Source organism: Brevundimonas sp. 1080 (assembly GCF_040545985.1).
Taxonomy (GTDB): domain Bacteria; phylum Pseudomonadota; class Alphaproteobacteria; order Caulobacterales; family Caulobacteraceae; genus Brevundimonas.
Map to the genome: position 1 here is coordinate 384714 of NZ_JBEPMW010000003.1, position 113917 is coordinate 498630.

General features: G+C 65.3%; 105 protein-coding genes and 4 tRNA genes (2 of these 109 only partly in view). 36 read left to right on the top strand and 73 right to left on the bottom strand.

The annotated features are described in order from the left end of the window. The 5 genes from ABIC32_RS12520 to ABIC32_RS12540 all read left to right on the top strand — a co-directional run. On the top strand, positions 1-2032 hold the 3' portion of the coding sequence (locus ABIC32_RS12520; RefSeq protein ID WP_354074393.1) for a DNA topoisomerase IV subunit B. Its footprint begins 56 nt before the window's first position; 2032 of the gene's 2088 nt are visible here — the last part of the coding sequence; its start codon lies off the left edge, out of view; it ends in the stop codon at positions 2030-2032. Positions 2033-2080: 48 nt separating this feature from the next. Continuing rightward, a complete protein-coding gene (locus ABIC32_RS12525) occupies positions 2081-3493 on the top strand; it encodes an FAD-binding oxidoreductase (RefSeq protein WP_199060311.1) in 1413 nt (470 codons plus the stop codon). Between the two features lie 84 nt (positions 3494-3577). Continuing rightward, positions 3578-4348 (top strand): peroxide stress protein YaaA, encoded by a 771-nt coding sequence (gene yaaA, locus ABIC32_RS12530; RefSeq protein WP_354074394.1) that lies wholly within the window; start codon positions 3578-3580, stop codon positions 4346-4348. 53 nt (positions 4349-4401) lie between these two features. Further along, positions 4402-5244: a 3-hydroxybutyrate dehydrogenase gene (locus ABIC32_RS12535; protein WP_354074395.1), complete on the top strand. Its 843-nt coding sequence runs from the start codon at positions 4402-4404 to the stop codon at positions 5242-5244. An 18-nt stretch (positions 5245-5262) separates the two neighbouring features. Continuing rightward, the gene (locus ABIC32_RS12540; RefSeq protein WP_354074396.1) at positions 5263-6330 is read left to right on the top strand and encodes a patatin-like phospholipase family protein; all 1068 of its coding nucleotides are present in this window, start codon (positions 5263-5265) and stop codon (positions 6328-6330) included. On the opposite strand, the gene ABIC32_RS12545 is transcribed toward ABIC32_RS12540, so the two are convergent. Together ABIC32_RS12545 and ABIC32_RS12550 are read right to left on the bottom strand one after the other, a co-directional pair. Next, complete coding sequence (locus ABIC32_RS12545) at positions 6327-7244, bottom strand: L-threonylcarbamoyladenylate synthase (RefSeq protein ID WP_354074397.1); 918 nt, start codon at positions 7242-7244, stop codon at positions 6327-6329. The two genes, ABIC32_RS12540 and ABIC32_RS12545, sit on opposite strands and share 4 nt — an antisense overlap. Beyond that, complete coding sequence (locus ABIC32_RS12550) at positions 7241-7792, bottom strand: cytochrome b (protein WP_137721589.1); 552 nt, start codon at positions 7790-7792, stop codon at positions 7241-7243. Before ABIC32_RS12550 ends, ABIC32_RS12545 begins: the two co-directional genes overlap by 4 nt. A gap of 134 nt (positions 7793-7926) precedes the next feature. Here ABIC32_RS12550 and ABIC32_RS12555 point away from each other — a divergent pair, with 134 nt between their 5' ends. The 5 genes from ABIC32_RS12555 to ABIC32_RS12575 all read left to right on the top strand — a co-directional run bounded on the left by ABIC32_RS12555 (position 7927) and on the right by ABIC32_RS12575 (position 14361). Further along, a complete protein-coding gene (locus ABIC32_RS12555; protein ID WP_354074398.1) occupies positions 7927-9711 on the top strand; it encodes an acyl-CoA dehydrogenase in 1785 nt (594 codons plus the stop codon). 79 nt (positions 9712-9790) lie between these two features. Further along, entirely contained in the window at positions 9791-12010 is a 2220-nt protein-coding gene (locus ABIC32_RS12560; protein WP_354074399.1) for a S9 family peptidase, read from the top strand. Next, positions 12007-12573, top strand: coding sequence for a GNAT family N-acetyltransferase (locus ABIC32_RS12565; RefSeq protein WP_354074400.1), 567 nt, complete (start codon positions 12007-12009; stop codon positions 12571-12573). The genes ABIC32_RS12560 and ABIC32_RS12565 overlap by 4 nt, the downstream gene beginning before the upstream one ends. 39 nt (positions 12574-12612) lie before the next feature. Next, the gene (locus ABIC32_RS12570; protein WP_199060305.1) at positions 12613-12951 is read left to right on the top strand and encodes a hypothetical protein; all 339 of its coding nucleotides are present in this window, start codon (positions 12613-12615) and stop codon (positions 12949-12951) included. 57 nt (positions 12952-13008) lie between these two features. Continuing rightward, positions 13009-14361, top strand: coding sequence for a hypothetical protein (locus ABIC32_RS12575; RefSeq protein WP_354074401.1), 1353 nt, complete (start codon positions 13009-13011; stop codon positions 14359-14361). Position 14362: 1 nt separating this feature from the next. Here ABIC32_RS12575 and ABIC32_RS12580 read toward each other — a convergent pair whose 3' ends face one another. The 4 genes from ABIC32_RS12580 to tpiA form a co-directional block, all read right to left on the bottom strand. After that, on the bottom strand, positions 14363-14527 hold the full coding sequence (locus tag ABIC32_RS12580; protein WP_199060303.1) for a hypothetical protein: 165 nt from the start codon (positions 14525-14527) through the stop codon (positions 14363-14365). Between the two features lie 98 nt (positions 14528-14625). Then, entirely contained in the window at positions 14626-16278 is a 1653-nt protein-coding gene (gene pyrG / locus ABIC32_RS12585; protein ID WP_066551592.1) for a CTP synthase, read from the bottom strand. Between the two features lie 122 nt (positions 16279-16400). Further along, complete coding sequence (gene secG / locus ABIC32_RS12590) at positions 16401-16832, bottom strand: preprotein translocase subunit SecG (protein WP_017503940.1); 432 nt, start codon at positions 16830-16832, stop codon at positions 16401-16403. 64 nt (positions 16833-16896) lie between these two features. Beyond that, the gene (tpiA, locus tag ABIC32_RS12595) at positions 16897-17649 is read right to left on the bottom strand and encodes a triose-phosphate isomerase (RefSeq protein ID WP_295191470.1); all 753 of its coding nucleotides are present in this window, start codon (positions 17647-17649) and stop codon (positions 16897-16899) included. Between the two features lie 140 nt (positions 17650-17789). Here tpiA and ABIC32_RS12600 point away from each other — a divergent pair, with 140 nt between their 5' ends. Both ABIC32_RS12600 and trpE read left to right on the top strand, forming a co-directional pair. Further along, the gene (locus ABIC32_RS12600) at positions 17790-19697 is read left to right on the top strand and encodes a peptidylprolyl isomerase (protein WP_354074403.1); all 1908 of its coding nucleotides are present in this window, start codon (positions 17790-17792) and stop codon (positions 19695-19697) included. Beyond that, positions 19694-21211: an anthranilate synthase component I gene (gene trpE / locus ABIC32_RS12605; protein ID WP_354074404.1), complete on the top strand. Its 1518-nt coding sequence runs from the start codon at positions 19694-19696 to the stop codon at positions 21209-21211. The genes ABIC32_RS12600 and trpE overlap by 4 nt, the downstream gene beginning before the upstream one ends. Here the strand turns inward: trpE and ABIC32_RS12610 are convergent. Beyond that, the gene (locus tag ABIC32_RS12610) at positions 21208-21411 is read right to left on the bottom strand and encodes a peptidoglycan-binding protein (RefSeq protein WP_354074405.1); all 204 of its coding nucleotides are present in this window, start codon (positions 21409-21411) and stop codon (positions 21208-21210) included. The two genes, trpE and ABIC32_RS12610, sit on opposite strands and share 4 nt — an antisense overlap. Positions 21412-21499: 88 nt before the next feature. On the opposite strand from ABIC32_RS12610, the gene ABIC32_RS12615 reads away from it, so the two are divergent. From ABIC32_RS12615 to lexA, 4 genes are all read left to right on the top strand, one after another. Further along, complete coding sequence (locus ABIC32_RS12615) at positions 21500-22090, top strand: anthranilate synthase component II (RefSeq protein ID WP_354074406.1); 591 nt, start codon at positions 21500-21502, stop codon at positions 22088-22090. Positions 22091-22092: 2 nt separating this feature from the next. Continuing rightward, positions 22093-23130 carry an anthranilate phosphoribosyltransferase gene (gene trpD, locus ABIC32_RS12620; protein WP_354074407.1) on the top strand — a complete coding sequence of 346 codons (1038 nt, stop codon included), beginning with the start codon at positions 22093-22095 and terminating at the stop codon, positions 23128-23130. Continuing rightward, positions 23127-23921, top strand: a complete 795-nt coding sequence (gene trpC, locus ABIC32_RS12625) for an indole-3-glycerol phosphate synthase TrpC (protein WP_354074408.1) — start codon at positions 23127-23129, stop codon at positions 23919-23921. The genes trpD and trpC overlap by 4 nt, the downstream gene beginning before the upstream one ends. A gap of 117 nt (positions 23922-24038) precedes the next feature. Then, complete coding sequence (lexA, locus tag ABIC32_RS12630) at positions 24039-24737, top strand: transcriptional repressor LexA (RefSeq protein ID WP_039247444.1); 699 nt, start codon at positions 24039-24041, stop codon at positions 24735-24737. On the opposite strand, the gene ABIC32_RS12635 is transcribed toward lexA, so the two are convergent. Beyond that, positions 24718-26901: a ComEC/Rec2 family competence protein gene (locus tag ABIC32_RS12635; protein ID WP_354074409.1), complete on the bottom strand. Its 2184-nt coding sequence runs from the start codon at positions 26899-26901 to the stop codon at positions 24718-24720. The genes lexA and ABIC32_RS12635 overlap by 20 nt on opposite strands. Between ABIC32_RS12635 and gltX the strand changes: the two genes are divergently transcribed. Together gltX and gltA are read left to right on the top strand one after the other, a co-directional pair. Beyond that, positions 26900-28315 (top strand): glutamate--tRNA ligase, encoded by a 1416-nt coding sequence (gene gltX / locus ABIC32_RS12640; protein WP_354074410.1) that lies wholly within the window; start codon positions 26900-26902, stop codon positions 28313-28315. The two genes, ABIC32_RS12635 and gltX, sit on opposite strands and share 2 nt — an antisense overlap. A 66-nt stretch (positions 28316-28381) precedes the next feature. After that, a complete protein-coding gene (gene gltA, locus ABIC32_RS12645) occupies positions 28382-29683 on the top strand; it encodes a citrate synthase (RefSeq protein WP_045811199.1) in 1302 nt (433 codons plus the stop codon). Positions 29684-29739: 56 nt separating this feature from the next. On the opposite strand, the gene ABIC32_RS12650 is transcribed toward gltA, so the two are convergent. The 18 genes from ABIC32_RS12650 to dnaE all read right to left on the bottom strand — a co-directional run bounded on the left by ABIC32_RS12650 (position 29740) and on the right by dnaE (position 49978). Further along, entirely contained in the window at positions 29740-30732 is a 993-nt protein-coding gene (locus ABIC32_RS12650) for an FUSC family protein (RefSeq protein WP_354074411.1), read from the bottom strand. 2 nt (positions 30733-30734) lie between these two features. Continuing rightward, complete coding sequence (gene lpxB, locus ABIC32_RS12655) at positions 30735-31904, bottom strand: lipid-A-disaccharide synthase (RefSeq protein WP_354074412.1); 1170 nt, start codon at positions 31902-31904, stop codon at positions 30735-30737. After that, positions 31901-32740, bottom strand: a complete 840-nt coding sequence (gene lpxI, locus ABIC32_RS12660) for a UDP-2,3-diacylglucosamine diphosphatase (protein WP_354074413.1) — start codon at positions 32738-32740, stop codon at positions 31901-31903. The genes lpxB and lpxI overlap by 4 nt, the downstream gene beginning before the upstream one ends. Next, positions 32737-33525 (bottom strand): acyl-ACP--UDP-N-acetylglucosamine O-acyltransferase, encoded by a 789-nt coding sequence (gene lpxA, locus ABIC32_RS12665; protein WP_354074414.1) that lies wholly within the window; start codon positions 33523-33525, stop codon positions 32737-32739. Before lpxA ends, lpxI begins: the two co-directional genes overlap by 4 nt. Next, the gene (fabZ, locus tag ABIC32_RS12670; RefSeq protein WP_045811203.1) at positions 33525-34019 is read right to left on the bottom strand and encodes a 3-hydroxyacyl-ACP dehydratase FabZ; all 495 of its coding nucleotides are present in this window, start codon (positions 34017-34019) and stop codon (positions 33525-33527) included. The genes lpxA and fabZ overlap by 1 nt, the downstream gene beginning before the upstream one ends. Beyond that, entirely contained in the window at positions 34016-35029 is a 1014-nt protein-coding gene (lpxD, locus tag ABIC32_RS12675) for a UDP-3-O-(3-hydroxymyristoyl)glucosamine N-acyltransferase (protein ID WP_354074415.1), read from the bottom strand. Before lpxD ends, fabZ begins: the two co-directional genes overlap by 4 nt. Before the next feature lie 7 nt (positions 35030-35036). Further along, a complete protein-coding gene (locus ABIC32_RS12680) occupies positions 35037-35642 on the bottom strand; it encodes an OmpH/Skp family outer membrane protein (protein ID WP_354074416.1) in 606 nt (201 codons plus the stop codon). Between the two features lie 32 nt (positions 35643-35674). Further along, the gene (bamA, locus tag ABIC32_RS12685) at positions 35675-38131 is read right to left on the bottom strand and encodes an outer membrane protein assembly factor BamA (RefSeq protein ID WP_354074417.1); all 2457 of its coding nucleotides are present in this window, start codon (positions 38129-38131) and stop codon (positions 35675-35677) included. 29 nt (positions 38132-38160) lie between these two features. Beyond that, entirely contained in the window at positions 38161-39378 is a 1218-nt protein-coding gene (locus ABIC32_RS12690) for a M50 family metallopeptidase (RefSeq protein WP_354074418.1), read from the bottom strand. A 27-nt stretch (positions 39379-39405) separates the two neighbouring features. After that, positions 39406-40602: a 1-deoxy-D-xylulose-5-phosphate reductoisomerase gene (gene dxr / locus ABIC32_RS12695; RefSeq protein ID WP_354074419.1), complete on the bottom strand. Its 1197-nt coding sequence runs from the start codon at positions 40600-40602 to the stop codon at positions 39406-39408. Further along, positions 40599-41417 (bottom strand): phosphatidate cytidylyltransferase, encoded by an 819-nt coding sequence (locus ABIC32_RS12700; protein WP_205680905.1) that lies wholly within the window; start codon positions 41415-41417, stop codon positions 40599-40601. Before ABIC32_RS12700 ends, dxr begins: the two co-directional genes overlap by 4 nt. Further along, on the bottom strand, positions 41417-42190 hold the full coding sequence (uppS, locus tag ABIC32_RS12705; RefSeq protein WP_354074420.1) for a polyprenyl diphosphate synthase: 774 nt from the start codon (positions 42188-42190) through the stop codon (positions 41417-41419). The genes ABIC32_RS12700 and uppS overlap by 1 nt, the downstream gene beginning before the upstream one ends. A 37-nt stretch (positions 42191-42227) precedes the next feature. Continuing rightward, the gene (frr, locus tag ABIC32_RS12710; RefSeq protein ID WP_017503964.1) at positions 42228-42785 is read right to left on the bottom strand and encodes a ribosome recycling factor; all 558 of its coding nucleotides are present in this window, start codon (positions 42783-42785) and stop codon (positions 42228-42230) included. Between the two features lie 39 nt (positions 42786-42824). Beyond that, on the bottom strand, positions 42825-43559 hold the full coding sequence (pyrH, locus tag ABIC32_RS12715; RefSeq protein ID WP_045811327.1) for a UMP kinase: 735 nt from the start codon (positions 43557-43559) through the stop codon (positions 42825-42827). A gap of 127 nt (positions 43560-43686) precedes the next feature. Continuing rightward, positions 43687-44628, bottom strand: coding sequence for a translation elongation factor Ts (tsf, locus tag ABIC32_RS12720; RefSeq protein WP_039247421.1), 942 nt, complete (start codon positions 44626-44628; stop codon positions 43687-43689). A gap of 111 nt (positions 44629-44739) precedes the next feature. Next, positions 44740-45603 carry a 30S ribosomal protein S2 gene (gene rpsB / locus ABIC32_RS12725; protein WP_017503967.1) on the bottom strand — a complete coding sequence of 288 codons (864 nt, stop codon included), beginning with the start codon at positions 45601-45603 and terminating at the stop codon, positions 44740-44742. Positions 45604-45829: 226 nt separating this feature from the next. Beyond that, positions 45830-46426, bottom strand: a complete 597-nt coding sequence (locus ABIC32_RS12730) for a DUF4142 domain-containing protein (RefSeq protein WP_295240839.1) — start codon at positions 46424-46426, stop codon at positions 45830-45832. An 87-nt stretch (positions 46427-46513) separates the two neighbouring features. Next, complete coding sequence (gene dnaE / locus ABIC32_RS12735; RefSeq protein ID WP_354074421.1) at positions 46514-49978, bottom strand: DNA polymerase III subunit alpha; 3465 nt, start codon at positions 49976-49978, stop codon at positions 46514-46516. Positions 49979-50364: 386 nt separating this feature from the next. Between dnaE and msrA the strand changes: the two genes are divergently transcribed. Continuing rightward, positions 50365-50988, top strand: coding sequence for a peptide-methionine (S)-S-oxide reductase MsrA (gene msrA / locus ABIC32_RS12740; RefSeq protein ID WP_354074422.1), 624 nt, complete (start codon positions 50365-50367; stop codon positions 50986-50988). 15 nt (positions 50989-51003) lie between these two features. Here the strand turns inward: msrA and ABIC32_RS12745 are convergent, their stop codons facing one another. The 26 genes from ABIC32_RS12745 to ABIC32_RS12870 form a co-directional block, all read right to left on the bottom strand. Further along, on the bottom strand, positions 51004-51708 hold the full coding sequence (locus tag ABIC32_RS12745; RefSeq protein WP_354074423.1) for an ABC transporter ATP-binding protein: 705 nt from the start codon (positions 51706-51708) through the stop codon (positions 51004-51006). Beyond that, positions 51701-52987: a lipoprotein-releasing ABC transporter permease subunit gene (locus ABIC32_RS12750; RefSeq protein ID WP_354074424.1), complete on the bottom strand. Its 1287-nt coding sequence runs from the start codon at positions 52985-52987 to the stop codon at positions 51701-51703. Before ABIC32_RS12750 ends, ABIC32_RS12745 begins: the two co-directional genes overlap by 8 nt. After that, positions 52984-54300 (bottom strand): proline--tRNA ligase, encoded by a 1317-nt coding sequence (gene proS, locus ABIC32_RS12755; protein ID WP_354074425.1) that lies wholly within the window; start codon positions 54298-54300, stop codon positions 52984-52986. The genes ABIC32_RS12750 and proS overlap by 4 nt, the downstream gene beginning before the upstream one ends. A gap of 77 nt (positions 54301-54377) precedes the next feature. Then, positions 54378-54644 (bottom strand): DUF1467 family protein, encoded by a 267-nt coding sequence (locus ABIC32_RS12760; protein ID WP_199060495.1) that lies wholly within the window; start codon positions 54642-54644, stop codon positions 54378-54380. Between the two features lie 9 nt (positions 54645-54653). Further along, a complete protein-coding gene (locus ABIC32_RS12765) occupies positions 54654-54992 on the bottom strand; it encodes a DUF3088 family protein (RefSeq protein ID WP_269219170.1) in 339 nt (112 codons plus the stop codon). 40 nt (positions 54993-55032) lie between these two features. Further along, positions 55033-55941, bottom strand: coding sequence for a hypothetical protein (locus ABIC32_RS12770; protein ID WP_354074426.1), 909 nt, complete (start codon positions 55939-55941; stop codon positions 55033-55035). A 56-nt stretch (positions 55942-55997) separates the two neighbouring features. Further along, positions 55998-57671: a ribonuclease J gene (locus tag ABIC32_RS12775; protein ID WP_354074427.1), complete on the bottom strand. Its 1674-nt coding sequence runs from the start codon at positions 57669-57671 to the stop codon at positions 55998-56000. Continuing rightward, positions 57672-58451, bottom strand: a complete 780-nt coding sequence (locus tag ABIC32_RS12780; protein WP_354074586.1) for a type III pantothenate kinase — start codon at positions 58449-58451, stop codon at positions 57672-57674. Then, on the bottom strand, positions 58448-59197 hold the full coding sequence (locus ABIC32_RS12785; RefSeq protein ID WP_354074428.1) for a biotin--[acetyl-CoA-carboxylase] ligase: 750 nt from the start codon (positions 59195-59197) through the stop codon (positions 58448-58450). The genes ABIC32_RS12780 and ABIC32_RS12785 overlap by 4 nt, the downstream gene beginning before the upstream one ends. 4 nt (positions 59198-59201) lie before the next feature. Further along, on the bottom strand, positions 59202-60644 hold the full coding sequence (gene nuoN / locus ABIC32_RS12790) for an NADH-quinone oxidoreductase subunit NuoN (RefSeq protein ID WP_354074429.1): 1443 nt from the start codon (positions 60642-60644) through the stop codon (positions 59202-59204). 9 nt (positions 60645-60653) lie between these two features. Then, the gene (locus ABIC32_RS12795) at positions 60654-62138 is read right to left on the bottom strand and encodes an NADH-quinone oxidoreductase subunit M (protein WP_265148009.1); all 1485 of its coding nucleotides are present in this window, start codon (positions 62136-62138) and stop codon (positions 60654-60656) included. Between the two features lie 4 nt (positions 62139-62142). Beyond that, positions 62143-64230 (bottom strand): NADH-quinone oxidoreductase subunit L, encoded by a 2088-nt coding sequence (gene nuoL, locus ABIC32_RS12800; RefSeq protein ID WP_354074430.1) that lies wholly within the window; start codon positions 64228-64230, stop codon positions 62143-62145. A 2-nt stretch (positions 64231-64232) separates the two neighbouring features. Further along, positions 64233-64538, bottom strand: coding sequence for an NADH-quinone oxidoreductase subunit NuoK (nuoK, locus tag ABIC32_RS12805; protein WP_039247409.1), 306 nt, complete (start codon positions 64536-64538; stop codon positions 64233-64235). Beyond that, positions 64538-65164, bottom strand: coding sequence for an NADH-quinone oxidoreductase subunit J (locus ABIC32_RS12810; protein WP_354074431.1), 627 nt, complete (start codon positions 65162-65164; stop codon positions 64538-64540). Before ABIC32_RS12810 ends, nuoK begins: the two co-directional genes overlap by 1 nt. 74 nt (positions 65165-65238) lie before the next feature. Then, positions 65239-65730 carry an NADH-quinone oxidoreductase subunit NuoI gene (gene nuoI / locus ABIC32_RS12815; RefSeq protein ID WP_017503987.1) on the bottom strand — a complete coding sequence of 164 codons (492 nt, stop codon included), beginning with the start codon at positions 65728-65730 and terminating at the stop codon, positions 65239-65241. After that, positions 65730-65909, bottom strand: coding sequence for a hypothetical protein (locus tag ABIC32_RS12820; RefSeq protein ID WP_242076437.1), 180 nt, complete (start codon positions 65907-65909; stop codon positions 65730-65732). Before ABIC32_RS12820 ends, nuoI begins: the two co-directional genes overlap by 1 nt. Further along, positions 65909-66982, bottom strand: coding sequence for an NADH-quinone oxidoreductase subunit NuoH (gene nuoH, locus ABIC32_RS12825; RefSeq protein WP_039247406.1), 1074 nt, complete (start codon positions 66980-66982; stop codon positions 65909-65911). Before nuoH ends, ABIC32_RS12820 begins: the two co-directional genes overlap by 1 nt. A gap of 3 nt (positions 66983-66985) precedes the next feature. After that, a complete protein-coding gene (nuoG, locus tag ABIC32_RS12830; protein ID WP_354074432.1) occupies positions 66986-69031 on the bottom strand; it encodes an NADH-quinone oxidoreductase subunit NuoG in 2046 nt (681 codons plus the stop codon). Further along, positions 69031-69420: a hypothetical protein gene (locus tag ABIC32_RS12835; RefSeq protein ID WP_354074433.1), complete on the bottom strand. Its 390-nt coding sequence runs from the start codon at positions 69418-69420 to the stop codon at positions 69031-69033. Before ABIC32_RS12835 ends, nuoG begins: the two co-directional genes overlap by 1 nt. A gap of 2 nt (positions 69421-69422) precedes the next feature. Next, positions 69423-70736, bottom strand: a complete 1314-nt coding sequence (nuoF, locus tag ABIC32_RS12840) for an NADH-quinone oxidoreductase subunit NuoF (protein WP_039247403.1) — start codon at positions 70734-70736, stop codon at positions 69423-69425. 5 nt (positions 70737-70741) lie between these two features. Further along, positions 70742-71005, bottom strand: coding sequence for a hypothetical protein (locus tag ABIC32_RS12845; RefSeq protein WP_017503994.1), 264 nt, complete (start codon positions 71003-71005; stop codon positions 70742-70744). Continuing rightward, on the bottom strand, positions 71005-71682 hold the full coding sequence (gene nuoE, locus ABIC32_RS12850) for an NADH-quinone oxidoreductase subunit NuoE (protein ID WP_354074434.1): 678 nt from the start codon (positions 71680-71682) through the stop codon (positions 71005-71007). The genes ABIC32_RS12845 and nuoE overlap by 1 nt, the downstream gene beginning before the upstream one ends. Continuing rightward, positions 71679-72857: an NADH-quinone oxidoreductase subunit D gene (locus ABIC32_RS12855; protein ID WP_088582886.1), complete on the bottom strand. Its 1179-nt coding sequence runs from the start codon at positions 72855-72857 to the stop codon at positions 71679-71681. Before ABIC32_RS12855 ends, nuoE begins: the two co-directional genes overlap by 4 nt. An 86-nt stretch (positions 72858-72943) precedes the next feature. Then, positions 72944-73573, bottom strand: a complete 630-nt coding sequence (locus ABIC32_RS12860) for an NADH-quinone oxidoreductase subunit C (RefSeq protein ID WP_354074435.1) — start codon at positions 73571-73573, stop codon at positions 72944-72946. Then, positions 73570-74199 carry a NuoB/complex I 20 kDa subunit family protein gene (locus tag ABIC32_RS12865; protein ID WP_087119131.1) on the bottom strand — a complete coding sequence of 210 codons (630 nt, stop codon included), beginning with the start codon at positions 74197-74199 and terminating at the stop codon, positions 73570-73572. The genes ABIC32_RS12860 and ABIC32_RS12865 overlap by 4 nt, the downstream gene beginning before the upstream one ends. Beyond that, entirely contained in the window at positions 74169-74546 is a 378-nt protein-coding gene (locus ABIC32_RS12870) for an NADH-quinone oxidoreductase subunit A (RefSeq protein ID WP_017503999.1), read from the bottom strand. Before ABIC32_RS12870 ends, ABIC32_RS12865 begins: the two co-directional genes overlap by 31 nt. Before the next feature lie 205 nt (positions 74547-74751). Here ABIC32_RS12870 and ABIC32_RS12875 point away from each other — a divergent pair, with 205 nt between their 5' ends. The 3 genes from ABIC32_RS12875 (at position 74752) to ABIC32_RS12885 (ending at position 76713) form a co-directional block, all read left to right on the top strand. Next, the gene (locus ABIC32_RS12875; RefSeq protein WP_354074436.1) at positions 74752-76383 is read left to right on the top strand and encodes an AbgT family transporter; all 1632 of its coding nucleotides are present in this window, start codon (positions 74752-74754) and stop codon (positions 76381-76383) included. A gap of 96 nt (positions 76384-76479) precedes the next feature. Then, positions 76480-76556, top strand: a tRNA-Asp gene (locus ABIC32_RS12880). An 80-nt stretch (positions 76557-76636) separates the two neighbouring features. After that, a tRNA-Asp gene (locus tag ABIC32_RS12885) sits at positions 76637-76713 on the top strand. An 82-nt stretch (positions 76714-76795) separates the two neighbouring features. Here ABIC32_RS12885 and ABIC32_RS12890 read toward each other — a convergent pair. Further along, positions 76796-78046 (bottom strand): glycosyltransferase, encoded by a 1251-nt coding sequence (locus ABIC32_RS12890; RefSeq protein WP_354074437.1) that lies wholly within the window; start codon positions 78044-78046, stop codon positions 76796-76798. 311 nt (positions 78047-78357) lie between these two features. Between ABIC32_RS12890 and ABIC32_RS12895 the strand changes: the two genes are divergently transcribed. Continuing rightward, positions 78358-81651 (top strand): autotransporter outer membrane beta-barrel domain-containing protein, encoded by a 3294-nt coding sequence (locus ABIC32_RS12895; protein WP_354074438.1) that lies wholly within the window; start codon positions 78358-78360, stop codon positions 81649-81651. Between the two features lie 58 nt (positions 81652-81709). Here the strand turns inward: ABIC32_RS12895 and ABIC32_RS12900 are convergent. The 3 genes from ABIC32_RS12900 to lon all read right to left on the bottom strand — a co-directional run bounded on the left by ABIC32_RS12900 (position 81710) and on the right by lon (position 84597). Continuing rightward, positions 81710-81786, bottom strand: a tRNA-Val gene (locus tag ABIC32_RS12900). A gap of 33 nt (positions 81787-81819) precedes the next feature. Next, positions 81820-82095, bottom strand: a complete 276-nt coding sequence (locus ABIC32_RS12905; RefSeq protein WP_354074439.1) for an HU family DNA-binding protein — start codon at positions 82093-82095, stop codon at positions 81820-81822. Positions 82096-82200: 105 nt separating this feature from the next. Continuing rightward, positions 82201-84597, bottom strand: a complete 2397-nt coding sequence (gene lon / locus ABIC32_RS12910; protein WP_354074440.1) for an endopeptidase La — start codon at positions 84595-84597, stop codon at positions 82201-82203. 280 nt (positions 84598-84877) lie between these two features. Between lon and ABIC32_RS12915 the strand changes: the two genes are divergently transcribed. The 3 genes from ABIC32_RS12915 to ABIC32_RS12925 are packed head-to-tail and all read left to right on the top strand — an operon-like array spanning position 84878 to position 85403. Further along, on the top strand, positions 84878-85006 hold the full coding sequence (locus tag ABIC32_RS12915) for a hypothetical protein (protein WP_354074441.1): 129 nt from the start codon (positions 84878-84880) through the stop codon (positions 85004-85006). Between the two features lie 59 nt (positions 85007-85065). Further along, entirely contained in the window at positions 85066-85212 is a 147-nt protein-coding gene (locus ABIC32_RS12920) for a hypothetical protein (RefSeq protein WP_354074442.1), read from the top strand. Next, a complete protein-coding gene (locus ABIC32_RS12925) occupies positions 85209-85403 on the top strand; it encodes a hypothetical protein (protein ID WP_354074443.1) in 195 nt (64 codons plus the stop codon). The genes ABIC32_RS12920 and ABIC32_RS12925 overlap by 4 nt, the downstream gene beginning before the upstream one ends. A 71-nt stretch (positions 85404-85474) precedes the next feature. Here ABIC32_RS12925 and clpX read toward each other — a convergent pair whose 3' ends face one another. After that, positions 85475-86743, bottom strand: a complete 1269-nt coding sequence (gene clpX / locus ABIC32_RS12930) for an ATP-dependent Clp protease ATP-binding subunit ClpX (protein WP_039243616.1) — start codon at positions 86741-86743, stop codon at positions 85475-85477. A gap of 194 nt (positions 86744-86937) precedes the next feature. Between clpX and ABIC32_RS12935 the strand changes: the two genes are divergently transcribed. Further along, on the top strand, positions 86938-87585 hold the full coding sequence (locus ABIC32_RS12935; RefSeq protein ID WP_354074444.1) for an HAD-IB family hydrolase: 648 nt from the start codon (positions 86938-86940) through the stop codon (positions 87583-87585). 3 nt (positions 87586-87588) lie between these two features. Here ABIC32_RS12935 and ABIC32_RS12940 read toward each other — a convergent pair whose 3' ends face one another. The 4 genes from ABIC32_RS12940 to tig form a co-directional block, all read right to left on the bottom strand. Then, positions 87589-87909 carry a hypothetical protein gene (locus ABIC32_RS12940; protein WP_265147972.1) on the bottom strand — a complete coding sequence of 107 codons (321 nt, stop codon included), beginning with the start codon at positions 87907-87909 and terminating at the stop codon, positions 87589-87591. A 73-nt stretch (positions 87910-87982) separates the two neighbouring features. Beyond that, positions 87983-88630, bottom strand: a complete 648-nt coding sequence (locus ABIC32_RS12945; RefSeq protein WP_066551635.1) for an ATP-dependent Clp protease proteolytic subunit — start codon at positions 88628-88630, stop codon at positions 87983-87985. A gap of 96 nt (positions 88631-88726) precedes the next feature. Next, positions 88727-89647, bottom strand: a complete 921-nt coding sequence (locus ABIC32_RS12950) for a hypothetical protein (protein WP_354074445.1) — start codon at positions 89645-89647, stop codon at positions 88727-88729. A gap of 108 nt (positions 89648-89755) precedes the next feature. After that, positions 89756-91102, bottom strand: a complete 1347-nt coding sequence (tig, locus tag ABIC32_RS12955; protein ID WP_354074446.1) for a trigger factor — start codon at positions 91100-91102, stop codon at positions 89756-89758. Positions 91103-91293: 191 nt separating this feature from the next. Here tig and ABIC32_RS12960 point away from each other — a divergent pair, with 191 nt between their 5' ends. Further along, positions 91294-91995, top strand: a complete 702-nt coding sequence (locus tag ABIC32_RS12960; protein ID WP_354074447.1) for an MBL fold metallo-hydrolase — start codon at positions 91294-91296, stop codon at positions 91993-91995. Positions 91996-92013: 18 nt separating this feature from the next. Here ABIC32_RS12960 and ABIC32_RS12965 read toward each other — a convergent pair whose 3' ends face one another. Beyond that, the gene (locus tag ABIC32_RS12965; RefSeq protein ID WP_052689558.1) at positions 92014-92307 is read right to left on the bottom strand and encodes a hypothetical protein; all 294 of its coding nucleotides are present in this window, start codon (positions 92305-92307) and stop codon (positions 92014-92016) included. 103 nt (positions 92308-92410) lie between these two features. Between ABIC32_RS12965 and ABIC32_RS12970 the strand changes: the two genes are divergently transcribed. Together ABIC32_RS12970 and ABIC32_RS12975 are read left to right on the top strand one after the other, a co-directional pair. Next, positions 92411-92572 (top strand): hypothetical protein, encoded by a 162-nt coding sequence (locus ABIC32_RS12970; RefSeq protein ID WP_197458470.1) that lies wholly within the window; start codon positions 92411-92413, stop codon positions 92570-92572. A 116-nt stretch (positions 92573-92688) separates the two neighbouring features. Continuing rightward, positions 92689-92910 carry a con-10 family general stress protein gene (locus ABIC32_RS12975; RefSeq protein ID WP_039243609.1) on the top strand — a complete coding sequence of 74 codons (222 nt, stop codon included), beginning with the start codon at positions 92689-92691 and terminating at the stop codon, positions 92908-92910. Positions 92911-92994: 84 nt separating this feature from the next. On the opposite strand, the gene egtB is transcribed toward ABIC32_RS12975, so the two are convergent. The 6 genes from egtB to ABIC32_RS13005 form a co-directional block, all read right to left on the bottom strand. Continuing rightward, a complete protein-coding gene (gene egtB, locus ABIC32_RS12980; RefSeq protein ID WP_354074587.1) occupies positions 92995-95154 on the bottom strand; it encodes an ergothioneine biosynthesis protein EgtB in 2160 nt (719 codons plus the stop codon). Positions 95155-95256: 102 nt separating this feature from the next. Next, on the bottom strand, positions 95257-96468 hold the full coding sequence (locus ABIC32_RS12985; RefSeq protein WP_295184701.1) for an acyl-CoA dehydrogenase family protein: 1212 nt from the start codon (positions 96466-96468) through the stop codon (positions 95257-95259). Between the two features lie 105 nt (positions 96469-96573). Continuing rightward, on the bottom strand, positions 96574-96879 hold the full coding sequence (locus ABIC32_RS12990; protein WP_039243606.1) for an SCP2 sterol-binding domain-containing protein: 306 nt from the start codon (positions 96877-96879) through the stop codon (positions 96574-96576). Between the two features lie 86 nt (positions 96880-96965). After that, on the bottom strand, positions 96966-97244 hold the full coding sequence (locus ABIC32_RS12995) for a SemiSWEET family sugar transporter (protein ID WP_039243605.1): 279 nt from the start codon (positions 97242-97244) through the stop codon (positions 96966-96968). A gap of 72 nt (positions 97245-97316) precedes the next feature. Beyond that, positions 97317-98810: an amidase gene (locus tag ABIC32_RS13000; RefSeq protein ID WP_354074448.1), complete on the bottom strand. Its 1494-nt coding sequence runs from the start codon at positions 98808-98810 to the stop codon at positions 97317-97319. Further along, positions 98744-100993 carry a S9 family peptidase gene (locus ABIC32_RS13005; RefSeq protein WP_354074449.1) on the bottom strand — a complete coding sequence of 750 codons (2250 nt, stop codon included), beginning with the start codon at positions 100991-100993 and terminating at the stop codon, positions 98744-98746. The genes ABIC32_RS13000 and ABIC32_RS13005 overlap by 67 nt, the downstream gene beginning before the upstream one ends. A 109-nt stretch (positions 100994-101102) precedes the next feature. On the opposite strand from ABIC32_RS13005, the gene ABIC32_RS13010 reads away from it, so the two are divergent. Continuing rightward, positions 101103-101918, top strand: coding sequence for a ferredoxin--NADP reductase (locus ABIC32_RS13010; protein ID WP_354074450.1), 816 nt, complete (start codon positions 101103-101105; stop codon positions 101916-101918). 41 nt (positions 101919-101959) lie between these two features. Beyond that, entirely contained in the window at positions 101960-102292 is a 333-nt protein-coding gene (locus ABIC32_RS13015; RefSeq protein WP_091747140.1) for a chorismate mutase, read from the top strand. Positions 102293-102507: 215 nt separating this feature from the next. Here ABIC32_RS13015 and ABIC32_RS13020 read toward each other — a convergent pair whose 3' ends face one another. Together ABIC32_RS13020 and ABIC32_RS13025 are read right to left on the bottom strand one after the other, a co-directional pair. Next, positions 102508-102861 carry an Hpt domain-containing protein gene (locus tag ABIC32_RS13020; RefSeq protein WP_045811245.1) on the bottom strand — a complete coding sequence of 118 codons (354 nt, stop codon included), beginning with the start codon at positions 102859-102861 and terminating at the stop codon, positions 102508-102510. Further along, entirely contained in the window at positions 102861-104273 is a 1413-nt protein-coding gene (locus ABIC32_RS13025) for an amino acid permease (RefSeq protein WP_271041297.1), read from the bottom strand. Before ABIC32_RS13025 ends, ABIC32_RS13020 begins: the two co-directional genes overlap by 1 nt. Positions 104274-104427: 154 nt before the next feature. Here ABIC32_RS13025 and ABIC32_RS13030 point away from each other — a divergent pair. Together ABIC32_RS13030 and gor are read left to right on the top strand one after the other, a co-directional pair. Beyond that, positions 104428-104503: transfer RNA gene (locus ABIC32_RS13030), tRNA-Lys, on the top strand. Between the two features lie 88 nt (positions 104504-104591). Further along, complete coding sequence (gene gor, locus ABIC32_RS13035) at positions 104592-105974, top strand: glutathione-disulfide reductase (RefSeq protein WP_354074451.1); 1383 nt, start codon at positions 104592-104594, stop codon at positions 105972-105974. 9 nt (positions 105975-105983) lie between these two features. On the opposite strand, the gene ABIC32_RS13040 is transcribed toward gor, so the two are convergent. Next, positions 105984-107504, bottom strand: a complete 1521-nt coding sequence (locus ABIC32_RS13040; RefSeq protein ID WP_354074452.1) for a carboxylesterase/lipase family protein — start codon at positions 107502-107504, stop codon at positions 105984-105986. 131 nt (positions 107505-107635) lie between these two features. Here ABIC32_RS13040 and ABIC32_RS13045 point away from each other — a divergent pair, with 131 nt between their 5' ends. Both ABIC32_RS13045 and ABIC32_RS13050 read left to right on the top strand, forming a co-directional pair. After that, complete coding sequence (locus ABIC32_RS13045; RefSeq protein ID WP_354074453.1) at positions 107636-109132, top strand: sensor histidine kinase; 1497 nt, start codon at positions 107636-107638, stop codon at positions 109130-109132. Next, entirely contained in the window at positions 109129-109506 is a 378-nt protein-coding gene (locus ABIC32_RS13050) for a response regulator (RefSeq protein WP_354074454.1), read from the top strand. Before ABIC32_RS13045 ends, ABIC32_RS13050 begins: the two co-directional genes overlap by 4 nt. Positions 109507-109508: 2 nt before the next feature. Here the strand turns inward: ABIC32_RS13050 and ABIC32_RS13055 are convergent, their stop codons facing one another. Both ABIC32_RS13055 and hutI read right to left on the bottom strand, forming a co-directional pair. Further along, positions 109509-112913 (bottom strand): DNA methyltransferase, encoded by a 3405-nt coding sequence (locus ABIC32_RS13055; RefSeq protein ID WP_354074455.1) that lies wholly within the window; start codon positions 112911-112913, stop codon positions 109509-109511. A gap of 62 nt (positions 112914-112975) precedes the next feature. Further along, positions 112976-113917: the 3' portion of an imidazolonepropionase gene (gene hutI, locus ABIC32_RS13060; protein ID WP_354074456.1), read on the bottom strand. The gene runs 252 nt beyond the window's last position; only the last 942 of its 1194 coding nucleotides appear in the window; its start codon lies beyond the right edge, outside the window; the stop codon is at positions 112976-112978.

Genomic DNA, 113917 nt, shown 5'->3' on the forward strand with positions numbered 1-113917 from the left:
GCCCAAGCCTGTTGCGGTGACCCCGCCTGCGGCTGCGCCCATTATCGCCCCAACCCCCGCGCCGCCACCTGTTCAGGCCACAGCGACGACGACGGCGGCCGCCACCGGCTATTCCGCCTCATCCATTGAGGTGCTGGAAGGGCTTGAACCCGTTCGCAAACGCCCCGGCATGTATATTGGCGGCACCGACGAGCGCGCTCTGCACCACCTGTTCGCCGAAGTCTTGGACAACGCCATGGACGAGGCGGTGGCGAAGCACGCCAAGCTGATCACCGTCGATCTGGACGCCGACGGCTATCTGTCGGTGCGCGATGACGGTCGCGGCATCCCGGTCGATCCTCACCCCAAACATCCCGGCAAGTCTGCGCTGGAAGTCGTCATGACCGTCCTCCACTCCGGCGGCAAGTTTTCCGGCAAAGCCTATGAAACCTCTGGCGGTTTGCACGGCGTCGGCGTCTCGGTCGTCAACGCCCTGAGCGAAAGCGTCGAGGTCACGGTCTGGCGCGACGGTTTCGAATGGAAACAGGCCTTCAGCCGCGGCCACGTCCTGGCCCCGATCCAGCAGATCGGCCCATCCAAGAAGCGTGGCACCCTGATCCGCTTCAAGCCCGACGACGAAATCTTCGGCATGGGCGCGGCCTTCAAGCCCGCTCGTCTATTCCGCATGGCGCGGTCAAAGGCCTATCTGTTCCGCGGCGTTGAGATTCGCTGGACTTGCGCGCCAGAGCGGATCACCGACGCCACACCGGCGCAGGCCAGTCTGCACTTCCCCGGCGGCCTCGCCGACGCCCTGATCGACCGTATCGGTCAGTTGGAAACCGTCACCCCGACCTTCGCCGGCCGCGCCGAGCGCCAAGGCGAAGCGGGCGCCTTCGAATGGGCCGTCACCTGGTCGCCGATCGGCTTTGGTGAATCGGACGGCTTCATCCAGTCCTACTGCAACACCGTGTCCACGCCCGATGGCGGCACGCACGAGGCCGGCTTCCGGGCCGCCCTGGTCAAGGGGCTGAAATCCTACGGTGAACTGACCAACGAGAAGCGCGCCGCGATCATCACGGCCGAGGACGTCATCGCCAACGCCGGCGCCCTGATCAGCGTCTTCATCCGCAATCCCGAATTCCAGGGCCAGACCAAGGACCGTCTGTCCTCGCCCGAGGGTGCGCGCATCGTGGAGCAGCTGCTGCGCGACCCGCTGGACCACTGGCTGACCGAGAGCCCCAAACAGGCCAACGCCCTACTCGGCTTCGTTGTCGATCGCGCCGAGGATCGGCTACGTCGCCGTAAAGACAAGGAGGTTCAGCGCGCCGCCGCCACCCGCAAGCTGCGCCTGCCCGGCAAGCTGTCGGACTGCAGCCGCCAGTCGGCCCAGGGCACCGAACTCTTCATCGTCGAAGGCGATTCGGCCGGCGGCTCGGCCAAACAGGCGCGAGACCGCACGACCCAGGCCATCCTGCCCCTGCGCGGCAAGATCCTGAACGTCGCGTCCGCCACGGCCGACAAGCTGCGCGCCAATGTCGAACTGTCCGACCTAGCCCTGGCCTTGGGCGTCCAGCCCGGCAACCGGTTCAATATCGACGACCTGCGCTACGAGCGGATCGTCATCATGACCGACGCCGACGTAGACGGTGCCCACATCGCGGCCCTGCTGATCACCTTCTTCTACCGCGTCATGCCCGAGACGATCCGTCAGGGCCGGGTGTTCATGGCTCTTCCGCCGCTCTACCGCATCAGCGCCGGCCCTTTGAGCGAATACGCCCGCGACGACGCCCACCGGGACGAACTGCTGGCCACAGTCTTCAAGGGCAAGAAGACCGAGATCGGCCGGTTCAAGGGTCTCGGCGAAATGATGGCCTCCCAGCTCAAGGAGACCACCATGGATCCGAAGAAGCGCACCCTGGCCCGCATTACGGTGCCCGACGCCGAGGCCAGCATCGAAGACCTAGTCGAACGCCTGATGGGCAAGCGCGCCGACGCGCGCTTCCAGTTCATTCAGGAAAACGCTCAGTTCGTGAAAGAAGAACTCGACGTCTAGGGGCCTCGCCGCCCTTCCAACGCAAGGCGACCCCTGACAAAAGGGGGCATGCAGACGCCCGCCCCCTCCGCCACCGTGCTTGACGAACTGAAGGCCGCGCTCGGTCCGGGCGGCTGGACCCAGGATCCTGATGTCATCGCGCCGCATCTGACCGAATGGCGCAATCGCTGGACGGGCAATACGGCGATCCTGTTGACCCCGCGTTCGACGGAAGAGGTTGCGCGCGCTGTGACGATCTGCGCTCGAGAGGGCGTCGCCATCACGCCCCAAGGCGGCGGCACCGGCTTGGTCGGCGGCCAGATCCCCTTCGGCGAGGTCCTGCTGTCGACCCGCAAGATGCGCGCCGTCCGCGATGTGACTCCGCTTGACGACGCCATGACGGTCGAAGCCGGCCTGACCCTGCTGGAGGCGCAGCAGGCGGCGACGGCAGCCGGCCGCTATTTTCCGCTCAGTCTGGCGGCCGAAGGCTCTGCCACCATCGGCGGCGTCATCTCCACCAACGCCGGGGGCACCCAGGTGCTGCGTTACGGCATGATGCGCGACCTGGTGCTGGGCCTCGAAGCGGTCATGCCGAACGGCGAAATCTTCCGGGGCCTGAAGCGGCTGCGTAAGGACAACACCGGATACGATCTGAAACAGCTGCTGATCGGCGCCGAGGGCACGCTGGGCGTTGTCACCGCCGCCACCCTGAAACTCTTCCCCATCATGCGCTCGCGCGCCGTCGCGGTGGTCGGGCTGGAAACAGCCGCCGCCTCGGTCGAACTGCTCGCCCGCGCTAAGGCCGAGACGGGCGGCGGGGTGGAGGCCTTCGAACTGATGAAGCGCCTCGGCATGGAACTGGTGCTGAAGAACATTCCCGACACACGCGAGCCGCTGGATTCGACGCCCGACTGGTATGTCCTGATCGAGATCGCCTCGGGCACCCCGGGTGGAGCCGAGGCCCAGATGGAGGCCCTGCTGGAGGTCGCTTTCGAGGAAGGCCTGATCACTGACGCCGCCATCGCCCAGAACGACGCCCAGCGCACCGCTTTTTGGCGTCTGCGCGAAGAACATTCGGCGGCGCTCAAGCCCGAGGGCGGCGGCTGGAAACACGACGTCTCCGTGCCCATCAGCCGCATCGCCGAATTCATCGACGAAGCGTCGGCCGCCGTGGAACGCTTCCACCCCGGCGCCCGTATCTCGGTCTTCGGCCATGTCGGCGACGGCAATCTGCACTACGACATCCTGCCGGGCGTCGGTCAGGACATCCCCGCCTTCATCGCCCGCTGGAAGGAAGGCTCGCAAGTGGTTCACGACGTTGTCGGAACCTACGACGGCTCCATCTCCGCCGAACACGGGTTGGGTCGGCTGAAGACCGAAGAGGTCAAGCGCTACAAGTCCCCGCTCGAGATCGAAACCATGGCCGCCATCCGCCGCGCCATCGACCCCAAGCGGATCATGAACCCAGCCGTTTTGTTCTAGCGACCCTCGACGCCGCAGCGTCGCAGCCGGTTCAAATCGTCATCGAAGCACCCTATGTGGGCGGCGACATTACGGAGCCGCGTCTTGCTGATTGTTCTTTCCCCGGCCAAGCGCCTCGATTTCACCGAAGCCGATGCGGCCATTCCGGCGACGGACCGGCGGTTCCTCGAAGATACAGCCAGCCTGTCCAAGACCGCCAAGCGCCAAACCAAGGCGGACCTGCGCCGGCTGATGGGGATTTCCGACGATCTGGCGGCCCTGAACGCCGCGCGCTTCAAGGCTTTCGATCCTGAATCGACCGAGGGTGTTCAGGCGGCCTTCGCCTTTGCCGGCGATGTGTATGAGGGCTTGCGAGCGCGCGAACTGGACGCCGAGGCCCTGGCGTTCGCCCAGGATCATTTGCGCATTCTGTCCGGCTTTTATGGCCTGCTGCGTCCATTGGACCGGATCCAGCCCTATCGCCTGGAGATGGGCACGCGGCTGAAGACGCGTCGCGGGGCCAGCCTGTACGACTTCTGGGGCGACCGGATTTCCAAACAATTGAACGAAGACGCCGAGGGCCAGTCGGATCCGACGCTGGTGAATCTGGCCAGCCAGGAATATTTCGGGGCCGTCGATGCAAAGGCTCTGAAACTGCCTGTCGTCACGCCCCAGTTCCGGGAAGAGAAGAACGGCGAGAGCCGCATCATCTCTTTCTTCGCCAAGAAGGCGCGCGGGGCCATGGCGCGGTTCGCGATCGACGAGCGCGTGGAACGGGTCGCGGATCTGAAGGCTTTTGACCGGGACGGTTATGCGTTCGACAAGGCCGCCTCGACCGACGCCGAGTGGATATTCATCAGATCGGGAAATTCTTGATCCCGACATCGACCTCCCGCTAATCTCGCCAAAACAAACGAAGGGGCGGATTCATGTCGCAAGAGCCTAAGGACTCCACGGGCGCCGACAGTCGGGCGGCACGCGGTATCGGCGATCTGAAAGGGCAGGTCGCGGTCATCACGGGCTCGACCTCTGGCATCGGGCTGGCTCTCGCGCGCGCCGTGGCGGCAGGCGGCGGTGAAGTCGTTCTGAACGGCTTGGGCGACCCCGCGGATATCGAGCGCACCCGCGCCGATCTGGAGGCCTCATCCGGCTGTCGCATCCTCTATCATCCGGCGGACATGACGCGCAGCGAGGAGATCGCCGACATGATCGCCTTCGCTCAACGCGAACTGGGACGCCTGGACATTCTGGTCAACAACGCCGGCATCCAGCACGTCGAATCCGTCGAGAACTTCCCCACCGATCAGTGGGAGAAGATCATCGCCATCAACCTGTCGTCGACCTTTTACACCACGCGCGCGGCGATCCCGATCATGAAGGCGCAGGGGCGCGGCCGGATCATCAACATGGCCTCAGCGCACGGTCTGGTGGCCAGTCCGTTCAAGTCCGCCTATGTCGCGGCAAAGCACGGCGTCATCGGCTTCACCAAGACCGCAGCGCTGGAACTGGCGCGCGACAACATCACCTGCAACGCCATCTGCCCCGGCTTTGTCGAGACGCCGATCGTGACCAAACAGATCGCGGATCAGGCGCGCACGCGAAACATGACCGAGGAGCAGGTGCTGACGGACGTGATCCTGGCGGCCCAGCCCACAAAGCGGTTCGTCACAACGGAGGAACTCACCGGCATCTTCCTCTACCTGGTCAGCGACCTCGGCGCCTCGGCCAACGGGGCCAGCTTCTCCATCGACGGCGGCTGGACCGCGCAATAGCAAAGGAAGGCGGCGGTCATGGCGATTTTTAAGCGCAAGACCGCCGAGGCGGCGGGCTCCGTTCCCGCCTCTCCCGCCCGACGTCCCATCTGCCTTGCACTTCAGGGCGGCGGCGCACACGGCGCGTTTCAATGGGGCGTGCTGGATCGTCTGTTGGAAGACGATCGTCTGGATATTCGCGCGGTGTCCGGCGTCTCAGCGGGAGCGATGAACGGCACGGCCTTGGTGTCGGGCCTAGCGTCAGGGGATGGCCACGCCGCGTTGGACAAGCTCTGGCGAGAGGTGAACCAGTCCGGCGGTCGCAACGTCTTTGGAGACAGTGCGCTCTGGAATACGGCGCGGACGCCGGACTGGATCAAGGATAGCCCATTGTGGCGCGCGGGCGAGACGCTGGCAATGTCGATGAGCCCGTATGAATTCAATCCGCTGAACCACAATCCTCTCAAACGAGTTTTGCAGGCCTCGGTCGATTTCGGCGCCGTTCAGGCCTCGGACATCCGGCTTTTCGTCGCCGCCACCGCTGTGCGCCAGGCGAAACCGCGCATCTTCCAGACGAATGAGATCAACGCCGATGTCCTGATGGCGTCGGCCTGCCTGCCTCATCTGTTTCAAGCCGTAGAGATCGACGGGGAGCCCTATTGGGACGGCGGCTATCTGACCAATCCGCCGCTGTGGCCGTTGACCGGAGATGACACGCCGGACGACGTGCTGTTGATCACACTCAATCCGATGGTGCGCGACGAGACGCCTAAAAGCGCAGGCGACATCGTCGATCGGCTGAACGAGATCGTCTTCAACGCGCCGCTGGTCGCCGCACTGCGCGCCATCGCCCTGGCGGGTGAACTGATCGAACATGGGCAGTTGAAAGGCGGCGGCGCCGGGCCTTATCGGCACGTCCGACTGCACGCCATTGAGGCGGACGGCTGGCTCTCGGACCTGTCGCTGCGATCCAAGTTCAACACCGAATGGGGTTTCCTCAACGACCTGAAGGCGCGGGGACGTGCGGCCGCCGACGATTGGTTGAACGCGTGCCTGGGCAGCGTCGGACGCCAGTCCAGCGTCGATCTTCAAGCCCGCTTCGGCTAGCCGACGAAGCCTGCGGCGCGGCGCAGACGGTCGTTGATGGCTTCACCCAGTCCCATCGTCGGAATCGGCGACACGGCGATACCCGTCGGCCGTGTGCGGTCGGCCTCGCGCAGCAGTCGGAACAGATTGGCGGCGGCTTCGCGCAGGTCGCCCGACGGGCTCAGACTCCAGCGCAGCTCACCGGCGTCAGGGCCAAAGCCGAGCAGGATCTCGCCGTCACGCGCAGCGCCGGCCTCGATGCGAACCGGAGCATCCGGTGCATAGTGCAGGGTCAGTCGCCCGGGCGAACGATGCCCCTCTACTCCTTCTTCAATGGGACCAACGACCGCCTCGATCTCGGATCGGGTGATGGCGCCGGGACGCAGCAGGGCGACCCGTCCCCCCAGCACCGACACGACCGTGCTTTCCAGACCGACCTGGCAAGGCCCGCCATCGACAGCCGCTGAGACCGCAAAGCCCGTCTCCTCGACAGCATCCGTGAAGGTCGTCGGGCTCGGTCGGCCGGAACGATTGGCCGAGGGGGCTACGACAGGGCCGCCGAACGCCGCCAACACTTCCCTCGCCACCGGATGCGCCGGAACGCGGATCGCGACGCTGTCCAATCCGGCGCGCGACAAGTCGCAGACCCTGCGCGTGTCCAGGATTGGCGTGATCAGGGTGAGGGGTCCGGGCCAGAAGGCATCCGCCAGGGCAAGTCCGAGCGGACCAAGCTCGCCAATCTTGGCCGCCGCATCGACATCCACGACATGGGAAATTAGCGGATTGAACTTCGGCCGTCCTTTTGCGGCGAAGATGGCGGCGACCGCCTCGGCATTGCTGGCGTCGGCGCCCAGTCCGTAAACGGTCTCGGTCGGCAGCAGGATCAGATCGCCGTTCGCCAGCGCCCGAGCGGCTTGCAGCGGCGTTTGGCTCACGGTCGGCGCGGGATGATCGGGATCATCCGGTGCAGCACATTGTCCCGATCAATGAACTGATGCTTGAGCGCCGCGATCACATGCAGGGCGATCAAGACATAGAGACCCTTCACCGCCAGTTCGTGCAGCCCCATCAGGCTGCGCGCCGTTTCGCGCCCGCCGCCGACGGGCAAGAGGGGCCAGGAGAAGAGGCCGAACCACTCGATCGCCCGCCCGCCGGCCGATGATGCGAGCCAACCGGTCATCGGAATGACGATCAGGGCCAGATAGAACAGGACGTGCGTCGCGCGCGCCGCCACCTTCTGCCAGCGCGGCAAGGCCGACGGCAAAGGAATCGCCGGATGCGCCAGGCGCCATCCGATCCGCGCAAGGGTCAGCACCAGGATCGTCAGACCCAGCGACTTGTGCAGCATGACGAACTGGCCCGAAATCGGCCCTTCCGTATTCTCATGCGCGGTGATCAGCAGCACCTGCGCCAGAACGGCGGCGGCGATGCCCCAATGCATCAGCAGGGAAACGACCGAATATCGATTGCGGGGCTCGCCCATGTCTTCCCTTCCGCGACGGCACGGCGTCACCATGCATTCAGCCACTTTGCACTGAGACGGGGCGCGTCGCCAAGACGCTTGCAGCGACAGGCCCCGACGCGGCACTTAGGCCGCAAAGACGATTGAGGAAACCCATGACCTATCGCGCGCCCGTTCGAGACCTGGCCTTCACCCTGGAATCCGTCGCCGGCATGGCCGACGTGGCCGCAACCGGCGCCTTTCCCGACTATGACGCCGACGTCGCCGGCGCCGTTCTGGAGGCGGCGGGACAATTCTCCGAAGAGGTGCTGGCGCCGCTGAACAGGATTGGGGATCAGAAGGGCTCGACCTACGCCAACGGCGCCGTCACCGCCGCGCCAGGATTCGCCGACGCCTATCGCCAGTTCGCGGCCGGCGGCTGGACCGGGCTGTCGGCTTCGACCGAAGCGGGCGGACAGGCCCTGCCCAAGGCGCTGGAACTGGCGGCCTATGAGACCGTCCATGCCGCCAACATGGCGTTCGGCCTGTGCCCCATGCTGTCGCTGGCCTCGATCGAGGCGCTGGAGCAAGTGGGAACGGAAGAGCAGAAGGCCAAATATCTGACCAAACTGGTCAGCGGCGAATGGACCGGCGCCATGGTGCTGACCGAGCCGGGCGCCGGATCGGACCTGGGTTCGCTGATCACCACGGCGACGCCGAACGGCGACGGGACCTATGCGCTGAACGGGCAGAAGATCTACATCACCTGGGGCGACCACGACGCGACCGACAACATCGTCCATCTGGTGCTGGCCCGCCTGCCGGACGCGCCCAAGGGCCCCAAGGGCATCAGCCTGTTTCTGGCGTCGAAGTTTGCGGTGAAGGAAGACGGCACGCTGGGCGACCGTAACGCCTTCCGCCCGGTCGGCGTCGAGCACAAGCTGGGCATCCACGCCTCGCCGACCTGCGTCATGAGCTATGAGGGGGCGACCGCCGAACTGGTCGGTCAGCCGAACCAGGGCCTTGCCCATATGTTCGTGATGATGAACGCGGCGCGCCTGGCGGTCGGCGTCGAGGGCGTCGGCATCGCCGAACGCGCCTATCAGCACGCTCTCGCCTATGCCTTGGACCGTCGCCAGGGTCGTTCGGTCTGGACCGGCGAGACCAACGCCCCGATCTTTGACCATCCCGACGTGCGCCGCATGCTCAGCGTCATGAAGGCCAAGATCTCGGCGGCGCGCGCCGTGTGCCTGTCGACCGGCGTCGCCGCCGATCTGGCCCGGCACGCCGGGACCGACGAGGAACGTCGCCATTGGAAGGGACGCGAGGACCTGTTCACGCCGATCGCCAAGGCCTGGTCCACCGATATCGGCTGCGAGGTCGCCTCGATGGGCGTCCAGATCCACGGCGGCATGGGCTTCATCGAGGAGACCGGCGCGGCGCAATACTATCGCGACGCCCGCATCGCCCCGATCTACGAAGGCACCAACGGCATTCAGGCCATGGATCTGGTCGGTCGCAAACTGTCGATGGACGGCGGCGATGCAGCCAAGGCGCTGATCGCGGACATGAAGGCGACGCTGGTCGATCTCGGAAAGCTCTACAGCGGCAAGCCGGTCGAACGGTTCGCCACCGCCATCGAGGCGGTCGAGGACGCGACCCTGTGGCTGCTGGATCAGAAGGCCGATCCGAACGCGGCGGCCGATGTGCTGGCGGCGGCCGACGCCTATCTGAAACTGCTGGGTGACGTGGCCGGCGGCTGGATGCTGGCGAAGGGCGCGCTGGCGGCCAAGGCGAAGCTGGACGCCAACGATGGTGATCCGGTTTGGCTGCAGGGCAAGCTGGACCTCTACGAAGTCTATGCCGCCAATGTGCTGGGCCACGTCTCCAGCCGTCTGGCGGCCGTGGGTCAGGGCGGCGACCTGCTGCGGCGCATGACGGTAGACGCGCTGGCCGGATGATCGGCTTGGCGTTTCTTCGTTTGACGTAGATGGGGCCGGACCTTCAAGGTCCGCCCCTCAAACAAGCAGGGAGCGTCCGATGAATCGTCGGCAACTGATCATGTCCACGGCGGCGACCGCCCTCGCCGTCTCGGCCTCCCCTGCGCTCGCCCGTCAGTCCACCGGATTCCCCATGCCTCAGCCGCCCGTCGCCAAGAAAATCCCTGTCGTCATCGAACAGCTGGGCCGCACCCGGACCGACGACTATCAGTGGATGAAGGACGACAATTGGCAGGCGGTCCTGCGCGATCCGACCCTGATCAAGGCCGAGGTCAAGGAGCACCTGACCGCCGAGAACGCCTACCGCGAGGCCATGATGGCTTCCACCCTACCCTTGCAGGAGACGATGTTCAGCGAGATGCGCGGTCGCATCAAGGAAGACGACAGCTCGGTTCCCGCGCCGGATGGCGGCTGGAACTACTATGTCGAATACCAGACCGGCGATCAGCACCCTCGCTACATGCGCGTCGAGCGTCAGGGCACCTGGATGGTGGATGGTCAGCCGGTGACCAAAAACTTCGTCATGGCGCCCACGCCTCAACTGCTGCTGGACGCCAACGAACTGGCCAAGGGTAAGGCCTATTCGGAAGTGTCCGCCGCGAGCCACAGCCCGGATCACAGCCTGTTCGCCTATGCCGAGGACGCCCAGGGGTCCGAGGTTCACAAGATCTACGTCAAGGATCTGGCGACCGGCGAGGTGCTGCCCGAGGTGATCGACAGCGCCACCGGCGACTTTGTCTTCTCGCCGGACAGCCAGTGGATCTTCTGGACTAACCGCGACGACAACGGCCGCCCGGACAAGATCTTCCGTCGTCCGGCGCGCGGCGGCGAGACCACCCTGGTCTATGAGGAAGCCGACGACGGCATGTTCATCGGCGTCGGTCGCACCGCCGACGACCAGTTCATCGTCATCGGCATCCAGAACCAGGAAACGTCGGAGGCGCGCTATATTCCCGCCGCCACGCCGACGGCCGAGCCCGTCGTGCTGGAGCCGCGCGTGGTGGCGACCCGCTACGACGTCGATCACTGGGGCGACCGCTGGGTGATCCGCACCAATGCGGACGAGGCCATCGATTTCAAGATCGTCCAGGCCCCGACCGCGACGCCGGCCAAGGCGAACTGGACCGATCTGGTGCCGCACACTCCGGGCCGCTTCATCGAAGGCCTGGACCTGACGAATGATCACCTGGCGCGTCAGGAACGCGCAGACGCCAACACCCGCATCATCATCCGCGACCGGGCCGGCGCCGAGCATGAGATCGCAGTCGACGAACCGGCCTTCGCCCTGTCGCTGGCCGGCGCCTCTGAATACGAGACGACGACCACCCGCTACACCTACAACTCGCCGTCTACGCCGACGCAGACGTTCGACTACGACATGGCGTCGCGCGAGCGGACCCTGCGCAAAACGCAGCAGATTCCGTCCGGTCACAATATCGAGGACTATGTGGTCGAGCGGCTGAACGCGCCGGCTTCGGACGGCCAGTTGGTGCCGGTGACAGTGCTGCGCCGCAAATCGACGCCCGTCGATGGTTCGGCGCCCCTGCTGCTCTACGGATACGGCTCCTACGGCATCCCCATGCCGGCCAGCTTCTCGACCAACCGGCTGTCGCTGGTCGATCGCGGCTGGATCTACGCTATCGCCCATATTCGCGGCGGTTCAGACAAGGGCTGGGGCTGGTTCCTCGACGCCCGGAAGATGACGAAGAAGAACACCTTCACCGACTTCATCGCCTCCGCCGAACACCTGATCGACAAGAAGTACGCCACGGCCGGAAACATTGTCGCTCAGGGCGGATCGGCGGGCGGTCTGCTAATGGGCGCGGTCAACAACATGCGGCCCGACCTGTGGGCCGGGATCATCGGTCAGGTGCCGTTCGTGGACGTGATCAACACCATGAGCGACACCTCCCTGCCGCTGACGCCGCCGGAATGGCCCGAGTGGGGTAATCCGATCGAGGACCCGGCCGCCTACGACTATATGATGAGCTACAGCCCCTACGATCAGGTCGAGCCGAAAGCCTATCCGGCGGTGCTGGCGACGGGCGGTCTGTCCGATCCGCGCGTCACCTACTGGGAGCCGGAGAAGTGGGTGGCCAAGCTGCGACCCGCGACCACCTCGGGCAAGCCGGTGCTGCTGAAGATCAATATGGAGGCCGGTCACGGCGGCGCGGCCGGCCGGTTCGACTATCTGAAGGAAGTCGCCCACGACTACGCCTTCGCGGTCTGGGCCATCCATAAGGGCTGGGAGCACGCGTGAGCGCACTGACGGTTCGCGACGCCTGTCCCGACGACATTGCGGCGATCACGGCCATCTATGCCGAAAGTGTCGCCAATGGTCGCGGCACTTTCGAGCTGGAGGCGCCCGACGAGACCGAGATGGCCGCACGGCTCGCCGCCGTCGCGGCCCTGTGCCTGCCGCGACTGGTGGTCGAGATCGACGGCGAGGTCGCCGGATACGCCTATGCCGGGCCGTTTCGCACGCGTCGGGCCTATCGCTACATGGTCGAGGACTCGATCTACGTCGCGCCATGGGCCAGGGGACGCGGTGTCGCCGGCGCCCTGCTCGATGCGTTGATCGTTCGGTGCGAAGTGATGGGTCTTCGTCAGATGGTCGCGGTCATCGGTGATGCGGAGAACGTCGGCTCAATCGCCCTGCACCGCACGCGCGGCTTCACCGACGCCGGGGTCTTCAAAGCGGCCGGCTGGAAGCACGACGACTGGCGCGACGTGGTGTTCATGCAGCGGGCGCTGGGCGATGGCGGCGCCACTGCGCCCGACGCGGCGGGTCTGCCGCTTGTCGACAAGAAGCCGCTGCGCTGACGCGTTGCGGCGTCATCACCCGACGCCTATCCTGACGCCGTGAAGATCGTTCAATCCCTGTTGCTGCTGATCGGCGCCCTGTCGGTGCTGGCGCTCGGCGCGGTCGGCGCCTTGGCGTCGCCGGCGACCGCCGCGCCTTGCCATGAGACAGGCCATGAGACAGGCCAGTCCTCGCCCGACCAGACCCCGAACCATGCGCCCAAGGCCATGAAGGCGATGATCTGCTGCGTCGCCTGCGTCGCGGTACCGACGCTGGACCCCGCGCCGGTTTCCGGTCCGACCCTGTCGCCGTCGCGCATCGCCGCGGTTCCGACTGCCTTGCCGGCCGGGCAACGGCTGGCGCCCGAACCCGGACCACCCCGCCCCCTGATCGTCTGACACACCTCGCGCCTCTCGCAAGGCGCACTCCGTCACGATCATCAGAGGAGGCCTTGAATGGCTATCCGTACTCTCGTCGGCGCCTGCGCCAGCGCTTCCCTGCTCGCCCTGGCTCAGGCCGCGGCGGCGCAGGATCACTCTCACCATGCGTCGAGCAAGCCCGCTGCCGATCCGCACGCGGGTCACGACATGCCAATGTCATCCGCCGAACCGATGACCGATCACGCCAGCATGGGTCACACGATGACCAGCCCGTATGGCCCTTGGCCCATCAACCGCGACGCCTCCGGCACCGGCTGGCAACCCGATGCGGGCGAGCACGGCGGCATCCACACCGTCCGTGGCGACTGGATGGTGATGACCCACGCCATGCTGAACCTGGTCTATGACACCCAGTCCGGACCGCGCGGCGGCGACAAGACCTTCGTCGCCGGCATGCTGATGACCTCGGCGCGGCGTGACTTCGACGACGGCTCAAAGCTGAACCTGCGCGCCATGCTCAGCCCGGACCCTTTGATGGGCAAGTCTGGCTATCCACTGTTGCTGGCGGCGGGCGAGACGGCGGACGGCGTCAATCCTCTGGTCGATCGCCAGCACCCGCACGACTTCTTCATGGAGCTGTCGGCCAGCTATTCGAAGCGTCTGTCCGATAAGGACAGCGTTTACGGCTATATCGGCCTGCCCGGCGAACCTGCCTTCGGCCCGCCCGCCTTCATGCACCGCATGAGCGCGATGGACAGTCCTGAGGCGCCGATCACCCACCACTGGCTGGATTCGACCCACATCGTCTTCGGTGTGACCACCCTGGGCTGGGCGCACGACCGCTTCAAGATCGAGACCTCGGCTTTCAAGGGACGCGAACCGGATGAGGAGCGCTGGGGCATCGATCCGCCACGGCTGGACAGTTGGTCCGTTCGCGCCGCCTGGAACCTAAACGACGACTGGTCGCTGCAGGCCTCCTACGCCGATGTCTCCGCGCCAGAACAGCTGGAGCCCGACGAGGACGAGACGAAATGGTCGGCTAGCGCCATCCACACCCGCCGTCTGGGCGATGACGGCTGGTGGTCCTCGAGCCTGGCCTGGGGTCGCAAGACCAACGACCACGGCGAATCGAAGGACGGCTGGTTGCTGGAATCGGCGATCCATCCAAACGACCGCTGGACGGTCTTTGCCCGCGCCGAGCGGATCGAGACGGATGAACTGCTTCCCGGCGTCGGCGGCGGCCATGGCCCGCTCTACACGGTGGGCAAGGCGTCGGTCGGCGTGGTCCGCGACTGGCGGATCGCCGAACACGTCCGGTTCGGCCTCGGCGGTCTCTATGCCATGAATCGCGTGCCGACGGCGTTGGAGCCTCTGTATGGCGGCGATCCCGACGGGGCGATGCTCTTCGTGCGGCTGAAGATCGACTGATCTAGCTCAAGGCCTGTCCGGCTTCGGCCGGGCGGGCCGGCGGCTGCTCCAGAAGCCGCAGCGCTTCATAGCCGACCAGGACCACGCCGAGCACGAGCATCAGCGCTCCGGCGATCAGCACCAGGCGCACGTGCCGGTGCAGGTGATAAAGCAACTCGCCGATCATCGACGGTCCCGCCGCATTCGGATCGTGCCAATTCGATCCGTCCCGGACAGTCTACTGCAAAACGCGGACCTGATGGAGTCCGTCAGAACCGCGTTCCGTCAGACGAGGCGGCTCTGCACCACGGCTGCGCCGATGAAGCTGGCGAACAGCGGGTGCGGCGCAAACGGACGGCTCTTCAGCTCGGGGTGATACTGAACGCCGATGAACCAGGGGTGGTCCGGGCGTTCAACCGTCTCAGGCAGAACGCCGTCAGGCGACAGACCGGCGAAGACCAGCCCGCCCTTCTGCTCGATCGCCTCGCGATAGTTGATGTTGACCTCGTAGCGGTGGCGGTGACGCTCGCTGATCGCGGTTGAGCCGTAGATCTCGGCAATCTTGGACCCGGCTGTCAGAGTCGAATCATAGGCGCCGAGCCGCATGGTGCCGCCCAAGTCGCCGCCCTGCTGACGCAGGACGCGTTGGTTGCCTTGGGTCCATTCGGTCATCAGGCCGACGACCGGCTCGGCGGTCGGGCCGAACTCGGTAGACGAGGCCTTGGGATAGCCGGCCAGGTTCCGCGCCGCCTCGATCACCGCCATCTGCATGCCAAAGCAGATCCCGAAGTAAGGGATGTTGCGCTCACGGGCGAAGCGGGCCGCCTCGATCTTGCCTTCCGAGCCGCGCTCGCCGAAGCCGCCGGGCACCAGGACGGCGTGCGCACCCTGAAGACGCTCCTCGCAGGCTTCGGGATCGCCTTCGAAGGTGTCGGCCTCGACCCAGTCGATGTTGACCTTGACGTTGTTCGCCACGCCCCCGTGATGCAGGGCCTCGATCAGCGACTTATAGGCATCCTTCAGGACGGTGTATTTGCCGACCACGGCGATGGTCACCTCGCCGTCGGGCTGCAGGCGGCGACGCGCGATCTCTTGCCAGCCGGTCAGATCCGGCTCGGGCGCATCGTTGATGCCGAAGTGCGCCAGGACTTCGCGGTCCAGACCCTCGCGGTGATAGTCCAGCGGCACGGCATAGATGTCGGCGGAGTCCATTGCTTGAATGACGCCGCTTTCGCGCACGTTGCAGAACTGGCCGATCTTGCGCTTCTCTTCGGCCGGGATCGGCTGCTCGCAGCGGCACAGCAGGATGTCCGGCTGGATGCCGATGGAGCGCAGTTCCTTGACCGAGTGCTGGGTCGGCTTGGTCTTCATCTCGCCGGCCGTCTTGATGAACGGCAGCAGCGTCAGATGGACGAAGCAGCTCTGGCCGCGCGGCAGGTCCTGCCCTAGCTGGCGGATCGCCTCGAAGAAGGGCAGGCCCTCGATGTCGCCGACCGTGCCGCCGATCTCGACCAGAACGAAATCGACGTCTTCGCCCGCGTCCGTCAGGGCAGGCGTCAGGCAAAACGATTTGATCTGGTCGGTGACGTGCGGAATGACCTGCACCGTGGCGCCCAGATAGTCGCCGCGACGCTCCTTCTCCAGAATGGTCGAATAGATGCGGCCGGTCGTGATGTTGTCGGACTTGGCCGCCGACACGCCGGTGAACCGCTCGTAGTGGCCCAGGTCCAGGTCGGTCTCGGCGCCATCGTCGGTCACGAAGACCTCGCCGTGCTGATACGGGCTCATCGTGCCCGGATCGACGTTCAGATAGGGGTCAAGCTTGCGCAGGCGGACCTTGTAGCCGCGCGCCTGCAAAAGAGCGCCGAGAGCGGCGGAGGCGAGGCCTTTTCCTAGCGAGGAAACCACGCCGCCGGTGATGAACACATAGCGAGCCATGGGGGGACACCTTACTCCATGATTCGCGGCTCGGTCATGCCGCCGTCGAATCGAACTGTTGATCAAAAGAAGAAAGCGCGCCCTGCGGCGCGCTTTCTGAAACTCGGGTCTTTGTCGGAGCCTTACTGGGCGGGCTGTTGGGCCGGCGCCGGAGCGGTGGAGGCCGACGGCAGGCTGGCTTCCAGATCATCCAGCGAAGGCGTCGCCGGCTTGGCCGGCGCAGCGGGCTGTTGCTGGGCGGGCTGTTGCGTCTGGGTCTGCGGCGTCGTGGCCAGCGAACCCACGGCGTCGGCGTCGATGCCGGACACCGAAGCGCGGTCCATATTGCCGACAACCGTCAGAATGATCGTCAGGGCGAACAGCGCGGCCGCCAGCCACCAGGTGGTGACGGTCAGCAAGTTGCCGGCGCCGCGTGCGGTCATGAAGCCCGACGGACCGCCGCCCATGCCCAGGGCGCCGCCCTCGGACTTCTGAAGCAGGACAATGCCCGTCAGCGCGATGGCGACGATGATGATGGCGACGAGCAGGATGGTCTGGAGCATGGCGTCATTCATGTGGGCGCGGATCTGCGCCGATCAAGCGGCGGCCTCTATCATCGAAGCGCGCCAGGGGCAAACGTCACGCGGCGGCGTTGACGATCGGCATGAAGTCCTCGGCCTTCAAGGACGCGCCGCCGACCAGGGCGCCGCCGACTTCCGGCGTAGCCAGAATGTCGCGCGCATTCTCCGGTTTGACCGAACCGCCATACAGAATGGGCGCGGTGCGAGCGCCGTCTCCCAGCTTTGCGACGATGGCGGCGCGCACGGCGGCATGGACCTCGGCGATCTGATCCAGCGTGGGGGTCAGGCCCGTGCCGATGGCCCAGACGGGTTCATAGGCCACCGCAAAGTCCCGCTCGGCCAAGCTGGACGGCAGCGAGCCCGCGACCTGGCCCGACACGACGGCGATGGCGTCGCCCGCTTCCCGCTGCTGCAGTGTTTCACCGACGCACACGATGGGCTCTAGCCCGGCGGCGATGGCGGCCTCGACCTTGGCGGCGACGTCCGCATCGGTCTCGCCGAAAGCGGAGCGGCGTTCGGAATGCCCCAGAATCACCACGGTCGCGCCGGCGTCGACCAACATTTCGGCCGACACCGAGCCGGTGAAGGCGCCGGCGGGCTTCTCATGACAGTCCTGACCGCCCACGGCCACGCCGCTGCCCGCCAAGGCGGACTGCATGCGGTCGATCAGCGTCGCCGGCGGGCACAACACAACACGGCATCCCTGCCCCGTCGTACCGACGGCGTCCCTGATGGCTTCAGCCTGCGCCAGGGCGGCCGAGACGCCGTTCATCTTCCAATTGCCGACGATCATCTTCACGGATTGTTTCATGGCCGCCTGTCTAAAAGGCGAAAACCGCCAAGCCAAGAGGCGCCGCCGCAATCCGGACACGAAGCCATCCTTGCAGCGGCGACCCCGGCCCGACTATACGCGACGATTGACGCCAACATCGGCCAGTCCCGGGTTTTCGAATGCTCACCGCCTTCCGCGCCTTCTCTCGATCCAAATGGGCGGCCGCCCTGCTTGTCCTGATTGCGATCAGCTTCGTGATCGTCGGCGCGCGGATGGACGTCTTCTCCAACCTGGGACCGAAGCACGTCATCGATGCGGGCGACCGTTCGATGAACGAGGCCGAGTTCCGCACCGCCTTCGATCAGGTGCGTGAACGGCTGCAGCAGCAGGTCGGCCGCCCCCTGACGAACCAGGAGCTGGTTGCGGAAAACATCCACGTCCGCTTCCTGACCGAGCAGACGCAGCAGCTGGGCTTCCTGAACTGGGCTTACAAGGCCGGCATCCGCCCGGGTAAGGAACTGATCGTCAAGCAGATCCGCCAGATCCCGGCCTTCTTCAACTCGGTCACCGGCCAGTTCGACCAGCAGGCCTATGAGGCTGCACTTGCGCAACAGAACCTGACCCCGGCCATGCTGGAACAGGACCTGCGCGACCAATACGCGACGGAGCATTTCGGCGCCGCCGTCTTCGCCGGCGCCCGCGTGCCGCGCATCTATGGCGCGCTGCTGGCCGGATCGGCCTTCGAAAGCCGCGATGGTCGTTGGTTCGAGGTGACCCCGGCGATGGCTGGTCAGATCCCCGCCCCGACCGATGCCCAGTTGAACGCCTTCATCCAAGAGAACGCCGACCGCCTGCGCGCGCCCGAGCTCCGCATGGTGTCGGTGGTCCTGTTCACGCCTGAGGCTTCGGCCAATGCGCCGATCTCGGAAGACCGCATCCGCGAGCGTTTCGAGTTCAAGAAGGACACCCTGAGCAAGCCCGAGACGCGCTCCTTCGTCACCCTGACCGCCCCGAACCGCGAGACGGCACAGAAGATCGCCGCCGCCCTGCGCGCGGGCCAATCGCCCGCCGACGTCGGTAGAGCCAACAATATCACTCCGGCCGCCTTCAACGAGACCCCTCGCTCGGCCATCGGCGACGCCGCGACCGCAGCCGCCGTCTTCGGCCTGCAAGCCAATCAGGTGTCCAATCCGGTCCAGGCTGGTGTCGGCTTCGCCGTCGCCAAGGTCACGGCCGTCCAACCCGCCGCGCCCGCCACGCTGGACGGCGCTCGCGAGGAGCTGATCCAGGAACTGCGCGCCGAGGACGTGAAGACGCAGACCTACGCCAAGGTCGAGAAGTACGAAGCCGCCCGCACGGCCGGCAAGAACCTGGCTGACGCCGCGCGTGAGGCCGGCGGTCGTATCGTCGATCTGCCGCCCTTCACGAAGGACGGCAAGCTGCCGAACGGTCAGGCGCTGAACGCCCCTCCGCAAATCTTCGAGACGGCCTGGAGCCTGACCAAGGGCGGCGAGAGCGACGTCATCGACGCCGGTCAGGGCCAGTATTTCGCCGTGCGCGTCAACGACATCCGCCCGTCGGCCCTGCCGACCCTGGCCGAGGTGCGCGAGCCCCTGGCCGCCCAATGGATCCAGCGGGAGACCATGCGTCGCCTTTCCGCGAAGGCTGAAGAGCTGACGACCCGCGTGCGCAATGGCGAGGACATCGCCGCGGTCGCCCGCTCGGTCAATGCGCCGCTGACCGTGCGCACAGGCGTCATCCGCAACCAGCAGACCCAGGAAGCCCTGGGTCAGGGCGTGCTTCAGGGCCTGTTCGGCCAGTCCAAGGGCCAGGCCTTCTCGCAGCCGGCGTCGCAGACCTCCTATGTGGTCGGCCGCGTCGATAACGTCCGCGCCGCCAATCCGGCCGTAGCCGGTCCGCTGGCCGAGCAGGTCCGCCCGCGCCTGACCCAGGAGTTGGTGCAGGCCATGGTCGAATCGTCCGTCTCGGCGGGCGCCCAACGCTCCAAGGCCAAGAACGACCCGGCCCAGGCGCTGTCGGCCCTGGGTCTGTCGGGTGGCGCAACGCCCGCCGCACCGGCGCAATGACCGACGACGTTTCGCGCGACATCACCTTCGACGCCTTCGCCGCCGGCCTTTCGGCAGGTCGGCCGCAGGTTCTGGTTCGACGGGTCATCGACGACCTGGAAACCCCGGTCTCGGCCTATCTGAAGCTGGGGCGTGATCGGCCGTACGCCTGTCTGCTGGAATCGGTCGAGGGCGGCGCGGTCAAGGGACGCTACTCCATCCTGACGCTGGATCCCGATGTGGTCTGGCGTTGTCGATCCAACGCGGCGGAACTGTCGCGCGGCTCGAACATAGCAGAGGGTCGCTTTACGGCCGACCCCCTGCCGGCGCTGCAATCCCTGCGCGCGCTGATCGCGGCGTCGAAGTTCGATCTGCCGGAGGGATTGCCGCCGATGGCCGCCGGCCTGTTCGGCGTCTTCGGCTACGACATGGTGCGCCTGCTGGAACCGCTGGGTGCGCCAAACCCCGATCCGCTCGATCTGCCCGACGCCGTGCTGACGCGGCCGGCGCTGGTGGCCATCTTCGATTCGGTCCGCCACGAGATCGTTCTGGTGTCGGCCGCCTATCCCGACGCCGGCATCGCCGCGCAAGAGGCGTTTGACGCCGCGACGGCGCGGCTGGACGCGTTCGAGACGGCCTTGCGCGAACCCCTGCCCGTCCGCGCCGCCCCTCAGGAAACGCCGCCTCCCGTCTTCACCTCGCCGGTGGACGAGCCGGCCTTCGGCGAGATGGTCGCCAGGGCCAAGGACTACATCGGCGCCGGCGACATCTTCCAGGTCGTTCTTAGCCACCGCTTTTCAGCCCCGTGGACTGACGATCCCTTCGCCTTCTATCGCTCGCTGCGTCGCCAGAACCCGTCGCCCTATCTGTTCTATCTGAACTTCGAAGGCTTCCAGCTCGCCGGCTCCAGCCCCGAGATCCTGGTTCGCCTGAAGGACGGCGAGGTCACGATTAGGCCGCTGGCTGGCACCCGCATGCGCGGTGCGACGCCAGAGGCGGACAAGGCGCTTGAAGCGGAACTGCTGGCCGATCCGAAAGAGCTGGCCGAGCACCTGATGCTGCTGGACCTGGGCCGCAACGATGTTGGCCGCGTCGCGGCGCCCGGCACGGTCGAGGTCACCGAGAGCTTCGTCGTCGAACGCTACAGCCAGGTCATGCACATCGTCTCCAACGTGCGCGGCAAGGCTGATCCCAGGCTGGATGCGGTGGACACGCTGCTGGCCGCCCTGCCGGCCGGCACCCTGTCGGGCGCGCCCAAGGTGCGCGCGATGGAGATCATTGACGAACTGGAAAGCGAAAAGCGCGGCGTCGGTTATGGCGGCGGCGTCGGCTATATTTCGGCCGGCGGCGAGGCGGACATATGCATCACCCTGCGCACCGCCCTGTTCGCTGACGACAGGATCTTCGTTCAGGCCGGGGCCGGCGTCGTCGCCGACAGCGATCCTGCGGCCGAATATGCCGAGACCCAGCACAAGGCGCGCGCGCCGATGCGGGCGGCGGAGGACGCCTGGCGCTTTAGGACCGGCAATCGCTAGCGCGAAATCGTCATCGCCGGGTCGTTTAACTGCACGCCGGGCCCGATGATGACGACGCCCGCCATCAAAACCGCCGCAGTCGCTGCGAGCGCGGCTGCACCAAGCGCGGCGACGGGGTTGGGCTTGGTTTCGACCACGACCAGCTTCGCCTTGGCGGCGGCGATCTTGGCGGCGATGTCTTTTTCAGCGGCGAGTTTCACCCGCCCAGTCCTAGTCCCGTCGAGTTAAAATGCGCTTTAAGGCCGCGCCCGCTTGGCGCGGACGCGCGTCGCGCCTAGAAGCCAAGCCATGATCCTCGTCGTCGATAACTACGACAGCTTCACCTACAACCTCGTCCACTACCTCGCGGAGTTGGGCGCGCCGACGCATGTGGTGCGCAACGACGACCTGTCGGTGGACGAGGCGTGGGCGCTGAACCCCGCCGCCGTTCTGCTGTCGCCCGGCCCGTGCGCGCCCGATCAGGCGGGCATCTGCCTGCCGTTGATCTCGACCGCGCCAGAATCGATGCCGATTCTGGGCGTGTGCCTGGGTCATCAGGCCATCGGCCAGGCCTTCGGCGGCGACGTCATCCGCGCCAAGACCCTGATGCACGGCAAGACCTCGCCGATCCTGCACGAGGGCCAGAGCGTCTTTGCCGGCCTGCCCTCGCCCTTCACCGCCACACGCTATCACTCGCTGGCGGTCAAGCGCGAAACCCTGCCCGACCACCTTGAGGTCACCGCCTGGACCGCCGACGGCGAGATCATGGGTTTGCAGCATCGCACCCGCCCGATCCACGGCGTTCAGTTCCACCCGGAATCCATCGCCACCGAACACGGTCATGACATGCTGGCCAACTTCCTCGAGATCGCCGGCGTAAAGCGCCTCGCGGCCGCCTGACCGTGGGCGACGGGTTCAAGCCGATCCTCGCCCGGCTGGTCGAGGGCCATCCCCTGACGTCGCAGCAGGCGCACGACTTCTTCGCCGCCTGCCTGCGCGGCGAGCCGACCCCGTCGCAGGTCGCCGCCGCCGTCACCGCCATGCGGATGCGCGGCGAGACCGTTGACGAAATCGCCGCCTTCGCGGGCGCGATGCGTGAAGCCGCGCTGACGCTGGATCATCCCTATGAGGTGATCGACACCTGCGGCACCGGGGGCGACGGTCAGCACACCTACAATATCTCGACTGCCGCAGCCCTGGTTCTGGCCGGAGCCGGTCTTAAGGTCGCCAAGCACGGCAATCGGGCGATGTCTTCGAAATCAGGCTCTTCCGACGTCTTGTCGATCCTGGGCGTGAACCTGATGGCGTCGCAGGCGCAGCAGAAGAAGGCGCTGGACGAGGCCGGTATCTGCTTTCTGTTCGCGCCGGCCTATCACGGGGCGATGCGTCATGTCGGACCGGTGCGAGCCGAGATTGGTTTTCGCACTGTCTTCAACCTGTTGGGCCCGCTTTCAAACCCGGCGTCTGCAAGGCGACAGGTCATGGGCGTCTATGATCCGCGCCTGCTGGAGCCGCTGGCCGAGGTGCTGGGCCGGCTTGGCGCCACCCGGGCCTGGACCGTTCACGGCCAAGGCCTGGACGAACTGGCGACTTCCGGCCCCACGGACGTCGCCGAATGGAAGGACGGCGCGGTTCGCCGCTTTCAGGTCACGCCTGAGGACGCCGGCCTGTCGCGCGCCTCTATCGCAGACATCCGTGGCGGCGACGCCGAAGAGAACGCCGTCGCCCTGCGCGCGCTTCTGGCCGGCGCGGCCGGACCCTACCGCGACATCGTGCTGCTGAACGCCGCCGCCGCCCTCGTCGTGTCCGATCGCGCGGTCGATCTGGCCGACGGCGCCGCGCTCGCCGCTGCCGCCATCGACGACGGTCGAGCCGCCGAGGCGCTGGATCGCCTGGCCCGCATCACCTCCACGCCGCTGGAAAGCGAAGAGCCCGCATGACCGACGTTTTGGACCGTATCGCCGCCTACAAGCGCGAGGACGTCGCCGCCCGCAAGGCGGCGACGTCAAAGGACGCGATCGAAGCCCTGGCCCGCGCCGCATCGACCCCGCGCGGCTTTCGCGCCGCCTTGGAACGCGTCGGAGAGGAAACCGGTCGTCCCGCCCTGATCGCCGAGATCAAAAAGGCCAGCCCGTCCAAGGGCCTGATCCGGCCCGATTTCGATCCGCCGGCCTTGGCCCGCGCCTATGAGGCCGGCGGCGCGGCCTGTCTGTCCGTGCTGACCGATGGCCCCAGCTTCGAGGGCGACGACGCCTATCTGGGCCAGGCTCGCGAGGCCGTCGCCCTGCCCTGCCTGCGCAAGGATTTCCTGGTCGATCCCTGGCAGGTCGCCGAAAGCCGCGCCCTTGGCGCCGACTGCATCCTGATCATCCTCGCCATGATCGATGACAGCCTGGCCGCTGAACTGCTGTCGGAAGCCGAACGCTTTGGCATGGACGCGCTCATCGAGACCCACGACGAGGAAGAAATGGCGCGCGCCTGTGCGCTCGGCGGCGATCTGGTTGGGGTCAACAATCGCTCGCTGCGCACGTTCGAGGTCGATCTGGAAACCACGGAGCGGCTGTCCATGCTCAGCCCCGTGCGCGCTCTGCTGGTCGCAGAGAGCGGCATCTTTACGCCCGACGACGTGGCGCGCGTCTCGGCTGCCCATGCCCAGGCGATCCTGGTCGGCGAGAGCCTGATGCGTCAGGCCGATGTCGAGGCGGCGACCCGTCAGTTACTGGCCGCCTGACCGACACGCGGCGGCAAGCCTCGCCGTTAAGTTGACATTAGCAAGGAACACTTACAGAACATCGACAAATGTTCACGGCCCGTTCCGATTCGTCGGCGGGCGCATGAGGGCCTGGCGATGCTCACGCGCAAACAGCACGAACTGCTGATGTTCATCCATGAACGCATCCAGGAGACCGGCGTCTCCCCTTCGTTCGACGAGATGAAGGAGGCGCTCGATCTGGCTTCCAAGTCCGGCATTCACCGGCTCATTACGGCGCTGGAGGAACGCGGCTTCATCCGCCGTCTCGCTCACCGCGCTCGCGCTTTGGAAGTCACGAAACTGCCCGAACAGGCGACGGCCGGCGCGCCGCGCGGTCGCGCCGGGTTCAAGCCCGACGTCATCGAGGGCGGCGGCGGTGTCAGACCTGCGGCTCCGATGGCGGCCAACGACACCCGCGAACTGCCGCTGATGGGCAAGATCGCCGCCGGCACGCCGATCGACGCGATCGAGCATGAAACCGCCCGCTATCCGGTTCCGGAATCGATGCTGGGTTCTGGCGAGCACTACCTGCTGGAGATCGAAGGCGACTCCATGATCGAAGCCGGTATCCTGAACGGCGACATGGTGGTGATCAAATCGACCGACAACGCCGCCTCCGGCGAGATCGTGGTGGCTTTGGTGGAGGGCGAGCAGGCGACGCTGAAGCGCCTTCGCAAGAAGGGGGCGTCGATCGCGCTGGAACCCGCCAACCGCAACTACGAGACCAAAATCTACGGCTCCGATCAGGTCGCCGTGCAGGGTAAGCTGGTCGGCCTCATGCGCCGGTATCACTGACCTCCGGATCGGACTGACGCGTCCAGGGGCGGTCGCCGCGAACGTCGGCCGTCCACACCGCGCGCCACCGGTTCGGTTCGCCCGAACTGTCGCGCCACAACTCCACCGCCCCGCCGCGCGCAAAGTCCACGCCGTCCAAAACAAGGCGATCCTGACAGGCGCTTGGAATTGAAGTGACGACGGCGCGGACGCTGACGACGGGGGCTGCGCGGCATAAGGCCTCAATCTGATCGGAGCTCGGCGACTTTCGCCCCCACCAGATCGCCACGGGCCCCGCCTCATGGGTGTCCGGTCGACAGGAGAAGCGGTCGCAGACCCAGCCCGTCTCCGACCGGTCCGTCATCGTCAGCCCCCGTCTTCGTGACCAGAGATCGACTGCAAATTCGCGCACGCCAGGCCGCACGACGACCGCCTGATCACGCTGAAAGGCGGCGTTGGTTCCGCCATCGCCAATCCAGAGGTCCGGCGTCGGTTCACGCGGCCAGATCAGGACGGCGGCTGCGAAGGGCAGTCCCAACCAGCGCAGGCGGCCCTGCCACAGACAGACGAACAATACGCCCAGAAAGGCGACCGGCAGGACATAGTTCGGCGCGCTGGCGACCGTTTTGACCGCGCCGGGCAATCCCGCCGTCCAGGCGCCGATGGCCAGCATCAGATCCACGCCCCATCCCGCAACCGCCAGGAACGGTCCCCCCAGCCCCAAGGGTTCCAGCGCTGCGCCCAAGGCCAGCGCGGGCATCAGGATGAAGTCCGCCACAGGCGACGTGCCGAGATTGGCGAGCAGTCCGTACATGGCGGTGCGGTTGAAATGCTGCATGGCGAACGGTGCCGTCGCCAATCCGGCGACGACGCTGGCCGCCACAGCCGCCGTGAGCCACCCGCCTAACCGTTGGACTGCCAAAATCGGCCAGGGCGCGGATATTTCGCGCGGGCGCTTCGGCCAGGCCTCGACCAAGGCGACCAAGGCCGCCGTCGCCGCGAACGACATCTGGAAGCCCGGCGTGACGATGGCTTCAGGCTGAATGGCCAAAACAATGAAGGCCGCGACGGCCAGCCCATGCATCGTCACCGCCTGTCGATCCAGCAGGATGGCCAGAAAGGCGATGGAGGCGGTGATGGCGGCCCGCTCGGCCGGGGGCGGCGCGCCCGAAACCACCAGATAGACCCCGACCGCCGTCAGGCCCGCCAAGGCCGCGACCTTTTTGCCGTGAACCCGCAGGGCCAACCAGGGCCAGGCCGCCACGCCCAGACGCACCGCGAAGAAGACGAACCCGCCGACGATGGCCATATGCAGCCCTGACACCGACAGGATGTGCGCCAGGCCGGAATCGCGCATCACGTCCATGTCCTCCTGACTGATCCAGGTTTCGTGACTGGTCGTCATGGCGGCGGCGATCCCGCCGGTCCGTTCGCCGAGTCTTGCCACGATCCGCTCGGCCAGTGCGAAGCGGGCGCCGTTGACCGCCATTTCAAGTCGAAGTCGCCACGGCGGCGCGGCAAGCTCGGCCCCACTCGTTTCGCCCAAGGCGAACGCCACGCCTCCCATGCCTTGGAAGAAGGCGTTCCGGCCGAAGTCGTAGGCGCCAGGGCTGGCCGGCGCAGGCGGCGGATTCAGAATGCCAAACAAGCGGATCGCTTCGCCGGGCCGCGGCGGCTCGCCCCGCACCGTCGCCCGCAAGCGCACCGGCGTCTGCTCTGGCGTCAGTCCGCGGATCCAGACCGGCGCAATCACGACCCGCGCGCCTCGCTGCCCCGGGCTGTCGACATCGACAACCCAGGCTTCGATCACGGTCGGTTCGCTGAGGGCGGGCGCGATCGGCGCGGCGACGGCTTGGGTGCGCACCTTGGCCGCCGCCAGCCCGCCTGACGCGCAGGCCACCATCAACAGCAGCCAGGTCAGACGTCGCGACCAGCCGCGCCGTCGCGCCACGACCCACAGCCCAATGGCCAAGGCGGCGCCCAGCGACAGGGGCCACAAGACTGGCTCGGCTCGCAGGGCGAAATAGACGCCTCCGCCCGCTCCGAATGCGACCGGCGCCCATAGCCGCCATCTCAGGGTCTGGGCGGCGACCTCGGCGTGCAGCCAGGCGCGCAATCGCGCAGCGGGGGTAGGTTTTGCCGCATCGGGGCGTATAAGGGCCTCGCTTACGGACCCATCCCCCATGACCTCACCTTCCTCGACTGTCGTCACCCGCTTCGCCCCCTCGCCGACAGGCTATCTGCATATCGGCGGAGCGAGAACCGCTTTGTTCAACTGGCTGTACGCCAAGAGACACGCTGGACGTTTCCTGATCCGGGTCGAGGACACCGACCGTGAACGCTCGACGGATGAGGCGGTGAAGGCCATTTTCGACGGCCTGAGCTGGCTGGAGCTGTTCGCCGACGACGAGCCGGTGTTCCAGTTCAGCCGGGCCGACCGCCACCGCGAGGTGGTCGATCAACTGCTCGAAACCGGCCACGCCTACCGCGACTTCACCTCGGCCGGGGAGACCGGTCGTCTGCGTGACGAGGCCAAGGCCGAAAAGCGCACTTTCGAATCGCCCTGGCGCGACCGCGAGCCGACCGTCGACGATCTGGCCTCGCCGCACGTCGTGCGCTTCCGTCGGCCAAAGGCGACGACGGTCACGGTGGCCGATGAGGTCCAGGGCGACGTGAACTGGTCCACCGACGACCTGGACGATCTGGTGCTGCTGCGTTCGGACGGCGCGCCGACCTATAATCTCGCCGTCGTCGTGGACGACCACGACATGGGCGTGACCCACGTCATTCGCGGCGACGACCATCTGAACAACGCCGCGCGCCAGAGCCTGATCTACGATGCGCTGGGCTGGACGCGGCCGACCTTCGCCCACATCCCCCTGATCCACGGCCCAGACGGCGCCAAGCTGTCGAAGCGTCACGGCGCCCAGGCGGTGCATGAATACGCCGAGATGGGCTACTTGCCTGAGGCCATGCGCAACTATCTGGCCCGCCTGGGCTGGGCGCACGGCGACGACGAACTGTTCAGTGACGCACAGGCCATCGAATGGTTCGATCTCGTCGGCATCGGCAAGGCGCCGGCCCGTCTGGATTTCGACAAACTGGCCCACGTCAATTCGCACTGGCTGCGTCTCGCCGACGATGAACGGCTCGCCAAGCTGACGCTGGATGCGCATCTGCAGAAGGGTCACGCCTTGGCGGAGGCGGACGAAGCCCGCCTCCAGCGCGCCATGCCTTTCGTCAAGGATCGCGCCAAGACGATCCTCGATCTGGCCGACCAAACCGCCTTCGTACTGAAATCGCGCCCGCTGACCCTGGACGACAAGGCGAAGGCGCTGCTGTCCGGTGAGACTCTGGATCGCCTCGCCCGCCTTCGCGAGCGGCTATCCCTGTTCCAATCCTGGGACGTCTTCGCGCTGGAAGTCGAGCTCAAGGCCTTTGCGGAATCCGAGGGCGTTGGGTTTGGGAAAATCGGCCCGCCGATGCGCGCGGCGCTTACCGCAGGGTCAACATCACCTGATATTGCACGAACTTTGTCGGCTCTTGGGCGCGACGAAAGTCTCGGGCGCTTGGATGATGCGCTGCAACAGACTAAGTGATCACCCACAAACCAAAAAGCGGCCGACGCCTCCCCGCGCCTGGACGTGTGATGCAAAGGGGCATTCATGACTGAACAAGCCAAACCCGCCGGCTCGGCGACCCTGTCCTTCGAGGACAAGACGATCGAGTTGCCGGTCCTTTCGGGCTCCACCGGCCCGGACGTCATCGACATCCGCAAACTCTATGCGGGAACGGGCGCCTTCACCTTCGATCCCGGCTTCACCTCAACGGCGGCCTGTGAATCGGCGCTGACCTACATCGACGGCGACGCCGGCGTGCTGCTGCACCGCGGCTATCCGATCGACCAGCTGGCGTCGAAGTCGAACTTCGTGGAAGTCTGTCACCTGCTGCTGCACGGCGAACTGCCGACCGCCGCCCAGTACGAAAAGTTCGAAAACAGCATCACCACCCACACGATGCTGCACAGCCAGTTCGATCGCTTCTTCGAAGGCTTCCGCCGCGACGCCCACCCGATGGCGATCATGGTCGGCACCGTCGGCGCCCTGTCGGCCTTCTATCACGACAGCCTAGACATCCACGATCCGATCCAGCGTGACATCTCGGCCATTCGCCTGATCGCCAAGATGCCCACGATCGCGGCCCGCGCCTACAAATATCATATCGGCCAGCCGTTCGTGTCGCCGCGCAACGACCTGTCCTACGCCGAAAACTTCCTGCGCATGTGCTTCGCCGTTCCGGCCGAGGACTATCATGTCGATCCGGCCCTGGTTCGCGCCATGGACCGCATCTTCACCCTGCACGCCGACCACGAACAGAACGCCTCGACCTCGACCGTGCGTCTGGCCGGTTCGTCGGGCGCCAATCCATTCGCCTGTATCGCCGCCGGCATCGCCTGCCTGTGGGGCCCGTCGCACGGCGGCGCCAACGAAGAGGCGCTGACGATGCTCAAGGAAATCGGCACCCCGGACAAGATCCCGGAGTTCATCCAGGGCGTGAAGGACCGCAAGTACAAGCTGATGGGCTTCGGCCACCGCGTGTACAAGAACTACGATCCGCGCGCGAAGGTCATGCAGCAGTCGGCCTATGAAGTGCTGGCCGCCACGGGCCGCGAAAACGATCCGCTGTTCCTGGTCGCGAAGGAGTTGGAGAAGGTCGCCCTGTCGGACGAATACTTCACCTCGCGCAAGCTGTTCCCGAACGTCGACTTCTATTCGGGCATCACCCTGTCGGCGATGGGCTTCCCGACCACCATGTTCACCGTCCTGTTCGCCCTGGCCCGCACCGTGGGCTGGATCTCGCAGTGGCAGGAAATGATGGCCGATCCGTCGCAGAAGATCGGTCGCCCGCGTCAGCTCTACACGGGCCCGACCCAGCGCGATTACGTGCCGATCGAACAGCGCGGCTGAGACGGAGGGCAGAATGCAGAACGCCGGGGAGACATCCCCGGCGTTTTTCTTTGTCGTCAGACCAGCTTCAGATCCGCGAAACGGGCAGCCAGATCATCCAGATCGCGGTGCATATGCGCCACGCCGATCGCAGCAGCCCCCAGAGCCACGTCGTCGCCCTCGACGGCCATGGACAGGGCCAGGCTTTGGTCGATCGCGCCCATGGGTTGGGCGGCCTTGCCTTGAGACAGCGCCTTGAGTTGCTCCACCGCGCGCTCCGCGTCCTGCGACCAGGGATCCAGCCTGGCGCCGGCGCCCTCGGCCTGGAAACCGCGCCCCAGGATGACAATGTCGCTGCGCACGCGCCAGAAGGCGCGCACGAGCGCGGCTCGATCCGCCGTCTCACGTTGCGGGCCGGGCAGATCGATGACGTTCTTGGCGGACTGACCCAACGCATCCAGCCGCCGCTTCAGATCGGCATGACGGCGCGAGATCTCGGAGGCATCCTCCGGGACGGCCTTTGATACCAAAGCCAACAGCCTCGCCGCTTCGCCCGCCGCCTCGCGCGCCTGAAGCTTGAAGGATTGCCTGGCATGGCGCGGAAACAGGGCCAGGATCGCCAGAACCCCGACGCCGCTGCCGACCAGGATTTCCATCACCCGATCCAGCGCGAGAGACGCCGGCCCTTCCGCACCCGTCCCACCGGCGATGACGATCGTCGCCGTGACGGGTGCGACCTTCAGCCATGGCCGCCCGGCTGCGAAAAAGGCCAGCAGCCCCGCGGATACAGCGATGCTCAGGGCCATGCTTTCCAGGCCCGGCGGGCGAAGGAAGGCGAAGACCGCCCCTGCCAGCGCTCCGGTCGCCGTGCCGATGGCCCGGTCACGCGCAACGGTGAGGACGCCGCCGCCGACGCTCGCCTGGATGACGACGATGGCGGAAATCACGCTCCAGTAAGGGTGCGGCAGGTTCAGCCAGGTCGCGAGGTAGAGCGCGGCCATCGCGCCCACCGCCATCTGCAGCGCGGCGCGGACCTCGGCCGCACGTCGCGGACTGAGCGCCCGCGCCATCGTCAGCTCCCCGACTTCTCGGCGATGACCTTGAGCACGGCGTCGGCAGCCAGTTCGGATGGGTCCGGTCCTCCGCGCCCCATCAAGTCCAATGCCGCCATCTGGCGACGCGCCTGTTCGGCCGCCAGGGCCGGGTCGGCCAGCAGCCGCCCGACCGCCGCCGTCAGGATGGCCGGGGTCGCCTCGTGCTGGATGAATTCGGGCGCGATCCGGTCGTCAGCCGCGACATTGAACAGGGTGATGTGTTTGGCGGTCACGAACCGCTGCATCAGCTGATAGCTGAGCCCGTCGATCTTGTAGGCGATGACCATCGGCGCGCCAGCCAGCGCGAGTTCGGTCGACACGGTGCCGCTGGTGGCCAGGGCGACTGTCGCGGCGCGCATGGCGTCATACTTTTCGGCTTCGTCGACCAGATGAACGCGGAAGGGCCAGGCCGCGACGCGGCCTGCAACATCGTGAGCCACCGTCCCCGCGGCGACCACGGCGACTTCCAGGCCGGGGTTCGTGGTCTTCAGTTTTCTGACCGTCGCCTCATAGACGGGGGCCATTCGGGTGATCTCACTCGGCCGGCTGCCGGGCAGCACCAAGAGAAGCTGCGCATCGGCCGCGATCCCACGACGCGCGCGGAACGCTGCATCGTCCGCAGCATCAACATTCACATGAAGCGCAGACGAACCGACGACGGTCGTCGGCAGGCCCTCGCGCTCGAACCAGGGCGCATCGAAGCCATAGAGGGCAAGAAGATGGTCGACGGCGCCCGCCAAGGTTTTGGCCCGGCCCGGCCGCGAGGCCCAGACCTGAGGCCCGACGTATTTGATCAGCGGCAGGTCCGGCCGCGCGGCCCGGATCGCCTTGGCCACACGGATGGTGAAGCCCCAACTGTCGATCAGCACCACGGCGTCGGGCTTTTCCCGCTCGGCCAGCGCCGCCGTCTGCTCGACGCGCCGCTTGACCTTGCCATAGGCGCGCAAACCCTCAATCCAGCCCAGGATCGAGAGTTCGGCGATATCGAAGGGGCTGACCACGCCTTCGGCCGCCATCTTGGGTCCGCCGACGCCGACAAAGGCCACACCGTCGCCTAACCGCACCTTCAACGCCCTGGCCAGACCGGCGCCCAGCGCATCGCCAGAAGCCTCCGCCGCCACCAACATGATCTTTAGCGGACGGCTCACCGATCCTCGCCCCAGACGAACAGGCCCAGACGGTTCGCCGTCTCGACGATGGCCGCGCGATCAATCAGGATCAAACGTCCGGCCACCCCGCCGATGCCCGCCAGACCCGCCGCCGCCGCCATTTCGACGGTGCGCGGCCCGATCACGGGCATATCGACGCGCAGATCCTGAATGGGCTTGGGCGCCTTGCCGAGCGCGCCCCTCGGGCTATCAGCCGCTCCACGCAAGTCGGCGGGAAGATTGGCGACGCGGGCCAGCATCGCGTCCGTGCCTTCCTGCGCCTCGACCGCGAGGACCAGCCCGTCACAGACCACGGCACCCTGACCGATATCCAGTTCACCCGATTTTTCGGCGACATGCAGCGCCTTTTTCAGATCGCCTAACTGCTGCTCGGTCGGCGATACGGCGCCCAGCGCGCCTGCGCCAAGCGTGTCGCCGCCCAGTATGTCGTCGGCACCCTCGACGGCGAAGCCTTCGGCCTCGAACACTGACAGGATTTTGCGCAGCAGGGCGTCGTCGCCCTTGGAGGCGGCGGCGACGATGCCCGGCAACAGGGTCGCCCCTTTGAAGTCGGGTTTCAACGTCTTGAAATCCGGCCGATTGACGATGCCCGCCAGACACACGGTCGTGCAGCACTCTGACTTCAACGCCTTCAGGATCGCGCCGATCTGCGCCATGCCGAACTCAGCGCCGCGCCAGCGCGCCAGATGCTCGTCCGCGAACCCCGCCAGACGGATCACGAAAACCGGCCGCCCGAGCGTATCGCAACGCGCCGCGACGGCCGCCGGCAGATCGCCGCCGCCTGCGATCAGACCCAGCTTTCCAGCCGCGCTCATTCCGCGTTGGGCAGGCACAGCGGACGCCGCCCACCGTCGCGGATGAAGGCGATGATTTCCATGATCTCGGGCAGGTCGGCATAACGTTGCGCCACGCCGTCTATCCGACCGGCGAACTCGCCCTCGCCCTCGAACAGATCGCGGTAGGCCGCCAACAGACGCCTCACCTGATCCTTGCCGTAGCCCTTGCGCTTCAGCCCGATCAAGTTCAGCCCACGCAGCCGCGCGTGATTGCCCCAGGCCGAGCCGTAGGGGATGACGTCGCGCGTCACCGCCGCCAAACCGCCAATGATCGCGCCCTGCCCGACGCGGCCGTTCTGGTGCACCGCGCACAGCCCGCCCAGAAACACCTTGTCCCCGACCTGAGCATGACCGCCCAAGGTCGCGTTGTTGGCCATGACCACATTGTCGCCGACGACGCAGTCGTGACCGACATGGGCGCCGGTCATGAACAGGTTGTTCGAACCCACGACCGTGACGCCCGTCCCCTGCGGCGTGCCCCGATTGAAGGTGCAGTGCTCGCGGATCAGGTTGTTCTCGCCGATCTCCAGCCGGACCGTCTCGCCCTTGTAGCCATTGTGCTGCGGGTCGCCGCCGATGACGGCGAACGGGTGGATGACCGTTCCGGCCCCGACCGTCGTGTCCTGCTGGACCACGACATGACTGACCAGACGCACGTTGTCGCCCAGCACCACATTCGGCCCGACCGTGCACCAGGGGCCGACCTCGACCCCCTCGCCCAGGGTCGCCGTCGCGTCGATCAGAGCCGTGGGGTGAACGGTCATCAGGCCGCCGGCCCAGGCGCTGGAGCAGGCACAGTCACGACCATCGCCATGAACTCGGCTTCGGCCGCCAGCTTGCCGTCGATGAAGGTCTCGCCCCGGAACTTGTAGGCGTCGCCCCGCGCGCGGATCACCTTGACCTCCATACGGAGCTGGTCGCCGGGCCGCGCGGGCTTTCTGAAGCGAACCCCGTCGATCGACATGAACATGATGACCTTGTCGGCCACGGCGACATCCAGCGTCTTGGACATCAGCAGGGCGCCGGTCTGGGCCATGGCCTCGACGATCAGCACGCCGGGCATGACGGGATCGATCGGGAAGTGACCGGGGAAGAAGGGCTCGTTGTGGGTCACGTTCTTGATGCCGACGATCGACGTCGCGGGCACGAAGTCTTCGGCCTTGTCCACCAGCAGGAAGGGATAACGGTGCGGCAGCCGCCGCATCACCTCGGCGTAATCGATCTTGCCTTCGACGGCAGTCGTGTCGCTCATCCCTATGATTCCTTCGGAGCCTTCTTCGATGAGGCCTGTTTGGCGAGCCAGACCGTCTCGCGCAAGAACTGTCGGATCGGACGCGCCGGATAACCCGACCAGGTCTCGCCGGCAGGAACATCGGCCAGCACACCGGCCCCCGCCGCGACGCGCGCACCCTCGCCGATCGTGATGTGGTCGCCGATCCCAGCCTTGCCGCCGAAGATGACATTGTCGCCCACGGTCACCGAGCCCGAGATGCCGGTATTGGCGACCAGCAGACAGTTGCGGCCGATGACGCAGTTGTGGCCGACCATGACCAGATTATCGATCTTGGTGTTCTCGCCGATGACGGTGTCGTCATAGGCGCCGCGGTCGATGCAGGAGTTGGCGCCCACCGTCACGCCGTCCTGAAGGATGACGCGGCCCAGTTGGGGAATATCCATGACCCCCGCCGCCGTGCCCGTGGCGCCGAAGCCCGCTTCGCCGATCCGGGCACCGGCATACAGCTTCACCCGGTCGCCGATCAGCGCGAAGGCCACGCTGACGTTGGCGCCGATCACGCAATCGCGGCCGATCTGCACGCCGGGCGCGATGACGCTGTTGGCGCCGATGCGGGACCCGCGACCGATGCGGACGCCCTGCCCCAGGATCGCGCCGGGTTCGACCACGACGCTGTCGTCCTCGGCCGCCTCGTCGCGGCTGATCGCTTTATCCAGGAGTATGGGGCGATGCAGCGCCAGCGACACTTTGGCCCAAGAGGCCTGAGGCGTGCGCGAGACGATGACGGCGGCAGACGACGGCGCGGCGTCCTTGGCCTCAGCCGGAACGATAACGCAGCCGGCCTGGGTCGTCGCCAGCGCAGCGGCGAACTTGCGGTCACCCAAAAACGCGATCGCGCCCCCGTCCGCAGAGGACAAGGGCGCAACGGAGGCGATCATGCGATCCCCGCCCCGCTCGACCTCGCCGCCGATCTGCACCGCCAGATCGGCGACGCTGAGGGGCGACAGGGTTTCGAAAAAGCGAGGATCGGGCATCGACGACTTAGTTGGCGGCGGCCGGTTGAGCCTGCGTTTGAGCCGGCACCGCCATACGGTTGAAGCTCAGTGTCGGCAGGGCCGTGTTCAGGCGCTGGATCGCCAGATCGGTGACGTCCATGGCCGGGTTCATCATGAAGACGCTCTCGCGGTCCAGCAGCAGGCCGCAGCCCTTCTCCTGATACAGGGCGGTCAGGATCGGCGACACGGCCTCGGTGATGGCCTGACGCTGCATGCCCAGGGTGTAGCGCAGCTCGTTTTCGCGGGTGGCTTCCAGCTGTTGCGCCTCTTGCGCGCGCTGCTGCAGAGCCTGACGGCGTTGTTGCAGCTGGTCGGCCGGCAGGCTGGCGCCGGCCGATTGCAGCTGCTGGGCTTCAGTCTGGATCTGGGTTGCATACGGTTGCAGCTCGCCCTGAACTTCTTGGGCCAGTTGTTGCATGCGGGCTTCGACGGCCTGGCCGGCCGACGACTGGGCCAGCAGGCGCGCATTGTAATAGACGCAGACGCCGGGGATCACCGGGCCGGGATTGGCGGGCGCGCCGGTCTGTTGCGCCGAGGCGGCGGTGGCGATGAGCGAAGCAGCGGCGGTCGCCGCGATGATCAGAGCTTTCATGGTGTTTCCTCGTGCGGTCGAAAAAGCCGCGATTAGAACTGGGTGGAGGTCGAGAAGCGGAAGGATTCCGTCTTGTCGTAGTCTTCCTTGGACAGAACCTTGGAGATGTCGAAGCGGATCGGACCCATCGGCGACTTCCAGTGGATGCTGACGCCCGCCGACGCGCGCAGTGAGAGCTCATCGGCGATGTTGGCGTTCACCGTCCCGGTGGACGTCAGCTTGTAGCGGTCATCCAGCACGCCCAGCGTACCGACATCGGCGAACAGCGAGGTCTTGATGCCATATTGCTCGGGCAGATAGTTCGGCAGGGTCAACTCGACCGTACCGATGGCGTAGAAGTTGCCGCCCAGGGCGTCGGTCGTATTCAGATCGCGCGGTCCCATACCGGCTGTCTCGAAGCCGCGGAAGCTGTTGCCGCCCTTGAAGAAGCGATCGTTGATGCGGATCGGGTCGCCGTTCCAGCCGCTGACGTAGCCGGTGGAACCCTGAACGCTGACGATCCAGTTCGGCGTAAAGCCGTAGTACCAACTCGCATCGGCCTCGGTCTTCACATAGTTCACGTCGCCGCCCAGACCCGCGAGGTCCTGACGCAGAGACCCGGCCCAGCCGCGCGTCGGACGGATCGGATCGTTGGTGTAGTTGACCTGTAGCGTGTAGCCCGCCGACGAGTTGATGAAGCTGCCGATCTGATCGCAAAGCGCCGAAGATCCCTGCCCCACGCCCGAGCAGAAGCCCGTCGGCACGATGATCTCGTCGGACTTCAGGAAATAGCGAGTGCTGAGCAGCATATTGCCGTTCAGCGGATAGGACAGACGCAGCCCGGCGCCGGTCGAGCGATAGTCGTACGATGAATATTGGCTCAGGTCGTAGCGCGAGTGGAACAGGTCGAAACCGGCGCGAAGATCACGTCCGAGGAACTTCGGCTCGGTGAAGCGGAAGTCGACCTGCTGGCGCAGCGAACCCCACTCCAGACGGGCGACCACGTTCTGGCCGCGTCCGCGGAAGTTCCGCTCCGAAATGCCCAGGTTGACCGTGAAGGAGTCGACGGAGCTGAAGCCCGCGCCGACGGACAGTTCGCCGGTCGGCTGTTCTTGAACGTTGACGTTGATGACCGAACGGTCCGGCGCGCTGCCGCGCGTTTCCTCGACCGTCACGTCCTTGAAGAAGCCCAGGGCCCGCAGGTTGTTGCGCGAGCGCTCCATCAGGGCGCGGTTGAAGGCGTCGCCCTCGGTCAGCAGCAGTTCGCGGCGGATCACCGGGTCGATCGTGCGGGTGTTGCCGACCACATTGATGCGATCGATGTAGACCCGCTGGCCCTCGGACACGTTGAAGGTCACATCGACCGTGTCCGTCTCGGGATTGGCCTTATAGGTTGGATTGATCTCGACGAAGGCGTAACCGGCCGAACCGGCTGCGAACGTCAGGGCGTCGACGGCCTGCTCGATCTTGTCGCTCTCGTACAGCTGGCCTTCCCGGATCGGCACGAGGGCCTTCAGGAAGTCGGCGTTCAGCCGGTCGTTCTGGGTGACGACCTTGATCTCACCGAAGTTGTACTTGTCGCCCTCGTTCAGCGTCAGGGTTAGCTGGAACGCCTGATCGTCAGGCTGCAGCTCGGCGACCGAGGACACCACGCGGAAATCGTAATAGCCGCGGTTAGTGTAGAACTTCCGCAGTTGCTCCTGATCGTATTCCAGGCGGTTGGGATCGTAGTTGTCGTTGTTGGAGAAGAACTTCCACCAGGTCGACTTCTCCGTGACCATCACGCCGCGCACGTCGCGATCGGAAAACGCCTCGTTGCCCAAGACGTTGATGGCGCTGATCCCGGTCTGCGGGCCTTCGTTGATTTCGAAGATCACATCGACGCGGTTCTGTTCCAACTGGACCAGTTTGGGCGTCACGGTCGCAGAGATGCGGCCCTGGAGGCGATACAGTTCGACGATGGCGCCGACGTCCTCCTGGACCTTGGCGCGGGTGTAGATGCCGCGCGGCGCCAGGGTCACTTCCTTGGTCAGCTTGTCCTTCGACAGCGCCTTGTTTCCCTCGAACACCACCTGGTTGATGATGGGGTTCTCGACGATTTGGACGATCAGGTCGCCGTTCTGGATGCCCAGTTGCACGTCGGCGAACAGGCCCGTGCGCGACAGGGTGCGCACCGCGACGTCCAGCACCGAGGCGTCGACCGCATCACCCGGACGGATCGGCAGGTAGGACAGGACCGTCGTCTGGTCGATCCGCTGCGCGCCCTGCACGATGATGCGATTGATCGTGATCGTCTGCGGCGCAGCGATCTCGACACGCGGTTCGGCAGCGCTCGCCGGGGCCGTCTGGACTGGCGTTTGAGCCGGCGCAGCAGGCGTCGTCGCCGGCGCGGCTTGGGCCGGCGCGGTCTGGGCCAGCGCGGGTGCGCCCAGCCCGGCGGCGACCGCCAGAGCCAGCAGGCTGGAGCGGGCGCTCAGTCGAACGGCGGCGCGAGAGGTCATGTCATTCATTCGGGAAACCGTCGGGGGCTGGCGTCGGCTCACGAGACGAGCCCGCCGAGGAATTGGAAGATATTGAGCTTCTGTAGGTCGTTCCACGTTGCGAACAACATAAATCCCGCCAAAAGCGCAAGGCCTGCACGATAGCCCATCTCCTGGAACCGCGCCGACACAGGCTGTTTCGCCACAGCCTCATAGCCGTAGAAAAGCAGATGCCCGCCGTCGAGGACCGGAATGGGAAGCAGATTTAGAAAGCCGATTCCGATCGAAAGTATGGCGGCCAAGGTTGTCAGCGTCAGGATCAGGTTGATCGCCATGGCGCCAGGCGCTGGATTGGCTTCGACCGCAGCCGTGGTCAGCGAGCCCGTCGCCTTGGCCATGCCCAGCGGACCGCTGAACTGATCGCCCGACTCGCGGCCCGTCGCCAGGCGTCCGAGGTAGGTCAGGGTCGAGCCGATGACGTCGGCCGTCTGGCGCGCACCCTCCACCACGGCGTCGATAGGGCCGTAACGCACGTGGCGGACATCGCCGGCTGACGAGCCCAGCCCCAGGCCGATGCGGCCGACCTTGACGCGTCCGGCGATGGGGTCGTTTTCCTCGCGGCGTTCCGGCGTCGCGACCAGCTCGACAGGACGCCCGGCGCGCTCGACCGTGAAACGCACGGGATCGCCGGTCGAAAGCATGACGGTGCGGGTGACGGCGCTACCGTCCTTGATGGCCTTGCCGTTCACCTCGGTGATAAGGTCGCCGACCTGGAATCCAGCGGCTGCGGCCGGCGATCCCGCCTGGACCTGAGCGACACGCGCCGGGCGCAAGGACACGCCGACCGCCATAAAGACGACGGCGAAGATGGTGATGGCCAGAATGAAGTTCGCGATGGGTCCGGCCGCGACGATCAGGGCGCGCTGCCACACCGGCTTGAAGTGGAAATAGTCACGTTCGGCGCCGGGCCCGCGCTCGGCCACCACGCGCCGGCGCAACTCGTCCAGTCCGGCCCGATCAGGCACGCTGGACGCATCCAGATCGCCCGAGAACTTCACATAGCCGCCGAGCGGCAGCCAACCGAGACGCCATTCGATGCCGTGACGATCGGTGCGGCTGGCCACGGCCTTGCCGAAGCCGACCGCGAACCGGTCCACCTTCACGCCAAAGGCGCGCGCGACGAGGAAGTGACCCAGTTCGTGGATGGTGACGATGAAGGTCAGCACCAGCAGGAACGAGGCGATGGAGATCAGGACCTGACCCAGGACGCCCAGCATTCGAAAATCGTCTCCCCTGGCCTGCTGTCAGGCCGCATTCGCAAGGCCAGCGATGACGCTCTCGGCCATTCGACGCGTCTCGGCGTCGACCGAAAGGGCCGCGCCGCAGGCGTCTCCAGAACCGAAAGCCATCCCCGCTTTCGTCGCACGCTCAAGGGTTTCGGCGACGACTGCGGCAATATTGAGAAACGCCAGCTTGCGGTCAAGGAAGGCGAAGGCGGCGACCTCGTTGGCGGCGTTGAACACGGCGGGCGTCGCGCCGCCCGCCTTCAGGGCCTGACGCGCCAGATCGAGGGCGGGAAAGCGCGTCAGATCGGGCGCTTCGAACGTCAGCCGACCCAGCGCAGCCAGATCCAACTTGGGCGCCGGCCACGCGATCCGATCCGGCCAGGCCAGAGCGCAGGCGATCGGCGTGCGCATATCCGGCGGTCCCATCTGGGCCAGGGTCGAACCATCCACATATTCCACAAGGCTGTGGATGATCGATTCGGGGTGCACCACGACGTCGATCCGATCCTGCGGCATATCGAACAGATAGGCCGCCTCGATCATCTCCAGACCCTTGTTGGCCATGGTGGCGCTGTCGACCGAAATCTTGGCCCCCATGCTCCAGTTGGGGTGGGCCACGGCCTGTTCGGGCGTGATGCCGACCATCTGCTCGCGCGAAGTCTGGCGGAACGGTCCGCCCGATGCCGTCAGGATCAGCTTGGCCACGCGCTCAGGCGCTTCGGCCGGAAACACCTGGAAGATGGCGGAGTGTTCGGAATCGACGGGGATCAAGCGCCCCCCTGCCCGCTTGACCCGTTCGATCAGGGCGGGGCCGCAGCAGACCAGGCTTTCCTTGTTGGCCAGCGCCAGGGTCGCGCCCGTCCCCGCCGCCGCCCAGGCGGACTTCAGACCCGCCGCTCCGACGATGGACGCCATGATCCAGTCGGCAGGCCGCGTCGCCGTCTCGACGATCGCGGCGTCGCCGGCGGCGACAGCGACGTCCGTGCCGGACAAGGCGTCGCGCAGTTCGTCCAACCGCGCAGGATCCGCCGTCACGGCCAGCTTGGGCCGCCAGCGTTTGGCCTGCTCGGCCAGTTTGGCGATATTGGCGCCGCCCGTCAGGGCCTCGACCTCGAACGCGCCTGTGCCCGTCGCCTCGGCTTGAGCCATCAGGTCCAGCGTGGAAGCGCCGACCGATCCGGTCGCGCCAAGCACAGTGATGCGACGCCGGATCATGCCCCACGCTCCAGCATCAGGACGATCAGTCGGCCAGCCGCGACGACCACGACCGCGAACATCAGGCCATCGACACGGTCCAGCAGGCCGCCGTGGCCAGGAATGGTGTTCCCCGCATCCTTGACCCCGAACCGTCGCTTCAGCGCCGATTCCCACAGGTCGCCCGCCATGGTTGCCAAAGCCCCCGCAAAGCCCAGCACTGCCCCCCAGACGACGCTCAAGGCGCCCATATTGACCCAGGCCGTCATGACGGCGCCCGCAACCGCGCCGGCGGCAACACCGCCGATGAACCCGGACCAGGTCTTGTTCGGCGAGAAGCGCGGCCACAGCTTGGGTCCGCCAAAGGTGGATCCTGCCAGGTAGGCCACAATGTCGGCCGACCAGGCGACGGCGAAGACCAGCACGGTCCAGTGCAGCCCGATCAAACTGTCGACGTCCCGCAGCCAAATCAGCAGGACCGAAGGCCAGCCGAGATAGAGCACGCCATAGGCGGCATCCAGCGCCTCCTGCCCTCGGCTGCGGGCATAGACTCCGGCCGCGACCGCGCCGAACACCAGCATGATGAAGGCGACGGACATGGCCCCGAAATGGGCGCTGATCACCGCCGCCACGACGCCGAAGCTGACCGCGCCGCCCATGACGCGGCGCGCATGCGGCGCACTCATCGCCGCCCATTCGAACGCCAGGACGACGCTGGCCACAATCATCAGGGCCAGGAACCACACGCCGCCGCCCCACGTCGCAGCGACCGCGGCGGGCGCCAGCACGACGGCGGACGCAGCCCTGAGGGCGATATCCCTACCCTTGACCGCCATCAGGCCGTCGCGCGCTCAGGCGCGATCACGCGTCCGCCGAAACGGCGGTCGCGCTGACCAAAGGCCGAGATCGCCTCAGCCAAGGCCTTGGGGCCATAGTCGGGCCACAGAATGTCCTGGAACACGAGCTCGGCGTAGGCCGCCTCCCACAACAGAAAGTTCGACAGCCGCTGCTCGCCCGACGTGCGCACGATCAGATCAAGCGGCGGCGACCCCGCCGTGGCCAGCCCTGCCGTCAGAATCGCCTCGTTGAAAGGCTCGACCGTCTCGCCCGCCAGCACCCGCTCCATATGGCGACGCGCCGCGTCCACCAGATCGGCGCGACCGCCATAGTTGAAGGCGACCTGCAACAGAAAGCGATCGTTATGGGAGGTCTGGGCCTCGGCCCGTTCGATGATGGCGGCGATATCGGCCGGCAGTCCCTGGCGTCGCCCCAAAATCTTCAGCCGGACGCCGGCCTTGGTCAGTCGGGCCAGATCGCTGGCGACGTAGGACCGCACCAGCCCCATCAGGTCCGACACTTCGTCCTCGGGCCGGCTCCAGTTCTCGGTCGAAAAGCCGAACACCGTCAGGCAATCGATGCCCAGATCCGGCGCCGCCTGGATGGTGCGCTTCAGCGCCTGGACGCCCTCACGATGGCCCAGGGCTCGCGGCAGGCCGCGCGCCTTCGCCCAGCGTCCATTGCCGTCCATGATGATGGCGACGTGGCGCGGGCCGTCCTGACCCTGCTTGTCTGGGCTTTGGCCTGAAGGCGCGGCGCGGTCTGCCGTCATCTGTCGTGCGATCCCTTCCGGACCCAGCCGTTTCGCCTCAGACCTGCATGATCTCTTGTTCCTTGGTCTTCAAGGTCTCGTCGATGCGCTTGATGGCCGCGTCGGTGTCCTTCTGGACCTCGGTCTCCATCTTCTTTTGCTCGTCCTGGCTGATCTCACCGGCCTTCTCGGCCTTCTTCAGGTCGTCGTTGGCATCGCGGCGGACGTTGCGAACCGAGATCTTCTGCTGCTCGGCGTATTTGCCGGCCAACTTGACCAGGTCCTTGCGGCGTTCCTCGGTCAGGGGCGGCACCGGAATGCGCAGGGTCTGGCCGTCCACGATCGGGTTCAGACCCAGGTTGGCGTTGCGGATCGCCTTTTCGACGGCGACCACCATGCCCTTGTCCCACACATTGACGCTCAGCATCCGGGGCTCGGGCACGCTGATCGCGGCGACGGCGGTCAGGGGCGAGGCCGAGCCGTAGGCTTCGACCCGCACGGGCTCCAGCAGGCCGGCGTTGGCGCGGCCGGTGCGCAGACCGCTGAACTCTTCCTTCAGGGCGGCGACGGAGCGATCCATGCGGTCGCGATAGGTCTTGAGGTCAGGCTTTGCCATGGTCTTGGTCTCTCTTGTCTTTCCTGGTCAGGCGAACGTTCAGGCGACGTCCTGAATGACCGTGAACGTGCCTTCGCCGGTCAGGGTCCGGCGCAGCGAATTGTCTTCCCGAATGGAGAAGACCACGATCGGTATCCCCGTGTCGCGCATCATGGCGATGGCCGAGGCGTCCATGACCCGCAAATCCTTGGCCAGAACATCCTGATAGGACAAGGTCTCGTAACGCGTCGCGTCGGGATCCTTCTTCGGGTCGGCGGTATAGACCCCGTCCACGCTGGTGCCCTTCAGCAGGGCGTCGCAGCCCATCTCCGCCGCACGCAGCGCCGCGCCCGAGTCCGTGGTGAAGAACGGTGCGCCCACACCGGCGGCGAAGATCACGACCCGGCCCTTTTCCAGATGCCGCAGCGCGCGCCGGCGGATGTAGGGTTCGGCGATGGCCGCCATCGGAATGGCGCTCTGCACGCGGGTCGAGACGCCGATCTTCTCCAGCGCCGACTGCATGGCCAGGGCGTTCATGATCGTCGCCAGCATGCCCATATAGTCGGCCTGGGCGCGCTCCATGCCGGCCGCCGCCTTGGACAGACCGCGGAAGATGTTGCCGCCGCCGATGACCAGGCAGATCTCGACGCCCTCGGCCGCGACGTCCGCGACGGCCTTGGCCACCGCATCGACGGTCTTCATGTCGACGCCGAACGACTGGTCGCCCATCAGCACCTCGCCCGACACCTTCAGCAGGACGCGTTTGTAGCGGAAGGTCGAGGGGGCGTCGGGCATGCGGGAAGGTCCGTTTGACTGCGGCGCCATTGAATCAGGCGGCTTCTTATAGACGAAAGGCGCGCCGGCCATCAAAGCCGAACGCGCCCTTCTGATACAAAACCCTCACGAATGAGGGGAATGTTTTTTAGTTGCCGCCCATCATGGAGGCGACTTCCGACGCGAAGTCGGGGCCTTCGACCTTCTCGACGCCTTCACCCAGCGCCAGACGGACGAAGCCGGCCAGGTGCAGGTTGGAGGAGCCCAGTTCCTTGGCCGAGTTGGCGACCAGTTGTTCGATGGTCACGTCCGGATCCATGACGAACGGCTGCTTGGACAGCACCACGTCCTTCTGGAACTTGTTGATCTGACCTTCCACGATCTTTTCGATCATGGCTTCCGGGCGACCTTCTTCCTTGGCCTTTTCGATCAGAACGGCGCGTTCCTTCTCGATGGCGGCGGGGTCCAGGTCGTCGGTGTTCAGCGACAGCGGCGCGGTGGCGGCGACGTGCATGGCGATCTTGCGGCCCAGTTCGCGAAGCGCGGTCTTGTCGCCCTCGCCTTCCAGAGCGACCAGCACGCCGATACGGCCGACGCCCGGCGAAACCGCGTTGTGGACGTAGGTCGAGACGACGCCTTCCGACACCGACAGGCGGGCGGCGCGGCGCAGTTGCATGTTTTCGCCGATGGTGGCGATCATGTTGGTCACTTCGTCCTGGACCGTCTTGCCGGCTTCCAGTTCGGCGCCGTGCAGGGCCTCGACCGAGTGGTGCTCCAGACCCAGTTGGGCGAACGACTTGGCGGCGTTCTGGAACAGCTCGTTGCGGGCGACGAAGTCGGTTTCGGCGTTGAACTCGATGGCGGCGGCGACTTCGCCCTTGCCGTCTTCCTTCGACGCGACGGCGACCAGACCCTCAGCGGCGACGCGGTCGGCCTTCTTGGCGGCCTTGGACAGGCCCTTGGCGCGCAGCCAGTCGATTGCTGCTTCGATGTTGCCGTCGTTTTCGACCAGCGCCTTCTTGCAGTCCATCATGCCGACGCCCGAACGCTCGCGAAGCTCCTTCACGAGGGCGGCAGTGATCTCGGCCATGTTCTTCTCCTTGGGGGATTTCGTATGTGGGAACGGCCGGACTGATTTAGCCCGGCCGTGTGTCAGTTCGTCAGGCGGCGCTCAAGAACGCGAACGCCGCCCGGCGGGCGATCAGCCCTCGGCCTTCTCGGTTTCGGCAGCCGGCTCAGCAGCGGCTTCCAGTTCGGCGGCGGCGCCTTCCGTGCCGGCCGGCGCGGCTTCGGCTTCAGCCTTGGGGGCCGAGGCTTCACGCAGCATCGGCTCGACCGGAGCTTCCGAAGCGCCCAGGTCGATGCCCGAGGCCGAAGCACCGGCGGCCAGACCGTCCAGGACGGCGTCGGCGATCAGGTCGCAGTAGGTCTGGATGGCGCGGGCGGCGTCGTCGTTGCCGGGGACCGGATAGGTGATGCCGTCCGGGTCCGAGTTGGTGTCCAGGATAGCGATGATCGGGATGTTCAGCTTGCGGGCTTCCTGGATCGCGATCGCTTCCTTGTTGGTGTCGATCACGAACATGATGTCCGGGATCGAACCCATGTCCTTGATGCCGCCCAGCGACAGCTCAAGCTTGTCCTTCTCGCGTTGCAGGTTCAGCAGCTCTTTCTTGACGCGGCCTTCGCCGCCGTTTTCCAGAATGCCTTCCAGCTCACGCAGACGAGCGATCGAGCCCGACACGGTGCGCCAGTTGGTCAGCGTGCCGCCGAGCCAACGGTTGTTCATGTAGTACTGGGCGCAGCGCTTGGCGGCTTCGGCGACCGGCTCTGCGGCTTGGCGCTTGGTGCCGACGAACAGAACGCGACCGCCCTTGGCGGCGACTTCGCGCACGGCCACCAGAGCCTGGTGGAACAGCGGCATCGTCTGCGACAGGTCGATGATGTGGATGTTCGAGCGCGAGCCGAAGATGTAGCGGTCCATCTTCGGGTTCCAGCGGTGCGTCTGGTGGCCGAAGTGGGCGCCGGCTTCAAGCAGGGTGCGCATCGAGAATTCAGGCAGAGCCATGATCGTTCAGTCCTTTTTCCGATCAAACGTGGCGCGGGGGATTAAAGGTCTGAAGACCCTCGGAATGGTGCGGATCGGGATGTCTCCCCGAAGCGCGCCTCTCCCGCGTTGCGAAATGCGGGGGCCATGTAGGCCGGATGGGCCGCAATAGCAAGCGCAGCCCTGCAAATGCGAAAAAGGCGGCCCCTTACGGGACCGCCTTTGGTCAGCAACGCGACGGCTGCCTTTACTTCATCGCGTCTAGCAGGGTTCTGGCACGGTCGCGGTGCGCGGTGACGGGCGTCACCAGTTCGCGCGCGAGGGTGGCCAGAGCCGGCGCTTCGGTGTTGTCGGCAAAGCCGTTCAGCAGCGTCAGCGTCTCGTTGTGGGCGGCGACCTGCTGGTCCAGATAGACCTTGTCGAAGTCATCCGGCGTGGCGGCGTTCAGATTGTCGATCAGGCCCTTGCGGCGTTCGTCCAACGTCGTGGGGATGGCGACGTTCGGCGCAGCGGTCGCCTGAGCGGTGGCCAGTTTCTCGCCGGCGGCGGTGTGATCCTTGGTGATCATGGCGGCCAGAGCCTTCACGTCCGCATTCTTGGACTTGGCTGCGGCGATCTTGGCGGCTTCCAGCTCATACATGTTGCCGGTGCCCAGGCCGGTGACGAAACCGTCGACGGTGTTGGCGCCCATGGTCATGGCCGAGGTCTGACCCACGACGCCGGACGTGGCGTCTTGGGTGGCGTTGACCGCTTCGCCGGTGTTCTGGGCGGCGCTGTCGCCACCCTGGTTGCAGGCGGCGAGAAGGGCCAGCGAGGCGACGCTGGCGATGGCGAGATATTTCATTGGAACAGTCTCCCTATGGACTGACCAAACCCATCACGCGTCCGTGAGGTTCCGAAAAATCAAAAGCTTGACCATATCCGAGAGGGCTTAGGCGTCCTCCAGCATAACGACGCCCGGCGCTGACTTCAGCGCGCCGCGCAGGGCCCCGTCCAGGCGATAACGACCGGGAATCTTGACCTCCACCTCGCGCCCTTGATCGAGGCCTGCGATCATCAGCGACACCTCCCCGCCCTTGCCGATCGCGCCTGATCGCGCGCGTTCCAGCCGCGCCTTCAGCGCCTCGGCGTCTGCACTGCGGGCCGAGACATGGATGCGAAGGCCGATGTTGGCGTCGTCCAGCAGATTATCCATTTGCGAGGCGTCGTCGCCGAAGAAGCGCACCTCTCCCTCCGAAGACTTGGCGCGCACGCGCACCATGACCGAGGCGCCGGGCTCCAGCACCTCGCGGCATTTGCGCAGTTGTTCGGGCGGAAACAGGCATTCGAACTCGCCGGTCGGGTCCGAGAAGGTCACGAAGGCGAACTTCTCGCCCGTCCGCGCGCTGGCCCGCTCCTGTTTGCGACGAACGACACCCGCCATCTGGAACGCTTCATGGCCGGACTCAGCCAGCGGGATCGCTTCGGCGACGAAGGTGACGCGCTTGCGCTTCAGGGCTGAGGTCATCTCGTCCAGCGGGTGGCCCGACAGATAGAAGCCGACCGCCGACAGTTCGTGATCCAGCCGCTCCGGCCCGACCCAGGGCTCGACGCTCTTCAGACGCGGGCGCGCGGCATGGGCTTGGTCGCCGCCGAACAGCGACACCTGCGACGAGGCGCGTTCGGCCGCCACGCTCTGACAATAGGCCATCAGAACGTCGGCCTGTTCCAGCAACTGACGCCGGTTGGGGTGGATGCTGTCGAAGGCGCCGGCCTTGGCCAGGCCTTCCAGCGCGCGCTTGTTCACGCTGCGCGGATCGACGCGCTCGAGGAAGTCGAAGATGTCGGCAAACCGCCCGCCCGTCTCGCGCACCTCGATGACATGTTTCATCGCCTCGAGACCCACGTTTCGGATCGCGCCCAAAGCGTAGAGCACCGCCCCCTTGTCGTCGTCCCAAGCCACGTCGAAGTCGGCCGACGAGCGATTGATGTCGGGCGCCAGGACCGGCACGTCGAACCGTTTGGCGTCCTGATAGAAGACCGCCAGTTTGTCGGTGTTCGACAAGTCCAAGCTCATGGACGCCGCGAAAAACTCGACCGGCTGATTGGCCTTCAGCCAACCCGTCTGGAATGAGATCAGCGCATAGGCGGCGGCGTGGGACTTGTTGAAGCCGTATCCGGCGAATTTGGCGACCAGGTCGAAGATGGAGCCGGACTGCGATTCCGGCACGGCCTTCTCGGCGGCGCCCTTGACGAAGCGAAGGCGCTGGAAATCCATCTCCTCCTTCTTCTTCTTACCCATCGCCCGGCGCAGCAGGTCGGCCTCGCCCAGGCTGTAGCCCGCCAGGATCTGGGCGATCTTCATCACCTGTTCCTGGTAGATGATGACGCCGTAGGTCTCGGTCAGCACCTCTTTCAGGCTGGGATGCAGATAATCGACCTCCGCGCGCCCGAACTTACGGTCGATATAGGTGTCGATCATCTCCATCGGCCCCGGCCGATAAAGCGAAATCAGGGCGGTGATCTCTTCGATGGAGCCGCAGCGCATCTTGCGCAGGGTGTCGCGCATGCCCTGGGATTCCAGCTGGAACACCCCGACCGTCTGACCAGAGGCCATCAGCTCGTAGGTGCGCGCATCATCCAGCGGCAGGCTGTTCCAGTCCCTGGCTGCGCCGCGCCGTTCAAGATAGCCGCGCGCCCGATCCAGCACCGTCAACGTCTTCAGGCCCAGGAAGTCGAACTTCACCAGGCCCGCCGGCTCGACCCATTTCATGTTGAACTGGGACGCCGGAATGGTGGAGCGCGGATCCTGATACAGCGGCACCAGTTCCGTCAGAGGCCGGTCACCAATTACGATGCCGGCTGCGTGGGTGGAGGCGTTGCGGTATAGCCCCTCCAGCTCCAGCGCGGTTTCCAGCAGGGTCTTCACCGCCGGCTCGGCGTCACGCGCCTCCTTCAGGCGCGGCTCGATGTCGATGGCCTGGGCCAGGGTGACGGGCGCTGCCGGGTTGTTCGGCACCATCTTGCAGAGCCGGTCGACCTGACCCAGCGGCATCTGCAGCACACGGCCCACGTCGCGCAGCACGGCGCGCGCCTGCAAGGTGCCGAAGGTGATGATCTGGGCCACCCGGTCCTTGCCGTAGCGGTCCTGCACATAGTCGATCACCTCTTCGCGCCGCTCCTGGCAGAAGTCGATGTCGAAGTCGGGCATGGAGACGCGTTCGGGGTTCAGGAACCGCTCGAACAGCAGGCCGAACCGCAACGGGTCCAGATCGGTGATGGTCAGGGACCAGGCGACCAGCGAGCCGGCGCCGGAGCCGCGCCCCGGCCCCACGGGAATGCCGTGGGTCTTGGCCCATTTGATGAAGTCCGACACGATAAGGAAGTAGCCAGGGAAGCCCATCTGCTGGATGATCCCGACCTCCCACTCCAGACGGGTCCAGTATTCCTCTTCGGGAACGGCCGGCGTGACCTCGGTCAGGCGGACCTTCAGCCCCTCGCGCGCTTGGTGGGCCAGTTCATCGGCCTCGGAGCGCCCGGCGCCGGTGTCGAAGCGCGGCAGGATGGGCGCGTGCGTATTGACCAGGAAGGCGCAGCGGCGCGCAATATCGATGGTGTTGTCGCACGCCTCGGGCAGGTCGGCGAACAGCTCGCGCATGACGGCGGCCGGCTTGAACCAGTGTTCGCCGGTGATGCGGCGGCGATCCTCCTGCCCGGTGAAGGCGCCGTCGGCGATGCACAGCAGGGCGTCGTGCGATTTCGCCTGCGCCGCCTTGGCGTAATAGACGTCGTTGGTGGCGACCAGCGGCACGTCGTTGGCATAGGCCCATTCGACCAGCCACGGTTCGGCGCGCTTTTCGTCCTCAAGCCCGTGGCGTTGCAGTTCGACGTAGAAGCGGTCGCCGAACGCCGCCTTCATCGCCGCCAGAGCGGCGGCGCCTTCGGCCTTCTTGCCTTGGGCGAACAGCGGATCGACCGGGCCGTCGGGGCCTCCGGATAGCAGGATCAGGCCTTCGGAGCGGGCGACCACCTGCTCCCAGGCCACGCCCGGCTCGGCCATTTCTCCGGCGTCCAGATAGGCGGACGACGACAGGGCGCACAGGTTCAGCCAGCCGGTCGTGTCCTGAGCCAGCAAGACGATGGTCGGAACCTTGGCCCAGCGGGCGTTGACCTGGCCGCCGATGCCGAAGACCGGCAGGGCGCAGGCCACGAGCGGCTGAACGCCCGCATCCTTTGCCGTCTGGCTGAACTCCAACGCGCCGAACAGGTTGGCCCTGTCCGCCACCCCAACCGCCGGCATTCCGGCGTCGGCTGCCAGCTTGCCGACCTTGGCCGCCTTGATCGCGCCTTCCAGCAGCGAATAGGCCGAGCGGACCCGCAGATGGACAAAACCCTGACTGTTCACCGGCTCGTTCACGCCTTCTTCGACCCTGGCCCGCTGAAGAGCCCTACTCTACCCTGAGTCTCATATCGGGTGGCGTGCGGCCATCGCAAACCGGTCGCCCCACAGATCGGCTGTGGATCGCTGGCTTCAGACGGTCCTCGAAAAAAACACCGTCTAAAGTGTCTAATTCGTCTGATCTCAGGCGGAGACGCTGATCGCCACGGTCCAGACCATCCATACGAAACCGCCGCACGACGCCAGCGACAGCATATCCCTCATCAAACGCGGCATGACCTTGGCTCCGAGACATCCGATATGTTCTGCTAATGTTCTATGTTGGCGTTTTGTTCCGGTCAAGTCGTTCTCGGTGAAACCGTTTGCGCGTCGCCGTCGTAGTCAATGCAAAAGGAGATGAGACCATGTCCCTTCGCACGACCGCCCTCGCCGCCGTTGCATCCTTGACCGTCGTTGCGCTGGCGGTCGGCGCGCCCTTGGCCCGTCAGGCCGAGGCGCAGACGGCGCTTCAGACCGCGATCTTCGCCGGCGGCTGCTTCTGGTCGGAGGAGAAGGCCTTTGATGACGTGCCGGGGGTGCGCTCGGCCGTGTCCGGCTTTGTGGGCGGCCATACCGCAAACCCGACCTATGAGCAGGTGGTGCGCGGCGGCACCGGCCATATGGAGGCGGTGCAGGTCACCTTCGATCCGCGTGTGGTCAGCTATCGCACCCTGGTCGATCGCTACTGGCGCACCATCGACCCGACCGATCCGAACGGTCAGTTCTGCGACCAGGGGCCGTCCTATCGATCCGCCGTCTTTGCGACAGCAGCCCAGCGCGCGGACGCCGTCGCCTCGCGCGATGCGGCGATGCGCGTGCTGAGAAAGAGCTTCACCACGCCGGTCGTCGGCGCCCAGCGGTTCTGGCCGGCGGGCGAGGAGCATCAGAACTACGCCAAGCGCCACGCCGCCAGCTATCAGGCCTACCGGATCGGATGCCGCCGCCCCGAACGCCTGCGAGCGATCTGGGGCGACGCCGCCGTCAGCTGATCGACAGGCGTTGGCTCAGTAAGCGTGGCTCTGGGCCTCGCGCTGTTCCAAATGACCGTCCTTCAGCGCAAAGACGCGGTCCATATGGCCGGCCAACTCCATATTGTGGGTGGCGATCAGGGCGGCGACGCCCGTGGTCTTGGCCAGGTTGCGCAAGGATTCGAACACGGATTGGCTGGTGGTCGGATCCAGATTGCCGGTCGGCTCGTCGGCCAGCAGCAGCCGAGGGCCATTGGCGAGGGCCCGTGCGATCGCGACGCGCTGCTGTTCGCCGCCCGACAACTGAGCCGGCTGGTGCGTCAGGCGTTCGCCTAGCCCAAGGGCCGTCAGCGTGACCTCGGCGCGTTTGCGCGCCTCGTCTTGGGACAACCCGGCGATCCGCATTGGCAGGGCGACATTATCGCGCGCATCGAACTCGGGCAGCAGGTGGTGGAACTGATAGACGAAGCCGATCCGGCCCAGGCGCAGGCGTGTGCGGGCGCGCTCGTCCAGATCGCCGACCTGTTCGCCGTCGATGGCGACCGTGCCGCTGGTGGGTTTCTCCAACAGGCCGGCGGCGTGCAGCAGCGACGACTTGCCCGAGCCCGACGGTCCGATCAGTCCGACCAGTTCGCCGGGATAGACGTCCAGATCCACGCCCTTCAGCACGGTCAGGCCGCCTTGGGCGGTGTCGTAGGTGCGGGTCAGGCCGCGCACCGAAAGGATGGGAGCCTTACTCATAGCGCAGCGCCTCCACGGGATCGATGCGAGACGCGTTCCATGACGGCGGCAGGCTGGCGATACAGCTCATCAACAGGGACCAGAAGGCCACCCAGGCCACGTCCACCGGATCGACCAGGGCCGGGATGGCGTCCAGCATATAGACGTCGGAATCGAACAGCTTGGTCTGCAGCAAGAACTCCAGGAAATGCTGGATCGAGCCGATGTTCCAGCAGAACAGCAGACCCAGGATCAGCCCCGCGATGGTGCCCGCCACCCCGATCATGGCACCGGCCATGAAGAAGACGCGCAGGATCGCCGAGGGACTGGCGCCGATGGTGCGCAGGATGGCGATGTCGCGGCCCTTGTTCTTCACCAGCATGACGATGCCGGAGATGATGTTCATGGCGGCGATGGCGACGACGAGGCCCAGGATGATGCTCATGGCTACGCGTTCGACCTTCAGCGCGCCGTAGAAGGCGGCGAGCCGCTCGCGCCAGTCGCTGACAACCGAGCCGGGACCGGCCGCGTTGCGGATGGCGGCGGTCAGGGCGCCGACCTGATCGGGATCGTCGACCTTGATCTCGATGGCGTCCCAGACGCCTTCTTTGCCGAAGAAGAGCTGCTGCTGCTCCAGCGGCATGAAGATGAAGGCGCGGTCATAGTCAGCGGCGCCCGAACGGAACAGGCCGCCGACGAAATAGGTCTTCTCAAGTCCGCCGAGGTTGCCGAAGGCGCTGTCGGCCCCGGTCGGCGAATACAGGGTCACAGGATCGCCGACGCGCAGGCCCATGGAGTTGGCCAGGGCCGCGCCGACCAGAATGCGGTCGCCGCCATAGGGCCCCTTGCCGAAGCTGGCGCGCTCCTGCGGGCTTAAGCTGTCGAAGACATACTGGGTCTTGGCCAGATCCTCAGGGCGGATGCCCTTGGCGATGGCGCCGGTCGTATAGCTGCCGACGCGGATCAGGCTTTGCGCCTCGTTCAGCGGGCTGGCGCTGGCCACGCCCGGCACGGCCTGAATGCGCTTTAGCGCGGCTTCGCGATCGGGCGAGGTCAGGACCTGCCCCTGCACATACATATGGCCGTTGAACGCCAGCATGCGGCCCAGCAGTTCGCTGCGGAAGCCGGACATGATGCTCATCACGCTGATCAACACGGCGACGGCCAACATGATGCCGATGAAGCTGATGACGGCGATGGTGGCGACGCCGCCTTCCTTGCGCTTGGCGCGCAGGTAGCGCAGGGCCAGGCCGATCTCCCACGAGGAGAAGGCGCCGGACGGACGAGACGGCAGGCTCAAGCGGTCAGCCTTTCGATAGCTTCGGCGAGCGGCACGGACACCTTCTCGCCGGTGGCGCGACGTTTCAGTTCGACCACGCCGTCCGCCAGCCCCTTGGGACCGACGGTCAGCTGCCACGGCACGCCGATCAGGTCGGCGGTGGCGAACTTGCCGCCCGGACGTTCGTCGGTATCGTCGTAAAGAATGTCCTTGCCGAGTTTTTCAAGCTGGGCCACCGCGTCCTCGCAGGCGGCCGAGACGGCCTCGTCATTGGCGCGCAGATTGATCACGACCACGTCGAACGGCGCGACCGCGTCGGGCCAGATGATGCCGCCGGCGTCGTGGCTGGCCTCGATGATGGCGCCAAGCAGGCGCGACACGCCGACGCCATAGCTGCCCATGTGGACCTCGGCGTCCTGACCGTCGGGCCCGGCGACCTTGGCCTTCATCGGGGCGGAATATTTGGTCCCGAAGTAGAAGATGTGGCCGACCTCGATGCCGCGCGCCGAAAGGCGGTCGCCTTCGGCGGTCTTGGCCTCGAACTGCGACGGATCGTGCATCTCTTCGGTGGCGGCGTAGAGGGCGGTGCGTTCGTCGAACACGGCCTGCACGGCCTCCGGGCTGAAGTCGTCGCCGGGCGCGGGCATCTCGACCAGCTTGCGGTCGCAGAAGACCTCGCTCTCGCCGGTTTCGGCCAGGACGATGAACTCGTGGCTCAGATCGCCGCCGATGGGGCCGGTGTCGGCGCGCATCGGCACAGCCTTCAGGCCCATGCGGGCGAAGGTGTTCAGATAGGCGACGAACATGCGGTTGTAGGCGACGCGGGCCGCGGCCTCGTCCACGTCGAAGGAATAGGCGTCCTTCATCAGGAACTCGCGCCCGCGCATCACGCCAAAGCGCGGACGGCGCTCGTCGCGGAACTTCCACTGGATGTGAAACAGGTTCAGCGGCAGCGACTTGTAGGACTTCACATAGGCCCGGAAGATGTCGGTGATCATCTCCTCGTTGGTCGGTCCGTACAGCAGCTCACGCTCGTGACGGTCGGTGATGCGCAGCATCTCGGGGCCGTACGCGTCATAGCGGCCGCTCTCGCGCCACAGGTCGGCCAGTTGCAGCGTCGGCATCAGCAGTTCGACGGCCCCTGCCCGCATCTGCTCCTCGCGCACGATCTGCTCGATCTTGCGCAGCACCTTCAAACCCAGCGGCAGCCAGGCGTAGATGCCGGCGGCCTCCTGCTTGATCATGCCGGCGCGCAGCATCAGCTGGTGCGAGACGATCTGGGCGTCCGAAGGAGCTTCCTTCAGCGTGGGCAGGAAAAAGCGCGACAGGCGCATGGTGGGGAATCCTAGGCGTAGAGACGGAACAAGGCTTTAGCCGCTCGGACGGGGCGAAAGCTAGGCCGATGCGTCGTTTAGACAGCCGGGCCGCTGGCGAAGTTCGGCAGGGGCAGCCAACCCGTGAAGATCAGCACCATGACGAACGCCCAGACAAGGGCCGAGACCCAGGTGGTCGTCAGGAACTTCTTCTTCAGATTGGGCGTCCTGGGCGCGCCCCATTGTGAGCCGTCGGTCGGCGGCTCGTGCGTCTCGCTCGCCGTGCCCAGCGGAAGCACGGCGAACAGCACCGTCCACCAGGCGATGATGTAGATGCCGACCATGGTGAAGACGCCGATGGGCATGACGAACCTCTAGGGATGGGGTCGGCCGACGCCGTAGCGGGCCGCCAGATAGGGAGCGATGGCGTGATCCTGAAGAAAGCGCCGGCCGGTCGTTTCGCTGACCTCGGCCTCGGGCCAGTCCAGCGCGCCGTCCAGGATCAGGATGGGGCAACTCTGATGGACCTCGCCGACCTGGTCGATGACCGGCTGGCGCGGGCGCGGATGGTCCAGATAGACGACGTCGAGCGCATCGCGAAGCTGAGGATAGAAGGCCAGGACGCCCTCGATATAGGCGCCGGGCGGGCAGAACCACGGACCGCCCTGGTCGTCGTGCCAGTCGGGGTTCAGCAGGAAGAGTCGCTCGGTCATCGGCGTGGATATATCCGAGTTGAGGCTGTCGGCGCGACCGCTATTCGCACGATGCGCCAAACCCCGGCGCTCTTAGCGCCAGAAGGATCGAAGAGCGCGCCTGCTGCGTGATCGCCCCGGCGCCTTGCAGCACGCAGCCGACCGCCGTGTTCGAGTTGGGCGCCAGAAGGCCGTAGGTCAGACCCTCCTGCGCGAGCCGCGCCTGGGCGCCCTTCAACGTCTCGATTGCCGTCGCGACGCGCGCCGGCTCATTGGTGATGCGGGTCATCTCGTGCAGCGCCTCGCCCGAGCTGGGAAAGTCATAGGCGTTCGGATCAAACGGCGCGATCTCAGCCGACAACCGCTCGGGATGAATGTCGATGCCGAACTTGGCGTTCTGGCTGGCCGAGAAGGCGATGGCCGGCCCGCTTTCCGGCACGACCAGAATATAGGCATGGCGCGGAAACAGCAGATATTGCGCCATGAACTTGGTCACAGGCACCAAAGGCATCCCGTCCGGTCCCAGGGCATGGGCGCCGACATAGACGCCCGACGGCACGCTGCGCGCATCGATCCGGCCGTTCAGCTTCAGGATGCGATCGACCATGACGTGGTCGAGCAGAAAGACGCCGTCCTCCGCCTCGCGCTCCAGATAGGCATGGATGGCGGCGGTGTCGGGCGCTGGTCCCAGATCGCGGCCATAGACGGTCGGAAAGGCGGTCGGCGACATAGGCTGGCCGTCGGGCGGGCTGAACCACAGCACGCGCAGCTCGTGAACCGTCCGCGCCAAGGGGTCTTCGCCCCGGAACGTCGACAGGCTGAGCACCAGATTGACCACGGCGAACAGGGCGACGAAACCGACCAGCCCCTGCCCCGCAATCACCGCCCATCGCCGCCAACCGCGCAGCGGATGGCGGGCGTGCCGGATCCGCTCCAGCAGGCGGCGCGCACGGGCAGGCTTTTTCGACATGCGTTTCCCCGACCGTTCAGGCGCACGACCAATGCGCCCGAACGGTCAAGGTTGCATCAGACGCGCAGGACGACCGTCTCGACGATGGGACGACGATCCCAGATCTGCTGGCTGGCCTTTTTCAGTACGCGGGCGACAGCCTGTTCGATCACCATTTCGTCGTCCAGCGCATCGCCCTTCAGGCCCTTGACCACCTGTTCGACGCGCTCGGCCAGCTTGTCCAGCGCATCGCCGAGCGGCGTGGCCGTGTCGCCGGGCAGGCCGACGCTGCGGATGTCGATGTCGCTGGCGATGCGACCGCGCTTGTCCAGGGCGAAGCTGACGATCAGCACGCCGTTGGTCGAGGCGTGACGACGCTCCTTCAGGGCCTCGCCCTGCTCGGTCACCAGCATGCCGCCGTCGACGTACAGCCGACCGTTAGGCACCTCGTCGATGATCTTGGCTGGGCCAGGAGCCAGGCGGACCATGTCGCCGTTGCGTGGCGTCACCGTTTCCGGAACGCCCATGTCCTTGGCCAGGTTGGCGTGTTCCAAGAGGAAGCGACGCACGCCATGGGTCGGCACCGCAATCTGCGGCCGGGCCCATTCGTACATCTTCTTCAGCTCGTCACGGCAGGGGTGGCCCGAGACGTGGATGCCGGGGTGATCCTTCTCCGTGTAGAGGCGCACGCCGCGGTCCGCGAGGCGGTCCTGCAGATTGCCGATCGCCAGCTCGTTGCCGGGGATCTGGCGCGACGAGAAGATGCAGTGGTCGCCAAGACCCAGTTTCACGACCGGGTGGGTGCCGTCCGCGACGCGCGACAGGGCCGCCCTCGCCTCGCCCTGGCTGCCGGTGCACAGATACAGGATTTCATCAGCCGGCCAGACACGGGCCTCCTCATCCGATAGGAAGGGCTTCACGTCCTTCAGCATGCCGACGTGTTTCGCCGCCGCCGTGATCCGGTGCATCGAACGGCCGGCCAGGGCCACGCGACGCCCGCAGGCCTCGGCGGCGCGGATAACGCTGTCCATCCGGGCGACGTTGGAGGCGAAACAGCCAACTGCGACGCGTCCTTTCAGGCTGGCGATCAGCTTGGAGATGGCGACGGCGACATCGCCCTCGGACCCGGCGACGCCCGGCACGAAGACATTGGTCGAATCGCAGACCATGGCCAGCACGCCTTCGTCGCCCAGGGCGCGGATGACGGGGGCGTCTGTCTTGGTCCCGATCACCGGCTGGTCGTCGATCTTCCAGTCGCCGGTGTGGAACACCATGCCCAGCGGCGTATCGATGGCCAGGCCGCTGGGCTCGGCGATCGAGTGGGTCATGTTGACGAAGGTCACGCCGAACGTGCCGATATCGACGGTCCCGCCTAGCGGCACCTCGATCAGTTCGACCTCGTCCAGAATGCCGCGCTCGCGCAGCTTGTCGCGGATCAGATAGGCGGTGAAGGGCGTGGCGTAGATCGGCGCCTTGATTCTCGGCCATAGCCAGCCCAGGGCGCCGATGTGATCTTCGTGCGCGTGGGTCAGCACGATGCCCTTGATGTTTTCACCCTCCAGGAAGGTGGGATCAGGCACGATCACGTCCACGCCGGGCGTGGACAGGTCGCCGAAGGTGACGCCGACATCGACGATCAGCCATTCACGGTTCGCCTCAGGGCCGAAGCCATAGGCGTTCAGGTTCATACCGACCTCGTCCGAGCCGCCCAGCGGCAGGAAAACGAGTTCGTCTTGGGTTTGCTTTTTCATTCAATCAGTCAAATGGGCGTTACGACGCCAGATTTCGAGGAGGCCGCGAATAGTCAGGTCGGGATCGAAGTGATCGATGCTGTCGGTCGCGCCTTCGAACAGGCTGGCGACCCCGCCGGTGCCGACGACGGTCATGGGCTTGCCCCACTCCGTCTTGATGCGTCCGATCAGGCCTTCGATCAACGAGATATAGCCCCAGAAGACGCCGGACTGCATGGCCTCGACCGTGCCCTTGCCGATGACGTTCTCGGGTTTCTGAATGGCGATGCGCGGCAGTTTGGCCGCCGCCTCGTGCAAGGCCTGAAGCGACAGATTGATGCCGGGCGCGATCAGCCCGCCCTCGAAGGCGCCGTCGCCCGAGACGATGTCGAAGGTGGTCGCCGTGCCGCTGTCGATCAGCAGAAGGTCGCCGGGATACATCAGCGAGGCGCCCACGGCGTTCACCAGACGATCCGCGCCCGCCTCGCTGGGCTTGGCGATCCGCACCTCGATGCCCAGTTCGGCGTTCTCGCCGATGACCAGCGGTTCGATGTTCAGATAGCGCCGCGCCAGATTGCGCAAGTTGAAGATCGATTGCGGCACGACGCTGGAGATGATGCAGCCGCCGAGCGCGTCGAACTTCAGCCCCTTCATCACCATCAACTGATTCAGCCAGACGGCGTACTCGTCGGCTGTGCGGCTGGCCTCGGTCGCGGCGCGCCACTGGGCGATCCAATCCGTGCCGTCGTGGACCGCGAACAGCGTATTGGTGTTGCCCTGCTCGATGGCGAGAAGCATCAGGCGGCTTTCCCAAAGAAGACATCGCCGGCGGAAATCAAACGTACCGATCCGTCGGCCAGACGCAGGCGCAAGGCGCCATCGGGCTCCACGCCCTCGGCCAGGCCCTCGATGGTCTCGTTATCTAGCCGCGCGACGCACGGTCCGTTGAGGCCCGTCAGGCGGCTGGTCCAGGCGTCCAGCACGGGCTCGAAGCCCATCGTCTGCCAACGCCCCCACCAGACGGCGAAGGTCTCGGCCAGGATTTCGGCAGCGGCCTCGATCGGCGGGACATAGGCCAGGTCGGCGCGCAGACGCTCGGCGACCGAGGTCGCCCCCCGTTCGGTGCCCTCGGGTGCATGGGCCAGGTTCACGCCGATGCCGACCGCAAGCCAGAGGTCGCCGTTCGCATGCCGGCCGGATTCGACCAGGATGCCGGACACCTTGACCCCGTCCAGCAGGACGTCGTTGGGCCATTTGATCGAAACGAGCGCGGGCGAGACGAAGACGTCCAGCAGGTCCGCGACCGCCAGGGCGGCGATGAAGGTGGCCTGGGCCGCCTCCGCCGCCGACTTGGGCGTGGTGATCAGAAGAGTGGCGGCCAGATTGCCCTGATCGGTGTCCCACTTGCGACCCCGCCGACCGCGACCGTCGGTCTGACGGCGCGCCACGATCCAGCGCGGGCCCGCCTCTCCGGCCTCGGCGAGGCGGCGCGCCTCGGCGTTGGTCGAGTCGATCTCGTCGAGGATGACCAGTGGGACGGGCGCCAACGCCCTACCCGTTCCCGAAGCCGGCGCTCGCAGCCTTGGTAAGCGGCTCCAGCCAGGTCAGACCGACGATCACCAACGGGAAGGCGAAGGCGGCGCACGCCCAGCCGATCCACTTCGCCTCGACCGGGGCGGCGTCTGTGGCGATGTCATCCACCGGCGCATCAAACCACATCAGCTTGAGGATGCGTAGATAGTAGAAGGCGGCGACGACCGAGGCGACCAGACCGGCGGCCGCGACGGGCCATAGTCCTGCATCGGCGGCGGCGCCGAACACATAGTATTTGCCCCAGAAGCCCGAGAACGGCGGCATGCCCAGAACCGACAGCGACAGGATGGTCAGGGCCACGGCCGTCAGCGGCCGATCCTTCTTCAAGCCGGCCAGATCGGCGATGCGGCGGATCGGACGGCCCGACTTGGACAGGCTTAGCAGGATGGCGAAGAAGCCCAACTGATCGATGACATAAAGCGTCATGAACATCAGCATGGCCTGCAGGCCCTCGGCCGTGCCCGCCGCAATGCCCAGCAGGGCGTAACCGATGTTGGCGATCGAGGAATAGGCTAGCAGGCGCTGGATGTCCTTCTGCGCCAGGCCGCCGAAGGCGCCGACGACGAAGCTGATCAGCGAGATGGCGATCAGGACCTGGGACCACTGGGCGTGGGCGTCGCCGAAACCATTTTCCAGCGCGCGGGCGATGAGCACCATGGCCGCAACCTTGGGCGCCGTGGCGAACAGGGCCACGACCGGCGTCGGCGCGCCTTCATAGACGTCGGGCGTCCACATGTGGAACGGCGCGGCCGAAACCTTGAACGCCAGGCCGCAGATCAGGAAGACCAGGCCGAACACCAGACCCGGGCCGGGGTTGTCCGCGGCGACGGCGGCGATGTCCTCGAACCGCATCGAGCCGGCGAAGCCGTAGATCAGGCTTGCGCCATACAGCAGCAGACCCGACGACAGGGCGCCCAGGACGAAATACTTCAGACCCGCTTCCGACGCCTTGACGTCGTTGCGGTGGAAGGCCGCCAGCACATAGAGCGCCAGCGAGTGCAGCTCGATCCCGACGTACATGGAGATCAGGTCGCCCGAAGACGCCATCATCCCCATGCCGGCCGAGGCCAGCACGATCAGGACCGGATATTCGAACTTGGCGATGCGCGTGCGCTTCATCCAGCCGTCGCCCAGCACGACCGCCACGGCGGCCGACAGATAGATTAGGCTCTTGGCGTAGATGGCCAGCGGATCGGCGACATAGGCGCCGTTGAAGGCGACGCCCCAAGGTCCGACGATCGAGATGACCGATGCGGCGATCAGCAGCAGGACCGACAGGATCGAGACCAGACGGGCGCTCTTGTCGCCCATGAAGGCGCCGACCATCAGCAGGACCAGGGCGCCGACCGCGAGGGTGACTTCCGAGGCGGCGAGATGCAGGGCGGAGGATAGTTCAGGCATCTGTAAGTCTCACCCGCCGATCGCGGCGCGATACGCGCTGGTCAGGGCCTCGACGGCAGGCCCGGTGTAATCGAGGACGGAGGCCGGATGGACCCCCAGCCAGATGGTGCCGACGATCAGAGGCACGAACAGCAACAGTTCGCGCTTGTCGATGTCGGTGATGGTCTCAAGCTTCGGATTGGTGATCTCGCCGAACATGACCGCGCGGTACAGGGTCAGGGCATAGACCGCCGAGAAGATGACGCCCGAGGCCGCGACCAGCGCCGCCCAGGTCGAGGCGTTGTAGGCCCCCGTCATGGTCAGCACTTCGCCGATGAAGCCCGAGGTGCCCGGCAGACCGACGTTGGCCATGGTGAACATCAGGAAGATGGCGGCGTACCACGGCATCTTGGACGTCAGGCCGCCGTAGAAGGCGATCTCGCGGGTGTGCATCCGGTCGTAGACGACGCCGACGCACAGGAACAGCGCGCCCGAGATCAGGCCGTGGCTGATCATCTGGAAGATGGCGCCCTGCATGCCGATGTCGTTGCCGGCGAAGATGCCCAAGGTCACGAAGCCCATGTGGGCCACGGACGAATAGGCGATCAGCTTCTTGATGTCCGTCTGACGCCAGGCGACCAGCGACGTATAGACGATGGCGATCACCGACAGGGTGAAGACCAGCGGCCGGAACATCTCCGACGCCATCGGGAACATCGGCACGTTGAACAGGATGAAGCCGTATCCGCCCAGCTTCAGCAGAATGCCCGCCAGGATGACCGAACCGGCCGTCGGCGCCTGAACGTGGGCGTCGGGCAGCCAGGTGTGGACCGGCCACATCGGCATCTTGACTGCGAACGAGGCGAAGAAGGCCAGCCACAGGATCGGCTGGACGGCCGGATCGAAGGCGAAACGCTTCAGCTCGGGAATGCTGGTGGTGCCCGCCTCATGCGCCATCCACAGCATGGCCAGCAGCATCAGGACGGACCCCAGCAGGGTGTAGAGGAAGAACTTGTAGGCCGCATAGATGCGGTTCTGACCGCCCCAGATGCCGATGATCAGGAACATCGGGACCAGAGTGCCTTCGAAGAAGATGTAGAAGAGGAACAGGTCCAGCGAGGTGAAGACCCCGATGACCAGCGTCTCCAGCACCAGGAAGGCGATCATATATTCGACGACGCGCGTCTCGACCGACTTCCAGCTGGCCAGAATACAGATCGGCATCAGGAAGGCCGTCAGCAGCACGAACAGGATCGAGATTCCGTCGACGCCCAGGTGATAGCTGGCGCCCGCGAACCACGGGACCATCTCCACGAACTGATAGCTGGTGTTAGCGGGATCGAAGCCGGCGACCAGCACGACCGACACCGCCAGGGTGACCAGGGTGGTGATCAGCGCGATCCAGCGCGCGGCCGGCGCGGCCGCATCGGCCGACTTTGACGTCAGCCGGGCGGCGAAGATCGCCAGGGCCCCGACCAGGGGCAGGAATGTGACGAGGCTCAGGATGTAGGGCACGAGATCAGGCTCCCCACGCGAGGATGGCGAAGGTGAGCAGACCAGCCACCCCGAGCAGCATCACGAAGGCGTAGTGATAGACATAGCCGGACTGGATCTTGCCCAGTCGAGCGGCGGATTTCAGCGACACCCAGGCGGCGCCGTTCGGGCCCAAACCGTCGATGATCTTCACGTCGCAGATCTTCCAGAAGAAGTTCCCGATGGCGCGGAAGCCGCGTACGAAGACGAAGTCGTACAACTCGTCGAAATACCACTTGTTGTAGAGGAAGCGGTAGATGACGCCGTTCCGCTCGGCCATGCGACGGCCCATGCCCTCGCGAGCGACGTAGATCCAATAGGCGAAGGCGGTGCCGATCAGCGTCAGGATCAGCGGCGACCATTTCACCCAGGTCGGAACGTCGTGGCTTTCGTGCAGCACGCGGTTGTCCGCGCCGGTGAAGATCGCGCCGCGCCAGAACTCGCTCTCGTGATGGCCGATGAAGTGCGGCGCGAAGACGAAGCCGGCGGCGACGGCGCCGACCGACAGCAGGATCAGCGGAACCAGCATGACCAGCGGGCTCTCATGCGGCTTCAGCGGACCATGATGACCGTGGTCATCATGCGCATGATCGTCGTGATGATCGCCGACCGGCTCGGAATGGGTTTCCAGCTGGGCGTGGGAAGCGTGGTCGTCAGCATGATGGGCGTCGCCCTCTTCCTTCCACACCGGCTTGTTGTGGAAGGTCATGAAGACCAGGCGCCACGAATAGTAGGCCGTCAGGCCGGCGGCGATGATGCCGACGAAGAAGGCGAACAGACCGATGGCCGAGTGACCCGACGCCGCCGACGCATAGGCGCTCTCGATGATCGAATCCTTGGAGTAGAAGCCGGCGAAGCCGCCGACGCCGGGGATGCCCAGGCCGGTGATGGCGATGGTGCCGATGGTCATCACTGCATATGTGACCGGCAGCAGCTTCCACAGGCCGCCCATCTTCCGCATGTCCTGCTCGTGGTGCATGCCGTGGATCACCGAGCCGGCGCCCAGGAACAGCAAGGCCTTGAAGAAGGCGTGCGTGAACAGGTGGAACATGGCCGCCTGATAGGCGCCGACACCCGCCGCGAAGAACATGTAGCCCAGCTGCGAACAGGTCGAATAGGCGATGACCCGCTTGATGTCGTTCTGGGTCAGGCCGACCGTGGCGGCGAACAGGGCCGTGATGGCGCCGATGATGGCGATGATCTGCGACGCGCCCGGCGCATATTCATAGATCGGGCTCAGCAGGCAGACCATATAGACGCCGGCGGTGACCATGGTCGCGGCGTGGATCAGCGCCGAAACCGGGGTCGGGCCTTCCATCGCGTCCGGCAACCAGGTGTGCAGGAAGAACTGAGCCGACTTGCCCATGGCGCCGATGAACAGCAGGAACCCGGCCAGATCCAGCGCGGACCACTGGACGCCCAGGAACTCCCACGTCGTGCCAGCCTTGGTGGCGATCAGCGGGAACAGTTCGGCGAAGTTGATGGTGCCGTACATCCAGAAGATCGTCATGATCCCCAGCACGAAACCGAAGTCGCCGACGCGGTTGACGACGAAGGCCTTGATGGCGGCGGCGCTGGCCGTCGGCTTCTTGAACCAGAAGCCGATCAGCAGATAGGACGCCAGGCCCACGCCTTCCCAGCCGAAGAAGATCTGCATGAAGTCCGCCGCCGTCACCAACGCCAGCATCATGAAGGTGAATAGCGACAGATAGGCGAAGAAGCGCGGCCGGCTGTCGTCCTCGGCCATGTAGCCCCAGGAGTACAGGTGAACCAGCGACGACACGCTGGTGACCACGATCAGCATGGTCGCCGACAGGGCGTCGATGCGGATCGACCAGGCCGACTGGAAGTCGCCCACGTTGATGAAGGGCGCCAGGCGCATGGTGAAGGGCTCCAGATGGCCCCAGGTCCATTGGCCGAACACCGTCCAGGCAACGGCGCACGAGAAGAACAGCAGGCCGGTCGTGACGGCCTGCGACGGGATGTTGCCGATCCGGCGTCCAAAGAAGCCGGCGATCGCCGCGCCCAGCAGCGGGGCGAAGATCCCGAGAATGACGAGGGTATGGAAGGTCACGCTCAGCCCTTCATCACGGAGGCGTCGTCCACGGCGATGTCGCCGCGGTTACGGAAGAAGGTCACCAGGATCGCCAGGCCGACGGCGGCCTCGGCCGCGGCGACGGTCAGGACGAACATCGCCATGATCTGCCCGCTGATCTCGTTCAGATAGGCCGAGAAGGCGACGAAGTTGATGTTCACCGCCAGCAGGATCAGCTCGATCGACATCAGGATGATGATGACGTTCTTGCGGTTCACGAAGATGCCGAACACCCCGATGGTGAACAGAATCGCAGCGACCGTCAGATAGTGGGTCAGACCGATCATCAGAGAAGCTCCTCGGCGCTGACGCCTTCGCCCGTGGCGGCGGACTTGATCTCGACCGACTTGCGGCGGTCGCGGTTCACCTGGTCGCCGGGGTTCTGGCGTTTGATGTGCGGCTTGTGGCGCAGGGTCAGGGTGATGGCGCCGATCATCGCGATCAGCAGCACGATCCCGGCCGCCTGGAAGAAGTAGACATAGTCCGTGTAGAGCACGCGGCCGATGGCCTCGACGTTCGTCACGCTGGCGTCCGGCGCGCCCGGCACCGGCAGGCCTGCAGCGGCGCCGCCCTGAACCACGGCGACCGAGACGATGATCATCTCCACCAGAAGCACGGCGGCGATGATGGCGCCCAGCGGTAGGTAGCGCGCGTAACCTTCGCGCAGCTTGAGGAAGTCCACGTCCAGCATCATGACGACGAACAGGAACAGCACCGCGACCGCGCCCACATAGACGACGACCAGCAGCATCGCCAGGAACTCGGCGCCCAGCAGGACGAACAGACCCGCCGACGAGAAGAAGGCCAGGATCAACCACAGCACGCTGTGCACCGGGTTGCGCGCGGTCACGACCAGAAGGCCGGAAACCGTGGCGACCGCCGCCAGCAGATAGAAGGCTATGCCTTGCAGCATGTCGGGACGAAGCCCCTTTCGTATCGGCCGCGACCCCATTTCAGGAATCGCCGACCCGTTTAGCGAGATGCGCCTTAGCGGTAAGGCGCGTCGAGTTCCAGATTCTTGGCGATCTGCCGTTCCCAGCGGTCGCCGTTATCGAGCAGGCGTTGCTTGTCGTAGAGCAGCTCTTCGCGCGTCTCGACGGCGAACTCCGAGTTCGGCCCTTCCACGATGGCGTCCACCGGGCAGGCCTCCTGGCACAGGCCGCAATAGATGCACTTGACCATGTCGATGTCGTAGCGGGTCGTGCGACGGCTCCCGTCGGCGCGCGGCTCGGCCTCGATGGTGATGGCCTGGGCGGGGCAGATGGCTTCGCACAGCTTGCAGGCGATGCAGCGTTCCTCGCCGTTCGCATAGCGACGCAGAGCGTGCTCGCCACGGAAGCGCGGCGACTGCGGATTGCGCTCGAAGGGATAGTTCACCGTCATCTTGGGACGGGCCATATATTTCAGCGACAGACCGATGGCGCCGATGACGTCCAGCATCATCGCGCCCTTGGTCGCCTGGACGATACGGGTGAACATCAGGGCTTATCCTTGGGGGCGGGCGTCGTCTGGGGTGCGGTCTGGCTGGCGCGCCAGTCCTGTTCGATGCGGTCCTGGCGTTGCTGCCATTGATAGCTCGACTCGGGCATGCGCGACGGGTCGGGCGCGCAGGCGGCGGTCATCGCCACAAGACCGAGGCCGATGATAGGGCCGCGCATCACGACCCCACCACGAAGACGCGCCAAGCGGAAACGATCACGACCGCGACCAGCGACGTCGGCAGGAAAATCTTCCAGCCCAGACGCATCAGTTGGTCATAGCGATAGCGCGGCACGAAGGCCTTCACCATCGAGATCATGATGAACCAGAAGACCGTCTTGGCCATGAATGTCAGCAGATAGATCGTATAGGCGATCCAGGCCGGCAGCCCATCCATCCACGCCTGCGGCACGCCGGGGTTCCAGCCGCCGAAGAACAGCAGGCTGATCATCGCGGACATGAAGACGATGTTGACGTACTCGCCCATCATGAACAGCAGATACGGCGTCGAGCTGTATTCGACCTGATAACCGGCGACCAGTTCGGACTCGGCCTCGGGCAGGTCGAACGGCGGGCGGTTGGTCTCGGCCAGGGCCGAGATGAAGAAGATGATCGACATCGGGAACAGGATCACCACCAGCGGCCAGGTGTCGGCGCCGCCCCCGAAGCCGTACCAGTTCCAGAACATGCCCTTCTGGCTGTCGACGATGGCCGACAGGTTCATGGTGCCGGCCAGCAGGATCACATTGATGATGATCAGGCCCAGCGAGACTTCATAGGACACCATCTGCGCCGCCGAACGCAGCGAACCCAGGAACGGATACTTCGAGTTCGAAGCCCAGCCGCCCATGATGATGCCGTAAACGCCCAGCGACGACACGGCGAAGATATATAGGATGCCGACGTTCAGGTCCGACACCACCCAGCCGGGCGCGAACGGAATGACCGCCCAGGCCATGAAGGCCAGGATCACGGTGATGATCGGGGCGATGATGAAGACCGCCTTGTCGGCGCCGGCCGGGATCACGACCTCCTTCAGCACGAACTTGATCATGTCCGCGAAGGATTGAAGCAGGCCGAAGGGACCGACGACGTTCGGGCCCTTGCGCATCTGGACGCCCGCCCAGACCTTGCGGTCGGCCAGCAGCAGGAAGGCGACGGCGATCAACACGCCGACCGTGATCAGCAGGACCTGGCCGACCGTGATCAGCGTCCAGCCCAGAGGCGTGGCCCAGAAGGAAACGGGGTCCATGGCTTACTCCGCCGCCATTGCGACCGGCTGGGTCCGCAGGGCGGACAGCTCGGCCATCGTCGCGCTGGCGCGCGCTATCGGATTGGAAAGATACGGGTCGGTCACGGCCGAGACGAAGGCGCGGTCGCCCAGATCGCCCTTGGCGCCCAGGGCCGCCACGTCGAACGCCGCCGGCGCGGGCAGATAGTCGATCCGGCCGAAGGTCGGGTGATCGCCCATCAGCTTGGCGCGCAGTTGCTCCAGCGTGTCGTAAGGCAGGGTCTTGTCGACGCGCGCCGACAGGGCGCGGATGATGGCCCAGTCTTCCTTGGCCTCGCCCTTGGGGAAGACGACGCGTTCGGCCATCTGCACCCGGCCCTCGGTGTTGACGTACAGGCCGGCCTTCTCGGTGTAGGCCGCGCCCGGCAGGATCACGTCGGCGCCGTGCGCGCCGCGGTCGCCGTGGCTGCCCAAATAGACGCGGAAGGCGTTCGAACCGGTCGGATCGACCTCGTCTGCGCCCAGCAGGAACAACACGTCCAGCGCATCCGGCTTCAGCATTTCGGCGACGGTCAGGCCGCCATCAGCCGGCACGAAGCCCATGTCCAGACCGGCGACGCGCGAAGCGGCGTTGTGCAGGACATTGAAGCCGTTCCAGCCTTCAGCGACGACCCCGACCTTCTTGGCCAGGGCGCCGAGTGCGTTCAGGACGGCCGGACCGCCCTCCCCTACCAGCGCGCCGGAGCCGACGATGATCGCCGGACGCTCGGCCTTGGTCAGGAAATCCAGCGCCGATTTCGGCAGCTTGGCCAGGGTCTGCGTGCCTGCGCCCAGATAGGCGTAGTCGAACGTCAGGTCGGCCTGTTCGCCGATCAGACCGATCTCCACGTCGCCCTTCAGCCAGGCCTTACGCAGGCGGGCGTTCAGCAGCGGCGCCTCGGTACGCGGATTGGCGCCGACGATCAGAACGGCGTCAGCCTTTTCAATGCCTTCCAGGCCGGAGTTGAACAGCCATCCCTCACGCGGGCCGTAACCCACGGCGGCGCCGTCCTGGCGGCAGTCGGTGTTGTTGGAGCCGAGCGCGCGGAACAGGTCCAGCGTCGCCTTCATCGACTCGGCGTCCTGCAAATCGCCGGCGATCACGCCGATGCGGTCGGCCGGTGCGGCCTTCAGCTTGGCGGCGACGGCGTCCAACGCCTCGTTCCACGAGGCGGCGCGCAGCTTGCCGTTCTCACGGATCCACGGACGGTCCAGACGACGCGCGGTCAGGCCATCGACGACATAGCGGCTCTTGTCCGACAGCCACTCCTCGTTGATGCCCTCATTGACGCGCGGCAGCACGCGCATGACTTCGGACCCGCGATAATCGGCGCGGATGTTCGAGCCCAGGGCGTCCATGACGTCGATGGTCTCGGTCTTCTTCAGTTCCCACGGACGATAGTGGTACTGCCACGGACGGTGCGTCAGGGCGCCGACAGGGCACAGGTCGTTGACGTTGCCCGACAGTTCCGAGGCGACCGACTTCTCCAGATAGGTCGTGATCTCGGCGTCCTCGCCGCGCGAGATCATGCCGATGTCCGGCACGCCGGCGACTTCTGTGATGAAGCGGACGCAGCGCGTGCACTGAATGCAGCGCGTCATGAAGGTCTTGATGGTCGGACCCATCGCCTTTTCTTCGACCGCGCGCTTGTTCTCCGAATAGCGCGAGCCGTCGCGGCCATAGCCGACCGACTGGTCCTGCAGGTCGCACTCGCCGCCCTGGTCGCAGATCGGGCAATCCAGCGGGTGGTTGATGAGCAGGAACTCCATCACCCCTTCGCGGGCCTTCTTGACCATCGGCGTGTCGGTAAAGATTTCCTGGCCGTCGGCGGCCGGAAGCGCGCACGAGGCCTGCGGCTTCGGCGGTCCAGGCTTCACCTCGACCAGGCACATGCGGCAGTTGCCGGCGATCGACAGGCGCTCGTGATAGCAGAAGCGCGGGATTTCTTGTCCGGCGCGTTCGGCGACCTGGAGCACGGTCATGCCGGGCTCGAACTCGGTTTCGACGCCGTTGACCTTGGCGATAGGCATCAGCGGGCCTCTTGCTTGGCGGCGGGAGCCGCCATTTGTACATCCACGGACATCGGCTGACCGTCGCGGAACAGGCCCGCGCCGTCGGCTTGCGCCCGGCATTCGAATTCCAGCCTGCCGCCATCGACCGGCGCGCGCCACGACACCTGGGCCGTGCGTTCGCCGGTGGCGGTGAAGACGACGGCGTCGCCTTCCTGGCCATACATGCGGTTCACCACATCGCGGCAGGCCGCTTCGAGGTTCGCCGGAGCCGCCGCCGTCGCGACAGGCACGACTTCAGCAGGAGCCGCCGTCGCGGGCGCGGTCGACGCTTCAGGCGCAGCCTTTTCCCCCTCGCCGCAAGCGGCGAGGATCGGAAGCGTCAGCAACAGGGCGACGGCGAGGCGCATCTCTACTCCGCCGCGATCGCGTGGCCGGCGAAGTTCGCGCGGCGGCTGCGATAGTTGGCGATCCGCTCTTCGATCTCGTGACGGAAGTGACGGATCAGGCCCTGAACCGGCCAGGCGGCAGCGTCACCCAGGGCGCAGATGGTGTGTCCCTCGACCTGGCCGGCGACGTCCAGCAGCAGGTCGATCTCCGACGGATCGGCCTCACCCACGGCCATCCGCTCCAGCACGCGCCACATCCAGCCTGTGCCTTCACGGCACGGCGTGCACTGGCCGCAGCTCTCGTGCTTGAAAAAGTAGCTGATGCGGGCGATCGCCTTCACGATATCGGTCGACTCGTCCATCACCGTCACGCCGGCGGTGCCCAGCGACGAGCGAACCTCGCGCATGGAATCGAAGTCCATCAGGACCGTCTCGGCCTGTTCGCGCGTGATCACCGGGCAGGACGCGCCGCCCGGGATGATGGCCTTCAGATTGCTCCAGCCGCCACGCACGCCGCCGCCGTGATCCTCGATCAACTGACGCAGCGGGATCGACATGGCCTCTTCGACCACGCAGGGCGTGTTCACGTGGCCGGACAGGGACATCAGCTTGGTGCCGGTGTTGTTCGGACGGCCGAAACTGGCGAACCAGTCGGCGCCGCGACGCAGGATCGTGCCGACGACGGCGATCGACTCGACGTTGTTCACCGTGGTCGGGCACCCGTAAAGACCCGCGCCGGCCGGGAACGGCGGCTTCAGACGCGGTTGACCCTTCTTGCCTTCCAACGATTCCAGCAGAGCCGTCTCTTCGCCGCAGATATAGGCGCCCGCGCCGTGGTGGATATAGACGTGGAAGTCCCAGCCGTGGACGTTGCCGTCGCCGATCAGCTTGGCCTCATAGGCCTGCTTGACGGCGGCTTCCATCCGCTCGCGCTCCAGCACGTATTCGCCGCGCAGATAGATGTAGCAGGCATGGGCCTGCATCGCGAAGCTGGCGATCAGCGCGCCTTCGATCAGCAGGTGCGGATCATGGCGCATGATCTCGCGGTCCTTGCAGGTCGCGGGCTCGGATTCGTCGGCGTTGATGACCAGGTAGTGAGGACGATCCTTCACTTCCTTGGGCATGAACGACCACTTCAGGCCGGTCGAGAAGCCCGCGCCGCCACGGCCGCGCAGACCCGAGGCCTTGACGTTGTTGATGATCCAGTCGCGGCCAAGGTCCAGCATGTCCTTGGTGGCGTTCCAGGCGCCGCGGTTCTTCGCCCCGTCCAGCGTCCAGTCGTGGAAGCCGTACAGGTTGGTGAAGATGCGATCCTTGTCTTCGAGAATGCCGACCATGGCCCTCAGAGTCCTTCCGCCAGACGGCGCTTGTGGTGGCGCGTGCGCATCCAGATGGCCGCGATGACCATCACCCAGCCCGCCGCCAGCATGAAGTAGGAGAGATTGACCGCCCACGGCCCGACTGCGCCCTGACGCGAGATCAGGATCAGAACGGCCGCGCCGACGACCATGGCCAGGCCGCCCGCGCGCAGCGGACGCCCGACGTTGCGCAGTTCCTTACGATAGGCTGCGCGGCCCTCCTCGGTGTTCAGATCCGGCGGCGACATCAGGCCGGGGCCTTCTCGACCGGCGCTGGGTCGCTATTCGGCAGCTTCTTGATCGGCTTGGCGGCCGAGCCGTCATACAGCGTCGCGTCGAGCAGGGTCTTTGGCCCGCCTTCCGGCGCCGCATTGGTGCGACCGATGTAGGAACCCCGCTCGGGCGTCTTGCCGGCGGCGAAATCGTCGATGATCTGGCCGATCGTCTCGGGCGTCAGGTCCTCGAAATAGTAGTCGTTGATCTGGGCCATCGGCGCGTTCGAGCAGGCGCCCAGGCACTCGACTTCCTGCCAGGTGAAGCGGCCGTCGGCGGACAGATGATCCTTGGGACCGATCTTCTCCTTGCAGACGCGCATCAGCTCATTGGCGCCGCGCAGCATGCACGGCGTGGTGCCGCACACCTGGATCAGCGCCGTCTTGCCGACCGGCTCCAGCATGAACATGGTGTAGAAGGTCGCGACCTCCAGCACCCGGATGTAGGCCATATCCAGCAGCTCGGCGATGGCGCGGATGGCGGGCTCGGACACCCAGCCTTCCTGCTTCTGCACCAGCCACAGGATCGGGATCACCGCCGACTGACGACGGCCCTCCGGATACTTCTTGATCCACCATTCGGCCTTGGCGGTCGTATCGACCGAGAAGGCGAACGAGGCGGGCTGTTCCTTGGCGAGACGACGAACGCTCATCGGTCCACTTCTCCGAAAACGATGTCGAGCGAGCCCAGGATGGCGGACACGTCGGCCAGTTGGTGGCCACGGTTCATCCAGTCCATCGCCTGCAGCGAGCGGAAGCCCGGCGCCGAGATCTTCACGCGATAGGGTTTGTTGGTGCCGTCCGACACCAGATAGATGCCGAACTCGCCCTTGGGCGCCTCGACCGAGGCGTAGACCTCGCCCTCGGGCGTCTTGAAGCCTTCGGTGTAGAGCTTGAAGTGGTGGATCAGCGACTCCATCGAGCGCTTCATCTCGCCACGGCGCGGCGGGACGATCTTGTTGTCCTCGACCATCACCGGCTCGCCGGGGCAGTTGCGCAGCTTGTGGATGCACTGCTCCATGATCCGCACCGACTGCTTCATCTCCTCGATGCGCACCAGATAGCGGTCCCAGCAGTCGCCGTTCTTGCCGACGACCACGTCGAAGTCGAGCTCGGCATAGCACTCATAGGGCTGCGACTTGCGCAGGTCCCAGGCGATGTTCGAGCCCCGCAGCATCACGCCGGTGAAGCCCCATTCCAGGGCCTGCTGCTTGGACACCACGCCGATGTCGACGTTGCGCTGTTTGAAGATGCGGTTCTCGGTGACCAGGCTTTCGATGTCCTTCAGCGCCGGCGGGAACTCGTGGCACCAGCGGCCGATGTCGTCGATCAGGTCCATCGGCAGGTCCTGGTGGACTCCGCCGGGACGGAAGTAGTTGGCGTGCAGACGGGCGCCGCAAGCGCGCTCGTAGAACACCATCAGCTTTTCGCGTTCCTCAAAGCCCCAGAGCGGCGGCGTCAGGGCGCCGACGTCCATGGCCTGGGTCGTCACGTTCAGCATGTGCGACAGGATGCGACCGATTTCCGAATACAGAACGCGGATCAGCTGCGCCCGGTACGGAACCTCGATGCCCAGCAGCTTCTCGATCGCCAGGCAGAAGGCGTGCTCCTGGTTCATCGGCGAGACGTAGTCCAACCGGTCCAGATACGGCACGTTCTGAAGGTAGGTGCGCGCCTCCATCAGCTTTTCGGTGCCGCGGTGCAGCAGGCCGATGTGCGGATCGACGCGCTCGACGATTTCGCCGTCCAGCTCCAGCACCAGGCGCAGCACGCCGTGCGCGGCCGGGTGTTGCGGACCGAAGTTGATGGTGAACTTGCGGTCTTCCATCTCGCGCGCGTGGGCGGTGCGGGTGTCGAGGTCGTCCTCGAACACATCGACGCCCAGCGGCGGCAGGGTGGGGTTTCCGTCAGCCATTACGCCTGGCCTCCCGCCTTCTCGTCGCCGGGCAGGACCGGCGCGGGGTATTCGGCGCCCTCCCAGGGCGACAGGAAATCGAAGGTGCGGAATTCTTGGGTCAGCTTGACCGGCTCATAGACCACGCGGCGCTGTTCCTCGTCGTAGCGGACCTCGACATAGCCCGTCATCGGGAAGTCCTTGCGCAGCGGATGGCCTTCGAAGCCATAGTCCGTCAGCAGGCGACGCATGTCCGGGTGGCCCGAGAACAGCATGCCGTACATGTCGTAGGCTTCACGCTCGAACCAGTTGGCGGCCGGATAGGCCGAGATGACCGAGGGCACCGGCTGGGTCTCATCGGTCGAGACCTTGATTCGCAGGCGCGCGTTCCGCGTCATCGACAGCAGGTGATAGACCACCTCGAACCGCTCCTTGCGATCCGGATAGTCCACGCCGCACAGGTCGAGCAGCTGCTGGAAGCCGAATTGATCGCGCAGCGTCGTCAGCACCTCGACGATCCGCTCGCGCGGCGCGACCAGCGTCAGTTCGCCGAACGCCACCTGGGCCTCGACGCCCAGCGCCCCGACCATCTCGGCGCCCAGCGGCGTCAGGGCGGCTTCGTGTTGCGCTTGAACAGCCAGAGAGGTCATCGGTCGATGGTCCCCGTGCGACGGATCTTCTTCTGCAGTTGCAGCAGGCCGTACAACAGCGCCTCGGCCGTCGGCGGGCAGCCGGGCACATAGACGTCCACCGGCACGACACGGTCGCAACCGCGCACGACGCTGTAGCTATAGTGGTAGTAGCCGCCGCCGTTGGCGCAGCTGCCCATCGACACGACGTAGCGCGGATCGGGCATCTGGTCGTAGACCTTGCGGATGGCGGGGGCCATCTTGTTGGTCAGGGTGCCGGCGACGATCATCAGATCCGACTGACGCGGGCTGGCGCGCGGCGCCATGCCGAAGCGTTCGACGTCGAAGCGCGGCATCGACATCTGGATCATCTCGACCGCGCAGCAGGCTAGGCCGAACGTCATCCACATCAACGAGCCCGTGCGGGCCCAGTTGATGACGTCGTCGGCAGCGGCGACCAGATAGCCGCGCTCGCCGAGCTCCATGTTCACGGCCTCGAAGAACTTGTCGTGGACCTTGGGGTCATAACCCTCGACGGTCGAACGCGCGCCAGCACCGGCCGGAACCAGCGGCGCGCCCGATGCAGACACCAGGCCCGCGGGCTTGGAAGCGGCGACTACTCCCATTCCAGGGCTCCCTTCTTCCATTCGTAGATGAAGCCGATGGTCAGCACGCCCAGGAAGACCATCATCGACCAGAAGGCGAAGACCATGCCGGCGTGCGACAGATCGAACATCGACACCGCCCACGGGAACAGGAAGGCGACTTCAAGGTCGAAGATGATGAACAGGATCGACACCAGATAGAAGCGGATGTCGAACTTCATCCGGGCATCGTCGAAGGCGTTGAAGCCGCACTCATAGGCCGACAGCTTCTCACTATCGGGGCTCTTCGGCGCCAGCAGCAGCGGCAGCACGATGAAAAGAATGCCGATGAAGGCGGCTACGCCGGCGAAGACCAGGACCGGAAGATATTCGAGAAGGAATGCGTTCATTCGAAGAACCTCGTCCGCCGGGGAGAGGCGGGATTCGGCGCTTCTTAGACCCAAGACCGCCGCCGTTCAAACCCCTGCGGCCATTGGATTTTCATTGAGAACGGCTCGCAACTTTGCGCGCCATATGTCGCAGGGCCGACGCTTGCGTGTCGCCGGGCTGCAAAGGCCTATTGGCGAGCCGATCGCGTAACCGAAAGTCATCCGAATGAGCCTAGCCAGCCGCGCCCTGAACGCTGTCGAGCGGATCGGTAATCGACTGCCCGATCCCGTCTTCCTGTTCCTGTGGCTGATCGCCGGTCTGATCCTCCTCAGCATGGTCGGCGCCGGCCTGGGCTGGTCGGCCGTCAATCCGGTCACCGGCGATCAACTGGTCGCAAAGAGCCTGTTGTCGGCCGAGAATCTGGAACAGTTGATCATCGGCATGCCGCGCACCCTGGCGGACTTCCCGCCCCTCGGCATCGTCATCACCATCATCTATGGCGCTTCTGTCGCCGAACGCACCGGGATGTTCGCGACCGCCATTCGCGGCGCCCTGCTGAACGCCCCGCGCTCCATACTGACGCCCGTCGTCGTGATCACCGGCATGGTGTCCCATCACGCGTCGGACGCCTCCTATGTCGTGGTCATCCCGCTGGCGGCCGTCATCTTCGCCGCAGCGGGCCGCCATCCGCTGGCGGGTCTGGCCGCAGGCTTCGCCGCCGTGTCGGGCGGATACGCCGGCAACCTGTTCCCTGGCGCCAGCGACGCCTTGATCTTGGGCATCACCGAGCCGGCCGCTCGCCTGATCGATCCGTCCTATTCGGTCAACATCGCCGGCAACTGGTTCTTCATCGTCGGCGTCGTCTTCGTCTTCACCCCCATCGTCTGGTTCCTGACCGACCGGGTGATCGAGCCGCGCCTCGGCGTCTGGAAGCCGTCAGAGGGTGTCGCCGCCCCAAACGCCTCGGAAAAACAGCCCCTGACCGCCGCCGAAAAGCGCGGCCTGAAGTTCGCCGGTCTGGCGCTTCTCGGCATGATCGCGCTCTGGGCCCTGCTGACCTTCATACCGGGCTCGCCGTTCGTCGATCCCGAGGTGGATCCGGAGCAGAAGTTCAATCCGCTCTACAAGTCGCTGGTCGCCTTCTTCGCCATCACCTTCTTCGTCACCGGCGGCGCCTATGGCGCGGGAGCCGGCACGATCCAGTCGCACCGCGACATGGTCATGATGATGCGCGACGGCATCGCCCAGTTGGCGCCCTATATCGTGCTGGCCTTCTTCGCCGCCCACTTCGTGGCCATGTTCAACTGGTCGGGTCTGGGGCCGATCCTGGCGGTCAATGCGGCGGCCGGACTGAAGACCCTGGCCCTGCCCGCCCCGCTGCTGCTGATCTGCGTCGTCTTCGTCTCCTGCTTCTTCGACCTGTTCATCGGCTCGGCCTCGGCCAAGTGGTCGGCCCTGGCGCCCATCGTGGTGCCGATGTTCATGCTGCTGGGCATTTCGCCGGAGATGACGACCGCCGCCTATCGCATGGGCGATTCCGTTACCAACATCGCCACGCCGTTGATGAGCTACTTCCCGCTGATCCTGACCTTCGCCCAGCGATGGGATCCACGATTCGGTTTGGGATCGCTGATGGCGACCATGCTGCCGTATGCCGGAGCCTTCCTGGTCGCCGGTCTGGCCATGGTGGCGGCCTGGGTCGCCTTCGACCTGCCGCTGGGGCCGGGCGTCGGCGTCCACTATGAGCCGCCGCCTCCCGCCGTGGCGGCCCATGAGCCTGCGGACGGCGGCGTAGCGGGCCCGCACAGCCCGCCCCAGGCGGCGATGGTCGCACCGTCCACAGCCCCTTCGCGTTGAGGGGCGCGTTTCTCCGAAAAGGTCGCTTGACGCGATGTGTCAGCCCGCCTAAACGACGCCCCTCGCCGGGGCGCACAGCCGCTTCGGCCGGGAAACGCGGGTGTAGCTCAGTTGGTTAGAGTGCCGGCCTGTCACGCCGGAGGTCGCGGGTTCGAGCCCCGTCACTCGCGCCACTCTTTCTAGAAATAGAAGAGTGGCGCACACCGCCTTCCCAAAAAGCTTTCGAAACAGCTCAAAAGTTTCGACCTGATACGCGGGTGTAGCTCAGTTGGTTAGAGTGCCGGCCTGTCACGCCGGAGGTCGCGGGTTCGAGCCCCGTCACTCGCGCCACTTCTTTTCAAGACATCGATAAAAGAAGTGGCGCGCTCCCGTTTTCGGAAACGCGCCATTCGAACGCCACAGCCCTGGCCGCTCAGTGCAGCGGCAGCGCACTATCCGGGTTCACGAACGCCGTTTCGCCCGTCAACTCGCCATAGACCATGCAGAGGTCTTCGAAGACGCGGTTCCAGGCGAACTGGCTGACCGCCTTTTCGCGCGCCGCGCGGCCGATCGCTTCGATATCGCGTGCGAACAGGGCCTCGACCGCTTGGGCATAGTCGTCGGCATCCGCGCTGGCGGACAGTTGCCCCACGCTCTCATCGACCGTCTCGGCGACGCCGCCCGCATTGACCCCGACCACGGGCCGTCCGCAGGCCATGGCCTCCAGTACGATCAGCCCGAACGGCTCCTTGTCATTGGCGTGAACGAAGGCGTCGCAGCTGGCGATGATCTTGGCGACCGCCTTGGGATCGCTTTCATAGGGCATGGAGATGACGCGATCTTCCTCCGGCATTCCCGCGCCTGCGCCGACCAGCACCAGATGATAGGGGGGGCCCAGCTTCTGGACCGCCTCGATCAGCACATCGACATTCTTTTCCTTGGCCGGACGACCTGCGAAGCACAGGAGACGCGCGTCGTCGCCCAAACCCAGCTGTTTCAGCAGCCACTGCCGGTCACGACGTTCCGGACGGAAGGTGTCGATCTCCACGCCCAAAGGCCGAATGACGATGTTGTTCACACCGGCCTCTTCCAAACGCCGCGCGATAAACCGGCTGGGCGACACGACACGATCAAACTGTGAAAACAGCTTCGCCCAGCGCTTCTCGACCGGCTTCTTGGCCCACTCGCCGAAATGCAACGCCGCCAGCCCGGCCGGATCAGAGTGGCAGAAGCCGACGACCGGGCATCCGACCCGCTGGCCGGCCTCCAAAGCCCCCTGCCCCGGCGTGTAAGGGTCGCCGGCCTCGATGATCGACGGCTTCATCGCCGCCACCCAGGCGCTCCAGCGCTTCACCGAGCTGGGCCAACGATAGCCGTCGCCGAACGGCAGCTTGGTCGCCCGCAGTTGCACGATGCCGTCGGCCCTCGCCTTGTGACGCGCGCCGGGCACGATCAGCGAGTGACTGACCCCCGGCCGATTGGCCTCGATCCACGCCTTCTTGGACAGGATATAGCGCTTCACCCCGCCCGAGCGCGGCGCATAAAGCATTGTGGTGTCCACCAAGCGGGGCCGCTCGTCCATCGCCGCCGCCTTTAAGGCCCGCAGCGTTTCGGCGACTTCCACGTCCAGCCCCGGAATCAGTCGGAGTTCGCTTTCCTGGACGTCGAGGTCTGTCATGCTCATGGAGTGTTCTCGCCTGGTCTGGGCTGTCGAACGCCGGAGGTGTTCGATGGATGCGTCCACGGGACGCGGCCTTTGGACCGTCCGACGCCCGTAGACCCGGGCGCGGCAAAGCTCAAGTGCGCGCCGTCGCGATTTCCTCCGCATTCGGCCTATCGGGCATCGACGAACGAACGCGGGTCGCCTTACGGGATCGCCCCAAGACCATCACGGCCTTGCATTCGCCTCAAATTCGATAAACTTGGAACGCTGGCGCGGACCCTGCTAAGGGGTCTCCCGTAACGTGACGCGTGACCACCAGGGGTTTCTACCGAATGCGTATTTTGCTCGCGACCGCCGTGGCGATCGCCCCCTTGATGGTCGCCACAGGATCCCAGGCCGAGATCGTGATCTCGAACGCCCGGACCACGCCGATCCAGACGTCCAATGCGACGGGCACGGCCGCCGATAACATCCGCATCGCCAGCGGCGGCAGCGTCGCCGTCGCCTCGGGCGCGGCCGTGACCCTGAACAGCAACAACACGGTCGATCTGGATAGCGGTAGCTCGATCACCATGGACAAGTCGGCCGACGGCTCGACGGGTCTTCTGGTCAATGGCGGCAACACCGGGTCGGTAATCGTCGGCGGCTCCATCACCGTCAACGACACGCTGGAAACAGCGGACATCAAAGACACGGACGGCGACGGCGATCTGGACGGCCCGTTCGCCACCGGAACTGGCCGCTACGGCGTGCGGGTCACCGGCGCCTCGCCCTTCACCGGCAACATCCTGGTCGAGGGCACGGGCGCGATCGCGGTCGAGGGCAATAACTCCTACGGCCTGTCCGTCGAATCCGCCCTGAACGGCAAGCTTCAGAGCCTGGGAACGGTCCGTGTGACCGGTAATGACAGCGCCGCCATCCGCACCACGGGGCCGATTTCCGGCAATGTCGATCTCGCCGGCACCATCTCCGCGCTCGGCGCCAATGCGACGGGCGTTTCCATCGAAGGTAACGTCGGCGGCGCACTCAAGATTCACTCTTCCGTGGTGGCCACGGGCTATCGCTACACCACCCCGCCGCCCGCCCGTCCGACGACCGGCACCTTCGACAACGCGACGACCCTGTTCCTGGACGAACTCGACGCAGACGATCTGCTGCAAGGCGGACCGGCCGTGCGCGTCGGCGCCAATGTCGCCGGCGGCGTGCTGCTGGACAAGGCTCTCGCCTATTCCGAGGCCGGCATCGAGGGCGATGACGACAAGGACGGCGTCAAGAACGGCGACGAGGACGATGACGGCGACGGCATCAAGAACCGCGACGATCCGGACCGTGACGGCGACGGCATCCCGGACGCCAGCGAGACAGCCGCCTCCATCACATCGCTGGGCGGCGCGCCTGCTCTGCTGATCGGTTCGACGACACAGGCGGTGACCCTCGGCGCCGTCGGTACAGGCGATGCGGCCTATGGCCTGATCAACCGCGGTACGATCATCGGATCCGGCCTTTACTCCGGCGTGGAGTCGCGCGCCGTGCAACTCGGCGTGACCGGCGGCCAGGCCGTGAATGTTACTGGCGGCGTCCGCAACGAGGGCGGCATCTCGTCCACGGCCGTTGATGCCAACGCCACGGGTCTCTGGATCGGCTCGGGCGTGACCGCTCCCACAATCAACAACTCGGGCGCCATTCAGGCCGTCGCCTCGGGCAAGCAGACCCAGAGCGCGACCGGCATTCTGATTGGTGCAGGCGCCAACGTCGGCTCCCTGACCAACACAGGCAATCTGGTAGCCTCTTTCGGCGGCAATCAGGGTTCGGCCACCGTTATTCTTGACCAGTCCGGCAGCCTGACCCAGCTGAACAACGCCGGTTCGATCATCGGCTCGCTCACCCCTAACACCGACGATACAAATCCGGTGACTGGCATGGTGACCGCCATCGACGTCTCGGCCAACACGACCGGCGTCACTCTGCGTCAGTACGGCATTCCCGCCACTGCCGGCAGCACGGCGACGGACACGGACAAGGATGGCGTGCCGGACGCCAGCGAACCGGCCATCGTCGGGGCGATCAAGCTCGGCTCGGGCGCGGACACGCTCAATATTGAGAACGGCGTCGTCAACGGCGACATCGATTTCGGCGCCGGCGCCGACCGGCTGAACATCAGCGGCGGCGCGGTTGTGACCGGCGCCATCGCCAACAGCGACGGCCTGCTGGACATCAACGTGTCGAAGGGCACCCTGGCCGCCACCCAGACGGGCGCCACGGCGATCTCCAACCTGAACATCGGCGCCGAAGGGACATTGCTGGTCAATCTTGACCCCGCCAACGACCGCGCCGGCGGCTTCAATGTCAGCGGCAATGCGACCCTGGCGACAGGCTCCACTCTGGGCGTCCGCTTCTCGTCGCTGATCGATCAGCCTGAGCGGTTCAACGTCATCACGGCCGGCACGCTGAATGTGGGTCAGATCAACCAGACCCTGCTGTCGGACAACTCGCCCTATCTTTACGTCGTGCAGGGCGGCGTGGCCGGCAACACCGTCTATGTCGACGCGCGTCGCCGTACGGCCTCCGAGGCCGGGTTGATCCCGGTCGAGGCGTCCGCCTACGACGCCGTCTATGGCGCGCTGGGGTCCAATGAGGCCCTGCGCAACCTGTTCCTGTCGCAGACGTCGCGCGACGGCTTCATTGACGCCTACGAGCAGATGCTGCCCGACCACTCCGGCGGACCGCTGATGTCGCTGTCGGCCGGCGTGGACGCGGTCACCCGCGCGCTGACCGGGCGCAACGCCGCCGCTGCGCCGGGTGAAACCAGCGCCTGGGTCCAGGAGATCAACTTCTACGCCGACAAGGACAAGACCGACTCCTACGGCTTCCGGTCCGAGGGCTTCGGCGTCGCCGGCGGCGTCGAAAAGGGCACCAGCCTGGGCGCCGTCGGGATCTCGGCCGCCTTCACCTCGTCCGACATCAAGGATCCCGAGGCCGAGGCCGAAGAGGTCCTGTCCGCCAATCTGCTGGAGTTGGGCCTCTACTGGCGCGCTCAGGGTCAGTATTGGACGACCTGGGCCCGTGCGGCCGGCGGCTACGCCTCCTTCAGCGCCGATCGCTCGCTGGTCGCCACGGGCGTCTATCTGAACAACAAGTCCGACTGGCACGGCTGGACGGCGGCGGTCGCCGGCGGCGCCTCGTATGAGCGCAACTTCGGCCGTCTGAACATCCGCCCCGAAATCTACGGCGAGTATTTCAGCCTGTCGGAGGGCTCGCGCAGCGAGAAGGGCGGCGGCGACGGCTTCGATCTCGACATCGATTCGCGCGACAGCCACATCTTCTCGGCGGTGGCGGCGATGAACGTCGGCTATGGCTTCGGCCGCAACGGCTGGATCCGTCCGGAACTGCGCGTCGGCTATCGTCAGAACATCTCGGTCGACGCTGGCGAAACCATCGCCCGCTTCGCCAGCGGCGGCCCGGACTTCATCCTGTCGCCGGACGCCATCGAAGGCGGCGGACCGATCCTGGGCTTCCGCCTGAACTTCGGCAACGAACTAGGCATGCTGTCGCTGACCGGCGACGCCGAGCTGCTGGAAGACTACGTCCGCTACTCGCTGCTGCTGCGGGCCAGCTTCCGCTTCTGATCACAGCCCGATCCAGACAAACGAAAGGCCGCCGGAGCGATCCGGCGGCCTTTTTGTTTGGTAGGCGGCGACGGGTTCGAACCGCCGACCCTCTCGGTGTAAACGAGATGCTCTGACCAGCTGAGCTAGCCGCCCCCAGGGCAGAGACGGGCTTATGCCCGTCGCGCCTCAACCGTTCAAGGCGCTTTTCAAACCTTCGCCCGGACGAAAGCGCGCGGTGCGCGACGCCGGGCGTGCGACCGCCGCGCCGGTCTGCGGATTGCGCGCGACGCCGGCCTTGCGGTCCACGGCGACGAAACTGCCGAAGCCGATCAGCTTCACGTCCGTACCCCGCGTCAGCGACTCGGTCACGCCGTCGGTAAAGGCCTCCAGCGCCGTCTTCGCCTGGTCGCGGCTGATGTTCGCCGCGCTGGCCATCCGGCCGATCAGTTCCGCCTTCGTCATCCGTCCCCCTCCAGAACGAATCACTTAAGGACAGATCGGCGGTTGCGTCAAAAGCGAAAACGCCGCCGGTGGGGTCACCGGCGGCGTAGGCTGTTCAACTCGGCGTTAGTGGCTGACCGCCGCCGCCGGTCCTTCCGGAGCAGCGACCGGAGCTGGCAAGGGTTCGGCCGCCTCGTCCCACTCCACCGGCGTCAGGGTGCCGACAAGCGCCCACTTCAGCGCCTCGTCCGCCGTGGAGATCGGCACGATCTCCAGCGCCGACTTCACATTGTCCGGCACGTCGGCGAGATCCTTCTCGTTCTCCTGCGGGATCAGCACCGTCTTGACGCCGGAGCGCAGGGCCGCAAGCAGCTTCTCCTTCAGGCCGCCGATTGCGGTTACCCGGCCGCGCAGGGTGATCTCGCCGGTCATGGCGATATCCTTGCGGATCGGAATGCCGGTCAGGACCGAGACCATCGCCACCGTCATGGCCACGCCGGCGGACGGGCCGTCCTTGGGCGTGGCACCATCCGGCACGTGTACGTGGATGTCGGTCTTCTCGAACACCGGCGGCTTGACGCCGAAGGCCAAGGCCCGCGACCGCACATAGGACGCCGCAGCCGAGATCGACTCCTTCATCACGTCCTTCAGATTGCCGGTCACGGTCATGCGTCCCCGACCCGGCATCTTGATCGCCTCGATGGTCAAGATGTCGCCGCCGAACTCGGTCCAGGCCAGACCGGTGACGATGCCGACCTGATCTTCCTCGTCCGTCTCGCCATAGCGGAACTTCTTGACGCCCGCATAGTCGGCCAGCTTGGCCTCATCGACCGTGATCGACTTGGCGCCCGTCTTGGCCATTTCGCGCACGGCCTTGCGCGCCAGACCGCCCAGAGCGCGCTCCAGCGAACGGACGCCAGCCTCGCGGGTGTAGTAGCGGATCAGGTCGCGGATCGTGTCTTCCGGCACGATCAGCTCGCCATCCTTCAGACCATGGTCCGCCAACTGTTTGGGCAGGACGTGGCGCTTGGCGATCTCGACCTTCTCGTCTTCGGTGTAGCCCGACACCCGAATGATCTCCATCCGGTCCATCAGCGGCTGCGGCATGTTCAGGCTGTTCGCGGTCGTCACGAACATCACTTGGGACAGGTCGTACTCCACCTCCAAATAGTGGTCGCCGAAGGTCGAGTTCTGGGCCGGGTCCAACACCTCCAGCAGGGCCGACGACGGATCGCCGCGCCAGTCCGATCCCAGCTTGTCGATCTCGTCCAGCAGGACGAAGGCGTTGGTGGTCTTGGCCTTCTTCATCGACTGGATGATCTTGCCGGGCATGGAGCCGATATAGGTCCGCCGGTGACCGCGGATCTCGCTCTCGTCGCGCACGCCGCCCAGCGACATGCGGACGTATTCACGCCCTGTCGCCTTGGCGATGGACTTAGCCAGCGAGGTCTTGCCGACACCGGGAGGGCCGACCAGGCACAGGATCGGGCCTTTCAGGCTGCCGGTGCGGGCCTGGACCGCCAGATACTCAATGATCCGTTCCTTGACCTTCTCTAGGCCGAAGTGATCCTCTTCCAGGATGTCCTCGGCCTTGGCCAGATCGATCGGCTTCTGCTTGGCCTTGCCCCACGGCACGGACAGCAGCCAGTCGAGATAGTTGCGCACGACGGTAGATTCCGCCGACATCGGACTCATGTTGCGCAGTTTCTTGACCTCGGCCTCGGCCTTGGTGCGCGCCTCCTTGGACAGGCGCGTCTTACGGATGCGCTTCTCCAGGTCCATGATCTCGTCGCGCGCATCGTCGGTCTCGCCCAGCTCGCGCTGGATCGCCTTCATCTGCTCGTTCAGATAATATTCCCGCTGGGTCTTCTCCATCTGGCGCTTCACGCGCGAGCGGATCTTCTTCTCGACCTGAAGGACCGAAATCTCGCCCTCCATCAGCCCATATACCTTCTCCAGCCGCTTGGGCACGTCGAAGGTTTCCAGCAGGCCCTGCTTGTCGGCGATCTTCACCGACAGATGGGCTGCGACCGAGTCCGCCAGCTTTGAGGCGTCGGTGATCTGGGGGATGGAGCTGAGGGCCTCGGGCGGAACCTTCTTGTTCAGCTTCACATAGTTTTCGAACTGCTCGACCACGGCGCGCAGCATGGCCTCGGCCTGCGAGGCGTCGCCGGCTTCGTCTTCGATCTCGACGGCCTCGGCCTCGAAATACTCCTCACGGTCGGTGAAGCGGGTCAGGCGCGCGCGGCCCTTGCCCTCGACCAGCACCTTCACCGTGCCGTCGGGCAGTTTCAGCAGTTGCAGCACCGAGGCCAGCACGCCGATGGGATAGATGGCGTCAGGCGACGGATCGTCGTCGACACTGTTCTTCTGGGTCGCCAGCAGGATCTGCTTTTCCCCCTTCATGATCTCGTCCAGCGCCTTCACCGACTTTTCGCGTCCGACGAAGAGCGGCACGACCATGTGCGGGAAGACGACGATGTCTCTCAGCGGCAGGACGGGCAGGATTTTTGGTTCAGTCATGATGCGTACTCCTGGGCCATTGATCATCTCCGGCCCGCCGCCAGGGTCCGCCGGGCAAGAGGCCCGACCGGCGCATGACGGCCCGTCGATTCCGACGGCGTTCGGATGAGTATGTGGTTTGAAAGACCCGCGGTTCAAGCGTGACCGCGGAACGGCCCACATCTGCGTGGCGACAAGGCCGCCGATCGCACCGCTTTAGGTCCGCATTACGCCCGGCGACGCTTTCGACATGGCCGCTTTACGGGGATCGGGCGTCTTCTGCGGCTCCAAGGAGATGACCATGAGCCGTTCCCACCTGCTGGCCGAGACCCTTAAGCGTCCAGCCCCGGCGCCGACAACCCTTCAAATGGCGATGACCTTCATCGGCGCCCTGTTCGGCGCCCCGATCCACAAGGGCCGCGCGCGATGATGCAGGGCCATATCGAGGGCGGCGTGACACGCGCCGCCCCTCCCCGACGATACAGGGTCGTGCCTCGCGCCAGCGGTTGGGCCGTGGCGGTCAACAACGCCTGCACCCGCCCCCTGCCCGATCGCATCTCGGCCGAACGCCTCGCCGCCCGACTTCAGGCCGAGGCCGACCGCCTGAACCGCGACCAACATCGCATGACACAATGATAACGCCCCTAGCCTCGCCACCCTCCGTCGAAATCCTGACCATCCAGCCTGTCGGAGATCGCTGGCGCATCACCTCAAGCGACGGTCTGTTCGAAGGCGTCTTCACCGACGCCAAAAGCGCTGTCCGATGCGCCAGAGCGGAGGCCGAGGCGCACCCAGGCCATGTCCTGATGCTGGCCGAACCCGCCTGATCGCCTCAGATCAAGAAAAAGGCCGGAGCGATCTCGCTCCGGCCTTCGTCATTTCAGGACTTTTCGCCGATTCAGGCGGCGCCGTCGGCCTTCTTCTTGGAGGCTTCCGAATAGATCAGCAGGGGCTGGGCCTTGCCGTCGATGACCTCGGCGTTGACCACCACCTCTTCGACGCCTTCGAAGGTCGGCAGTTCGAACATGGTCTCCAGCAGAATGCCTTCCAGGATCGAGCGCAGGCCGCGCGCACCGGTCTTGCGGGTGATGGCCTTCTTGGCGACGGCGATCAGCGCGTCGTCGGTGAAGGTCAGTTCGACATTCTCCATCTCGAACAGACGCTTGTACTGTTTGACCAGAGCGTTCTTCGGCTCGGTCAGAATGGTGACCAGCGCCGTCTCGTCCAGGTCTTCCAGCGTCGCCAGCACAGGCAGGCGGCCGATGAACTCGGGGATCAAACCGAACCGCATCAGGTCGTCAGGCTCGACACCTTTCAGGATATCGCCCGTGCGGCGTTCGTCGATCTCCTTGACCTTGGCGCCGAAGCCGATCGATGCGCCGGATCCACGCGCCGAAATCACCTTTTCCAGGCCCGCGAAGGCGCCGCCGACGATGAACAGGATGTTGGCGGTGTCCACCTGCAGGAACTCCTGCTGCGGATGCTTGCGGCCGCCTTGCGGCGGCACGGAGGCGACAGTGCCTTCCATGATCTTCAGCAGGGCCTGCTGGACGCCCTCACCCGACACGTCGCGGGTGATCGACGGGTTGTCCGACTTGCGCGAAATCTTGTCGATCTCGTCGATGTAGACGATGCCGCGCTGGGCCCGCTCGACGTTGTAATCCGACGCCTGCAGCAGTTTCAGGATGATGTTCTCGACATCCTCACCCACGTAACCGGCTTCGGTCAGGGTCGTGGCGTCGGCCATGGTGAAGGGCACGTCGATGATGCGGGCCAGCGTCTGAGCCAGCAGCGTCTTGCCCGAGCCCGTCGGCCCGATCAGCATGATGTTCGACTTGGCCAGTTCGACGTCGTTGTTCTTCGTCGCGTGGTTCAGGCGCTTGTAGTGGTTGTGGACGGCGACCGAGAGCACCTTCTTGGCGTGCGCCTGGCCGATGACATAGTCGTCCAGCACGTCGCGGATTTCCTTGGGCGTGGGCACGCCGTCGGTCGTCTTCTTGAAGCCGATCTTGTGCTCTTCGCGGATGATGTCCATGCACAGTTCGACGCATTCATCGCAGATGAAGACGGTCGGGCCCGCGATGAGCTTACGGACCTCGTGCTGGCTCTTTCCGCAGAACGAGCAGTAGAGGGTGCTTTTGGCGTCGGTGCCGGCTGCTTTGGTCATAGACCCTTATCTCACTCCCGCGGGGCGGACCGAAATGGCCCGAAACGCGCTTCCCTCACATTGATTCCAGCACTCTGGATGCGAAGGTCTTCAAAAAATGACAATCACCCATCACACGTTCCGGAACAACCCCGAAGGCGGCAGGGGATTGTTGCAGTGCGTGGATGGATCAGTGTCGACGGGGATCAAGGCGAATGTCTGACATGGGTATTGTGCAGGATTTACGCCAGTCCACGGCGAATGGACGTGTCATCGTCGCTTTCGATTTCGACGGCACGCTGACGATTCGCGACAGCTTTACCGAGTTCCTGCGCTGGCGCGCTGGTCCGGGCGCCTGGGCGCTGGGGTTAGTCAAGCTGGCTCCCGCGCTGGCCTCCTACGCCAAGGATCGCGACCGGGGACGGATCAAGGCGGCCTCCGTGAAGGAGTTCCTGCTTGGCGTGAGCCGCCAGACGCTGGAAGCGGAAGCCGCAGCCTTCGCCGAAGAGATCTGGCCCCGCTTCATGCGCCCCGATGCGCTTGAGGTTTGGAACGACTGGGGCCGACGCGGCGCGCATCGCGTCATCGTGACCGCGTCGCCCACGACGACCGTCGCGCCATTCGCCCGAAAGCTGGGGGCCGAGGCCCTGCTGGGCACCGAGTTCGTCTTCGACGCCGATGACCGGATAACCGGCGACTTCGCCGGTCCGAATTGTCGGGGTCGGGAAAAGGTGCGGCGGCTGAAGGCGGCCTATGGCGAAGACATGACCCTGACGGCCGCCTATGGCGACACCTCGGGCGATACCGAAATGCTGGCGATGGCCCAGCAGCCAGGTTTTCGGGTCTTCCGTCAGAAGCCCTGACGTTCAGTTCCCGTCGGCGTCCACGTCGAACACCATCGCCTTGCCGCGCGACGTCGGGTCCCAGCCCGCCTCGATCGCCGAGGCGACGGCGGTGCGGACAGCGTCGATATTGACGCGCTGCTTTTCCACGTCCGGCCGGCCGTTGGGCCGAAGCGGCGGCGGAAACTGCACGATGGCCTCACGCTTGAAGTCCGCGTGGCGAAGAGAGACGGCCATGCCCTCCCAGACGTTGCCGCCCTTGGGCTGGGGCTGGCGACGAAGCTCCCAGACGTAGCTTTCGCCATCGACATCGACCGTGCCGCTTTGATCTCGTGTGAACTGCATGACGGTTCCGATAGCACAAAATGAAAAGGGCGCGCCGCAACCGGCGCGCCCTTTTCGTCTTTCGACAGCCGCCTTAGTTGCCGGGCGTCTTTACGCCGTCGGCGTCGGCCTGCTCGCGGCGATCATAGACGTGGTCCACGATGCCCCAGGCCTTGGCTTCGTCGGCCGACATGAAGTGGTCGCGATCCAAGGTCTTCTCGACCTCCTCGTATGTGCGGCCGGTGTGATGGACGTAGATCTCGTTCAGACGACGCTTGGTGTAGCGGATGTCGGCGGCGTGCAGTTCGATGTCCGACGCCTGGCCGCGGAAACCACCCGACGGCTGGTGCACCATGACCCGCGCATTCGGCAGGGCGATGCGCTGGCCTGCCTCGCCGGCCGTCAGAATCAGCGAACCGGCCGAGGCCGCCATGCCCATCACCACGGTCGAAACCGGGCTCTTGATGTATTGCATCGTGTCGTAGATCGCGAGCGCCGAGGTCACCTGACCGCCGGGGCTGTTGATGTACATGCTGATTTCCTTCTTCGGGTTTTCCGATTCAAGGAACAGCAGCTGGGCGCAGATCAGCGACGCCATACCGTCCTCGAACGGTCCCGTCAGGAAGATGATCCGCTCGCGCAGCAGACGCGAGAAGATGTCGAAGGAGCGCTCGCCGCGGCTGGACTGCTCCACCACCATCGGCACCAGGTTCATGTTCATCAGTTCGATCGGATCGCGCATTTAGCCTTCTCGGATGCAGTGGCGACGATTCAGCGTCGTCAGCCGGTTATGCTGCATATCGCGTTCGATGACACCCTATGCAAGGCGCTGGATGGATCACGGCTGATCGTCTTGCGCCTGTTGTCTCGTGTCGCGTTCACCAACCATACCGCGGACAATGTCTCTGGCCTGTTGTGACGGACGCGCCCTGTCACGACTGGCGGTGTAAAGAGACGCCAAATAGTCCCTGTCCCACTGCGTCATCCCAGTCGGCTTATCGGTTGCAGAAAACAGGTTCAACACGCTGTCGTAGTCGTGCGTGTCCGCGTCGGCCTGAACCTGAGCCAACGCCACCATCGCCACATAGTCGCTGAGTGCGCCGAAGTTGATTTGCCCAGTCTTGCTCACATCCACGATGATCATGACGCGAGCCAGATCATCTCGAATATTGGATCGAAGACGCGACGCGGATCGAACCGCGATGACTGGCGGCTCTTCACCGTCAATGTGGACTGCGACATCGCCCGTGTCTGCGCTCACCGGCAAACTGACGTGCCACCACCGCACGGGAGCATCCGTATTCTTAAACCGATCAAGCGCAGCTTGCCCCATGTCTGTATTGCTGCGAGAGGGTCGGAAGCCGTTCGGGTTGTCGTTAACCAATATGGTTGCAAGCTCGCGTCCGTTCGCGGCAGCAATGATCATGATGTCCGGGCGGCATCCAGGCGCTTCGATATCCAGCCCGACATTCACCGCCGCGGTCGCGATCCTGTCTATCATGAACTGGGCATAACGTCCGCTCATGTTGGCGACGCCGACGCAGATGGATCGGTCCCAACGCGCAAGCCCACGGCCTCGAGGCGGCGCAGCCACTTCGTCGAGGAAAGATTGAATCTGTGGTTCAAGACGCCGCGCCCTGACCTCCACATCCTCCACTTCCGCCACGGGAGATTGTTGCGGCGTCGGTTCCTGCCGCGCGTCAGCACCCGCTAAGGTCGCCGTAGCCGCTAGCGACATCAATGCTGCGATAAGGCTCATTGCGGCGGTTCTCGGCAATCGGAAAATAAAAAGGGCCCGCACATAGCGGGCCCTTGTAAACTACGAGCGCAACTTTCAGAATAAAAGTTACGCTTCTGTAAGCGAAGCTTACGCCTCGTCCTCGTCTTCCTTCAGCAGCTCTTCCTTGGTGATCGGCTTGTCGGTCACGTCGGCGACGCCCACGATCAGGTCGACGACCTTCTCTTCGTAGATAGGCGCGCGCATCTGGGCGGCGGCGTTGGGGTTCTGGCGGTAGAAGTTCAGGACGGCCTGTTCCTGGCCCGGATAGTTGCGGGCTTCCTGCAGGATGGCGGCGTTCAGTTCCTGATCGGTGACCTGGACGTTGTTGGCGCGACCGATTTCGGCCAGCACCAGGCCCAGACGAACGCGGCGTTCGGCGATCTTGCGGTATTCAGCCTTCAGATCTTCATCCGACTTGGCGGCGTCTTCTTCCGGCAGACGACCAGCGGTCTTGTCGGCCTCGACCTGCTGCCAGATGCCGTCGAACTCGGCGTCCACCATCTTCGGCGGCAGCGGGAAGTCGTGAGCCTCGTCCAGCTGGTCCAGCAGGGCGCGCTTCAGCTTGAAACGGGCCGCGCCGGCGTACTGCTGGTCCAGGTTGGACTTCAGCAGTTCCTTCAGCTTGTCCAGCGACTCCAGACCGATGCGGGTGGCGAAATCGTCGTCGATCTTGGATTCGGCTTCCGCCTTGATGGCCTTCACCTTGATGTCGAAGGTGGCCTTCTTGCCGGCCAGATGGGCGGCTTGATAGTTCTCGGGGAAGGTGACCTCGATGGTCTTCTCGTCGCCGACCTTGGCGCCCGTCAGTTGCTCTTCGAAACCGGGGATGAAGCGGCCCGAGCCGATCACCAGGTCCGCGTCCTCGGCGGCGCCGCCTTCGAAGGGCTCGCCGTCCAGCTTGCCCAGGAAGTCGATCGTCAGTTGGTCGCCCTCGGCGGCCTTGACGGTCTTGCCCTTCTTGTCTTCGTAGGTCTTGGCCTGACCGGCCAGTTCCGTCAGGGCCTCGTCCAGATCGGCGTCCGACGCTTCGTAGGTCGGGCGCTCCAGCTTCAGGGTCTTGGGATCGACCGGCTCGAAGTCCGGCATGATTTCCAGCGACATTTCATAGGCCAGGTCTTCCTGACCAGCGATGACCTTGTCCATGTCCGACGTCAGCTTCATCTCGGCCGGCGCGGCCGGGCGGATCTTGGCTTCGTCGAGGGCCTTCTGGCTGGTTTCGTTCAGCTCGGCGTTGATGATCTCACCCATGAACTCACGGCCGAAGGTCTTCTTGACGTGGGCGACCGGCACCTTGCCCGGACGGAAGCCCTTCAGCTTCACCTGCGGGGCGACTTCCTTGACGCGGGCTTCGAGCTTTTCGTTCAGCTCCGCGACGGGAATGGTGACCGCGATCACGCGGCTGAGGCCTTCGTTCGACTTTTCGACGACTTGCATGGTCGGGATTCTGACGCTCTGGGGCGCATGAGCCATCGAGACGGCCGGCGCGGAATGGATAAAGCAAGAAGGCCGCCCCGTGTGGAGCGGCGCCTCGAAGCCCGCCCTTATGTCGAGAAGGGCCCGAAAGGTCAACGCGGGCGTGGTTAGAGCCGGTGGTTTCGCGGCCTTTGCGTGGCTATGTTGACCAAATGAGCCAACCCGCCTCCCCCATCGGCGTCTTCGTCACGCCCGTCACCCCGCTTCAACAGAACTGCACGACCGTCTGGTGCACCGCCACCAACAAGGCCGCCGTGATCGATCCCGGCGGTTCGGTCGACGGAGTCCTGGGTGAGGTCACGCGGCGCGGCCTGACGCTGGATCAGATCTGGATCACCCACGGCCATCTGGATCACGCGGGCGGTGCAGCCGAAATGCAGGAAAAAACCGGCGTCCAGATCACCGGCCCTCAGAAGGCCGACCAGTTCTGGATCGACCGAATCGTGGAAAGCGGCCGGATGTACGGCCTGGCCGACGCCCGCCCCTTCACGCCCGACCGCTGGTTGGAAGATGGCGACACCGTCACGCTGGGCGAAACGACCTGGGACGTGCGTCACTGCCCCGGCCATACGCCCGGGCACGTCATCTTTTTCAATCGCGCAGCGCGATTCGCTCAAGTCGGCGACGTTCTATTCAAGGGTTCGGTCGGTCGCACCGACTTCCCGATGAGCGATCCGCCCGCCTTGATCCGCTCGGTGATCGAAAAGCTCTGGCCGCTGGGCGACGACGTCACCTTTGTGCCGGGCCACGGGCCGATCTCAACCTTTGGCGAAGAGCGACGGACCAATCCGTTCGTGTCTGACGCCGCAATGCGACAGGCCCCGATCCAGCGTGAGCCGTCGGGGCCTGCCTGAGCCTGCTGATCGTGTGGCTTAGCGTCGCAGGATCATGCCGATGATGACGCCGATGCCCAATGCGTAGAGCGTCGCCTTCATCGGATTGTCCTGAATGTCTTCCTGCACGCGATGAACGCGGCCGGAAATCTTCTCACGCACCAGGCCTGCATCTTCTCTGACGGCCTGACGGACCGACGTGGTCTTGCCAAAGCTACGGCCTTCGCCTTGGGCGAGGATTGCGTCCGCCTGTCGGTCCAGACGTTGGGTCAGATCATCGTCCTCCAGAACGATGTCGTCGGGTGATGTCGCGCTTATCGGGGTGTTGGTCATGTCGATCTCCGTGCTTCGCTGAACAAACCGGCGTTGCGACCCATGGTTCCTTTTTGAACGCGGGCGGTCAGGGTGCGTTGGTTGATCGCACAAGGAGCCGCTCATGACCTATATCGAACCCACTCCGACCACGCCGCAACCCGAGATCCAGCCTGAGCCGGCGCAGCAGCCGGAAATACAGCCTTCAGACACGCCCGATGAAGTTCCGCCGATGGAACCGGATGTTGGTGGCGAAGGTGATTCGCGGCCTTACGGTGCTGGGTAAAGTCAAACTCACGAGCCCTTGAGGATCGTGACAGTAAAACGGAGTTCCCGACGGAACCGTCACCGAGTCACTGGGTTCACTTCAGCAAGCGCAACGGCAGCACTGAAAGGAACACGATGGACAGCCAACCCACACGCCCCTCCGGCGTTTCCAAGCGAGGTTTCGCCTCCATGGATCCCGAACGTCAGCGCGAAATCGCGCGCAAAGGGGGCGCAAGCGTCCCCAGCGAAAAACGCAGCTTCTCCCAAGACCGCAGCCTCGCCGCACAGGCGGGCCGAAAGGGTGGAGAAGCGTCGCACGGAACCAAGAAAGACGCGGACGCCGCCGACGGGCAATAGTCGGCGGAACTCGATACAAACAAGGGCGGCCCATCGATCGATGCGCCGCCCTTTTTCTTGGCCGCGATCAGCCGCGCATTCGGCTCAGGCGCGCAGGACCGCCAAGGCGACGCTCGGCGCTGGAGAGGTGTCGATGCGGACGACCGTCCAGCCGGCGGCGGCCGCCATGGTCTGGATCGATTCAGGCGTGAACTTGCGCGAGCTTTCGGTGTGGATCGTCTCGCCGGTCATGAAGCGGAATGTCCGATCTCCGATGCGCGCGATCGTCGGCGCGATCGCTTGGAGATGCATTTCCATGCGCGAGGCGTCAGGATTCCACACGGCGCGGTGAACAAAGGCTTCCACGTCGAAATCAGCATCCAACTCGTGATTGGCGCGGATCAGAACATTGCGATTGAAGGCCGCCGTCACGCCCTGGCTGTCGTCATAGGCGGCGACCAGGATCGCAGGGTCTTTGACCAGATCGACGCCCAGAATGAACAACGCCCCCTCGCCCAGCATCCGACGCGCCGCGGCCAGGAATGCTTCGGCCTCGTCCGGTTGCAGATTGCCGATGGTCGAGCCGGGGAAGAAACCGATCCGTCGCCCCGACGGCAGGTCATCGGGCAGCGGCGCCAATTGCTCGAAGTCTCCCAGAACCGGCTGCACGCGCAGCGTCGGATAGTCAGCGCGGACGCGAATGGCGGCGTCCATCAGAGCGCTCTCGCTGATGTCGAGGGGGACGTAGGCGCCGAGATCGACAGCGGCGTCCAACAAGATCCGCGTCTTCTCGCTGGCGCCGGATCCAAACTCGACCAGCACCGCATCGGGGCCGAAGTCGGCCGTCAACTCCGCCGCGCGATCGTGCAAGAGCGCCATTTCTTGCCGGGTCGGATAGTATTCGGGCAGCACGGTGATGTCTTCGAACAGGCGCGACCCATCTGCGTCATAGAACCACTTCGGCGGCACGGCCTTTTGCGCGCGCGACAGCCCTTCGATCATATCCTTTCGAAAGGCGGCGGTTTGGGCGTCGTCCGCGGCGGCGTCTCGCGCCACGGTCCGATCTTCAGCCAGTCTCAAACCCATGAAGGCCCACCTCTGTTGGGGATAGAAGAAGTTGCGATAAGTGATGCGGTCATGGCCCGGCGGCGTGGCTAACGATCCGCCTCGCAGCACCATCTGATTGGCCATGAACTTGCCGTTGTATTCGGCGGCGGTGCCCGGCGTCGGCTGAAAACCGGGATAGGGCGCATAGGCGCTGGACGTCCACTGCCACACTTCGCCAGCCAGGTTCGAGAACGCATCAGGCGAAGAGGCGGCGGCATGTTCCCATTCCGCCTCGGACGGCAGTCGCTTGCCGGCCCAACGGGCAAAGGCGTCGGCCTCATAAAAGCTGATGTGGCGAACCGGCGCAGCAGGATCGACAGGTTTACGCCCCGTCAGACCCATCACGGTCCAGTCGCCATCCGCCAAACGCCAATACAGCGGCGCGGTCCAGCCCTCAGCCTTGACCGTCGCCCAGCCGTCCGACAGCCACAGCTCGGAACGCGAATAGCCGCCATCCTGGATGAAGGCGATCCAGTCGCCGTTCGTCACCAGATCCGCGGCCAGAGCGAACGGCTCCAGCCAGACGCGGTGCGCAGGCCCCTCATTGTCGAAGGCGAAGTCCGATTGGTCGTGGCCGATCGTCACCAGACCGCCGTCAAATGCTACCGTTCCGCCGCGCCTGATCTGAAGCGGCTCGGTTCTGGGCTCAATCTCATAGGGGGCGGGGTCGAGCGGAGAGCGCGACATCAGGTTCAGCACATCCATCAGGAAAAGCTCCTGATGCTGCTGGTCGTGGTGCAGACCCAGCTCGAACAGATAGCGTTGATGGCCGCTGGTCTCGCCCTGCGCCAGCCAGGCGACCATGCGGCGGTCGATCTCTCGGCGATAGGCCAGGACCTCATCGACGGAGGGGCGAGTCATCAGCCCGCGCTGGTCCCGCCTGACCCGCTCACCCAAAGCCTCATAGTAGGAGTTGAACAGCTGCTGAAAACGCGGATCGACGGGCTGGTATCCGGGATCGGACGACAGGATCATCGCCTCGAAAAACCAGCTGGTGTGCGCCAGATGCCATTTCCCTGGGCTGCAATCCGCCATCGACTGAGCTGACAGATCCTCGGCAGACAAACCTTCAGCCAGAGCGATCATGCGCGCGCGAACGGCCTTGAACTGCGCCACGTCTGACGCAACCCGCGGGTCGGGCTCGGAGCGCGCATTCATGTCAGCTGTCCCGTCCGACACCAGCCCCAGCGCCTTGTCAGTGCCGAACAAACGCACCAACAAGACCAAGGTTCCCAAGCACTTGGCGTTCGGGATCACATATCAGCGCATCGGGCGGCCGCCATGTTTGGCGTATTCCAACCGCGCGATGGTGCGATTATGGACCTCGTCCGGGCCGTCGGCGATGCGCAAGGTGCGGACACCCGCGTAAAGCTCAGCCAGGGGCGTGTCGCCCGAAACACCGGCGCCGCCGAACGCCTGAATGGCGTCGTCGATGATCTGCAAAGCCATCTTTGGCGCGGCGACTTTGATCTGGGCGATCTCGGAGCGCGCGTTCTTGGCTCCCGCCTGATCCATCATCCAAGCCGCCTTTAGCACCAACAGGCGACACATCTCGATGTTGGTGCGCGCCTCCGCGACGCGCTGTTCCCAGACCGAATGCTCGGCCAACTGCTTCTTGAACGCCGTCCGGTTCAGCAGCCGCGTCACCATCAGTTCCAGCGCCCGCTCGGCCGCACCGATGGTGCGCATGCAGTGGTGAATACGGCCCGGGCCAAGCCGCCCTTGGGCGATCTCGAAGCCCCTGCCCTCGCCCGCGATCAGGTTCTCGACCGGCACGCGGACGTTCTCCAGCACGACCTCGGCATGGCCGATCGGCTTTTCATCATAGCCGAACACCGACAGCATCCGCTCGACGCGGAAGCCAGGCGTGTCGGCCGGCACGATGATCTGCGACTGCTGGGCGTGGGATGCGGCGTCGGGGTCTGTCTTGCCCATGACGATGGTCACGGCCAGATTCGGATGGCCCATATTGGTCGACCACCATTTGCGGCCGTTGATGACATAGTGGTCGCCGTCTCGCTCGATCCGGGTCTGGATGTTGGTGGCGTCGGACGAGGCGACCTCAGGCTCGGTCATCAGGAAGGCCGAACGGATTTCGCCCGCCATCAGGGGCTTCAGCCAGCGCGCCTGCTGCTCGGCGTTCCCGTACATATGGAGCACCTCCATATTGCCGGTGTCGGGGGCATTGCAGTTAAACACCTCGGCCGACCAAAGATGCCGCCCCATCATCTCGGCCAGCGGCGCGTATTCCAGATTGGTCAGACCCGCTCCGTGGTCGCCCGGCAGGAACATGTTCCACAGTCCGGCTTCCTTCGCGGCTGCCTTCATCGTCTCCATGACCGGCGGCTGACGGTTCGAATCCTCGCGCACCTGGGCGAAATATTCGGCTTCACGCGGGATGACCTGCTCGTCCAGGAAGCGACGGACGCGGGCGTGCCAATCCAGGGCGCGGTCGGAATGTTTGAAGTCCATGTCGTTTCCTCTTTCCCGTTCGCGCTTCTGTCGAGCGCTCGATACGAAAACGGCGCGGCCCCTGGTCGGGAGCCGCGCCGCCATAACTGGTCGTTCAGACCGGCATCAGCGCTTCAGCAGCGGAGCCAGCTTCTGGGCGATCATCATGTCGCCGGCGATCTTCAGCTTGCCCTGCATGAAGGCCATCATCGGATCCAGCTTGCCTTCCGACAGAGCCATGAAGTCATCCCACTTCATCGAGACGGTGGCGTCGGCGGGCTTGTCCTCGTTCGTCACCGTGTTCGGCGTCGAGGCGCCGTCGATGAAGATCTTGCCCTCGTCGCCGAGGTCGAGCTTGACGGTCTTGCCGAGGCCGGAGTTGTCGCCAACGGCGCCGCGGATGTGTTCGGTGACTTGTGCGAGATCGGGCATTGGGGGCGTCTCCCTGTTGGACGTTGTGAACTACGGGTTAGCCCGCATCGGCGGGGGCGCCAAGATCACGTCGGGGAAAGGTCTGATCACTTCTCCGGATCGCCGTCGCGGAACCGCCATTTCATCACCAGCACGCCCGACGCCATCACCAGGGCGCAGGCGTTGGCGACCGTGACAGGCCAAGCCTGCGTCATGACGCCATAGACGACCCACAGCACGAAGCAGGTCACCGTCAGGGAGTATGTCTTCAAGCTGACCGACGACGCGTCGCGCTCCTTCCAAATCTTGACCGCCTGAGGCGCGAAGCTGGTGATCGAGCAGATCGCAGCCGCTGAGCCGACGATATTGGCGATCAGGTCGCTCATGCCGCGATCATCGACGTGACGTTCAGGCTAAATCTGCACATGCCGCTCTCTCGGCGGCCGCCCCAAAGGATGTCAGCGTCGAACGCCAGGCGGCGGCCGTCTGGCCTGGGTCACCTGTTCGAAGGCGTAACCCAGCGAAAGGATGCGCGCATCGTCCCACTTCCCGCCGAGGAAGCTGATCCCCACGGGCATTCCCCGATCAAAGCCCATCGGCACGGTCAGGTGCGGATAGCCGGCGACGGCGGCCAGTCGGCTGGCCGATCCCTGCATATCGTCGTCGTCCTTGGGATCGTTGGTCCAGGCGCGCGACGTGGTAGGCGCGATCAGGGCGATCACGCCATTGTCCCTCATCAGTCGATCGATGCCCTCAGCCCCCGCCAGCCTAAGCGAGGTTGCGCGCGCCTCCAGATAGTCAGCGTCGGTCAAATCGCCCATCGCCTGGGCGCGCTCGAAGATGTCCTGACCGAACAGCACCGTCTCGCGCGGTTCGGCGGCGTTGAAGGCGATGACGTCGGCCAGGGTGCGGGTGCGGACCTGCTCCGGGTCCGTCGAGGCCAGATAGGCGTTCAGATCGTGCTTCAGCTCATAGAGCAGCACCTTGAACTCGGCCGCGCCTATGATCCGGCCGTCCGGTCCATCCGGCAGATCGACCAGGACAGCGCCGGCATCGCGCAAGGCCTTCAGGTTCTGCTCGAACACCGCCTGCGTTTCGGGCGAGTAGCCTTTCAAGAACCGCATCACCCCGATCCGCGCACCGCGCAGCGCGTTGGCGTCCAGCTCGGCGGCGTAGTCGACCTTGTGCGCATCGGCCTCGACCGTCGCCGGATCGGCCGGATCGGACCCGGCGATGACCGTCAACACCCTGGCCGCATCCCTGACAGTGGTCGCCATCGGCCCGGCCGTGTCCTGCGAATGACTGATCGGCACGATGTGGGTGCGCGAGACCAGGCCAACGGTCGGCTTGAACCCGACCACGCCGTTGACCGACGCCGGGCAGGTGATCGACCCGTCCGTCTCCGTTCCGATGGCGACAGGCGTCAGCCCCAGCGCCACCGCCGCCCCGCTGCCGGACGACGATCCACAAGGCGTGCGCGCGGGGTCATAGGGATTCAGCGTCTGGCCGCCGACAGCGCTCCAGCCGCTGATCGAGTCCGACGACCGGATATTGGCCCATTCCGACAGATTGGTCTTGCCGACGACTACGGCCCCAGCGGCGCGCAGGCGCGCGACCAACGGCGCGTCCCGTCCCGGCGCATTATTCGCCAGCGCCAACGATCCGGCGGTGGTCGGCATGTCCGCCGTCTCGATATTGTCCTTCAGCAGGATCGGCATGCCGGAAATCGCCGACACGCCCCGGCTAGGTGATGTCGCGGTCCAGACCAGCACCGAATGGACGCTGTCGTTCGCCCGCCCCGCCGCGACCACGGCGGATGCAGTTGGATAGGCGCCCTGCCCGGTCGCGCAGCCCGCAAGGGCCAGCGCGACCGCAGCCGCCAGAATCAGTCGGCCTTGGGTTCGGCCCGCTTGCCGATCGTGCGGTCCAGGAAGTCGAGATAGGTGCGCCATTGTTGCAGTTGCCTCGGATCGCCGCGGACGCCGTGCCGCTGGCCGGGATAGAGCATCATTTCGAACGGCACGCTCTTGGCCTGCAAGGCGTCGATGACGCGCGTCGCATTGCCGAAGATGACGTTGTCGTCGGCCATGCCGTGCAGCAGCAACAGCCGCCCCGTCATGTCGTCCAGTCGCGGCAGGACGTCGGTGGCGGCATAGCCCTCCGGGTTCGCCTGCGGCGTGGACATATACCGTTCGGTATAGTGGGTGTCGTACAGGCTCCATTCCGTCGGCGCCGCGCCCGCCAGGGCCGAGGCCAGGCCGGCGTCTTTGTCGGTCAGGGTCAGCAGGCTGAGGAAGCCGCCAAAGCTCCAGCCCATCACCGCGATATGGTCGGCATCGACGTAAGGCAGGGTCTTCAGCCATTGCGCGGCCTGAGCCTGATCCTCGACGGCCGGAATGCCCAGACGGCGATAGATGCTGGTCTCGAACGCCTGCGACCGGTCGCCTTCGCCGCGATTGTCGACGCGGAAGACGATGTAGCCCGCCTCGGTCAGCAGTTGGTTGGTCAGCGGCTGCCAGCTCTTCTGCACGCCTGCCCCGGTGCCGGGGCCGCCATAGACCTGCATCACCACCGGATACTTCTTGGACGGATCGAAGTCGGGGGGCGTGGTCATGCGCCACACCAAGGTCTGACCATGGCTCTGCATCGTGCCGAACTCAGGCGTGCGCAGGCGCGAGACGTAAGGGGCGAACGGATGGCTGGCGTCGAGCTTGTTCTCTTCGATCCAGCGCACGCGCGTGCCGTCGATGCGGTACAGCGCCGACTGCGTCGGGGTCGCCGGGTCCGAATAGTTGCCGACATAGGCCGTCGCCGGCCCGTTAACCGACACCGTCCACCAGCCGCCGCCCGGCGTCACCGCGACAGGATCGACCGTGCGGTTCAGATTGGCGCGGAACATCTGCTGCTCGATCGGCAGTTCCTTGCCGTCGCGCATCGAGGCGGTGAAATAGACATCTCCGGTCTGCTCGTTGACGCCGTCCAGATGTTTGACCGGATAGTCGCCGCGCGTGATGGCCCGCAGGCGTCGCCCGTTGCGGTCGTACAGATACAGGTGCCGCCAGCCCGAATCCTCATTGGACCAGATGAACCGGCCGTCAGACAGGACGCGGAAGTCGTCGTTCAGATCGACCCAGGCCTGCGCCTTCTGGCTCAGGATCACGCGTGATGCGCCGGTCGTCGGATCGACGCTCAGCAGGTCCAGTGTCTTCTGGTCGCGCGACTGGCGTTGGACATACAGGGTCTTGCCGTCGCCCGACCAGTTCACCCGCGCCAGATAGATGTCGGTGTTGGATCCCAGGTCCACCTTGACCCGTCCGCCGCCCTGCAGGTCGCGCACATACAGTTCGACCACCGCATTGGGTCGCCCCGCGCGAGGATAGCGCTGCTCGACCATCGTCGCGCCGCCGCCGGTGATCTCGAAGCGCGGCACGATATCGACCGGGCTCTCGTCCACCCGCGTCATGACGATGTAGCGCTCGTCGGGGCTCCACCAGTATCCGGTGTCGCGATCCATCTCCTCCTGGGCGATGAACTCGGCCGTGGCCCAGGTGATCAGGCCCGCGCCGTCATCGGTGATCGGCGTCTCCTTGCCGCTCGCCAGATCATAGACGACCAGATTCTGATCGCGGACATAGGAGACGTAGCTGCCCTTCGGCGACACCTTGGCGTCGATCTCGTCGGCGGGCGTCTCGGTCAGGCGGCGCACCTTGCCGTCCGCCCGAGACGCCAGGAAGATGTCGCCTTCCAGCGGCGCCAGGATGTAGCGGCCCTGCTGGTCCCACGAATATTCGACCACGCCGCGCGCGCTGATCCGCATCCGCTCGCGCCGGGCCTTTTCGGCTTCCGACAGTTCGCCGGCGTCGGGAACCAGCGCCCGTGCGTCGATCAGCTTGTAGGGTTCGCCCTCGCCCGTCGGCGCGGCCCACAGGTCCTGCACGTCCACATTGTCCTCACGCGAACGCAGGAAGGCGACCAACTGGCCGTCAGGCGACAGGCTGACACCCTTGGCCACCGGCCCGTTCAGGCTGGGGCTGGAAAACACCCGCTCGGGCGTCAGGATGTTGGAGGGCGTCTCCTGCGCAAGCGCCGAGCTGGCGGACAGGAGGATGGTCGAGGCGAGAAGAAGGGTGCGCATGGGTCGGGACGCTAGCGGTGCTTCTGCAAGTCGTCACGAGGAAATGTCGTCGCCGGGTGAACGGCTTGTCCTTCCCTGCGAGGGGTTCTCAGATTAGAGAGACGGCACAATGACAGACGCCGCCCTCTCCCCCGCCCCCGTGAAAGCCAGTCCGTTTAACGAGCTTGAGGTTCTGTGGGTGCGCCACTGGACCGACAGCCTGTTCAGCTTCGGCGTCAAGCGGCCCGAGGATTTCCGCTTCCGCTCGGGCGAGTTCGTGATGATCGGCCTGCCCGGCGAAGACGGCGGAAAGCCTGTCCTGCGGGCCTATTCCATCGCCAGCCCCTGCTGGGCCGAGGAGCTGGAATTCTTCTCGATCAAGGTCGCCGACGGCCCGCTGACCTCGCGCCTGCAGAAGATACAGCCCGGCGACACCGTTCTGACGGGCAAGAAGCCGACCGGCACCCTTGTGCTGGACGCCCTGACTGGCGGCGAGCGCCTGTTCCTGATCGGCACCGGCACGGGTCTGGCCCCCTGGCTCAGCGTCGCGCGCGACCCAGAGACCTATTCCCGCTTCGGCCATGTCTATGTGATCCACACGGTCCGCAGCGTCGCCGACCTTGCCTACCGCGACTTCTTCACCCGCGAGATCCACGACGATCCTCTGATCGGCGACGAGGCCAAGGCCCAGCTGACCTACTATCCGACGGTCACCCGCGAAGCGTTCGAGACGCCGGGCCGGATTACCGACCGCATCAAGTCCGGCGACTTCTTCCGGGACCTGGGCCTGCCCGAAGGGTTCGACCCCGCCCGCGACCGCGCCATGCTGTGCGGCTCCATGGCCATGATCAAGGAAGCCGGCGAACTGCTGGAGACCTATGGCCTCAAGGAAGGCTCCAACGCTGAACCGGCGGACTATGTGCTTGAGCGGGCCTTCGTCGGTTGACGGCCTTGGCTTGAGCGGCCTGACCCGCTAACCCCACGCCCATGTCAAAGCCTGCTCTTGTCGCCGTCGATGCGCGCGTCGATCCCGCCGAATGCCAGTCGATGGCCGAGGTCCGCCAGGGCGTTGACGCCCTGGACCGCGCCCTGGTCGCCCTGCTGGCCGAGCGTCAGCGCTACATGGACGCCGCCGCCCGCATCAAGCCCGACCGCGACGCCGTCTTCGACCAAGCTCGCATCGACGACGTGGTCGCCAAGGTTCTGGTCTCGGCCGAGGCCCACGATCTGTCACCCGACATCGCCGAACCCGTCTGGCGCCTGCTCATCGACCGCTGCATCGCCCACGAGTTCGCGACCTACGACCGCACGCGCAGCTAGGACGGCGCACGCCGGCCATCTTATTTGCGTAGGAAGTTCTACCTGATTTCGAGACCTTGAGTCGCTGCAGCGTCAATCGACCTGCCGCTCTTTCCGGGCGCCGTATAATGGGCGTCCGGTCTTTGAAATCGCGACGTGCCTCGCCTGCTGGAAATTGCACTTTCTTGCACTTTGCACGCGTTTTCGGAGTGCAGTGCAATTTCGTCCGCTTCGCCTCAGCCCTTGAGACCGCGCAGCATAAGTTCGTGCCGATAGGCCGCGACATCGGCCAGCGCCGCTTCCAAAGCATCGCGCACCCGCTCAACCGCCGGCGCGGCCAGCTTCTGATCCACCGCTTCCGCCTCGGCGCAGATCGCCGCCAGGTCTCGCGCGCCGATGCCCGCCGCCGCGCCTCGGATCGTATGGACCCCGTCGCGCCAGCCCTCGACCTTGGGATCCAGCATGACGGACCACAGGCCGGCCTGATTGACGAACAGGCCCAACACCTCCTCATTGATGGCGTCGTCCCCGCCCGTCATGCCGTTCAGCACGGCGAAATCGACGGCGCCCGTCAGATCGCGCAATGCCATCAGGCCGCCGTCTCCTCGCCCTTGGCGAGGCGCGAGTTCCGCGAGGACCAGAGCAGATATATCGCCACGCCGACCACGTTCCAGACCACGAAGCCGATCTGCGTCACGGGCTTCAGGCTGAGGAAGAAGACCAGGCAGCCGATCACGCTGACCGCTCCAACGACCGGCCATAGCGGCGCCTTGAACACCCGCTTGCGACCGGGCTCGCGGATGCGCAGCACAATCAGGCAAACCCCGACCGAGCAGAAGGCCGCCAGCGTCCCGGCGTTGGCCAGCGACGCCAACTCGTCCAGCGGCAACAGCCCCGCCAGGATCGCCACGACGATGGCGGTGAACACCGTCACCACCGCCGGCACGCCCCGGCTCGACACCTTCGCCAGGCGACGCGGCAACAGGCCGTCGCGCGCCATGCCTAGGAAGATGCGGCTCTGGCCGAACAGGAAGGCCAGCAGCACGGTCGGAAGCGCGATCACCGCCGCCGCCGCAATCCACTGAGCCGCCGTCCCCTGCCCCATCTGACGCAGAATCAGGGCCAGCGGCTCGGGGCTGCTGGCGAAGGTCGCGACCGGCCGCGCGCCGATGGCTGCGGCCGCGACCACCAGATACAGCGCCGTGCAGATCAGCATCGAGCCGACGATGCCGATGGCCAGGTCTCGCTCGGGCTTCTTGGTTTCCTCCGCCGCCGTCGAGATCGCGTCGAAACCATAGAAGGCGAAGAAGATGATCGCCGCCGCGGCCATCACCCCGGTCTGGACGAAGGGCGCGCCAAAGCCGTTGGGCATGAAGGGCGTGAAATGCTCGGGCTTGAACGCCGGCAGGGCGATGGCGACGAACACCACCAAGGCCGCGATCTTGATCAGGACCAGCACCGCGTTCAGCGTCGCGCTCTCCTTGGTGCCCAGCAGAAGCAGGCCCGTCACCACCCCGATGATGGCCACGGCCGGCAGGTTGATGATGCCCCCCGCATGCGGCCCGGCGACCAGCGCCGTGGGCAGATCGATCCCCAGTCCGCTCAAGAAACCGACCGCATAGCCGGACCAGCCCACCGCCACGGCGCTGACGACCAGCGAATATTCAAGGATCAGGCTCCACCCCACGACCCAGGCGATCAGCTCGCCCAACACGGCGTAGGAATAGGTGTAGGCGCTGCCCGCCGTCGGCATCATTGTCGACAGCTCGGCATAGGCCAGGGCCGCGCAGGCGCAGACCAGTCCCGCAAGGCCGAAGCTGATCAAAACGGCCGGACCCGCCAACCCCGCCCCAACCCCAATCAGTGTCAGGATGCCGGTGCCGACGATCGCCCCGACGCCCAGGGCCAGCAGGTGCGGCCAGCTCAACGTCGGCTTCAGCCGCGGTCCGTCGTGCGGCGCCATCATGGTGTCGATCGATCGACGCCGGTTCCAGAAGGCCATGATGTTCGCTCCCCCGCCGCTTGCCGCGGCTGATTCCACGGGGACCATACTCCGTCGCAGAAAGTTTGCGAAAGCGCTTGCCAACCCCCGAACCTCTGGGTAGTAGGAGCGCCCTTCGGCAAGGCCTCGCCCCCGAAGACGCAGACGATCGGTCGGGTGATTAGCTCAGTTGGTAGAGCAGCTGACTCTTAATCAGCGGGTCGTAGGTTCGAACCCTACATCACCCACCATCGTCTTTCCCTAGCTTCCCAACAACCTCTTGGATTTCGCGCGGCGTGGCTTAAATGCCGATGCCTGCCGCTGAACGGAATCCGACCTATGGCCGACTACGACTACGACCTCTTCGTCATCGGCGCCGGTTCGGGCGGGGTGCGGGCGGCGCGGCTGACGGCGCTGGATGGCAAGAAGGTCGCGGTCGCCGAGGAATATCGTGTCGGCGGCACCTGCGTGATCCGCGGCTGCGTGCCCAAGAAGTTCATGGTCATGGCATCCGAAGTCAGCCACACGCTCGAGATCGCCGAGGGCTACGGCTGGTCGTTCGACAATGCGAAGTTCGACTGGCCCACCTTCCTTGAAGCCAAGGACGTCGAGATCGCGCGCCTGTCGGGCATCTACGCCGCCAATCTGGGCAAGGCCGGGGTCGAACTGGTCCACGGGCGGGCGGTCCTGAAAGACGCCCACACGGTCGAGATCGTCGGCAAGGATCGCACCATCACCGCCGAGAATATCCTGATCGCCACGGGCGGCCGCCCCTGGAAGCCGGACGAACTGCCGGGGATCGAGCACGCCATCACGTCCGAAGAAGCCTTCCACCTTCCGGAGCTGCCCAAGCGCATCCTGATCGCGGGCGGCGGCTATATCGCGGTGGAGTTCGCCGGCATCTTCGCGGGCCTAGGCGTGGAGACGACCCTGATCTATCGCGGCCCCAACATCCTGCGCGGCTTCGACGACGATGTGCGCGCACACCTGGCCGGAGAGATCGAAAAGCGCGGCATCAAGGTCATCCTGGGCTGCCAGCACGAGAAGATCGAAAAGACCGATACCGGCCTCGTCAACCACCTCGAAAACGGGATGAAGTTGGAGACGGACGTCGTCATGTTCGCCACCGGCCGCATCCCTTACGTGAAGGATCTGGGGCTGGAGAACGCAGGCGTCGAGTTGAATGAAGCGGGCGCCATCAAGGTCGATCCCCATTCCAGGACGACGGCGGACAACATCTGGGCCATCGGCGACGTCACTGATCGGATGAACCTGACGCCCGTGGCCATCCGCGAAGCCGTCGCCTTCCATCAGACCGTCTATCGCGACAATCCCCAGCACTTCGACTACGAGGCCGTGGCTACCGCCGTCTTCAGTCAGCCGCCGGTCGGGGTCGTGGGCCTCAGCGAGGCGGAGGCCCGCCGCTCCTGCTCGAACGGCGTCGATGTCTATGTCACCCGGTTCCGGCCCATGAAATACGCCTTCACCGGCTCGGATGAACGGGTGCTGATGAAGCTGGTGGTCGATGCCGACAGCCAGCGCGTGGTCGGCGTTCACATCGTAGGCCCCGACAGCCCCGAGATGATCCAGCTGGCCGCGATCGCGGTGAAGGCCGGCCTGACCAAGGCCCAGTGGGACGCCACATGCGCCGTCCACCCCACCATGGCCGAAGAGCTGGTCACGCTGAAGGAGAAGCAGTCGGGCGCGACCTCCGCCGGCTGACGCTTGCTCCTAGGGCCGGGGCCGCTCGCGGAACCGCTCGAGCAGGTCCAGCCGGGCGCTGAAGGGCACGGGCGTCACTGCCGGTCCCCGATTGCCGAAGTTCATCAGCCGGGTGTCCACACGGGTCGCCGTAGGCCAGCGCGGCCGCCCGACGCCGTTGGGATCGCCCGAGCGTGCGAAGGCGGTCCAATAGCTCATCATCGCCTCCGACGCCTTTCGGTCCCGATCCTCGACCGGATACGGCAGGGTGTTCAACGTGCCGAACACATAGGGCCGCTCGATCGCATGGGTCGCGCCGCCATGCGGCTCTGGGTTCTGCGGCGACGAGATATCGAACCGATAGAGCCAGGTCGGATGGCCCGCCTTGGTATGCAGCCGCGCCAGCATCCGGGCCGGCTCGGAGAACACCAGATCCGTAATCGCCAGCTTGTCGAAGGCCTCCAGCCCGCCATAGGCTTGAACCGCGTCGGCGCGCTCAAGCCAGGTCATGTCGTCGTCGATCTGACCATAGCCGTTGCGATCCGTGGGCCGCATCCACCAGAATTCAGCGCTGTTGCTGCCGATGATGAAGGGCACTGGGGCCTGCCGCCCCGCCTTGAACGCCGCCTCGACGGTGGACGGCACGATCCGCCCGTCGATCAGCGTCAGGTCGCCGTTGGCGAAGACCGGCGGCGGCGTCAGGAACAGATCGGCCGGCGCCGCGCGCAAATCCGCCGCCGTCCGCAGTCCCGCGCCGTAGGCCCAGACTTCGCCGCGCTCCCGCGCTGAAGGCGCGCCATAGGCGCCCTTGCGGTCCAGCGGCGTCTGCAACTCCCGCCCCAGGCCGGACTGAACGATCGCCCGATCGAACAGACCGCGCGCCGGCGGAGAAATCATCAGCCGCGTGACGATCGCCCCGCCCGCCGATTCGCCGAAGATGGTCACGTTCTTGGGGTCGCCGCCAAAGGCCGCGATATTGGCGCGCACCCATTTCAGCGCCGCCGTCACGTCCATCAGGCCGTAATTCCCCGCCGCCTCGCCTGCCGGACGCTCGGCCGCCAGCGCCGGATGATCGAAGAAGCCCAGCCGCCCCAGCCGATAGTTCAGCGTCACCACGACCATGCCGCGCTTGGCCAGGTTGGTTCCATCATACAGCGGCGCGGTTCCCGACCCGTTCACCAGGCCGCCGCCGTGGATCCAGACCATGACCGGCGCGGGCTGAGCCGCGCTGATGGGCCGCCAGACGTTCAGGTTCAGGCAATCCTCGCTCATCGGCAAGGGACCGACGCCAGGGTCGCCATTCGGGGGCGCCTGAATGCACAGCGGGCCATAGGCCGAGGCGTCGCGCTGGCCCTGCCAGGTCGGCGCGGGGCCGGGCGGTCGCCAACGCCGCTCGGCCGTCGGCGGCGCGGCATAGGGAATATTCTTGAACGCCGCCACTTCGGCATCGGCGCGTCCGTTCAGGACGCCCTGCGGAATGCGGACGGTGGGCTGGTCGGCTGCGGGCGCCATCATGAGCGAGAGGGTGGCGAAAACGCCGGCGATTGTCATGCGCGCTGATTAGCAAATTACGGCGGCGCGCCAATAATCTTACGATCACAGTTCACGACACGCGACGAGAGAACCGATTTCGATATGGCGCGTTATCGCCAAGCTGTGCGGGGTAGGCGTTGAACGAAACAGTGAAATCAAGCGACCTGACCGTCGATCTGGGCGCGGCTTTTGAAGCCTCGCCCAATCCATACGTGCTGATTACGCCTGACCTACGCATCGCCGAGGTCAACCAGGCCTATATGGATGTGACCGGAGCCAAGCGCAGCGATGTGCTGGGTCAGCCTCTCTTTGCCGCCTTTGACTCCGGCCCCGGATCCGATGCCCCTGAGAATGTTAGACAGGTGCGCGCCTCGCTTGAAAAGGCGCGAGACACACGTCAACGCGATCATCTCGCCGTGGTGCGCTTTTCGATGCCTCGAGTGCTAGCTGACGGCACCGAGGGTTTTGAGGAACGTCTGTGGAGCGCCACCCATACGCCCATCTTGAACGCCGACGGCGAAGTGGTCATGCTGCTTCAGCACACCACGGATGTGACGGACCTGGCGCCCGTCATCCGCCCGGATGAGCCGACCACCGCGCTGGACGCCATCGTCGGCGGCTCGGTCCTGCGTCGCGCCCAGTCGGTGCAGGAGGACAATCGTCGCCTCGAGACCGAGCGCAATCGTCTCGTTGAAATGTTCATGCAGGCGCCCGGCTTCGTCGCCATCCTGTCCGGGCCGGATCACCGGTTCCAGATGCATAACGACGCCTACAGCCAACTCATCGGTCACAGGGATATCGCCGGAAAGCCCGTCAGGCAGGCCCTGCCGGAACTGGAAGGCCAAGGCTTCTACGAGTTTCTCGATAGCGTCTTCGCCACAGGCGAACCCTATGAAGGCCGCGAAAGCGCGGCCCAACTGCAGCGCAAGCCCGACGGGCTGCTCGAAACCGTCTATCTCAACTTCATCTATCAACCGATCCGAGACGATGCGGGCGCGGTCGTGGGTATCTTCGTTCAGGGCCACGACATCACCGAAAACGTCTTGGCCGCGCAGCGTCAGAAGCTGATGATCGACGAACTGAACCACCGCGTGAAGAACACCCTGGCCACGGTCCAATCCATCGCCATTCAGACGGCCCGCTCCAACACCGATCCAACCAGCTTCGCCGAGACCTTCCAGTCCCGGATCATGGCGCTGTCACACACCCACAATCTGCTGACGCAAAGCCATTGGGAGGGTGCCGACCTGCGCGCCATCCTGGAGCATGAGACTGAAGCTTACGGGCCGACCCGCATAAGCCTGAATGGCCCGCCGGTGTCGCTGGAGCCCGCCGTCGTCCTGTCTCTGGGCATGATCTTCCATGAGCTTGCGACGAATGCCGCCAAATATGGCGCGCTTCATACCCCGGACGGTCGCATCCTCATTGACTGGGGCCTAGCGGATCAGCGCGACCGGAAACTGAAGCTGAGCTGGCGCGAAATCGGCGGCCCCAAGGTTACGGCTCCGGAAAGAAGAGGCTTCGGTAGCCGTTTGATCGAACGAAACATTCGACATGATCTGGCGGGCGAGATCGATCTGGTCTACGCCGCCGATGGATTGATCGCGGAACTGACGGTTCCACTGGACAGGACGGCCGCACAATGACTCAACCTCTGACCGGTCGCCGTGTCCTCGTGGTCGAGGACGAATCCCTCGTGGCCATGCTTCTGGAAACCATTCTGGAAGACATGGAATGCGTGCCGATCGGTCCCGCCTCCAATGTGGATGAAGGTCGAAAACTGGCTCGAGAGACGGAAAATCTCGACGCCGCACTGCTGGACGTGAACGTCGCCGGTCGTCAGGTCTTTCCCGTCGCCAAGGCGCTGAAGGAACGCGGCGTGCCGTTCGTCTTTTCAACTGGCTACGGCGAAGGCGGTTTGCCCGACGAATGGCGCGGCCAACCCACGATCCAGAAGCCTTTCACCGAAGCCGCCATCCGCGACGCCCTGATGAAGGCCATGGGCGTCGCCGAGGCCTGACCCTAACTCGGCATCCGCCGCGGCGCGAACCAGCCTTTGTCCGTTTTGTAAATACTGCCGGCGGCCGTCATAACATCCAGAGTGTGTCGTAGGTTTTCGGCGACCGCTTTCGCGCCCTTTGGAATCTCGAGACAGGATGCGAGATGTTCGACGTCCACCGGTCGCCCCTCCCCGCGCATCACCTCCAACACGGTCATAATCCGCGCGATTTCGTCAGATGGTAAGATCGGACGAGAAGTGGGCGCCTCTTTCTGCATCGATGGGTGTGATTTGCGGAATTTGGCAGACTTACCTGCATGGTAGTCAGGTCGAAGATAAAGAATCTGTCCCGCGTCTTCCTCAGCTGCTAGGCTTTGATTGAGCGCCACCAGGTGTGAAATGACGGCCTCGTCAACGAGATCAGAGGGCCATCCATAAGCTTGCAAAACCAGCGCATCCAAACGCTGGCTCATATGCAAAACCAGGTCCACGCATCCTGCTTGCCGGATGGTTCGATCATTTTCGGTAAGCGCTACGCCGGCCAGGATTTTTTGCATCACGTTGTACAGGCCCGTCATCGTCAGGTCAGCATTTTGGCCCAGCACGCGGGATCTAAGATCGTCCAGGCCCTCAGCAACGGTGGCGACTTCTTCACGCAGCAATGGACTTGCGTTGGGGAAGGGAAAGCGGTCGAAACACATTCCCTTAGAATAGACAGGTCGATCTGCGAGCTTTCCACCGACGGCTAGCGCCCACACCCGATGGATCCTGGATGACAGCACGCCCAGCACGAAAGGGGCGTCAGACGCGATGCAGACCAGCCGATTATCCGGCAATATCGAGGCGTCCAAAAACCGGAACCAACGATGTTTGGACGTCTCTACCGTCACAATGAAGCGCGACAATCCTTTCAAGGCCTGACGAAGTTCTCTTCTCGGCTCGCCGAAAACCCACCAGTTTTCACGATAAGACGCTCTGTTGTTAGCGTCCCGGTCCGGTTTCACTGTTTCCATCAAATGCTGCATGAAGCCGGGATGCTGTCGGATGGCCTCTTCCTGTGACCATCCGTACAGATCGATGGCTTGAAGGTCCCGCGAGCGGTCCGTCAAATCCTTGCCGTTGCGATAGAGCCTGAGGGGCGCCGTCTGTCGATCGATCGATTGGTTCGCCAATGCAGCGGCTTTCTCCGAAGCAATCAGGAAGCCGTCTCCCATCAACTGCACGCCACGGTAAGCCAGCATCTCGTTGGCCTTCAGGCGCACGGTTCGTTCGACCCCGCGCCCAAGCGTGAGATCGCTGCCGATATCGCCTTTGGCTTCTGAGTAGGTCACGCCTTCCGCGCTCTCCCGCGCAACCGTCAGCAGCCTCCCCCGCCCATTAGGACGGCCAGCTTCTGCGACCAGCATCGCCACCCTGACGGCTGCGGCGCCCCTACCCTTAATCCAAGGATGATCAGCAATGGCGAACGTCAATCGGATCGGCACGTCGCCATGAAGCCTCTCCTCAATGACGCGGCGTGAGAATGTTTGAGTGATTGAGTTCGTCGTCACAAAACCGAAACGCTGCAATGCCGGCGCAGGCATGGACTGGGTTCTAAGCGAACCATGGAGGTCATCGAACGGACCTCGGTTCGCGGCATCTTCGATAAGAATTTCCGCCGCTCGATCCCACCAAACTGTGACGATATCGGCAGACCGAAACCGCTCTCCACGAGACGCCCAGAGCGCCTCGGCGTAATCAGAGCCCAGTTCGTCGCGAATATTCTTCCCAGCGATAAAGGGGGGATTTCCGATGATGAAGTGGGCTTTTGGCCATGTTGGCGCGAACGGTTCAATGTGTCGTACGCCGTCTTTCGATGATGAACAGGGGATTTCGGTTGTCCGCAAGATCGCATCGCCCTGCTCGATGACGCAGTAATTCTTCAAAACTGGATTGGACGTAAGCACCTGGCCCGAGTGCCGGTAATGCCATTGTAGATGGCCGATCCACATGACGACGGTGGCTATCCAGACGGCTTGGGGGTTCTTCTCGATGCCCATGAACTGACGTGGGCCGACCGACAATCCATCTGTCTCAAGCACGCGCTGCGAAACACCCAGCGACGCCAGCCGCTCAACAACCTCGCCCTCAAGGCCCTTCATCCTGTCCATGGCGATATAAAGGAAGTTGCCCGTCCCGCAGGCAGGATCAAGCACTGTGATGTGGCACAAGGCGTTGTGAAAAGACTTCGCCAGCTCACAGGCCTTGCGAAGATATCCCTCCCGTTCAAGCTTATCGATTTGTACGCTCGTTGCTTCCCACTCGTCCTGCAGCACATCCATGATGGTCGCTTGGACCAACGTCTCGACCATGGCCTTTGGCGTGTAATGCGCTCCAAGCTCGCCCCTCTCCTCGGCGGACAAAGCATTTTCCATCAGCGCGCCAAAGATCCCAGGCTCGACCTTCGCCCAGTCGCAGGCCGCAGCCTGACACAAAATGTCCAGCTCGCTTTCCGAAACCGCGATCGCCGCGTCTTCGGCATACAAGCCGCCGTTGTACCAGAGCATGTCGCATCGAAGGACCGGGCAGTACCCCCCTGTATCCATCGTGCGGAACACCTGACTGATCGCTTTGCTGAAGTTCTGCGCAGCCCCCTGATAGCTTTTCAGGAACTCGCCAAAGGCTCGATCCGGGATCAGTTGAACGCTATCAGCAAACATGGCGAAAACGCACTGCATCACAAAGACGGCCACGCGCCGTTCCCATGCTGCGCGATGAACCGGATCGTTCGCTGCCCCTGCTTCGCACGAGAAGCGTTTTCGGAAGGACTGAACGAGGCGTCCCAGAAGCGCAGCAACTTCTGTCGTCGCCTCCTCCACACGCCTCGCAGGGTCCAGCGACATGGGATCGCTCCATACGGCCGCCAGGCGCTTCCTGATCTTGGGATCGCGTAGATCCGAAAGCGCAATCCGGTAGTTTTCGCGGTCTGGATACTGGAGGTAGGTCTTTCCCATCCGGCTGAAGTCGGACCAGAGTTCAATGGTCCGCCCCACGTCGATCATGATGAGAAACGGCGGCCATTCGTCCAGTGCTCGCGCATAGCCCTTTGCCTGGGCCCGAGCCTTCTCCATTTTTCGTTCGACAATGTCGGGCCCGACCAACTTCATCTGCTGCTTGTCAGGACTGTTGGCCAACCGCTTGGCTGTCTGTTTCGCTTCAAGCACGAAACATTCGCGACGATAGCAGTCGATGTAGCCCCAATGGGAGCTGCGGTCGTCGTGACGGAACCTTACGATCCGTTCGAACCCGTAATCGGGGTCGCCGACCTTTTCGTCGTTAGGAGCGGCGACGCCAAGAACCCTGCAGAGTTGAATAACAAAGGACTGTGCTGCCTGCCGTTCTGAAGCCGAGGCGTTCGTCCAAACCCTGATGAAGTCGTCCACATCCATAAGTCGCACCCCAAAGCAAGAATGCGTCTTTAGCGTGTGTTTTAAGCGGCCACAACCGATGATTACATTTTGCTGATAAGAGTTGGCTTGCCTAACCAATAGGAGAGTTCAGCAGGCCGCGAGATGTCCCAAATCGCCAAACCCGCGGCTTTGCCATTTTCGATGGTGCCGATCTCACCCGACAGACCCAGCGCCCGCGCAGCCTCTCGCGTCGCGCCGGCCAGGGCCTCTTCCGGCGTCAGACGGAACTGAACGCAGGCGAGGTTCAGCGCGGCGGTCATGGAAGCGACAGGCGAGGTGCCGGGGTTGCAGTCGGTGGCGACGGCCATGCGCACGCCGTGGCGGCGCAGGAGATCGATGGGCGGGGCCTTGGTCTCGCGCAGCATCAGATAGGCGCCGGGCAACAGGACGGCGACCACGCCCGTGGCGGCCATGGCGGCGACGCCTTCCTCGGTCGTATGTTCGATGTGATCGGCGGACAGAGCCTGATAGCGCGCCGCCAGGGCCGCTCCCCCTCCGTTCGACAACTGGTCGGCGTGCAGCTTGACCGGCAGCCCCAGTGCGCGCGCCCTGTCGAAGAGACGCGACACTTCTGCAGTGGAGAAGGCGATGGGCTCGCAATAGGCATCGACCGCATCGACCAGGCCCTCGGCATGGGCGGCGGGCAGGATCTCGTCGATGGCCAGATCAACATAGGCGGCCCGGTCGTCGCGATATTCAGGCGGCACGGCATGCAGGCCCAGATAGCTGGTGCGAACCCGCACGCCGCCCTCGCGCCCGATCCGACGCGCGACACGCAGCATCTTCAGCTCGGTCTCAAGGTCCAGACCATAGCCGGACTTGATCTCGATGGTGGTGACACCCGTCGCCTTCAGCCCCGCCAGACGCGTCATGGCGGAAGCGAACAGGTCATCCTCCGACGCGGCGCGCGTGGCCTTCACGGACGAGACGATGCCGCCGCCGGCCCGCGCGATCTCCTCATAGGTCGCGCCGCCCAGCCGCTG

Bases quoted from the DNA above. Each gene is read 5' to 3' on its own strand.
- lpxD (WP_354074415.1), bottom strand. From the start codon at position 35,029: ATGCCCGATCCTCGCTTTTTCGAAACCCTGTCGCCCCTCAGCGTCGCC.
- ABIC32_RS12940 (WP_265147972.1), bottom strand. From the start codon at position 87,909: ATGCAGTTCACACGAGATCAAAGCGGCACGGTCGATGTCGATGGCGAA.
- ABIC32_RS12915 (WP_354074441.1), top strand. From the start codon at position 84,878: ATGAGCCGTTCCCACCTGCTGGCCGAGACCCTTAAGCGTCCAGCCCCG.
- lpxA (WP_354074414.1), bottom strand. From the start codon at position 33,525: ATGACCGTTCACCCCACGGCTCTGATCGACGCGACGGCGACCCTGGGC.
- proS (WP_354074425.1), bottom strand. From the start codon at position 54,300: ATGCGCCTGTCGCGCTTTTTCCTGCCCACGCTGAAGGAAGCTCCTTCG.
- ABIC32_RS12855 (WP_088582886.1), bottom strand. From the start codon at position 72,857: ATGGAAGACCGCAAGTTCACCATCAACTTCGGTCCGCAACACCCGGCC.
- ABIC32_RS12580 (WP_199060303.1), bottom strand. From the start codon at position 14,527: ATGATCGGCGAGTTGCTTTATCACCTGCACCGGCACGTGCGCCTGGTG.
- pyrH (WP_045811327.1), bottom strand. From the start codon at position 43,559: ATGCCCGACGCCCCCTCGACCTTCCGCTACAAACGCGTCCTGCTGAAG.
- gltX (WP_354074410.1), top strand. From the start codon at position 26,900: ATGACCTCACCTTCCTCGACTGTCGTCACCCGCTTCGCCCCCTCGCCG.
- bamA (WP_354074417.1), bottom strand. From the start codon at position 38,131: ATGAATGACATGACCTCTCGCGCCGCCGTTCGACTGAGCGCCCGCTCC.
- rpsB (WP_017503967.1), bottom strand. From the start codon at position 45,603: ATGGCTCTGCCTGAATTCTCGATGCGCACCCTGCTTGAAGCCGGCGCC.
- ABIC32_RS12765 (WP_269219170.1), bottom strand. From the start codon at position 54,992: ATGACCGAGCGACTCTTCCTGCTGAACCCCGACTGGCACGACGACCAG.
- frr (WP_017503964.1), bottom strand. From the start codon at position 42,785: ATGGCAAAGCCTGACCTCAAGACCTATCGCGACCGCATGGATCGCTCC.
- ABIC32_RS12845 (WP_017503994.1), bottom strand. From the start codon at position 71,005: ATGTCGCCGCCGGATCTGAACACCGAGGAGGGCCGCGCAGCCTATCGT.
- ABIC32_RS12730 (WP_295240839.1), bottom strand. From the start codon at position 46,426: ATGAAATATCTCGCCATCGCCAGCGTCGCCTCGCTGGCCCTTCTCGCC.
- ABIC32_RS12965 (WP_052689558.1), bottom strand. From the start codon at position 92,307: ATGACCAACACCCCGATAAGCGCGACATCACCCGACGACATCGTTCTG.
- ABIC32_RS12945 (WP_066551635.1), bottom strand. From the start codon at position 88,630: ATGCGCGATCCGATCGAACTGATGAACATGAACCTGGTGCCGATGGTG.
- ABIC32_RS12905 (WP_354074439.1), bottom strand. From the start codon at position 82,095: ATGACGAAGGCGGAACTGATCGGCCGGATGGCCAGCGCGGCGAACATC.
- ABIC32_RS12525 (WP_199060311.1), top strand. From the start codon at position 2,081: ATGCAGACGCCCGCCCCCTCCGCCACCGTGCTTGACGAACTGAAGGCC.
- nuoN (WP_354074429.1), bottom strand. From the start codon at position 60,644: ATGCCTGAACTATCCTCCGCCCTGCATCTCGCCGCCTCGGAAGTCACC.
- ABIC32_RS13025 (WP_271041297.1), bottom strand. From the start codon at position 104,273: ATGGCCTTCTGGAACCGGCGTCGATCGATCGACACCATGATGGCGCCG.
- ABIC32_RS12760 (WP_199060495.1), bottom strand. From the start codon at position 54,644: ATGCCCATCGGCGTCTTCACCATGGTCGGCATCTACATCATCGCCTGG.
- nuoG (WP_354074432.1), bottom strand. From the start codon at position 69,031: ATGCCTATCGCCAAGGTCAACGGCGTCGAAACCGAGTTCGAGCCCGGC.
- pyrG (WP_066551592.1), bottom strand. From the start codon at position 16,278: ATGGCTCGCTATGTGTTCATCACCGGCGGCGTGGTTTCCTCGCTAGGA.
- gor (WP_354074451.1), top strand. From the start codon at position 104,592: ATGGCCGACTACGACTACGACCTCTTCGTCATCGGCGCCGGTTCGGGC.
- trpE (WP_354074404.1), top strand. From the start codon at position 19,694: ATGACCGACGACGTTTCGCGCGACATCACCTTCGACGCCTTCGCCGCC.
- ABIC32_RS12870 (WP_017503999.1), bottom strand. From the start codon at position 74,546: ATGAACGCATTCCTTCTCGAATATCTTCCGGTCCTGGTCTTCGCCGGC.
- lon (WP_354074440.1), bottom strand. From the start codon at position 84,597: ATGACTGAACCAAAAATCCTGCCCGTCCTGCCGCTGAGAGACATCGTC.
- ABIC32_RS12970 (WP_197458470.1), top strand. From the start codon at position 92,411: ATGACCTATATCGAACCCACTCCGACCACGCCGCAACCCGAGATCCAG.
- ABIC32_RS12875 (WP_354074436.1), top strand. From the start codon at position 74,752: ATGAGCCTAGCCAGCCGCGCCCTGAACGCTGTCGAGCGGATCGGTAAT.
- ABIC32_RS13005 (WP_354074449.1), bottom strand. From the start codon at position 100,993: ATGCGCACCCTTCTTCTCGCCTCGACCATCCTCCTGTCCGCCAGCTCG.
- ABIC32_RS12560 (WP_354074399.1), top strand. From the start codon at position 9,791: ATGAATCGTCGGCAACTGATCATGTCCACGGCGGCGACCGCCCTCGCC.
- ABIC32_RS12810 (WP_354074431.1), bottom strand. From the start codon at position 65,164: ATGCTGCAAGGCATAGCCTTCTATCTGCTGGCGGCGGTCGCCACGGTT.
- ABIC32_RS12555 (WP_354074398.1), top strand. From the start codon at position 7,927: ATGACCTATCGCGCGCCCGTTCGAGACCTGGCCTTCACCCTGGAATCC.
- dxr (WP_354074419.1), bottom strand. From the start codon at position 40,602: ATGATCCGGCGTCGCATCACTGTGCTTGGCGCGACCGGATCGGTCGGC.
- ABIC32_RS12985 (WP_295184701.1), bottom strand. From the start codon at position 96,468: ATGGACTTCAAACATTCCGACCGCGCCCTGGATTGGCACGCCCGCGTC.
- ABIC32_RS12540 (WP_354074396.1), top strand. From the start codon at position 5,263: ATGGCGATTTTTAAGCGCAAGACCGCCGAGGCGGCGGGCTCCGTTCCC.
- msrA (WP_354074422.1), top strand. From the start codon at position 50,365: ATGTCCCTTCGCACGACCGCCCTCGCCGCCGTTGCATCCTTGACCGTC.
- gltA (WP_045811199.1), top strand. From the start codon at position 28,382: ATGACTGAACAAGCCAAACCCGCCGGCTCGGCGACCCTGTCCTTCGAG.
- tpiA (WP_295191470.1), bottom strand. From the start codon at position 17,649: ATGAAACAATCCGTGAAGATGATCGTCGGCAATTGGAAGATGAACGGC.
- nuoF (WP_039247403.1), bottom strand. From the start codon at position 70,736: ATGGTCGGCATTCTCGAAGACAAGGATCGCATCTTCACCAACCTGTAC.
- trpC (WP_354074408.1), top strand. From the start codon at position 23,127: ATGACCGACGTTTTGGACCGTATCGCCGCCTACAAGCGCGAGGACGTC.
- ABIC32_RS12890 (WP_354074437.1), bottom strand. From the start codon at position 78,046: ATGAGCATGACAGACCTCGACGTCCAGGAAAGCGAACTCCGACTGATT.
- nuoH (WP_039247406.1), bottom strand. From the start codon at position 66,982: ATGGACCCCGTTTCCTTCTGGGCCACGCCTCTGGGCTGGACGCTGATC.
- ABIC32_RS13015 (WP_091747140.1), top strand. From the start codon at position 101,960: ATGTCAAAGCCTGCTCTTGTCGCCGTCGATGCGCGCGTCGATCCCGCC.
- ABIC32_RS12950 (WP_354074445.1), bottom strand. From the start codon at position 89,647: ATGAGCCTTATCGCAGCATTGATGTCGCTAGCGGCTACGGCGACCTTA.
- ABIC32_RS13055 (WP_354074455.1), bottom strand. From the start codon at position 112,913: ATGGATGTGGACGACTTCATCAGGGTTTGGACGAACGCCTCGGCTTCA.
- ABIC32_RS12615 (WP_354074406.1), top strand. From the start codon at position 21,500: ATGATCCTCGTCGTCGATAACTACGACAGCTTCACCTACAACCTCGTC.
- ABIC32_RS12600 (WP_354074403.1), top strand. From the start codon at position 17,790: ATGCTCACCGCCTTCCGCGCCTTCTCTCGATCCAAATGGGCGGCCGCC.
- nuoE (WP_354074434.1), bottom strand. From the start codon at position 71,682: ATGAGCGTTCGTCGTCTCGCCAAGGAACAGCCCGCCTCGTTCGCCTTC.
- ABIC32_RS12960 (WP_354074447.1), top strand. From the start codon at position 91,294: ATGAGCCAACCCGCCTCCCCCATCGGCGTCTTCGTCACGCCCGTCACC.
- ABIC32_RS12575 (WP_354074401.1), top strand. From the start codon at position 13,009: ATGGCTATCCGTACTCTCGTCGGCGCCTGCGCCAGCGCTTCCCTGCTC.
- ABIC32_RS12925 (WP_354074443.1), top strand. From the start codon at position 85,209: ATGATAACGCCCCTAGCCTCGCCACCCTCCGTCGAAATCCTGACCATC.
- ABIC32_RS12860 (WP_354074435.1), bottom strand. From the start codon at position 73,573: ATGACCTCTCTGGCTGTTCAAGCGCAACACGAAGCCGCCCTGACGCCG.
- egtB (WP_354074587.1), bottom strand. From the start codon at position 95,154: ATGAATGCGCGCTCCGAGCCCGACCCGCGGGTTGCGTCAGACGTGGCG.
- clpX (WP_039243616.1), bottom strand. From the start codon at position 86,743: ATGACCAAAGCAGCCGGCACCGACGCCAAAAGCACCCTCTACTGCTCG.
- uppS (WP_354074420.1), bottom strand. From the start codon at position 42,190: ATGACGGCAGACCGCGCCGCGCCTTCAGGCCAAAGCCCAGACAAGCAG.
- nuoK (WP_039247409.1), bottom strand. From the start codon at position 64,538: ATGATCGGTCTGACCCACTATCTGACGGTCGCTGCGATTCTGTTCACC.
- ABIC32_RS12865 (WP_087119131.1), bottom strand. From the start codon at position 74,199: ATGGAAGAAGGGAGCCCTGGAATGGGAGTAGTCGCCGCTTCCAAGCCC.
- ABIC32_RS12635 (WP_354074409.1), bottom strand. From the start codon at position 26,901: ATGGGGGATGGGTCCGTAAGCGAGGCCCTTATACGCCCCGATGCGGCA.
- ABIC32_RS12745 (WP_354074423.1), bottom strand. From the start codon at position 51,708: ATGAGTAAGGCTCCCATCCTTTCGGTGCGCGGCCTGACCCGCACCTAC.
- ABIC32_RS12990 (WP_039243606.1), bottom strand. From the start codon at position 96,879: ATGCCCGATCTCGCACAAGTCACCGAACACATCCGCGGCGCCGTTGGC.
- ABIC32_RS12680 (WP_354074416.1), bottom strand. From the start codon at position 35,642: ATGAAAGCTCTGATCATCGCGGCGACCGCCGCTGCTTCGCTCATCGCC.
- ABIC32_RS12975 (WP_039243609.1), top strand. From the start codon at position 92,689: ATGGACAGCCAACCCACACGCCCCTCCGGCGTTTCCAAGCGAGGTTTC.
- ABIC32_RS12820 (WP_242076437.1), bottom strand. From the start codon at position 65,909: ATGCGCGGCCCTATCATCGGCCTCGGTCTTGTGGCGATGACCGCCGCC.
- ABIC32_RS13020 (WP_045811245.1), bottom strand. From the start codon at position 102,861: ATGGCATTGCGCGATCTGACGGGCGCCGTCGATTTCGCCGTGCTGAAC.
- ABIC32_RS12775 (WP_354074427.1), bottom strand. From the start codon at position 57,671: ATGAAAAAGCAAACCCAAGACGAACTCGTTTTCCTGCCGCTGGGCGGC.
- ABIC32_RS13000 (WP_354074448.1), bottom strand. From the start codon at position 98,810: ATGGCGCACCTATCTCGACTTCCTGGACCGCACGATCGGCAAGCGGGC.
- ABIC32_RS12550 (WP_137721589.1), bottom strand. From the start codon at position 7,792: ATGGGCGAGCCCCGCAATCGATATTCGGTCGTTTCCCTGCTGATGCAT.
- secG (WP_017503940.1), bottom strand. From the start codon at position 16,832: ATGAATGACGCCATGCTCCAGACCATCCTGCTCGTCGCCATCATCATC.
- tsf (WP_039247421.1), bottom strand. From the start codon at position 44,628: ATGGCCGAGATCACTGCCGCCCTCGTGAAGGAGCTTCGCGAGCGTTCG.
- lexA (WP_039247444.1), top strand. From the start codon at position 24,039: ATGCTCACGCGCAAACAGCACGAACTGCTGATGTTCATCCATGAACGC.
- ABIC32_RS13040 (WP_354074452.1), bottom strand. From the start codon at position 107,504: ATGACAATCGCCGGCGTTTTCGCCACCCTCTCGCTCATGATGGCGCCC.
- ABIC32_RS12935 (WP_354074444.1), top strand. From the start codon at position 86,938: ATGTCTGACATGGGTATTGTGCAGGATTTACGCCAGTCCACGGCGAAT.
- ABIC32_RS12835 (WP_354074433.1), bottom strand. From the start codon at position 69,420: ATGCGCCTCGCCGTCGCCCTGTTGCTGACGCTTCCGATCCTCGCCGCT.
- ABIC32_RS12770 (WP_354074426.1), bottom strand. From the start codon at position 55,941: ATGTCGAAAAAGCCTGCCCGTGCGCGCCGCCTGCTGGAGCGGATCCGG.
- lpxI (WP_354074413.1), bottom strand. From the start codon at position 32,740: ATGAGCGCGGCTGGAAAGCTGGGTCTGATCGCAGGCGGCGGCGATCTG.
- ABIC32_RS12995 (WP_039243605.1), bottom strand. From the start codon at position 97,244: ATGAGCGACCTGATCGCCAATATCGTCGGCTCAGCGGCTGCGATCTGC.
- ABIC32_RS13010 (WP_354074450.1), top strand. From the start codon at position 101,103: ATGACAGACGCCGCCCTCTCCCCCGCCCCCGTGAAAGCCAGTCCGTTT.
- ABIC32_RS12690 (WP_354074418.1), bottom strand. From the start codon at position 39,378: ATGCTGGGCGTCCTGGGTCAGGTCCTGATCTCCATCGCCTCGTTCCTG.
- ABIC32_RS12650 (WP_354074411.1), bottom strand. From the start codon at position 30,732: ATGGCGCGGGCGCTCAGTCCGCGACGTGCGGCCGAGGTCCGCGCCGCG.
- nuoI (WP_017503987.1), bottom strand. From the start codon at position 65,730: ATGTTCACCCGTATCGTCCAGGCGACCAAGGGCGCGATGATGCTGGAC.
- tig (WP_354074446.1), bottom strand. From the start codon at position 91,102: ATGCAAGTCGTCGAAAAGTCGAACGAAGGCCTCAGCCGCGTGATCGCG.
- ABIC32_RS12700 (WP_205680905.1), bottom strand. From the start codon at position 41,417: ATGGCGGTCAAGGGTAGGGATATCGCCCTCAGGGCTGCGTCCGCCGTC.
- ABIC32_RS13050 (WP_354074454.1), top strand. From the start codon at position 109,129: ATGACTCAACCTCTGACCGGTCGCCGTGTCCTCGTGGTCGAGGACGAA.
- ABIC32_RS12535 (WP_354074395.1), top strand. From the start codon at position 4,402: ATGTCGCAAGAGCCTAAGGACTCCACGGGCGCCGACAGTCGGGCGGCA.
- ABIC32_RS12895 (WP_354074438.1), top strand. From the start codon at position 78,358: ATGCGTATTTTGCTCGCGACCGCCGTGGCGATCGCCCCCTTGATGGTC.